78 protein-coding genes and 1 tRNA gene are annotated in these 87,896 nt (G+C 65.2%); 46 read left to right on the top strand and 33 right to left on the bottom strand.

What is annotated here, in order from left to right:
- Positions 1–573 precede the first annotated feature (573 nt).
- From dapF to AC1D1F_RS19190, 3 genes are all read left to right on the top strand, one after another.
- Positions 574–1,446 (top strand): diaminopimelate epimerase, encoded by an 873-nt coding sequence (gene dapF / locus AC1D1F_RS19200; RefSeq protein WP_477678268.1) that lies wholly within the window; start codon positions 574–576, stop codon positions 1,444–1,446.
- 78 nt (positions 1,447–1,524) lie between these two features.
- Positions 1,525–2,220: a DUF484 family protein gene (locus AC1D1F_RS19195; protein WP_477678269.1), complete on the top strand. Its 696-nt coding sequence runs from the start codon at positions 1,525–1,527 to the stop codon at positions 2,218–2,220.
- Positions 2,221–2,231: 11 nt separating this feature from the next.
- Positions 2,232–3,287 (top strand): tyrosine recombinase XerC, encoded by a 1,056-nt coding sequence (locus tag AC1D1F_RS19190; protein ID WP_477678270.1) that lies wholly within the window; start codon positions 2,232–2,234, stop codon positions 3,285–3,287.
- Between the two features lie 18 nt (positions 3,288–3,305).
- On the opposite strand, the gene AC1D1F_RS19185 is transcribed toward AC1D1F_RS19190, so the two are convergent.
- Positions 3,306–5,120 (bottom strand): sensor domain-containing diguanylate cyclase, encoded by a 1,815-nt coding sequence (locus AC1D1F_RS19185; protein WP_477678271.1) that lies wholly within the window; start codon positions 5,118–5,120, stop codon positions 3,306–3,308.
- Positions 5,121–5,267: 147 nt separating this feature from the next.
- Between AC1D1F_RS19185 and AC1D1F_RS19180 the strand changes: the two genes are divergently transcribed.
- From AC1D1F_RS19180 to AC1D1F_RS19075, 22 genes are all read left to right on the top strand, one after another.
- Positions 5,268–6,458, top strand: a complete 1,191-nt coding sequence (locus AC1D1F_RS19180) for a class I SAM-dependent rRNA methyltransferase (protein ID WP_477678272.1) — start codon at positions 5,268–5,270, stop codon at positions 6,456–6,458.
- Between the two features lie 164 nt (positions 6,459–6,622).
- Complete coding sequence (locus AC1D1F_RS19175) at positions 6,623–7,699, top strand: CobW family GTP-binding protein (protein WP_477696007.1); 1,077 nt, start codon at positions 6,623–6,625, stop codon at positions 7,697–7,699.
- A gap of 344 nt (positions 7,700–8,043) precedes the next feature.
- The gene (dksA, locus tag AC1D1F_RS19170) at positions 8,044–9,075 is read left to right on the top strand and encodes an RNA polymerase-binding protein DksA (RefSeq protein ID WP_477678274.1); all 1,032 of its coding nucleotides are present in this window, start codon (positions 8,044–8,046) and stop codon (positions 9,073–9,075) included.
- A gap of 39 nt (positions 9,076–9,114) precedes the next feature.
- The gene (locus AC1D1F_RS19165; RefSeq protein WP_477700800.1) at positions 9,115–9,807 is read left to right on the top strand and encodes a hypothetical protein; all 693 of its coding nucleotides are present in this window, start codon (positions 9,115–9,117) and stop codon (positions 9,805–9,807) included.
- Positions 9,701–10,900 (top strand): STAS domain-containing protein, encoded by a 1,200-nt coding sequence (locus tag AC1D1F_RS19160; RefSeq protein ID WP_477700799.1) that lies wholly within the window; start codon positions 9,701–9,703, stop codon positions 10,898–10,900. The genes AC1D1F_RS19165 and AC1D1F_RS19160 overlap by 107 nt, the downstream gene beginning before the upstream one ends.
- Before the next feature lie 475 nt (positions 10,901–11,375).
- Complete coding sequence (mraZ, locus tag AC1D1F_RS19155) at positions 11,376–11,804, top strand: division/cell wall cluster transcriptional repressor MraZ (protein ID WP_477678277.1); 429 nt, start codon at positions 11,376–11,378, stop codon at positions 11,802–11,804.
- A gap of 9 nt (positions 11,805–11,813) precedes the next feature.
- Positions 11,814–12,731, top strand: coding sequence for a 16S rRNA (cytosine(1402)-N(4))-methyltransferase RsmH (gene rsmH, locus AC1D1F_RS19150; RefSeq protein WP_477696004.1), 918 nt, complete (start codon positions 11,814–11,816; stop codon positions 12,729–12,731).
- Positions 12,732–12,747: 16 nt separating this feature from the next.
- Positions 12,748–13,056 carry a cell division protein FtsL gene (gene ftsL, locus AC1D1F_RS19145; RefSeq protein WP_477652975.1) on the top strand — a complete coding sequence of 103 codons (309 nt, stop codon included), beginning with the start codon at positions 12,748–12,750 and terminating at the stop codon, positions 13,054–13,056.
- Complete coding sequence (locus AC1D1F_RS19140; protein WP_477652976.1) at positions 13,053–14,786, top strand: peptidoglycan D,D-transpeptidase FtsI family protein; 1,734 nt, start codon at positions 13,053–13,055, stop codon at positions 14,784–14,786. The genes ftsL and AC1D1F_RS19140 overlap by 4 nt, the downstream gene beginning before the upstream one ends.
- Complete coding sequence (locus tag AC1D1F_RS19135; RefSeq protein ID WP_477696003.1) at positions 14,783–16,276, top strand: UDP-N-acetylmuramoyl-L-alanyl-D-glutamate--2,6-diaminopimelate ligase; 1,494 nt, start codon at positions 14,783–14,785, stop codon at positions 16,274–16,276. The genes AC1D1F_RS19140 and AC1D1F_RS19135 overlap by 4 nt, the downstream gene beginning before the upstream one ends.
- Positions 16,273–17,688 (top strand): UDP-N-acetylmuramoyl-tripeptide--D-alanyl-D-alanine ligase, encoded by a 1,416-nt coding sequence (locus tag AC1D1F_RS19130; protein WP_477676495.1) that lies wholly within the window; start codon positions 16,273–16,275, stop codon positions 17,686–17,688. Before AC1D1F_RS19135 ends, AC1D1F_RS19130 begins: the two co-directional genes overlap by 4 nt.
- Positions 17,678–18,856 (top strand): phospho-N-acetylmuramoyl-pentapeptide-transferase, encoded by a 1,179-nt coding sequence (mraY, locus tag AC1D1F_RS19125; RefSeq protein WP_477676494.1) that lies wholly within the window; start codon positions 17,678–17,680, stop codon positions 18,854–18,856. Before AC1D1F_RS19130 ends, mraY begins: the two co-directional genes overlap by 11 nt.
- 6 nt (positions 18,857–18,862) lie before the next feature.
- Positions 18,863–20,683, top strand: a complete 1,821-nt coding sequence (gene murD / locus AC1D1F_RS19120) for a UDP-N-acetylmuramoyl-L-alanine--D-glutamate ligase (RefSeq protein ID WP_477696001.1) — start codon at positions 18,863–18,865, stop codon at positions 20,681–20,683.
- Positions 20,680–21,936: a putative lipid II flippase FtsW gene (gene ftsW / locus AC1D1F_RS19115; protein ID WP_477696000.1), complete on the top strand. Its 1,257-nt coding sequence runs from the start codon at positions 20,680–20,682 to the stop codon at positions 21,934–21,936. Before murD ends, ftsW begins: the two co-directional genes overlap by 4 nt.
- On the top strand, positions 21,933–23,015 hold the full coding sequence (gene murG, locus AC1D1F_RS19110; RefSeq protein ID WP_477676492.1) for an undecaprenyldiphospho-muramoylpentapeptide beta-N-acetylglucosaminyltransferase: 1,083 nt from the start codon (positions 21,933–21,935) through the stop codon (positions 23,013–23,015). Before ftsW ends, murG begins: the two co-directional genes overlap by 4 nt.
- Complete coding sequence (gene murC / locus AC1D1F_RS19105; protein WP_477676491.1) at positions 23,012–24,445, top strand: UDP-N-acetylmuramate--L-alanine ligase; 1,434 nt, start codon at positions 23,012–23,014, stop codon at positions 24,443–24,445. The genes murG and murC overlap by 4 nt, the downstream gene beginning before the upstream one ends.
- Entirely contained in the window at positions 24,442–25,419 is a 978-nt protein-coding gene (locus tag AC1D1F_RS19100; protein WP_477676490.1) for a D-alanine--D-alanine ligase, read from the top strand. Before murC ends, AC1D1F_RS19100 begins: the two co-directional genes overlap by 4 nt.
- A gap of 31 nt (positions 25,420–25,450) precedes the next feature.
- Positions 25,451–26,224, top strand: a complete 774-nt coding sequence (locus AC1D1F_RS19095) for a cell division protein FtsQ/DivIB (protein WP_477653307.1) — start codon at positions 25,451–25,453, stop codon at positions 26,222–26,224.
- Positions 26,225–26,228: 4 nt separating this feature from the next.
- Positions 26,229–27,458 carry a cell division protein FtsA gene (gene ftsA / locus AC1D1F_RS19090; protein ID WP_436156423.1) on the top strand — a complete coding sequence of 410 codons (1,230 nt, stop codon included), beginning with the start codon at positions 26,229–26,231 and terminating at the stop codon, positions 27,456–27,458.
- 149 nt (positions 27,459–27,607) lie between these two features.
- Positions 27,608–28,837 carry a cell division protein FtsZ gene (ftsZ, locus tag AC1D1F_RS19085; RefSeq protein WP_477652985.1) on the top strand — a complete coding sequence of 410 codons (1,230 nt, stop codon included), beginning with the start codon at positions 27,608–27,610 and terminating at the stop codon, positions 28,835–28,837.
- A gap of 299 nt (positions 28,838–29,136) precedes the next feature.
- Positions 29,137–30,060, top strand: coding sequence for a UDP-3-O-acyl-N-acetylglucosamine deacetylase (gene lpxC, locus AC1D1F_RS19080; RefSeq protein ID WP_477676489.1), 924 nt, complete (start codon positions 29,137–29,139; stop codon positions 30,058–30,060).
- Between the two features lie 20 nt (positions 30,061–30,080).
- Positions 30,081–30,257, top strand: coding sequence for a hypothetical protein (locus AC1D1F_RS19075; RefSeq protein WP_477676488.1), 177 nt, complete (start codon positions 30,081–30,083; stop codon positions 30,255–30,257).
- A 24-nt stretch (positions 30,258–30,281) separates the two neighbouring features.
- Here AC1D1F_RS19075 and ruvC read toward each other — a convergent pair whose 3' ends face one another.
- The 8 genes from ruvC to AC1D1F_RS19035 all read right to left on the bottom strand — a co-directional run bounded on the left by ruvC (position 30,282) and on the right by AC1D1F_RS19035 (position 37,694).
- Positions 30,282–30,833, bottom strand: a complete 552-nt coding sequence (gene ruvC, locus AC1D1F_RS19070; RefSeq protein ID WP_477676487.1) for a crossover junction endodeoxyribonuclease RuvC — start codon at positions 30,831–30,833, stop codon at positions 30,282–30,284.
- A 15-nt stretch (positions 30,834–30,848) separates the two neighbouring features.
- A complete protein-coding gene (locus AC1D1F_RS19065) occupies positions 30,849–31,829 on the bottom strand; it encodes a phosphatidate cytidylyltransferase (protein ID WP_477676486.1) in 981 nt (326 codons plus the stop codon).
- Positions 31,829–32,461 carry a lysophospholipid acyltransferase family protein gene (locus AC1D1F_RS19060; RefSeq protein ID WP_477695999.1) on the bottom strand — a complete coding sequence of 211 codons (633 nt, stop codon included), beginning with the start codon at positions 32,459–32,461 and terminating at the stop codon, positions 31,829–31,831. The genes AC1D1F_RS19065 and AC1D1F_RS19060 overlap by 1 nt, the downstream gene beginning before the upstream one ends.
- Before the next feature lie 22 nt (positions 32,462–32,483).
- Entirely contained in the window at positions 32,484–33,230 is a 747-nt protein-coding gene (locus AC1D1F_RS19055) for a transglycosylase domain-containing protein (RefSeq protein WP_477695998.1), read from the bottom strand.
- Positions 33,227–34,066: a shikimate dehydrogenase gene (gene aroE / locus AC1D1F_RS19050; RefSeq protein WP_477676483.1), complete on the bottom strand. Its 840-nt coding sequence runs from the start codon at positions 34,064–34,066 to the stop codon at positions 33,227–33,229. Before aroE ends, AC1D1F_RS19055 begins: the two co-directional genes overlap by 4 nt.
- Before the next feature lie 16 nt (positions 34,067–34,082).
- Positions 34,083–34,931: a TonB family protein gene (locus AC1D1F_RS19045; protein WP_477652993.1), complete on the bottom strand. Its 849-nt coding sequence runs from the start codon at positions 34,929–34,931 to the stop codon at positions 34,083–34,085.
- 38 nt (positions 34,932–34,969) lie between these two features.
- Positions 34,970–37,030, bottom strand: coding sequence for a ribonuclease catalytic domain-containing protein (locus AC1D1F_RS19040; RefSeq protein WP_477695997.1), 2,061 nt, complete (start codon positions 37,028–37,030; stop codon positions 34,970–34,972).
- 67 nt (positions 37,031–37,097) lie between these two features.
- Positions 37,098–37,694 (bottom strand): YqiA/YcfP family alpha/beta fold hydrolase, encoded by a 597-nt coding sequence (locus AC1D1F_RS19035; protein ID WP_477678814.1) that lies wholly within the window; start codon positions 37,692–37,694, stop codon positions 37,098–37,100.
- 69 nt (positions 37,695–37,763) lie between these two features.
- Between AC1D1F_RS19035 and rodA the strand changes: the two genes are divergently transcribed.
- The 5 genes from rodA (at position 37,764) to AC1D1F_RS19010 (ending at position 43,207) form a co-directional block, all read left to right on the top strand.
- Entirely contained in the window at positions 37,764–38,918 is a 1,155-nt protein-coding gene (gene rodA / locus AC1D1F_RS19030; protein WP_477678815.1) for a rod shape-determining protein RodA, read from the top strand.
- 13 nt (positions 38,919–38,931) lie between these two features.
- Positions 38,932–39,822 carry an NAD(P)-dependent oxidoreductase gene (locus AC1D1F_RS19025; protein ID WP_477678816.1) on the top strand — a complete coding sequence of 297 codons (891 nt, stop codon included), beginning with the start codon at positions 38,932–38,934 and terminating at the stop codon, positions 39,820–39,822.
- Positions 39,823–39,905: 83 nt separating this feature from the next.
- A complete protein-coding gene (gene tldD / locus AC1D1F_RS19020) occupies positions 39,906–41,429 on the top strand; it encodes a metalloprotease TldD (RefSeq protein WP_477682672.1) in 1,524 nt (507 codons plus the stop codon).
- A gap of 262 nt (positions 41,430–41,691) precedes the next feature.
- The gene (locus AC1D1F_RS19015) at positions 41,692–42,816 is read left to right on the top strand and encodes a 3-deoxy-7-phosphoheptulonate synthase (protein ID WP_477695996.1); all 1,125 of its coding nucleotides are present in this window, start codon (positions 41,692–41,694) and stop codon (positions 42,814–42,816) included.
- Between the two features lie 79 nt (positions 42,817–42,895).
- Entirely contained in the window at positions 42,896–43,207 is a 312-nt protein-coding gene (locus tag AC1D1F_RS19010; protein ID WP_436156440.1) for a hypothetical protein, read from the top strand.
- A gap of 42 nt (positions 43,208–43,249) precedes the next feature.
- Here AC1D1F_RS19010 and mpl read toward each other — a convergent pair whose 3' ends face one another.
- Positions 43,250–44,677 carry a UDP-N-acetylmuramate:L-alanyl-gamma-D-glutamyl-meso-diaminopimelate ligase gene (mpl, locus tag AC1D1F_RS19005; RefSeq protein WP_477677773.1) on the bottom strand — a complete coding sequence of 476 codons (1,428 nt, stop codon included), beginning with the start codon at positions 44,675–44,677 and terminating at the stop codon, positions 43,250–43,252.
- A 202-nt stretch (positions 44,678–44,879) separates the two neighbouring features.
- Here mpl and AC1D1F_RS19000 point away from each other — a divergent pair, with 202 nt between their 5' ends.
- The 7 genes from AC1D1F_RS19000 to AC1D1F_RS18970 all read left to right on the top strand — a co-directional run bounded on the left by AC1D1F_RS19000 (position 44,880) and on the right by AC1D1F_RS18970 (position 51,213).
- Positions 44,880–45,443: a hypothetical protein gene (locus AC1D1F_RS19000; protein WP_477682692.1), complete on the top strand. Its 564-nt coding sequence runs from the start codon at positions 44,880–44,882 to the stop codon at positions 45,441–45,443.
- On the top strand, positions 45,440–45,997 hold the full coding sequence (locus AC1D1F_RS18995) for a TlpA disulfide reductase family protein (protein WP_477677772.1): 558 nt from the start codon (positions 45,440–45,442) through the stop codon (positions 45,995–45,997). Before AC1D1F_RS19000 ends, AC1D1F_RS18995 begins: the two co-directional genes overlap by 4 nt.
- Positions 45,998–46,331: 334 nt before the next feature.
- On the top strand, positions 46,332–46,787 hold the full coding sequence (accB, locus tag AC1D1F_RS18990) for an acetyl-CoA carboxylase biotin carboxyl carrier protein (protein ID WP_477677771.1): 456 nt from the start codon (positions 46,332–46,334) through the stop codon (positions 46,785–46,787).
- 42 nt (positions 46,788–46,829) lie between these two features.
- Positions 46,830–48,179, top strand: a complete 1,350-nt coding sequence (gene accC / locus AC1D1F_RS18985; protein WP_411877990.1) for an acetyl-CoA carboxylase biotin carboxylase subunit — start codon at positions 46,830–46,832, stop codon at positions 48,177–48,179.
- A gap of 24 nt (positions 48,180–48,203) precedes the next feature.
- Positions 48,204–49,088 carry a 50S ribosomal protein L11 methyltransferase gene (gene prmA / locus AC1D1F_RS18980; RefSeq protein WP_477677775.1) on the top strand — a complete coding sequence of 295 codons (885 nt, stop codon included), beginning with the start codon at positions 48,204–48,206 and terminating at the stop codon, positions 49,086–49,088.
- A gap of 74 nt (positions 49,089–49,162) precedes the next feature.
- Complete coding sequence (locus AC1D1F_RS18975) at positions 49,163–50,293, top strand: DUF3426 domain-containing protein (protein ID WP_477677769.1); 1,131 nt, start codon at positions 49,163–49,165, stop codon at positions 50,291–50,293.
- A 17-nt stretch (positions 50,294–50,310) separates the two neighbouring features.
- Positions 50,311–51,213, top strand: coding sequence for a carbohydrate kinase family protein (locus AC1D1F_RS18970; RefSeq protein WP_477700798.1), 903 nt, complete (start codon positions 50,311–50,313; stop codon positions 51,211–51,213).
- A 16-nt stretch (positions 51,214–51,229) separates the two neighbouring features.
- Here AC1D1F_RS18970 and AC1D1F_RS18965 read toward each other — a convergent pair whose 3' ends face one another.
- The 9 genes from AC1D1F_RS18965 to AC1D1F_RS18925 all read right to left on the bottom strand — a co-directional run bounded on the left by AC1D1F_RS18965 (position 51,230) and on the right by AC1D1F_RS18925 (position 61,887).
- Positions 51,230–51,589, bottom strand: a complete 360-nt coding sequence (locus AC1D1F_RS18965) for a DUF167 domain-containing protein (RefSeq protein WP_477679244.1) — start codon at positions 51,587–51,589, stop codon at positions 51,230–51,232.
- A 102-nt stretch (positions 51,590–51,691) separates the two neighbouring features.
- Entirely contained in the window at positions 51,692–52,171 is a 480-nt protein-coding gene (locus tag AC1D1F_RS18960; protein WP_477695994.1) for a histone H1-like DNA-binding protein, read from the bottom strand.
- A gap of 196 nt (positions 52,172–52,367) precedes the next feature.
- Entirely contained in the window at positions 52,368–53,594 is a 1,227-nt protein-coding gene (locus AC1D1F_RS18955; RefSeq protein WP_477679242.1) for a ribonucleotide-diphosphate reductase subunit beta, read from the bottom strand.
- Positions 53,595–53,725: 131 nt separating this feature from the next.
- Entirely contained in the window at positions 53,726–56,635 is a 2,910-nt protein-coding gene (locus AC1D1F_RS18950; RefSeq protein WP_477695993.1) for a ribonucleoside-diphosphate reductase subunit alpha, read from the bottom strand.
- Positions 56,636–57,077: 442 nt separating this feature from the next.
- The gene (ampD, locus tag AC1D1F_RS18945; RefSeq protein WP_477677285.1) at positions 57,078–57,680 is read right to left on the bottom strand and encodes a 1,6-anhydro-N-acetylmuramyl-L-alanine amidase AmpD; all 603 of its coding nucleotides are present in this window, start codon (positions 57,678–57,680) and stop codon (positions 57,078–57,080) included.
- Positions 57,667–59,124 (bottom strand): sigma-54-dependent transcriptional regulator, encoded by a 1,458-nt coding sequence (locus tag AC1D1F_RS18940; RefSeq protein ID WP_477677286.1) that lies wholly within the window; start codon positions 59,122–59,124, stop codon positions 57,667–57,669. Before AC1D1F_RS18940 ends, ampD begins: the two co-directional genes overlap by 14 nt.
- Positions 59,125–59,128: 4 nt before the next feature.
- The gene (locus AC1D1F_RS18935; RefSeq protein ID WP_477695992.1) at positions 59,129–60,847 is read right to left on the bottom strand and encodes a sensor histidine kinase; all 1,719 of its coding nucleotides are present in this window, start codon (positions 60,845–60,847) and stop codon (positions 59,129–59,131) included.
- Positions 60,848–61,090: a PP0621 family protein gene (locus AC1D1F_RS18930; protein WP_477677288.1), complete on the bottom strand. Its 243-nt coding sequence runs from the start codon at positions 61,088–61,090 to the stop codon at positions 60,848–60,850.
- Positions 61,087–61,887 carry a cytochrome C assembly family protein gene (locus AC1D1F_RS18925; RefSeq protein WP_477653014.1) on the bottom strand — a complete coding sequence of 267 codons (801 nt, stop codon included), beginning with the start codon at positions 61,885–61,887 and terminating at the stop codon, positions 61,087–61,089. Before AC1D1F_RS18925 ends, AC1D1F_RS18930 begins: the two co-directional genes overlap by 4 nt.
- 103 nt (positions 61,888–61,990) lie before the next feature.
- On the opposite strand from AC1D1F_RS18925, the gene ffh reads away from it, so the two are divergent.
- Positions 61,991–63,349: a signal recognition particle protein gene (gene ffh / locus AC1D1F_RS18920; protein ID WP_477695991.1), complete on the top strand. Its 1,359-nt coding sequence runs from the start codon at positions 61,991–61,993 to the stop codon at positions 63,347–63,349.
- A gap of 58 nt (positions 63,350–63,407) precedes the next feature.
- Here ffh and mdoH read toward each other — a convergent pair whose 3' ends face one another.
- The 9 genes from mdoH to AC1D1F_RS18875 form a co-directional block, all read right to left on the bottom strand.
- Positions 63,408–65,408 (bottom strand): glucans biosynthesis glucosyltransferase MdoH, encoded by a 2,001-nt coding sequence (gene mdoH, locus AC1D1F_RS18915; protein ID WP_477677290.1) that lies wholly within the window; start codon positions 65,406–65,408, stop codon positions 63,408–63,410.
- Complete coding sequence (locus AC1D1F_RS18910) at positions 65,384–66,985, bottom strand: glucan biosynthesis protein G (RefSeq protein WP_477695990.1); 1,602 nt, start codon at positions 66,983–66,985, stop codon at positions 65,384–65,386. Before AC1D1F_RS18910 ends, mdoH begins: the two co-directional genes overlap by 25 nt.
- A 243-nt stretch (positions 66,986–67,228) precedes the next feature.
- Complete coding sequence (locus AC1D1F_RS18905) at positions 67,229–68,593, bottom strand: sigma 54-interacting transcriptional regulator (RefSeq protein ID WP_477696011.1); 1,365 nt, start codon at positions 68,591–68,593, stop codon at positions 67,229–67,231.
- Positions 68,593–69,276 (bottom strand): hypothetical protein, encoded by a 684-nt coding sequence (locus tag AC1D1F_RS18900; protein ID WP_477678498.1) that lies wholly within the window; start codon positions 69,274–69,276, stop codon positions 68,593–68,595. Before AC1D1F_RS18900 ends, AC1D1F_RS18905 begins: the two co-directional genes overlap by 1 nt.
- The gene (locus AC1D1F_RS18895; RefSeq protein ID WP_477678500.1) at positions 69,260–70,681 is read right to left on the bottom strand and encodes a sensor histidine kinase; all 1,422 of its coding nucleotides are present in this window, start codon (positions 70,679–70,681) and stop codon (positions 69,260–69,262) included. Before AC1D1F_RS18895 ends, AC1D1F_RS18900 begins: the two co-directional genes overlap by 17 nt.
- 32 nt (positions 70,682–70,713) lie before the next feature.
- Positions 70,714–72,057 (bottom strand): tRNA (N6-isopentenyl adenosine(37)-C2)-methylthiotransferase MiaB, encoded by a 1,344-nt coding sequence (gene miaB, locus AC1D1F_RS18890; RefSeq protein WP_477695989.1) that lies wholly within the window; start codon positions 72,055–72,057, stop codon positions 70,714–70,716.
- 121 nt (positions 72,058–72,178) lie between these two features.
- On the bottom strand, positions 72,179–72,676 hold the full coding sequence (locus AC1D1F_RS18885; RefSeq protein ID WP_477678190.1) for a hypothetical protein: 498 nt from the start codon (positions 72,674–72,676) through the stop codon (positions 72,179–72,181).
- A 139-nt stretch (positions 72,677–72,815) separates the two neighbouring features.
- A tRNA-Met gene (locus AC1D1F_RS18880) sits at positions 72,816–72,892 on the bottom strand.
- Between the two features lie 128 nt (positions 72,893–73,020).
- The gene (locus tag AC1D1F_RS18875; RefSeq protein WP_477678191.1) at positions 73,021–73,809 is read right to left on the bottom strand and encodes an enoyl-CoA hydratase; all 789 of its coding nucleotides are present in this window, start codon (positions 73,807–73,809) and stop codon (positions 73,021–73,023) included.
- Between the two features lie 124 nt (positions 73,810–73,933).
- Between AC1D1F_RS18875 and AC1D1F_RS18870 the strand changes: the two genes are divergently transcribed.
- Positions 73,934–74,755 (top strand): enoyl-CoA hydratase-related protein, encoded by an 822-nt coding sequence (locus AC1D1F_RS18870; RefSeq protein WP_477678192.1) that lies wholly within the window; start codon positions 73,934–73,936, stop codon positions 74,753–74,755.
- A 4-nt stretch (positions 74,756–74,759) separates the two neighbouring features.
- Here the strand turns inward: AC1D1F_RS18870 and AC1D1F_RS18865 are convergent, their stop codons facing one another.
- The 3 genes from AC1D1F_RS18865 to AC1D1F_RS18855 are packed head-to-tail and all read right to left on the bottom strand — an operon-like array spanning position 74,760 to position 78,504.
- Positions 74,760–76,574, bottom strand: coding sequence for a M61 family metallopeptidase (locus tag AC1D1F_RS18865; protein WP_477678203.1), 1,815 nt, complete (start codon positions 76,572–76,574; stop codon positions 74,760–74,762).
- Positions 76,575–76,612: 38 nt separating this feature from the next.
- Positions 76,613–77,329 (bottom strand): DsbC family protein, encoded by a 717-nt coding sequence (locus AC1D1F_RS18860; RefSeq protein ID WP_477678193.1) that lies wholly within the window; start codon positions 77,327–77,329, stop codon positions 76,613–76,615.
- 56 nt (positions 77,330–77,385) lie between these two features.
- Positions 77,386–78,504, bottom strand: coding sequence for an FAD-dependent monooxygenase (locus AC1D1F_RS18855; RefSeq protein ID WP_477678194.1), 1,119 nt, complete (start codon positions 78,502–78,504; stop codon positions 77,386–77,388).
- Between the two features lie 95 nt (positions 78,505–78,599).
- Between AC1D1F_RS18855 and AC1D1F_RS18850 the strand changes: the two genes are divergently transcribed.
- Complete coding sequence (locus AC1D1F_RS18850) at positions 78,600–79,523, top strand: MOSC domain-containing protein (protein ID WP_477695988.1); 924 nt, start codon at positions 78,600–78,602, stop codon at positions 79,521–79,523.
- Here AC1D1F_RS18850 and AC1D1F_RS18845 read toward each other — a convergent pair.
- Positions 79,508–81,334, bottom strand: coding sequence for a sensor domain-containing diguanylate cyclase (locus AC1D1F_RS18845; RefSeq protein WP_477678195.1), 1,827 nt, complete (start codon positions 81,332–81,334; stop codon positions 79,508–79,510). The two genes, AC1D1F_RS18850 and AC1D1F_RS18845, sit on opposite strands and share 16 nt — an antisense overlap.
- A gap of 88 nt (positions 81,335–81,422) precedes the next feature.
- Here AC1D1F_RS18845 and ychF point away from each other — a divergent pair, with 88 nt between their 5' ends.
- From ychF to AC1D1F_RS18830, 3 genes are all read left to right on the top strand, one after another.
- Positions 81,423–82,514 carry a redox-regulated ATPase YchF gene (ychF, locus tag AC1D1F_RS18840; protein WP_477695986.1) on the top strand — a complete coding sequence of 364 codons (1,092 nt, stop codon included), beginning with the start codon at positions 81,423–81,425 and terminating at the stop codon, positions 82,512–82,514.
- Positions 82,515–82,629: 115 nt separating this feature from the next.
- Complete coding sequence (locus tag AC1D1F_RS18835; RefSeq protein WP_477678197.1) at positions 82,630–82,986, top strand: RidA family protein; 357 nt, start codon at positions 82,630–82,632, stop codon at positions 82,984–82,986.
- A gap of 26 nt (positions 82,987–83,012) precedes the next feature.
- Positions 83,013–83,750 carry an rRNA pseudouridine synthase gene (locus tag AC1D1F_RS18830; protein ID WP_477678198.1) on the top strand — a complete coding sequence of 246 codons (738 nt, stop codon included), beginning with the start codon at positions 83,013–83,015 and terminating at the stop codon, positions 83,748–83,750.
- Positions 83,751–83,763: 13 nt separating this feature from the next.
- On the opposite strand, the gene AC1D1F_RS18825 is transcribed toward AC1D1F_RS18830, so the two are convergent.
- The gene (locus AC1D1F_RS18825; RefSeq protein WP_477678199.1) at positions 83,764–84,246 is read right to left on the bottom strand and encodes a YqaA family protein; all 483 of its coding nucleotides are present in this window, start codon (positions 84,244–84,246) and stop codon (positions 83,764–83,766) included.
- A gap of 141 nt (positions 84,247–84,387) precedes the next feature.
- On the opposite strand from AC1D1F_RS18825, the gene dusB reads away from it, so the two are divergent.
- The 3 genes from dusB (at position 84,388) to purH (ending at position 87,365) form a co-directional block, all read left to right on the top strand.
- A complete protein-coding gene (dusB, locus tag AC1D1F_RS18820; protein ID WP_477678200.1) occupies positions 84,388–85,473 on the top strand; it encodes a tRNA dihydrouridine synthase DusB in 1,086 nt (361 codons plus the stop codon).
- Positions 85,470–85,706, top strand: a complete 237-nt coding sequence (locus AC1D1F_RS18815) for a Fis family transcriptional regulator (protein WP_007864972.1) — start codon at positions 85,470–85,472, stop codon at positions 85,704–85,706. The genes dusB and AC1D1F_RS18815 overlap by 4 nt, the downstream gene beginning before the upstream one ends.
- 75 nt (positions 85,707–85,781) lie before the next feature.
- A complete protein-coding gene (purH, locus tag AC1D1F_RS18810; RefSeq protein WP_477678201.1) occupies positions 85,782–87,365 on the top strand; it encodes a bifunctional phosphoribosylaminoimidazolecarboxamide formyltransferase/IMP cyclohydrolase in 1,584 nt (527 codons plus the stop codon).
- Positions 87,366–87,896: the final 531 nt, after the last annotated feature.

The following is an 87,896-nucleotide window of genomic DNA, read 5'->3' as shown; positions in this document are numbered from 1 at the left end:
GCCAAAAGAAAAGTAAGCAAAAGATAAGGCGACCCTGGTTGCTGCGTCCCTGCGCTTCGCTACGGGCAACCTGCGGTGCTCGGTTCAGGCGGGGTCTCGCTAAACTCGCCTTCGGCTCAAACAACGCGATCCCTGATCCGCCTGAACCTGCGCTCCTCGGCGCATCCACAAGGGGTGGGGACAAGAAAACCGAACAGCCGAATACCAATAACGAATACCTGAAGAAACAAGGACTCGCCACGGCGAGTCCTTGTTTGTATTTGTCCCCGCTCCCGATTGCCCCGTCCTGGCTGGGCCGAGGAGCGCAGACGTAGGCGGATCAGGGATCGCGCTTGTTTGAGCGAAGCGAGTTTGCGCGAGACCCCGCCGTAGTCGAGCACCGCAGGTTGCCCGCAGCGAAGCGTAGGGACCCAGACTGCGGGTCGCCTTTTTTTGCTTACTTTTTTTGGCGAAGCAAAAAAAGTGAGTCGCATGCCGGGCGACTCCCGGCCAGCAACCCTCAGCAAAGAGAACAGAGGAAGCGCGGACAGCCGGCGCAAGACCCGGCCGAACAGAACCACAGATAATCCCCCAATGCGAATCCGATTCACCAAAATGCAAGGCGCCGGCAACGACTTCGTCATGCTCGACGAAACCCGAGGCCCCTTGGGCCTGACCACCGCCCAATACCGTTTCCTCGCCGACCGCCACTTCGGCGTGGGCGCCGACCAGATCCTCACGGTGCGGCCGTCGCCTGGAAAAGGCATTGATTTCGAATACGTGATCCACAACGCCGACGGCGGCGAGGTGGAACAGTGCGGCAACGGCGCACGCTGTTTTGTGCGTTTTGTGCGCGAGCAGGGGCTGACGAGCAAGGACGTTGTGAGGGTCAAGACCCTGAGCGGCATCATCGAGCCGCGCATGCAGGCCGATGGGCGCGTGACGGTTGACATGGGCGCGCCGGTGTTCGAGCCGGTGCGTGTCCCGTTTGACGCGACGGGTCTCACGCCCGTCACCGAGGGTTCATGGGAGAAGTGGCCGCTTGCGCTGGCAGGGCAGGCCGCACCGTCTTTCATTGCGGCGCTGTCCATGGGCAACCCGCATGCGGTGCAACTGGTGAATGACGTCGATACCGCGCCGGTGCTGGAAACTGGTCCGCTGATCGAAAACCATGCGCGCTTTCCGCGCCGTGTGAACGCCGGCTTCATGCAGGTGGTCTCGCGCGGGCAGATACGCCTGCGTGTCTATGAGCGCGGCGTGGGCGAGACCCTGGCCTGCGGCACGGGCGCCTGCGCGGCGGTGGTGGCCGGCATACGCTGGGGCCTGCTCGATACGCGGGTGGACGTGATGACGCTCGGCGGCCAGCTCACGATTGAATGGACGGGGCAGCTCGATGCACCCGTCATGATGACGGGTCCGGCCACCACGGTGTTCGAGTCCGAGATTGAGATTCCCGACACGATCTGAGCGCTTTCGGCCAAAGCGGATGTAACGCGAACCACCAGCGACCTTTGCGTGGGCCGCAAAACTGAGGACAATGCCAGCATGAACCCAACCGAACATCCCATCACCGAAGACGACATCGCCAACTTCCTGGCCAACACGCCCGACTTCTTCGAGCGCCACGCCGAGTTGCTGGCTTCGGTGCAGCTGTCCAGCGGCCACGGCAACCGCGCCGTCAGCCTGCAGGAACGCCAGGCGCTGATGTTGCGCGAAAAAATCAAGGGCCTGGAGACGCGCATGGTCGACATGATCCGCCATGGCCAGGAGAACGTGGGCATCGCCGACAAGATGCAGCGCTGGACGCGCAAGCTGCTGCAGGCCGCGCAGGCGCGCGACCTGCCCGGCGCGGTGGTCGAGGGCATCACCACCGAGTTCCTGATTCCCCAGGCGGCCATCAAGATCTGGGACGTGAACGGCATTTTTTCCGACGAAAGTTTTGCCACCGGCGTGAGCGAGGACGCCAAGGCCTTTGCCTCTTCGCTGGGCGCGCCCTATTGCGGTGTCAACTCCGGTTTTGAAGCCGCCGGCTGGCTGCCCGAACCCGCCGTGGCGCTGTCGATGGCGATGATCCCGCTGCGCGTTGCCCCGGGCGCGGAGGCTTCCGGCCTGCTGGTGCTGGCCTCGCCCGATCCGGAGCGCTTCCACAGCGGCATGGGCACCGACTTCCTCGAGCGCCTGGGCGAACTCGCCAGTGCGGCGCTGACGCGCCTGCGGCCCCAGCAGGTGGCGGCCGCGTAAACACCACGGCCATGGCGCAGACGTTCCCGCTCGCGCCTGAAACCGGCGGCGCCGAGCCTGCGCCTGTGCCGCCATCGCACCCGCTGGTCGAACGCTACCTCGAGCACGTGCGCGTGGAAAAGCGCCTGGCCTTGCGCACCGTGGAGCTGTATGCGCTGGACCTGCAAAAACTCGAGGCCAACGCCCTGCAGGCTGGCGTGCAGCTGACCGAAGTACAGAACATCCACATGCGGCGCTGGGTGGCGCAGATGCACGGCGCGGGGCGCAGCGGCCGCGGCATCGCGCTCATCCTCTCGGGCTGGCGCGGCTTCTACACCTGGCTGGGCCGCGAGGGCCTGGTCAAAGGCAACCCGGTGCAGGACGTGCGCGCGCCCAAGGCCGCCAAGCCCCTGCCCAAGGCCCTGAGCGTGGACGAGGCCGTACAACTGGCCGCCTACCAGGCCGACGTCACCGACGGTGACCCTTTGCTGGCGCTGCGCGACCAGTGCATCACCGAGCTGCTCTACGGCTGCGGCTTGCGCATCGGCGAGCTGGTGGGGCTGGACGTGCAGGCCAGCGCCCAGGCGCGCGGCTGGATAGACATCGATGCGGCCGAGGCCCATGTGCTCGGCAAGGGTTCCAAGCGGCGCAGCGTGCCGGTGGGGGTTGCGGCGCTGCAGTCGCTGCGGCAGTGGCTCGCGGCGCGCGGCGCCTGGGCGCGCGAGGACCAAGCCCTGTTCGTCAGTGAGCGCGGCACGCGCCTGACGCCGCAGCACATACGCGTGCGCCTGAAGCAGCGCTCATTGAAGGCCGGGCTGGCCACGCCGGTCCATCCGCACATGCTGCGCCATTCCTTTGCCAGCCACGTGCTGCAGTCCAGCGGCGACCTGCGCGCCGTGCAGGAATTGCTGGGCCACGCCAACATCACGACCACGCAGGTCTACACGCGGCTGGACTTCCAGCACCTGGCCAAGGTGTATGACGCGGCGCATCCGCGCGCGGTGTCAAAGGCCGGTATGGGTGTGGCGCCGCCGCTTGTGACCGACCAAGCCGCCACGCCGAAAGCGACCAAGACCGGCAAGGCCTGAGCAGGCGCCGGGACCGTCTCAGGCCGCCTTGGGCCGGTCGCGCCGGGGTGGCCGCAGGGGCTGCGCTTCCCCGAGCATGAACACCGCGCGCTTGCTGTCGGTGGAGGCGGCGGCCAGGCGTTCTTCGAGCTGCGTCAGCAGGCCCTGCGCATTGGAGCCCTGGTGGGGCACCAGCGCATAGGCCACATGCACCTGCGCCACGCAATCTACATGCAGGCCCTTGTAGGGCATGAGGCAACGCGCCACGATGCGCGGCCCCAGCGTGCCGGCGTCTTCCGCGTTGAACGGGCCTTCCACCAGCATGCCGAAGCGCCGCTCCGACAGTCGTGCGGCGCTGTCGATTTCGCGCGCGGTGGACAACAGGCGCTCGGCCACGCGCAGCGGCAGCTCGTCGGCCGCTTTGCGCCCGAAGTCACGCTGGATCTGCTCGGTATTGACCAGGTCGATGATCATCACCGCGCTCTGGTGACGCAGCCGTTCGGAGCGCGCGATCATGCGGATCAGGCGTTCGGCGAACACGTGGCCGTTGATCAGGCCGGTCGCCGGGTCCACCCGGTCCAGGCCCTGGATGCGGCGTATGTTTTCGCGGCGCTGCTGGCTGCGCAGCATCAGCACCAGCATGACGATGGGCAGGTGCAGCGCCACGCCCAGCTGCATGCCATGCTGCGTCAGGAAGCCGATGGGCACCAGTTCGGCGTTGCGCGCCAGGGTCCAGCCGGCGGCGACCAGCACGGGCACATAGGCCAGCATCAGCCAGGGTGCGAAGCGGTCGCCCCGCCGCCAGGCCCAGCCCATGACCAGCATGCCGCTGAACTGCAGCAGCAGCATGATGGGAATGAACACATCCATGCGCGAGGCCGCGGGCACCAATGCCAGCAGTACGGCCGTGAGCGCGCCCAGCACCGCCTGGCCGACCATCAGCCAGTGCAGGCGCATGGAGCGTTCGGGCAGGGCCACGGCCGCAGAAATGAACAGCAGCGTGGCCGCCGCCGTCAGCATGGGCAGCACCGAGGTCGCGACGTCGCTCCAGCCCGGCCAGGCGGGCCACAGGTGCAGGCCGGCGATGCCGGTGACGGTGGCCTGGGTCAACCCCAGCAAGGTCACGCACAGGGCGTAAAAGCCATAAGCGGAGTCGCGCAGCGACACGGCGCCCAGCGCAGAGATCAGCGCGGCCAGGCCGGTCAGGCCGAAGAAAATGCCCAGGATCAGCGAGACGCGCTGTTCGGAGTAGCTGAGCCGCCCCTCGCTGATGAACTGCAGCGGCGCGCTGAAGGGGTGGCCGTTTTCCAGGCGCAGCAGGTAGTTGGAGGGAACCTCGGCCGACAGTGCGATGGGCAGCAGCGGATGGCGGTGCGGCACCGGCCATTTATTGACCGCCACCAGGTCGCCGGCTCGCTGCTCGCTCCACTGGCCGGCGCCGTCCAGCGTGTACAGCGACGCCCGGTCTATGGACGGGTAGGGGACCTCGAGGTACCAGCGTTCGTTATCGGGTGCGGGTGGCACGTTGAAGCGCACCCACATCGAATAACCGCTGGTGACCGGATAGATCGCGTCGGCGTGCGTCGGCTTCCAGGGAATGTCGGGCGAGGCGGCGACCTGCTCGGGGGTGAACTTGCCGGTGGTGTCTATCCAGTAGTCGCCCCAGTCCTGCAGCGCCACCGGTTGTATCTGGGCGTCGAGGTCCAGCACCGTGCGCGAGCGGGCATCGAGGCTGGTCAGCGCCAGCAGCGAGCCCATCAGCAGGCTCATCGCCAGGCCCAGCAACAGGGTCCGTACAGCCGTGCCTCTGCGAATCACATTGCCTGCAATTGGCGTGTGTTTCTTCAACTGCACGGAAAAGTACTTAAAAATCATTAACCTGCGATTGTCGCAAACTTTCGCGAAAATTACAGTCCCTGTTTATGGGACAAAGGCGGGCGTTGTTTTGCGGTTCACTGGGGAAGGGCTGGGGCCGGTGCGCCCTGCCGCGACAATAGCGCCATGAAAATTATTCGATTGCGGGATGGCAAGGAGCGCTCCTTGCTGCGGCGCCACCCCTGGATTTTTGACGGCGCCATCGCCAAGGGCGGCGGCGATGCCGGCGAAACCGTGCGGGTGGAAGGTCATGCCGGCCAGTTCCTCGGCTGGGCGGCTTTCAGCCCTGCTTCCAAAATCCGGGCACGGGTCTGGAGTTTTGACGAGGCCCAGCGCATCGACGCGGCTTTTTTCGCGGATCGCATTGCCCAGGCCCTGAAGGCCCGGGAGCTGTTTGATATCCAGAGCGACGGCCGGCGCCTGATCCACGGCGAATCCGACGGACTGCCTGGCCTGGTGGTTGACCGCTATGGCGACACCCTGGTCGCCCAGTTTTCCAGCTGCGGCGCGGAAAAGTGGAAAAGCGTGATCGTCGAAGCCCTGCTGGCCCAGACCGGGTTGACCCGTCTCTATGAGCGCTCCGATGCGAGTTCGCGGGCGCTGGAAGGCCTGCCCGAGGTCACCGGATGGCTGAAGGGTTCCGGCGAGACCGGCATCACCATCACCGAACACGACTGGAAGCTCAGCCTGGACATCGCCGAAGGCCACAAAACCGGCTTTTACCTGGACCAGCGCGACAGCCGGCAGAAGTTTGCGGCCTACACGCGCCGCCTGGGCTTCGGAAGCGTGCTCAATTGCTACTGCTACACCGGCGGCTTCACTGTGGCCGCGCTGGCCGGCGGCGCCGGGCACGTCACGTCCATCGACTCGTCGGCCCCGGCGATTGAACGGGCCCGCGCCAACGTGGCGCTCAACGGCTTTGACGCCGGCCGCACCACCCTGCTCGACGCCGACGTGAACGCCTCGCTGCGCCAGTACCAGAAGGAGGGCCGGACCTTCGACGCCATCGTGCTGGACCCGCCCAAATTCGCGCCGACCGTGACGCACGCCGAGCGCGCCGCCCGGGCCTACAAGGACATCAACCGCCTGGCGCTGTCCATCCTTTCAACCGGGGGCGTGCTGTTCACCTATTCGTGCTCGGGCGGCATCAGCGCCGACCTGTTCCACAAGATTGTGGCTTCGGCCGGCACAGACGCGGGTGTGGACGCCTTTATCTCCGAACGCATGGGCGGCGCCCCCGACCACCCCATGACGGTGGCCTTCCCGGAGGGCGAATACCTCAAAGGGTTGGTGCTGGTAAAGCGGGTGGGCGGCTAAGAGCGTATAGCCCGGGGGGCTTGACAGCCTCTGTAAAGTAACTGTTGGCCGAGGTGGTATTCGCCCGGGCCCCGCTTGGGGCTTGAACCCGCCGCTAAACTCCCCAGCTTGGGTTCTCGCGGCCCGCCCGCATCCCCGTAACCCTTCGTTTTTAGGTAGACATCATGAGCTTGATCCCCGTCACCATCCTCACCGGCTTTCTGGGCTCCGGCAAGACCACGCTGCTCAAGCGCGTGCTGACCGAGGCGCATGGGCAGAAGATCGCCGTCATCGAGAATGAATTCGGCGAGGAAAACATCGACAACGACATCCTGGTCAACGACACCACGGAAAACATCATCCAGATGAACAACGGCTGCATCTGCTGCTCGATCCGCGAAGACCTGCGTGAAACGCTGCAGTTGCTGGCCGCCAAAAAACGCAAGGGCCTGCTCGACTTCGACCGGGTAGTGATCGAAACCACCGGCCTGGCCGACCCCGGCCCGGTGGCGCAGACCTTTTTCATGGACGAGGAAATCGCCGAGCAATACCTGCTGGACTCCATCCTGACCCTGGTGGACGCCAAGCACGCGGCCGGCCAGCTCAATGACCGGCAGGAGGCGCGCCGCCAGGTCGGTTTCGCCGACCAGATCTTCATCAGCAAGTCGGACCTGGTGGCCAAGGACGAGGTCGATGCGCTGATGCACCGGCTCAAGCACATGAATCCGCGCGCCCCGCAGAAGGCCGTGCATTTCGGCGAGGTGGCGATCAAGGACGTGTTCGACCTGCGCGGCTTCAACCTCAACGCCAAGCTGGACATCGACCCCGATTTCCTCAAGGAAGACGAACACGCCGGCCATGACCACGACCATGACCATGAGCACGGCGAACATTGCGACCACCCGTCTCACGCCCACGACGCCAAGGACGGGCATGAGGGCCACGGTCACCATCACCACCATGACGACGACGTCAAGAGCTTCGTCTTCCGCTCCGACAAGCCCTTCAGCCCGGCCAAGCTCGAGGATTTCCTGGGCGCGGTAGTCAACATCTACGGCCCGCGCATGCTGCGCTACAAGGGCGTGCTGAACATGGACGGCACCGACCGCAAGGTGATTTTCCAGGGCGTGCACCAGCTCATGGGCAGCGACCTGGGGCCCGCCTGGGCCGAGGGCGAGAAGAAAAACAGCAAGATGGTGTTCATCGGCATCGACCTGCCCAAAGATATTTTTCTGCAGGGCCTGGAGCAGTGCCTGGTTTGAGGTAGGCTGTCCGCCTGTAGCCTATAAAAGGCGGAGGGCTTCATGTTTGTCTCGATTCTCCAACGATTTGTTTTTTGGGTGTCACAGGGCGCTGGCGAGCCGCTACAATCGCGCGCCGACCAAAATACCCGGAAAACCGGATCGGGAGGCCAGTCAGGCACAAAACCAGCTAAAAAGCGGGTTGAGGATCGCGTTTTAGCGGTTCTCAGGACTGGCGGGCGGCGGACAAACCAGGAAATCTGGCAACAGCTAGGGTTGGACTATCGCACTGCGGCAGTCTGGCCAGGAAGCCGCCGCAGAGGCCCCCGGGCCGTTCCAAGGCTGCTTTCCAGAGGAGACACATTGTGAAAGCCCCAGCGAAGAAGACCAAAACGCCCGCCAAGGCTGCAGCCAAACCGGCCGCCAAGACAGCCGTGAAAGCCAAGACGGCGCCCAAGGCAGCCGCCAAGGCCGTGAAAAAAGTTGCCAAGCCCGTGGCCAAAGCCAAGCCGGCGCCCAAACCCGCCGCGAAAAAGGTTGCGAAGCCGGTGCCCAAGGCGGCACCCTCGAAAAAACCTGCCGCAGCCGTCAAGAAAACCGCTGCCAAGCCTGTGCCTTCCAAGGCCAAGGCCGTCGCCAAACCCGTCAAGCCAGTGCTCAAATCCCCTCCAAAACCCGCCGTCAAACCTCCCGCCGCAAAACCCGTCGCCAAGCCGGTGCCGCCTGTGGCCGCCGTTGCGCCGGCTCCGGCCGCGGCTCCCGTGAGGGCTGGGCTCGCCGCCCCGCCTCCCCTGAAACCCGGCCGGCGCAGTTCCGCCCGGGTCGCCACCCAGTCACCCCCTCCCGCACCCATGGTGCCAACCCATGCGCCCGACGCAGCCAAAGCCAGTTACTCCACAATGACCGAACGCGTGATCGCGCCGCCACCCCAGGCGGCGGCCAAAAAAGACCCCAAGCTCGCCAACAACTGGAAGACCAAATCCGCCGAGCAGCTCACAGACGACGAAGTCAAGGCCATGCCCGACTCCGAGTACATGAATGAAAAGCAGCTGGCCTTCTTCCGCCACAAGCTGTCGGTGCTCAAGCAGGACATCCACAACAGCGCCGGCGAAACCACCGAGCACCTGCGCGAGGACACCGTCGTGGTGCCCGACCCCGCGGACCGCGCCACCATCGAGGAAGAGCACGCCCTTGAATTGCGCACCCGCGACCGCGAGCGCAAGCTGCTCAAGAAAATCGAGCAGTCGATCGCCCGCATCGACTCCGGCGACTACGGCTACTGCGACGAAACCGGCGAGCCCATCGGCGTGGGCCGGCTGATCGCCCGCCCCACGGCCAACCTGTCCCTGGAAGCCCAGCAGCGCCGCGAACTCAAGCAAAAGATGTTTGGCGATTGACGCCAGGCTGCCGATTGACGTATTTTTAGTCGTCCTCCCATGTCCAAAGAAGATACCGCTTCAGGCCTGCTGTCCAAGATGGTGAAGTTCGTCCGGAATCCGGCCACGAACTGGGCCGACCTGGACGCGGCCCCCACGGACCGGGACGAAGCCATGAGCAAGCAGTTGCTCAAGGAAATGATAGAGCGCAAGCGGCAGAACGACTTCGTGCGCAAGCGCGAATTCGACATGCTGCGTAAGATGCGCAAGCGCGAAGCCATGGTCGGCGTCGGCCAGGATCCGGGCGGGCGGCCTTCGTTCTTCCAGAGCAGCATGCCGTCCAAGCCCGACGACAGGGCCACCACGCTCAAGAAGATCGACGAGATCGAAGCGCAGATGTCCATGCAGTGGTGGAAAACCAAGAATGGCGGTATCCCCGACAGCACGCCACCGCATGCCTCGCCTACGGGCGCCAGGAATCCCTCGGTCCAGGCGCCCCTGCTGGACAACGCATTGCCGACGGCCTACAGGGCCACGGCCCCGGCGGGCCTGAGCCATCCCCCGCGCGGAGGCGCGCGCSGGCGGCGCGCCGCCGGCCAAACCGCCCGCTCCGGCGATCAAACCGCCCGCTCCGGCGCCGGTGGGCTTGCCGGGCGGGCTGGCAGGCATCAGCCGCAGCGACGAAGGCGGCAGTTCCGGCTTTTCGCATTCCAAATTCAGCGCCGTCGATGTAGACGAAGGGGTCGAGCATGACGCCGAACTCGAAGAAGCGGCCATTCGCTTTGCCAACGGCGACGATGCCGGTGCCGAAGCCGGCCTGCTGGAAATCCTCGCCCCGAACGGTTCGCGCACCGGCCATGCGGACACCTGGCTGACGCTGTTCGACCTGTATCGCGCCACGGCCCAGCAGGACAAGTTTGAAACCGCCGCGATCCAGTTCGTCGAGCGCTTTGACCGGTCGGCGCCGCAGTGGTTCTCCATGCCCGACATGGTGAAAAAACTCAGTGAGCCTGCAAGCGGCAAAGCTGCCAACGGGCCCGCGGCCGACTGGGTATGCCCCTCGGTGCTGGGTATACAGACGGTGGCCGCGCTCAAGGCGGCCATGGCCAAGGCCCCGATGCCGTGGCGGCTGGACTGGAAAAACATCAAGTCCATTGAGGCCGCCGCGGTGGAGCCGCTGTACAAGGTTTTCAGCGGCTGGGCCGCCCAGCCCGTCCAGCTGCGTTTCATGGGCGATGCGCAGCTGCAGAAGGTATTGCAGGACGCCACGCCCTCGGGCAGCCGCGACACGGCCCAGAACTGGTGGCTTTTGCGCATGGAGGCGCTGCGCGTCACGCACCGCCCCGACGACTTTGAGCTGGCGGCGCTCGATTTCTGCGTCACCTATGAAGTTTCCCCTCCGGCCTGGGACAGCGCGCGCTGTGAATACAAGCCCATAGACGCCCAGGGCGGCGTTATGAGCGGCCAGGCCATCATCGGCGATGTCTACCGCGACTCGATGTCCTCCAGTCTCAGCTCCATCGAAGGCGACACCCAGATGGATGCGCCGAGCTCGCAGATGAGCAACCTGTTGTCGGTGGAACTGTCCGGCCAGGTGCAGGGCGATGCGATCGCCGTGCTCGACAAGCTCGAAGCCAAGCTGATGGGCGCCGACATGATGCTGATCTCCTGCTCCAAGCTGATCCGCGTGGATTTTTCCGCTGCGGGGACGCTGCTCAACTGGGTGTCGGCCCGCGAAGCCGAGAACCGCGCGGTGCAGTTCTCCGACGTCAACCGCCTCGTGGCCGCCTTCTTCAATGTGATCGGCATCACCGAGCACGCCAGGGTCATGGTGCGCGTCGACTGACGCGGACCGTGCCCACTTTGGCCCTGCGCAACGGGGCCATTTTCAATCGGTTTTTACCTCCCTCATTTCATCGGCCACCGGGTGCACCGCCGCCCGTGGCGCGCCGCTCGCGCCCGCCATCTGGCGCGTGTGCATGCTGTTGTTCCCTGTGCAAACTGGCTTGGTCGCTATGGTTTCTATAGCGAACCTCGCCGTCATGCTCGCGGCGCCAATGTGAGAAGAGGGAAATAGTCCCGCTTTTCACCTTGCCTTCACCGGCCGAGCACTGTTGCCTTAAAGCAATACTTTCATTGCATCGTCTAAGTGCTTAATTTAGAACGCTTTTTGATTTTCCCTTTTGCATCCACAGACGCTTCTAAGTCCTTGATTTCATTGAAAAAATTTGTTTCAAATCCCTTGTTTGCAAATGGTTTCCTGCTAAAGTGGGAGGAAGTGCAATTTAGTGGTGAAAAGTGTTCTCTAAAGGTTTTTAGCAGTGTTTCAAGGCGCCTCATCGTTAGCTCTCGATACCAAAGGTCGGCTCTCCGTGCCGACCCGGCATCGTGACGTGCTGAGCGCCACTGCTTCCGGCCAGCTCACCATCACCAAACACCCGCACGGCTGCCTCATGATTTTCCCTCGCAACGAGTGGGAAAAATTCCGTGACCGCATCGCCTCCCTGCCGATGCAGGCACAGTGGTGGAAACGCATTTTTCTCGGCAACGCCATGGACGTCGACATGGATGCCACCGGCCGCGTGCTGGTGTCGCCCGAACTGCGCGCGGCGGCGGGCATCGGCAAGGACACGGTGCTGCTCGGCATGGGCAGCTACTTCGAACTTTGGGATGCCGCCACCTACGCGGCCCAGGAAGCCGAACAGATGAAGGGCGAGATGCCCGATGTCTTCAGAGACTTTTCGTTCTGAAAGAAGACGGTGAACGGCACATGGATACACCGCACCGTCCTGTTGAACGAAGCCATAGAGGCGCTTCTTGTCAACCCGGACGGCCACTACGTCGACGCGACCTTCGGGCGCGGCGGGCACTCGCGGCTGTTGCTGTCGCGGCTCTCGCCCCAGGGGCGGCTCACCGCCTTCGACAAAGACCTCGACGCCATCGCCGAGGCGCAGACCATCACCGACCCGCGCTTTTCGATCCGCCACGAGGGTTTTATGCACCTGGGCCAGCTGCCCGCCGCCAGCGCGGCCGGCGTGCTGATGGACCTCGGCGTGAGCTCGCCGCAGATCGACAACCCGGTGCGCGGTTTTTCGTTTCGGCAGGAGGGGCCGCTCGACATGCGCATGGACACCACGCGTGGCCAGAGCGTGGCCGAGTGGCTGGTGGATGCATCCATAGAAACCATGGCGGAGGTGATTCGTGAATATGGCGAAGAACGGTTTGCTCAACAGATTGCAAAGGCGATTGATCGTCGCCGACAGGAACGGGGCCCTCTTCGAACCACCGCTGAGCTGGCCGAAGTCGTGGCTGGCGCGGTCAAAACCCGCGAGCCGGGCAAGGACCCTGCAACGCGCACATTTCAGGCTCTTCGGATTTTCATCAACGCCGAGCTTGAAGAGCTGCAACAGGCGCTAGCCGCGTCACTGAAAGTTCTCCAACCGGGAGGCCGTCTGGTGGTGATCAGTTTTCATTCGCTCGAAGACCGCATCGTCAAGCAGTTCATCGCCGCGCATTCGCGCGAGGTGTTCGACCGCCGCGCCCCTTTTGCCGAACCCAAGGCCATGCAGCTCAAGGCTCTCGGCCGCACCAAACCCAGCGAAGAGGAAGTCGACGGCAATCCGCGCTCGCGCAGCGCCGTGATGCGCGTTGCCGAACGCACAGAGGTGGCCGCATGAATGCCGGAGCTCAGTCATGGCGCGCTTGAACCTCGTGCTGCTTCTTGCTGTGCTGGCCAGCGCGCTTTACCTCGTGCGCACCCAGTACGAGTCGCGCCGCCTCTATGTCGAGCTTGAGAAGGCGACGGCCGAGGCGCGCAAAATCGAAATGGACAACGAGCGCCTGCAGGTGGAAAAGCGCGCGCAGGCCACGCCCCTGAAGGTCGAGAAGCTGGCCAAGGAAAAGCTGCAGATGCGTACGGTGACGCCCGCCATCACGCAGTACGTGACTCACAAGGACGCCCCGGCCGCACCGGCTTCCGCGGCTGAAGGCGCCAGGCCATGAGCCGCAGCGTTCTTTATTCGTCCAGCCCCCTGCTGGCTAGCAAGACACCTGTCTGGCGCAGCAAATTCATCGTGGCCGGCATCGCGCTGGCCTTTGCGGGGCTGGCCGGCCGGGCGGCCTATATCCAGATTTTCGGCAATGAATTTTTCCAGCGCCAGGGCGAGGTGCGCTTTGCCCGCACGCTTGAGCTGCCCGCCAACCGCGGCCGCATCCTGGACCGCAACGGCCTGATCCTCGCGTCCAGCGTGCCGGCCTCCAGCATCTGGGCCATTCCCGAAGACGTCGAAGCCAGCAAGCCACAACTGGCCGAACTGGCCTTGCTGCTGGAAATGCCGCTGGCCGAGCTCAGCAAGAAACTGGGTGACGAGGACAAGACTTTTGTCTGGCTCAAGCGCCAGGTCGACGAGCCGGTGGCGAAAAGAATCCACGCCATGGGCATCAAGGGTATTTACCAGCGCAAGGAATACAAGCGCCAATACCCCGAAGGCGAAACCGTGGCCCACGTGGTCGGCTTCACCAACGTCGAGGACCGCGGCCAGGAGGGCATTGAGCTGGCCTTCAACAAGGACCTGGCGGGCAAGGCCGGTTCGCGCCGCGTTATCAAGGACCGCCTGGGCCGTGTCGTCGAGGATGTCGGCGAGCAGATGCCGCCCGTCGAAGGCAAGGACATCCAGCTGAGCATAGACAGCAAGGTGCAGTTTTTCGCCTACCAGAAGCTGCGCGACGCGGTCATCGCGCGCAAGGCCAAGGCCGGCAGCGTCGTCGTGCTGGATTCCACCACCGGCGAGGTGCTGGCGCTGGCGAACTATCCCAGCTACGTGCCCGACAGGCGGAAAAACCTGACCGGCGAGCAGTTGCGCAACCGCGCCCTCACCGATACCTTCGAGCCCGGCTCCACGATGAAACCGATCACGGTCGCCATGGCGCTCGAAGCCGGGCGCATCAAGCCGCAGACCATCATTGAAACCGGGCCCGGCCGCTACAGCATCGGCGGCTTTACCATCAGCGACACCCACAACTACGGCACGCTGACGGTGGAAGGCGTGATCCAGAAGTCCAGCAACGTCGGCGCGCTGAAGATCGCGCAAAAGATGAGCGCGCAGGAAATGTGGGACACCTACATGGCGCTGGGCTACGGGCAAAAACCGCAGATACAGTTTCCCGGCGCCGTCACGGGGCGTGTGCGGCCCTGGAAAACCTGGCGCCCCGTCGAGCAGGCGACGATGGCCTATGGCTACGGGCTGTCGGCCTCGCTGTTCCAGATGGCGCACTCCTACACCGCCTTCGCGCACGACGGCCAGATCATTCCCGTCACCATGCTCAAAAGCAGCGAACCTGCCGTGGGCGTCAAGGTTTTTTCCGCGGAGAACGCGCATGCCGTCCGCCGCATGCTGCAGATGGCCGCCGCTCCCGGCGGTACGGGCCCGCTGGCGCAAACCGTGGGCTATTCGGTGGGCGGCAAGTCCGGCACGGCGCACAAGCAGGTCGGAAAAGGGTACGCCACCAACAAATACCGCGCCTGGTTTACGGGCATGGCGCCCATCGAGGCTCCGCGCATCATCGTCGGCGTGATGATCGACGAGCCCGGCGACGGCAACTACTTCGGCGGCGTGGCCGCCGCGCCTGTTTTCAGCGAGGTCGTGCAGCAGACGCTGCGCATGATGGGCGTGCAGCCCGACATGAGCGTCAAACCGCAGATCACCACCCAGGCCGTGGAGGAGTCGTTTTGAGCACGCAGCTCCATACCCCTGAACAAGCGGCCGGCTGGTTGCGCGAACGCGTGAGCGGCAGCCTGCGCACGGATAGCCGCAGGCTGGCCCCGGGCGATGGCTTTATCGCCTGGCCCGGCGCCGCGACCGATGGGCGCAAGTTTGTGGGCGGCGCCCTGGATGCGGGCGCCACGGCCTGCCTGGTCGAACAGGAAGGCGCGGCCGCCTATGCTTTTGAGGACGGCAAAGTCGCCGAATACGCCGGCCTCAAGGCTGCGACCGGCCCCATCGCCGCCGTCTATTTCAAGGAACCGAGCCGGCAATTGCGGATTTCCGCCGTCACCGGCACCAACGGCAAAACCTCGACAGCCTGGTGGCTGGCGCAGGCCCTGGGCCGGCTGGGGCGCAAATGCGGCCTCATCGGCACGCTGGGCATTGGCGAGCCGGGCGCCATGGTCTCTAACGGCCTGACCACGCCCGACCCGGTGCTGCTGCAGCAGGAGCTGCGGCGCTTCGCCGACGAGGGCTTTGTCGCCTGCGCACTGGAAGCCTCCTCCATCGGCGTGGTCGAGCACCGCCTGGACGCGACCGCCATCGAGGTCGCCATTTTCACCAATTTCACGCAGGACCATCTCGACTACCACGCGTCGATGCAGGCCTACTGGGAGGCCAAGGCCGCGCTGTTCGGCTGGCCGGGGCTGAAGGCGGCGGTCATCAACATCGACGACGCCAAAGGCGCCGAACTCAAGGACTCCCTTGCCGGCAGCGGCCTGGATGTCTGGACCGTCTCCTGCGTGGAACCGGCGCGCCTGCAGGCGCGCAACATCGAACACGGCACCGATGCGCTGAGTTTTGAAGTGGCCGAGGGCGCCGAAAGCCACACGCTGGCCGCCCGGCTGGTGGGCCAGTACAACGTGTCCAACCTCCTCGGCGTGCTGGGGGCCCTGCGTGCCATGGGTGTGCCGTTGGCCGATGCGGTGAAGGCCTGCACCGGCCTGCTGCCCGTGCCCGGCCGCACCGAGACCCTGGCCGTGCCGGGCCGGCCGCTGGTGGTCATCGATTACGCCCACACGCCCGATGCCCTCGAGAAAGTGCTGCTCGCCCTGCGGCCGGCCGCGGCGCACCGCGGCGGCCAGCTATGGTGCGTGTTCGGTTGCGGCGGTGACCGCGATGCGACCAAGCGCCCATTGATGGCGGCAGTCGCTGAAAAGAACGCCGACCAGGTGGTGGTCACCAGCGACAACCCGCGCAGCGAAAACCCGCTGGCCATCATTTGCCAGGTGTTGCTGGGCCTGAGCCACCGCGATGCCGTGCACGTGCAGGCGGACAGGGCTGCCGCCATCACGCACGCCCTGAGCCTGGCCGGTCCCGAAGACGTGGTGTTGCTGGCCGGCAAAGGCCACGAGAGTTTCCAAGAAGTGGGCGGCGCCAAGCTTCCCTTCTCCGACCGCGAACATGCGCAGGCGGCGCTCGATGCCTTGGCCGCACCCCGGCAAGGAGCGCAATCATGATGCGCCTGCAACAAGCCCTCGATTGGCTGCCCGACGCCCGCCTCGTGGGTGACGGCGGCGTGCAGGCCCTGCGCGTCAACACCGACACGCGCAGCCTGCAGGCCGGCGACCTGTTCGTGGCGCTCAAGGGCGAGCGTTTCGACGCTCACGATTTCCTCGCGCAAGCCAAGGCGCAAGGCGCGGTCGCGGCGATTGCTCACCACGGGCTGGCGCAAGCCGGCCTGCCGGGGCTGGAAGTGGCCGACACGCGCCTGGCGCTGGGGCGGCTGGCGGCAGGCTGGCGTTCGCAGTTCCGCCTGCCGCTGGTGGCGGTCACGGGCAGCAACGGAAAAACCACCGTCACGCAGATGATCGCCTCGATTTTGCATGCCTGGAAGGCCGACAAGGCCTTTGCCACCGAAGGCAACCTCAACAACGACATCGGCGTGCCGCTCACGCTGCTGCGCCTGTCGGCCGCGCATGAAGTGGGTGTGGTCGAACTCGGCATGAACCACCCCGGCGAGATCGCCTACCTGGCCGAACTCACAATGCCCACCGTCGCGCTGGTCAACAACGCGCAGCGCGAGCACCTCGAATTCATGGCCACGGTGGAAGCGGTGGCGTGCGAAAACGGCTCGGTGTTCGCGTCGCTGGATGCGGCCGGCACGGCGGTCTTTCCGGCCGACGACGACTACACCCCGCTGTGGCGCGAGCTGGTCGGCAAGCGCAAGGTGCTGACCTTCGCGCTCTCGGGTGCCGCCGACGTCACCGGCACCGCGCAATGGGAGGGTGGCTGCTGGAAGGTGGCCGCATCCACCCCGGCGGGCAGCACCGATTTCTCGCTGCACATCGCCGGCCGGCACAACGTCAAGAACGCCCTGGCCGCCGCCGCCTGCGCGCTGGCGGCGGGTGTGCCCCTGGCCGCTATTTCCGCGGGCCTCTCGGGTTTTGTGCCGGTCAAGGGCCGCTCCCGCGCCATCGCCGTGGCCTTGCCGGGCCGGGTGTTGACGCTGGTCGACGACAGCTACAACGCCAACCCCGATTCCATGCGCGCCGCGCTGGAGGTCCTCGCCGAACTGCCCGGCCCGCGCCTGATGGTGATGGGTGACATGGGCGAGGTCGGCGACCAAGGGCCGCAGTTCCACGACGAGGCCGGGCGCCATGCGCGCGCGCTGGGCATTGAAAAACTTTTCACGCTGGGCGAGCAGTCCAGGCAGGCCGCGGCCGGTTTCGGCGGCGCGCAAATTTTCGGCGGCATGGACGAACTCGCCGCCGCCGTGCTGGCGGAGCTGCCCCACACCGGCAGCGTGCTGGTCAAAGGTTCCCGCTTCATGAAGATGGAACGTGTGGTCCAGGCCATCACGGCCCATGCACAAGATCAAGATCAAGCTCAACACAAGCAAAACCATAAGGAAGAGCCCCATGCTGCTTAGTCTGGCCCAGTGGCTCCAGTCACTTTCCCCCGAGTTCGGGTTCTTCAGGGTGTTCCAGTACCTGACCTTCCGCGCCGTCATGGCCGCGCTCACCGCGCTGCTGATCGGCCTGCTGGCCGGGCCCTTTGTGATCCGGCGGCTCATCTCGCTCAAGATCGGCCAGCCCATCCGTCAATACGCCATGCAGACGCACTTGAGCAAGAGTGGCACGCCCACCATGGGCGGTGTGCTGATCCTGCTGGCCATCGGCATCTCCACGCTGCTGTGGTTCGACCTGTCCAACCGCTTTGTCTGGATCGTCCTCATCGTCACGCTGGGCTTCGGCGCCATCGGCTGGGCCGACGACTGGCGAAAAGTGGTGCTCAAGGACCCGGAAGGCATGCGCTCGCGCGAGAAATACCTCTGGCAGTCCCTCATCGGCCTGGTCGCGGCGCTGTACCTGGTGTTCAGCATTTCCGAGAGCTCCAACCTGCGCGTGCTCGAGCTGTTCTTCAGCTGGGTGCAGTCGGGCTTTGACGTGAACCTGCCGCCCAAGGCCGGCCTGCTGGTGCCTTTCGTCAAGGAGGTCAGCTACCCGCTGGGTGTTTTCGGGTTTGTGATCCTGACCTACCTCGTGATCGTCGGCTCCAGCAATGCCGTCAACCTGACCGACGGCCTGGACGGCCTGGCCATCATGCCGGTGGTCATGGTGGGCTCCGCGCTGGGCGTCTTCGCTTATGTCACCGGCAGCTCGGTCTATTCCAAGTACCTGCTTTTCCCGCACATCCCCGGCTCGGGCGAACTGCTGATCTTCTGCTCGGCCATGGCCGGCGCTGGCCTGGCCTTCCTGTGGTTCAACACACACCCGGCCCAGGTCTTCATGGGCGACGTGGGCGCGCTGGCGCTGGGCGCCGCGCTGGGCACCATCGCCGTCATCGTGCGCCAGGAAATCGTGCTGGCCATCATGGGCGGCATCTTCGTGGTCGAAGCGCTTTCCGTGATGATGCAGGTGACCTGGTTCAAGTACACCAAGAAGCGCTATGGCGAAGGCCGCCGCATCCTCAAGATGGCGCCGCTGCACCATCACTTCGAGAAAAGCGGCTGGAAAGAAACGCAGGTGGTCGTCCGTTTCTGGATCATCACCATGCTGCTGTGCCTCGTCGGCCTCTCCACCTTGAAGCTCAGGTAAACAGGCATGCGGCATTTACAAGACCAAACCGTGTTGATCCTGGGCCTGGGCGCGTCCGGCCTGGCCATGGCGCGCTGGTGCGCCCGCCATGGAGCGCATGTGACGGTTGCCGACACGCGCGAAGCACCGCCCCTGCTCGCCACGCTGCGCGAGGAACTGCCGGGCGTCACCTTTGTCGGCGGTGCGTTCACGCCGGAGCTGGTGCAAGGCACGGCCGTGCGCGCCGTCTACCGTTCGCCCGGCCTGGCGCCGGCCACCATCGCCCCCGTGGCCGATGCGGCGCGTGCCATGGGCTTGCCTGTAGGCGGTGAGCTGGACCTGTTTGCGCGGGCTTTGGCGGATTTGCGCGAGCCGCCGGCTGCCGAAGCGGGCGAGGCACTCGCCGAAGCGACTGCATCCCCCGAGGCGCCGAGCGAGACGGCTTTGCCCGGTGCACTTGATGCCTCTGATGCGCCTGACGACACCGATACGGTTGATGAAAGCGTTGTGGTTCCTGATGCTTCCGATGTGTCTGATGCACCTGAAGGCGAAGCCGCCCTGGCGGCCCATGCCTCCGGCGATATTCACGAAGCAGCCGCAGCGGTCGTCCCGGACACCGCGCCTGTGTCCGACGAAGGCAGTGAAGAATCGGCGCTGCCCGCCTTGCTGGCGCTGGCCCAGGCCGAACCCGAGCCAGGCTACCGGCCGGCAGTGCTGGCCATCACGGGCACCAACGGCAAGACCACGGTGACCTCGCTGCTGGGCCAGCTGGTGCAGCGCGCGGGCAAAACCGTGGCGGTGGCCGGCAACATAGGCCCGACACTGCTGGACACGCTGTCGGCCCACATGGATGCGCAAACCCTGCCGCAGGTCTGGGTACTGGAACTGTCCAGCTTCCAGCTGGCCGACGTGCAGGGCTTCGAACCGACCGCCGCCGTGGTGCTCAACATCACGCAGGACCACCTTGACTGGCACGGCGACATGGACGCCTACACCGCGGCCAAGGCCAGGGTGTTCGGCGCCGGCACCTTCATGCTGCTCAACCGCGACGACGCGCGCGTGATGGCCATGCTGCCGCCGCCCGTCAAGGTGCGCCTGAAGCCGCCGCAACTGCGTCCCCACGCCACCTTCGGCGCCGGCGAGCCGCAGCGCCCCGGCGACTACGGCATTGAGACCGTCAACGGCATGACCTGGCTGGTGCGCGCGGCCGAGGCCGACGAAACCATCAAGCGCCGCAAGGACGAAGAAGTGGAGCTGCACGTGCAGCGCCTGATGCCTATCGAGGCCTTGCGCATACGCGGGCGCCACAACGCCACCAACGCCCTGGCGGCGCTGGGCCTGGCCGTGGCCGCGGGCTGCACCCTGGCGCCCATGCTGCACGGCCTGCGCGAATACCGCGGCGAGCCGCACCGCGTGGAGTCGGTGGCCGTCGTCAAGGACGTCGAGTACTTCGACGACAGCAAGGGCACCAACGTGGGCGCCACCGTGGCGGCGCTCACGGGCCTGGGCCTGGAGCGCAAGCTGGTGCTGATCCTGGGCGGCGAAGGTAAAGGGCAGGATTTTTCGCCGCTGGCCGATCCCGTGCTGCGCCATGTGCGGGCCGTGGTGCTGATAGGGCGCGACGCGCCCCTCATCAAAGAGGTCCTGCCGCGCAATATCCCGATGTTTGACGCCGCCTCCATGGAAGAGGCCGTCACCCTGGCGGCGCAGCAGGCCCAGACCGGCGACGCCGTGCTGATGTCACCGGCCTGCGCCAGCTTCGACATGTTCGACAACTACGAGCACCGCGCCCGCGTCTTTTGCGAAGCGGTGCAGGCCTTGGCCCGCGACCAGGGGGAGGTGCTGTGACGGTTGCCGCGCGTCTTTCAGGCTGGTTCTCCGGCTTCGGCAAGGCCGCGGCCGATGTGCTGCCTGTCCGCCTGGGCGGGCAGAGCCTGTCGCGCACGCTGGCGGCGCCGCCCGTGCGCATGGCCGGGTTTGACCAGGCGCTGCTCTGGGTCACGGTGGCCTTGCTGATGTGGGGCCTGGTCATGGTGTATTCGGCCTCCGTGGCCATGCCCGACAACCCCAAGTTCGCGCGTTATGCCCACACCCATTTTGTGACGCGCCACGTACTGTCGCTGGTCGTCGCCTTCATCGTCGCCGTGCTGGCCTTCCAGGTGCCGCTTGCGACCTGGGAAAAGCTCGCGCCCTGGCTGTTCGTCATTTCACTGCTGCTGCTGATCCTGGTGCTGGTGCCCTTCATCGGCAAAGGCGTCAACGGCGCCCGCCGCTGGATTTCCATAGGCATCATGAACTTCCAGCCCTCGGAACTCGCGAAGTTCGCGGTGCTGCTGTACGCGGCCGACTACATGGTGCGCAAGATGGAAGTCAAGGAGCGCTTCTTCCGCGCCGTGATGCCCATGGCGGTCGCTATCGCCATCGTCGGCCTGCTGCTGCTGGCAGAGCCCGACATGGGCGCTTTCATGGTGATCTCCGTTATCGCCATGGGCATACTTTTCCTGGGCGGCGTCAATGCGCGCATGTTCTTCGTCATCGCGGCCGTGGTGGTGGTCGCCTTCAGCCTGATGGTGATGCTCAGCGAATGGCGGCGCGAGCGGATTTTTGCCTACCTGGATCCCTGGAGCGACAAATATTCCATGGGCAAGGGCTACCAGCTTTCGCACTCGCTGATCGCCTTCGGCCGCGGCGAGATCTTCGGCGTTGGCCTGGGCGGCAGCATCGAAAAACTGCACTGGCTGCCTGAGGCGCACACCGACTTCCTGATGGCCGTGATCGGTGAGGAGTTTGGCTTGGCTGGAGTGCTGACCGTGATCGGCCTCTTCATGTGGATGACGCGCCGCATCATGCACATTGGCCGCCAGTCCATCGCGCTGGACCGCCTCTTCGCCGGCCTGGTCGCTCAGGGCGTGGGCATCTGGATAGGTTTCCAGACCTTCATCAACATCGGCGTGAACCTGGGCGCCTTGCCGACCAAGGGGCTGACCTTGCCGCTGATGAGTTATGGCGGCTCGGCGATTTTGATGAATTTGATTTCGCTGGCGGTTGTGCTGAGGATTGATTACGAGAATCGATCGCTCATGCGGGGAGGGCGCGCATGAGCAAGCAGCACTGCGCCCTGGTCATGGCTGGTGGAACCGGCGGCCACATCTTCCCGGGCCTGGCCGTGGCCGAGGCCCTGCGCGAGCGCGGCTGGCGTGTGCACTGGCTGGGCGGCCTGGGCAGCGCGAGCCGTCCCAGCATGGAAAGCCAGCTGGTACCGCCGCGCGGCTTCGCTTTCGAGCACATCGATTTTTCCGGCGTGCGCGGCAAGGGCCCGGCCACGCTGGTGTTCCTGCCATTGCGCCTGCTCAAGGCCTTCTGGCAAAGCATCCAGGTGGTGCGCCGCGTCAAGCCCGACGTGGTCGTCGGCCTGGGCGGCTACATCAGCTTTCCGGCCGGCATGATGAGCGTGCTGCTGGGCAAGCCGCTGGTGCTGCATGAGCAGAACTCTGTCGCGGGTATGGTCAACAAGGTGCTGGCCGGTGTGGCCGACCGTGTCTTCACCGCCTTCCCCGACGTGTTCCGCAAAGGCGAATGGATAGGCAATCCGCTGCGCCCGGCCTTCACGCGCCAGCCCGGCCCGGTTGAGCGGTTTGCCGACCGCGGCGGGCCGCTCAAGCTGCTGGTGGTGGGCGGCAGCCTGGGCGCGCGTGGGCTCAATGACATCGTGCCCAAGGCGCTGGCGCTGATTCCCGCCGGCGAGCGCCCGCAGGTCAGGCACCAGAGCGGCGCCCAGCAGATCGACGCGCTGCGCGCCAACTATGCGGCCGCCGGCGTGCAGGCCGAACTCACGCCCTTTATTGAAGACACCGCGCAGGCCTTTGCCGATGCCGACCTCATCATCTGCCGCGCCGGCGCCAGCACCGTGACTGAGATCGCGGCGGTCGGCGCCGCGGCGATCTTCGTGCCTTTCCCGGCCGCCGTCGACGACCACCAGACCAGCAATGCGAAATTCCTGGTGGACCAGGGCGGCGGCTGGTTGATCCAGCAGCGCGATCTCAGCGCTGAGAAGCTGGCCAACATTCTGAAAACCACCACGCGCTACACCCTGCTGGAGCGCGCCCTGCAGGCCAAGACCATGCAAAAAACCGATGCCACCGCACGCGTGGTGGCCGCCTGCGAGGAGCTGGCGACATGAAACACGCTATAAAAAATATCCATTTCATCGGCCTGGGTGGCGCCGGCATGTCCGGCATTGCCGAGGTGCTGCACAACCTCGGTTACGCGATTTCGGGTTCCGACCTGTCGGACAGCGCCACGCTGCAGCGCCTGGCAAAGCTCGGCATCAAGACCTTTGTCGGCCATGCGGCGGGCAACCTGGCCAAAGTCGACGCGGTGGTGACCTCCACCGCGGTGCAGGCCGACAACCCCGAGGTGCTGGCCGCCCGGGAGAAACGCATTCCCGTGGTGCCGCGCGCGCTGATGCTGGCCGAACTGATGCGCCTCAAGCAGGGAATCGCCATCGCCGGGACGCACGGCAAGACCACTACCACCAGCCTGGTGGCCAGCGTGCTGGCCGAAGGCGGCCTGGACCCGACCTTCGTGATCGGCGGCCGGCTGAACAGCGCGGGCGCCAATGCCAAGCTCGGCTCGGGCGACTACATCGTGGTCGAGGCCGACGAGTCCGACGCTTCCTTCCTGAACCTGCTGCCCGTGATGGCCGTCGTCACCAACATCGACGCCGACCACATGGAAACCTACGGCCATGATTTCGGCAACCTCAAGAAGGCCTTTGTCGACTTCCTGCACCGCATGCCGTTTTACGGCACGGCGATCCTGTGCACCGACGATCCGGCCGTGCGCGACATCGTGCCGCAGGTCTCCTGCCCCATCACCAGCTACGGTTTCGGCGAGGACGCGCAGGTGCGCGCCGTCAACGTGCGGCCGGTGGGCGCGCAAATGCATTTCACGGCGCAGCGGCGCAACGGCGTCACCCTGCCCGACCTGGAAGTGGTGCTCAACCTGGCCGGCGAGCACAACGTGCTCAACGCCCTGTCGGCGATTGCCATCGCGGTCGAACTCAACGTGCCCGACGCCGCGGTGCAAAAAGCCCTGGCCGATTTCCGCGGCGTGGGCCGGCGTTTCCAGAGCTATGGCGACATGCCGGCCAAGGATGGCGGGCATTTCACCCTGATCGAGGACTACGGCCACCACCCGGTCGAGATGGCCGCGACGCTGGCCGCCGCGCGTGGCGCCTTTCCGGGCCGGCGCCTGGTACTGGCCTTCCAGCCGCACCGCTACACCCGCACACGCGACTGCTTTGAGGATTTCGTCAAGGTCATAGGCCAGGCTGATGCCGTGCTGCTGTCCGAGGTCTACGCCGCGGGCGAGCCGCCCATCGTGGCTGCCGACGGCCGTTCGCTGGCGCGCGCGCTGCGCGTGGCCGGCAAGCTCGAACCCGTCTTCGTCGACGAGATCGAGGCCATGCCGCAGGCAATTGTGGACAACGCATTGGGCGGCGACGTCGTGATGTGCATGGGTGCCGGCTCCATAGGCCAGGTGCCCGCCCGGGTGGTCGAGATGCTGGAACAGGTAGGACACCCCAAGACCGCAGGAGCCCCGGCATGAAGCAGAACGAAAACATCTCCCAATTCGGCAAGGTCGCCGTCCTGATGGGCGGCATGTCGGCCGAGCGCGAAGTCTCGCTGATGTCGGGCAGCGGCGTGCTCAAGGCCCTGCGCTCGCGCGGTGTGGATGCCCATGCCTTCGACCCGGCCGAGCGCGACCTTTCCCAGCTCAGGAAAGACGGCTTTGCGCGCTGCTTCATCGCGCTGCACGGCCGCTTCGGCGAAGACGGCACGGTGCAGGGCGCGCTGGAGCTGCTGGGCATTCCCTACACCGGCTCTGGCGTCATGGCTTCCAGCATGGCCATCGACAAGGTCATGACCAAACGCGTGATGATCTCCGAGGGGCTGCCGACGCCCCAGTACCGTTTGCTGCGCCGCGGCGCCTACGGCGCGGCCGACATCGCCGCCGTGCCCGACGCGCTGGGCCTGCCGCTGATCGTCAAGCCCGCGCGCGAGGGTTCTTCCATTGGCCTCACCAAGGTCACCAGCCGGGAGGGCATGGCCGAGGCGGTGGCACAGGCTGAAAAGCTCGATGCCGACGTGCTCTGCGAGCAGTTCATCAGCGGCGACGAGGTGACCTGCCCGGTGCTGGGAACCGGCGCCGGCGCGCACGCGCTTCCGGTGATCCGTATCGTCGCGCCCGACGGCAACTACGACTACCAGAACAAATACTTCACCGACACCACGCAATACCTGGTGCCCTGCGGGCTTCCCGAAGGCGAAGAAGCCGTCATCCAGCAGCTGGTGCTGGACGCCTTCCGCATCCTCAACTGCCGCGGCTGGGCGCGCGCCGACGTGATGATCGACAAGGCCACGCGCAAGCCCTACCTGCTGGAAATCAACACCTCGCCCGGCATGACGGGCCACTCGCTGGTGCCCATGTCCGCGCGCGCGGCCGGCATCTCCTACGAAGACCTGTGCGTCGAAGTGCTCAAGACCGCCACGCTGGACCACCAGAAACAGGGGGAGGGGTAATTTGAACCGCAGAACGCCCAAACCCATCGCCATGCCGCTGGACGTCAAGCTCATGAACACCTTCTCGGTGGTCCTGGGCCTGGCGTTTGCCGCCATGGTCGTGGCGCTGGGCGTCGCCTGGGTGTTGCGCCAGTCGCTGTTCAGCCTGAGCGCGATCCGCGTGCAGGGCGACCTGATACACAACAACGCGGTCACGCTGCGCGCCAACGTGGCGCCCCGGCTGGCCGGCAATTTTTTCACGGTGGACCTGGCCGCCACGCGCGCGGTGTTCGAGTCCGTGCCCTGGGTGCGGCGGGCGCTGGTGCAGCGCGAGTTCCCGAACCGCCTCAAGGTAGTGCTGCAGGAACACAAGCCGGTGGCCTTCTGGGGCGCCGAAAGCGACGCGCGCCTGGTCAACAACTTTGGCGAGGTGTTCGAAGCCAACCAGGGCGAGGTCGAGGCGGAAGTCCTGCCGGTGCTGAACGGCCCGCAAGGCCAGGCGCCGCTGGTGCTGCAGGCCTACCAGGTGCTTTCGCCGCTGTTTGATGAGACGGATGCCTCGCTGGAACAGCTGCAACTGAGCGGCCAGGGCAGCTGGCGCGCCCAGCTCGACAACGGCGCCGTGATCGAACTCGGCCACGGGTCGCCGCAGGAGATCGAGGCGCGCACGCGCCTTTTTCTCGCCACGGTGACGCAGGTGTCGTCGCGCTACGGACGGGACCTGGAGTCCGCCGACCTGCGCTACGGCAACGGTTATGCGATCAGGCTCAGGGGTGTCACCACGGGAAACCCCGCTGACAAAGACGACGGAAAGAAAAAAAGGTAAACATATGGCCAAGGAATACAAGGATCTCGTGGTTGGGCTGGATATCGGCACCAGCAAGGTCATGGCCGTGGTGGCCGAGGTCATGCCGGGCGGCGAGCTCAAGCTCGCGGGCCTGGGCATCGCGGCGAGCAACGGCCTCAAGCGCGGCGTGGTGGTCAACATCGACGCCACGGTGCAGAGCATCCAGCAGGCCTTGAAGGAGGCCGAATTGATGGCCGACTGCAAGATCGCCCGCGTCTACACCGGCATCACCGGCAGCCACATACGCGGCATCAATTCCAGCGGCATGGTGGCGGTCAAGGACAAGGAAGTCACGCAAGCCGACGTGGCGCGCGTGATCGAAACCGCCAAGGCCATCAACATCTCGACCGACCAGCGCCTGCTGCTGGTCGAGCCGCAGGAGTTCGTCATCGACGGCCAGGACGTGCGCGAGCCCATAGGCATGAGCGGCATACGCCTGGAGGCCAAGGTGCACATCGTGACCGGCGCGCAGAGCGCGGCCGAGAACATCATCAAGTGCGTGCGGCGCTGCGGGCTGGAAGTCGACCAGCTGATGCTCAACCCGCTGGCCTCCAGCCTGGCGGTGCTCACGCAGGACGAGCAGGAGCTCGGCGTGGCGCTGGTCGACATAGGCGCGGGCACCACCGACGTCGCCATCTTCACCGGCGGCGCCATCCGGCACACCGCGGTGATCCCGATCGCCGGCGACCTGATCACCAGCGACATCGCCATGGCGCTGCGCACGCCCACCAAGGACGCCGAAGACATCAAGGTCGAAAGCGGTTATGCCAAGCAGTTGCTGGCCGACCCGGACCAGCAGGTGGAGGTTCCCGGCCTGGGCGACCGCGGGCCGCGCATGCTGAGCAAACAGGCACTGGCCGGCGTGATCGAGCCGCGCATCGAAGAGATTTTTTCACTGGTACAGCAGGTGATACGCGAGTCGGGTTATGAAGAGGTGCTGTCGTCCGGCATCGTCATCACCGGCGGCAGCGCCGTCATGCCCGGCATGGTGGAGCTCGGCGAGGACATTTTCCTCAAGCCGGTGCGGCGCGGCATACCCCGCTACTCCAGCGCGCTGTCCGACATGGTGGCCCAGGCCCGGGCCGCCACCGTGATGGGCTTGCTCGAAGAGGCCCGGCTGGCCCGCATGCGCGGCTACAAGGTGTCGCAGAAGGCGGGCAGCGTGCACAACGCATTCGGCAAGGTCAAAGACTGGTTTGTGGGGAATTTCTGACCATGAAAACCTATTCCACTTTTATCGGCAGGCCCTCGCGTTGTATGCATTCGGGCGGGGCGGATCCCCCTGCGTGAGAAGGCCATGGCAACCATAAATACAAATTTCCGATTATTGGCAACTGCAGTTTATTGATTAGGAGGCTCCCAATGAGCATCGAAATGATTGAAATCGAAGAATTCAACCAGGGCACACAGATCAAGGTGATCGGTGTCGGCGGCGGCGGCGGCAATGCCGTCGGGCACATGATCGAATGCGGCGTGCAAGGCGTCGAATTCATCTGCGCCAACACGGACGCGCAGGCGCTCAGCCGCGGCAGCGCCCACAAGACCATCCAGCTGGGCAGCAGCGGCCTGGGTGCGGGCAGCAAGCCCGACAAGGGCCGCGATGCAGCCGAGCTGGCGGCGGACGACATTCGCAGCGCGATTGACGGCGCGCACATGCTGTTCATCACCGCCGGCATGGGCGGCGGCACCGGCACCGGCGCGGCGCCCGTGATCGCGCGCATCGCCAAGGAGATGGGCATCCTGACGGTCGGCGTGGTGACCAAGCCCTTCGAATTCGAAGGAGGCCGCCGCATGACCAACGCCGACCTCGGCCTGGCCGAGCTCGAAGCCAATGTCGACTCGCTGATCGTGGTGCTGAACGAAAAGCTGCTCGAAGTGCTGGGCGACGACGTGACGCAGGACGAGGCTTTCGCGCATGCCAACGACGTGCTGAAAAACGCCGTGGGCGGCATTGCCGAAATCATCAACGTGCCCGGCCATGTGAACGTCGACTTTGAGGATGTGCGCACCGTGATGGGCGAGCCCGGCAAGGCCATGATGGGCACGGCCAAGGCCAACGGCCCGGACCGCGCGCGCATCGCCGCCGAGCAGGCCGTGGCCTGCCCGCTGCTCGAAGGCATCGACCTGTCGGGCGCCAAGGGCGTGCTGGTGCTGATCTCGGCAGCCAAGGGCTCGCTCAAGCTGAGCGAATCCAAGCTGGCGATGAACACCATCCGCGCTTATGCCTCGCCCGATGCGCACGTGATCTACGGCACGGCCTATGACGATGTGCTGGGCGATGAGATCCGCGTGACCGTGGTCGCGACGGGTTTGTCGCGCCAGGGCGTGCGCCGCCATGCGCCGCCGCTGCAGGTGCTGCGCACCGGAACCGACAACGTGCCCTTCAACGTGCCCACGTTGAACACCACGGCCGGTGCCGGCGGCGCAACGCAGATGGGCGCGGGTTCGGCCCAGCCGGACTACGGGAACATGGCTGTGCCAAGCGTGTGGCGTACCAATCGGACGCAGGCGGCGGCCAAGGTGGATGCGCTGGCTTCCGGCGGGATGGACGACTTCGAAATCCCGGCCTTTCTCCGCAAACAAGCCGATTAATCGCTTAATGGGTGTAAAGCTACTGCGCAACCCGATCTTGAGGCTGTGGTGCTCACCGTACCTGAGTACGGTTCCGCTCCTCGCCTCAACCTCGGGCTGCTCGCTACGCTTTCCATCCCATTAATCGCCGTTGGAGGGGCATGCTTCGCTCCCCTTGCTTTTTCGATTAATCGCCGTTGGGGAGTGGACTTGGTGCGCGTCGCTGGGGTTGCTGGTTTGCGCCCTAATTCACTCTGCCTATGCCCGGCATTGCTATCCCCTACCCTTGAAATGGCCTTGCGCCAACTAAAATAGAGCCCATGCTTGCCCAAAGAACCCTTAAATCCCTGACCAAAGCCGTGGGCGTGGGCCTGCACAGCGGGCAGCGGGTGGAGCTGACCTTGCGCCCTGCGGCGCCGGATACGGGCATTGTGTTTCGCCGGGTGGATTTGCCGCAGCCGGTGGACATTCATATCTCGGCGCAGGCGGTGACGGACACGCGTCTGGCGTCGACGATCTCCAGCGGCAGTGCCAAGGTGCACACGGTGGAGCATTTGATGTCGGCTTGCGCGGGCCTGGGTATCGACAACCTGTATGTGGACATCACGGCCGAGGAAGTGCCCATCCTGGACGGGTCGGCTTCGTCGTTTGTGTTTTTGCTGCAGTCGGCCGGCATTGAACTGCAGGCCGCGCCCAAGCGTTTTATCCGCGTGATCAAGCCGGTGGAAGTGCGGGACGGCGAGGGTGCGAACACCAAGTGGGCGCGCCTGAGCCCCTACGAGGGTTACAAGCTCAGTTTTGAAATCGATTTCGACCACCCGGCGGTGGACTCGACGGGCCAGCGTGTGGAGTTCGACATGGGCTCGGGCGCTTACTCGCGCGACATCGCGCGGGCCCGCACCTTCGGTTTCACCAAGGACGTCGAAATGATGCGCGCCAACGGTCTGGCCCTGGGCGGCGGGCTGGACAACGCCATCGTGATGGACGACTACAAGGTGCTCAACAGCGACGGCCTGCGCTACAACGACGAGTTCGTGAAGCACAAGATCCTCGATGCCATGGGCGACCTGTACCTGCTGGGCAAGCCGCTGCTGGCCGCCTACAGCGCGTTCCGCTCCGGCCACGCGATGAACAACAAGCTGCTGCGCGAGCTGCTGACGCACAAGGACGCCTACGAAGTCGTCACCTTCGCGGACGAGAAAAAGGCGCCCCGGGGTTTTGCCACGCTGGCACGCGCCTGGTAGTTGCTGGACAGGGCATCCCCATGCTGCTGTTTCGCTGGCTGATCCTGTTGTTTTTGCTGGCCGCCGTGGTGGCCTTCATGTTTTACGCGGGCACCGGCCAGGCGCGCTACAAGCGCTTCGGCCTGATCATCCTCAAATGGACGCTGATCGCCGCCTTCGGCTTCTTCGCGGTGCTGATTCTCGAGCGCGTGGCCTAACGGCCTTTCACATTCCCAGCCGCGTCAGCGGCTGCGTCCGCCGCGGTAATTCTTGGTCATGCCTGCACCCGTGCCGCCGGCTGCTTGCGCCAGCCGTGCCATGGCACTGCCCACGTGGGCGTGGGTGATGGCCAGGCCCAGCGCGTCGGCCGCATCCTTGCCGGGCAGCGAAGGCAGCTTGAGCAGTCGCATCACCATTTCCTGCACCTCGGCCTTGCCGGCCTTGCCGTAGCCGGCCACGGCTTTTTTGAGCTGCAGCGCCGTGTATTCGGTCACCGCCAGGTCGCGCGAAACCAGTGCTGTGATGCAGGCGCCGCGGGCCTGGCCCAGCAGCAGGGTGGCCTGTGGGTTGACGTTCACGAAGATGATTTCGACCGAGGCCGTGTCAGGCTGGTAACGCTCCACCACCTCGCACACGCCCTGGAACAGCACCTTGAGCCGGCCCGGCAGGTCGGCGCGCTCCAGGTGCGTGGTCTTGATGGTGCCGCTGGCCACATAGCGCAGGTGCGGGCCGTCCACGTCGACCACACCGAAGCCGGAGGTCTGCAGGCCGGGGTCTATGCCTAGGATGCGCATCGATGCCGCCTGGCCTCAGAGGCCGAAATACCAGCGGACCGAATGGAAGAAGATGGGCGCGCCGAAGCACAGGGCATCGACGCGGTCCAGCAGGCCGCTGGCGCCGGTCACGCCCACACCGCGTTTGCCCCAGTTGGGAATGCCGCGGTCGCGCTTGAGCGCTTTCATCACCAGGTGGCCCAGCGAGCCGGAGACGCAGGCGATAAAGGCCATGGCTACGGCCTGCGCCGGCTTGAAGGGCGTGAGGCCCGCCAGCAGGCCGCCCAGCAGGCTGGCCGCCACGACGGCGATCAGCCAGCTGGTCCAGTTGAAGCTCTTGCTCACATTGGGTGCGCTGGGCGGGCGCTTCAGCCTGCGGCCGACCACGTACTCCACGATCATGCAGCTTTGCACCACGAACACCAGGAAGAACACCAGGAAGGCGTTCTTGCCGTCATAGTTGGGAAACTTCAGCAGCATCAGGGCGGGCACATGGCTGATGCCGTAGACGCAGACCATGATGCCCCATTGCAGCTTGGCATTGCGCTCCAGGAAACGCTGCGGGTCGTCGGCCAAGGCGCTGACCACCGGGATCGCCAGGAAAACGTAGACCGGGATGAACACGGTGATGAGGTCGAAGCGCTGCGCGATCACCAGCGCGAACTGCACCGGCAGCACCACGAAGAAAGCCAGCACCAGGCTGCGGTGGTCGCCCTGGCGCGTGGGCGAGAGCGTGATGAACTCGCGCAGCGCAAAAAAAGCGACCAGCCCGAACAGCACGGTAGCCACTGTCTCGCCCAGCGTCCAGCCTATCCAGAACACCGTGGACATCAGCCAGGAGGTGCGCAGGACGCCGTTGAATTCCTTGAGCTTCTGGGTGTGCAGGTCGTCCTCGTGGGTGTCCCTGAGCGACATCACGAAAGCGGCCACGCTGATGGCGGCCAGGATGCCGAAGACCAGCACGAACAGCAGGCCGACCTGGTGCGAAGGCGAAAGATTGCGCAGGAAAGTGTTCATCAGGACTCTCGCAGATCCATCACGGCCTGGCGCGCACGGGCCAGGAATTCGCCGCGGTCTTCACCGGCGCCCAGGGCAACGGGCGCGCCGAAGGTGACCGAACACAGGATGGGCACCGGCACGACCTCGCCCTTGGGCATGACGCGCTGCACATTGTTGATCCAGGCGGGCACCAGCACCACGCCGGGGAATTTGAGCGCCAGGTTGTAGAGGCCGGCCTTGAATTTCTGCGGCTCCTCGTGGTTGCCGCGCGTGCCTTCGGGGAACAGGATGATGGAGTCGCCGTTGGTCAGTGCCTCGATCAGTGGCTCCAGCGGGTCCTGGTCGCCGGTCTTGGCGCGGTCCACATAAATCGCGTTGAACACCGCCGTGGTGATCCATTGCTTGAAGGGCGTCTTGGTCCAGTAATCCTTGGCCGCGATGGGCCGCGTGATGCTGCGCAGCTCTTCGGGCAGGGCCGCCCACATCAGCACCAGGTCGGCATGGCTTTGGTGGTTGGCGAAATAAATACGCTGTTCCGCTTTGGGCGGGCAGCCCTGCCAGCGCGCCTGGGCGCCGGTCAGGGTGCGGATCAGGCCCAGCAGGAACAAGCCCATGAGCTTGGCCAGTACGGGAGAAAGCTTGTCATTCATGGGCCGATTGCCTTTGTGCGCCTCAAGGCAGTTCGACGCCGCCCATTCGGGCCGCGATGGTGCCGGCGCGCGAGGCGAGGTAGCCTGAGCCGGGCCGGGTTTCAAAATACTTGGGCCGTGGCAGCATCACGGCCAGGCGCGCGGCCTCGTAGGCGCCCAGCTTGGCCGCGGGCTTGCGGTAGTAATGCTGGGCCGCCGCCTCGGCGCCGAACACGCCTTCGCCCCATTCCACGTTGTTGAGATAAATCTCGAGGATGCGCTCCTTGTTCAGCAGCGCTTCCAGCAGCAGTGTCAGCACCAGTTCCTGGCCCTTGCGCAGCAGCGTGCGCTCGCCCGACAGGAACAGGTTTTTGGCCAGTTGCTGCGTGATGGTGGAGCCGCCCACGATCTTCACGGGCCTGGCCGCCGCAGCTGCCTTGGCGGGCGCCAGCCGGCTGGCCGACTGCGCGGCGCGCTGCTCGGCCTTGGCATTTTTGTCCCAGGCTTTTTCCAGCGCTTCCATGTCCACGCCGTCGTGCTCGGCAAAACTGGCATCCTCGGACGCGATGACCGCGCGCTTGAGGGTATCGGGCAGTTCGTCATAGGGCACCCATTGCTGGCGCCATTTCAGGGTGCCGGTGTTGCGCGCGACCAGGTAGGCCTCCGAGCGCTGGAAAGCGGTGGACTCCGGGTCGACCACGGCCATCACGGCGATGCGCGCCACAAAAAAGAGCTGCAAGGCCAGGCTGGCCAGCAGGCCCAGGCCGACCAGCCTGAACAGCGCTTTCATGCCAGCAGCGCCCGCATTTCCCGCAGCACCTGCGCGGAAGGCGGGCGCACCTTGCGCCAGAGTTCGAAGGCCTCGGCGGCCTGCTCCACCAGCATGCCCAGGCCGTCGCGCGGCGTGGCGCCGTGGTCCCGGGCCCAGGCCATAAAACCGGCCGCGGCCGGGCCGTACATCATGTCGCAGGCCAGCGCGCCGGGTTTGAGCACACTGGCGCAGACTGGGACACCGGCGCCCGCCAGGCTGCTCGCGCTGGCGTTGATGACCACGTCGAAAGCGCCTTGCAGCCCCTGCAGGTCTTCGGCCAGCAGTTCGGTTTTCTGGAGCAGGCCCTGCAGGGAGGCGTGCGCCTTGTGCCGCGCGACCAGCGCGTCGGCCTTGGCCCGCGTGCGATTGACCAGCACCAGCCGTCGCGGCCCGGCGGCCAGCAGCGGCGCCAGCGCACCGGCGCCCGCGCCGCCCGCGCCTATCAGCAGCACGTCGCGACCGGCCAGCGACACGCCGGCGTTGTTCTGGATGTCATTGACCAGGCCCACACCGTCGGTGTTGTCGGCGTGCACGGCACCGCCCTGCAGCACCAGGGTGTTGGCGGCCTGCGCCAGCTGGGCCCGGTCGCTGCGCGTGGCGGCGGCGCCGAAGGCGTCGAGCTTGAAAGGAACGGTGACGTTGCAGCCCTTCACGCCATCGCGCAGCAGCTGGGCCAGGGTGGCGGCGAAGGATTCCAGCGGCACCAGCAGGCGCTCGTAGCGAAGGACTTGCCCGGTGAGTTCGGCAAAGCGCGCGTGGATCAGCGGCGACTTGCTGTGCGCGATCGGGTTGCCCAGGACGTAATACTGATCCATGACGCTTGTGCGGGCTTCAGCGACTGGTGAGCTTGGTCTCTAGCGTGTCGTCGCGGGTGAACTTGAAGCGCGACACCACGACGATCTGGTCGGCCTTGCGGCGCATGGCATCGCTGAATTTTCCGAAGGGCCCGGTGCCGCGCACGATGCTTTGCGCGCGCCGGTCCAGCGTCAGGTTGCCCGAGGTTTGCACCACTTCCGTGTCCAGCACGGTGCCGTCGAAGTTCACGGTGACGATCATGGTGAGTTCGCCGTAGAGCTTTTTGCCGGCCTGTTCGGGGAAGTTCACGGTGCCCCGGTCTTCAATCCTGCGGCGCAGCTCGTCGTAATAGACGGCGTAAACCTCTTCGCGCGTGGCCGGGCTGATGTAGCGCTTCTTGGGCCTGGCGTTTTCTTCGTTGATGCGGCGTTCGATCTCGGCCAGGATCTTGACCAGCGCCTTGCGCTTTTCCTCGCGCTCGGCCTGGGCCGGGCTGTTGGCGGGCTGGGTCAGGTCGGGCGGCGGCATGGAGGCCAGCTGTTTTTTGATCTGCGCCAGCAACTGGGTCTGCTGCTCCTGCAGCGATTCGACCTTGCGCTGCGCGTCTTCCGTCGCGTCGCCGAGTTCCATCAGAGCCGAAGGCGGCAGGGGAGAGGTCGCCCGGCCTTTTTCGGCCTCGCCGCCGCCGGCCAGCGAGGCCTGGGCGATGGCCTTGGCGAAGTCGGGCTTCTCGTTGGACTTGGCGTTGACCAGGATCACCTCGAGCGGGGTGTCCTGGAACACGCGGTTAAAGCGCTCGGGGTCGACAAAACGCACCGTCAGCAATACCACGTGGACGGCGATGGAGACGCCGAGGGCGATTTGCAGTGTGCTGGGGTTCTTCACAGAAAGAGATTATCGGTGTTTATGCGCGAAATACGGCGTCAACCGGCCACCGGAGCCGCGGCGGCGGCATCGGTTTGTGGCTCATTGACATCGACCGCGATGGAGATCGGGCCGGCGGCCATCTCGGTCTCGCCGTCGTCCTCACCGAGCGGGTCGGGCGACTCGTCAAGTTCCACGTCCAGCCGCTCGGTCACGGTGCCCGACACGTCCAGCGTAATTTCGTCAATCTCGCCCAGCCGTACGCGCACTTTCGCGCCGCGCGGCAAGCCCTGCGCGCCCACCGCCGGCAACACCAGCGGCAGTTCGTCGGCGCGCACCAGGTTGTCCTTGAAGGCGGTGGCCGTCAGTTCGGTGATGCCGTTTTGCTGCAGGTATTTGAGTGTCCAGTAGCGCTCTATGCCGGCCTGGAAACCGTTGTAGGCGCTGTAGGCGGCGTCAAAACCCGAGATGATGGAGAACAGCTCGGCATCCTTGGGCTTGAAAGGCGCGGCCAGCGCGGCCGTGCGGCCGTGGCGCGCGCAGGCAATGATCTGCCACTGGTTGACCAGGTCGGTGTAGCGGCGCAGCGGCGAGGTGCTCCAGGCATAACTTTTGACGCCCAGGCCCGCGTGCGGCAAGGCCTTGGTGCCCATGCGCACCTTCACGCCGGGCGCCAGGCTGGCCTGGCTGCGGTAGATGCCGGGCACGCCGTGCTCGGCCAGCCACTGGCCCCAGGTGCTGTTGGCCAAAATCATCGCTTCGGCCACGATCAGGTCCAGCGGCGCGCCGCGCTGGCGCGTGCTGATGCTGACGGGCTCGTTGCCCTGGGGTTCGCCGCCCGTGGGGTTGTCCAGTCGGAAGTTGTAGTCGGGCCGGTTGAAGTTCTCAGGCTTGCCGCGCGCGATTTCGCGCTGGGCCTTCAGGTGCCTGGCCAGCCGGTGCAGGAATGTCAGTTCCACACCCCAGGGCACGCCGGTGGGCGGGCTGCTTTGCGCGGCTTCAAAAAAAGCCTCGGTGAAGGTGCTGTCCAGTACGTCGTGGCGCAGGTTGCTGACGATGGGCACCTGTTCGAGCCGGGTGGCGCTTTCCTTGATTTCCAGCGTCGCCTCGTCAATCGTGAGGTACAGCGACAGCGATGGGCAATTGCGGCCTTCCTGCAGCGTGTAGCTTTTGACGATTTCGTCGGGCAGCATGGTCAGCTTGTAGCCCGGCATGTAAACGGTGGACAGCCGCGCGCGGCCCACGGTGTCAATCGGGCTGCCGGGCAGCACGGTCAGGCCGGGCGCGGCGATGTGTATGCCCAGCGTGACGGTGCCGCTGCCCAGGCCCTGCACCGACAGCGCATCGTCGATTTCGGTGGTGGCCGAGTCGTCGATGGAAAACGCCTTCACGTCGGCCAGCGGCAGTTCGTCCTTGACCTCGGGCGCCTGCAGCGCCGGGAAGCCCGTGCCCTTGGGGAAGTTCTCGAACAGGAAGCGCTTCCAGTGGAACTGGTAGGGCGAGGCGATGGCGCCGGCCTTTTGCAGCAAATCCAGCGGCGCGGTATGCGTGGCGCGCGAGGCCTCGACCACGGCCTTGTACTCGGGGCTGTTCTTGTCGGGCTTGAACAATATTTTGTAGAGCTGCTCGCGCACCGGCGCCGGGCATTCGCCGCGGCCCAGTTCTTCGGCCCATGCGGTGATCTGTGCCGCCACCTGCTTTTTCTTCTCGATGGCGGCCAGCGCCTGCTGCAGGATTTCCGCGGGCGCTTTCTTGAAGCGGCCCTTGCCGGCGCGGCGGAAGTAATGCGGCGCGTCGTAAAGGCGGAACAACGCGGCGGCCTGCTGCTCCAGCGTGGCGGGTTTGCCGTCGGCGCTGAAATAGTCGCGGGCCAGGTCGGCGAAGCCGAATTCGCCTTCGCCGGCGAATTCCCAGGCCAGGTCGAGCTCGATGTCGGTGCTCAGTTTTTGCCCGGCGGCCATCAGCTCGGCGGGCGCGGGCTTCTCGAATTTCAGCAGGGCGTTGACGCCCTTGACCTTGACGCGTTTGCCCGAGTCGAGCTCCACCTGCAGCGAGGCATCGCTCTCGGACAAAATGCGGCCGGCCAGAAACTTGCCGGCTTCTTCAAACAATACAAACAAAACGGGATCCCTTTGGTGTCTTTGATGACTTGGGGTTAGTGTAATCAGGCCATGTTGGGGGAGATTTTCAGGCCAGCGCCAGGAAATCGAGGATTTCCGGCACATGCGCGTCAAAGTCGCTCAGCGCATGGTCGCCTCCTTCGAGGATGCGCAGGTGCGCGCCCGCATAGCGGCCGGCCATTTCGCGCCAGTCCAGCACCTCGTCGCCCTTGGCGATAAAGGCCAGGTAGTTTTCGGGTGCCTTGAGCGGCCCGGTGTGCTGGGCCTTGAGTTCGTCGACAAAACGCGGCTCAAAGAAAAAATGCTCGTTGGGGTCATGCCAGGCGGTCTGCTCGCCGATGTAGCGGGCCAGGTCGCGCGCCGGCTCCACGGCCGGGTTGAGCAGCACAGCCTTGCAGCCGGTTCGCTCGGCCACGGCGGTGGCATAAAAGCCGCCCAGCGAGGAGCCGACCACGGCCAGGCCCTGGTAGCCGGCTTCAAGCGGCCAGCGAGCGATTTCGTCCATCACCCCGCACAGCGCGGCCTCGGGCGAGGGCGGCAATTGCGGGCAGTACCAGTGCACGGCCGGGTGGCGCTGCGCTACGATGGCCGCCATTTTTTGGGCTTTCATGGATTGCGGCGAAGAACGAAAGCCGTGCAGGTAGAGCAGGTGGGTGGTGCGCATGCCGCCATGGTAGACGGGAGTCCACGGTCTTTGGGCCCGGGCCGCGGGCCCTGGCGGATAATCCCCGGCATGTCAGCCGTTTTCGACAAACCCTCTCTTTACCAGCGAACTTTGCCCCTGCTGCAGGGTTTTGACGGCCTGCTGGCGTTTGCCGTCTTCCTGCTGGCCTGCGCGGGCCTGCTGATCATGTATTCCTCGGGCTACGACCACGGCAGCCGCTTTGTGGACCACGGCCGCAACATGCTGATCGCCGGGGCCATCATGTTCGTGGTGGCGCAGGTGCCGCCGCAGCGCCTGATGGCCTTTGCCGTACCGCTGTATATCGCGGGTGTGAGCCTGCTGGTGGCCGTCGCGATTTTCGGCCTGACCAAAAAAGGCGCCAGGCGCTGGCTCAATGTGGGCGTGGTGATCCAGCCCAGCGAAATCCTCAAGATCGCCATGCCGCTGATGCTGGCCTGGTGGTTCCAGAAGCGCGAGGGCCAGCTGCGTCCGCTGGACTACGTGGCCGCCGTGCTGCTGCTGGCCATGCCCGTGGGCCTGATCATGAAACAGCCCGACCTGGGCACTGCGCTGCTGGTGCTGGCCGCCGGCCTCGCGGTAATCTTTTTTGCGGGACTGAGCTGGAAGCTGATCCTGCCGCCCGTGCTGCTGGGCCTGGTCGGCGTGTTTCTGGTGGTGTGGTTCGAGCCGCAGATCTGCGCCGACGGCGTGCGTTGGCCCATCCTGCACGACTACCAGCAGCAGCGCATCTGCACCCTGCTGGACCCATCGCGCGATCCGCTGGGCAAGGGCTTTCACATCATCCAGGGCATGATCGCCATCGGCTCGGGCGGCATCACCGGCAAAGGCTTCATGGCCGGCACGCAGACGCACCTGGAATTCATTCCCGAGCGCACCACCGACTTCATCTTCGCCGCCTATTCCGAAGAGTTCGGCCTGCTGGGCAACCTGCTGCTGATCGCCGGCTTCATCTTCCTGATCCTGCGCGGGCTGGCCATCGCACTGGAGGCCTCGACCCTGTTCGCGCGCCTGCTGGCGGGGGCGCTGACCATGATTTTTTTCACCTACGCCTTCGTCAACATGGGCATGGTCAGCGGCATCCTGCCCGTGGTGGGTGTACCGCTGCCCTTCATCAGCTACGGCGGCACCGCCATGGTCACGCTGGGCCTGGCCATAGGCATGCTGATGTCGATCGCCAAGGCCAAGCGCCTGGTGCAGACCTGAGAGGCCGGCTGCTTTGAACGCCCGCATCGTGACCGTGATCGGGGTGGGCAACATGGGTGGCGGCATGGCTGCCAACCTGCTCGCCAAGGGCTGGGACGTCCGGGTCTGCGACACTGACGCAGCCAAGGTCGCGGCCATGGCGCAACTGGGCGCCGCGGCTGTTGCCCATCCCGCCCGCGCTGCGGCGGATTCAGGGGCTTTTATCGTCTGCGTGGTCGATGCGGCGCAAACCGAGGAAGTGCTGTTTGGCGAGCAAGGCCTGGCCCGCATGCTGCGGCCCGGCCATGCCGTGATGCTGTGCCCGACGATCGCGCCGCAAGACGTCGAATCCTTCGCCGCCCGGCTGGCCGAGCGCGGCGTGCACACGCTGGATGCGCCCATGTCGGGCGGGCCGGCCCGGGCGCGCGACGGCTCCATGAGCCTGATGCTGGCCTGCGAACAGGCTGTGCAGGAACAGCAGGCCGGCTTGCTGCGGGACTTGTCGGCCAAAGTGTTCCACATCAGCGAAAAGCCCGGCGACGGCGCCCGTACCAAGCTGGTCAACAACCTGCTGGCGGGCATCAACCTGGTGGGCGCGGCCGAGGCCTTGGCCCTGGCCGGCCGCCTGGGGCTGGATCTGGCGAAAACCCTGGACGTGATCGAGCAGTCCAGCGGCCAGAGCTGGATAGGCTCGGACCGCATGCGCCGGGCGATTGCCGGCGACTACGCGCCGCGCGCCCATGTGACGCTGCTCGAAAAAGACACGCGGCTGGCCGTCACGGCGGCCCGCGCGGCCGGTTTCGACGGCCCGTTGGGCGAGCGCGCCAGCCGGGTTTTCGCCGAGGCCCACCAGGCTGGGCTGGCGGCGGAGGACGACGCCGCGCTGTTCAAGCACCTGCAACACCTGGGCAGCAAGGGCGGCTGAGCGGGCTTTTCGGGCCGTTTCACCGCGGTTGCGGGCAAAACCCCGCTACCCCGTCGCGGAGGCAGACTGCCTACAATGGCCGCATGACCTCACTCCGCTCCACCACCGCCTCCGCCCCCAACAAGTCCACGGCCTCATCGTCCGCCCGGCCGACGGTGGAGTCGACCTCGGGGCGGCTGGAGATCGCCCAGAAATTGCTGCTGGCGCCTTTCGGCCTCACGCAGGCGCATTTGAGCCGCGCGCTCGGTGAAATCACCTCCCACGGCGCCGACGACGCCGACCTCTATTTCCAGTACACCCGCAGCGAAGGCTGGAGCCTGGAAGAAGGCATCGTGAAGACCGGCTCCTTCAGCATCGACCAGGGTGTGGGCGTGCGCGCCGTGAGCGGCGAGAAAACCGCTTTTGCCTATTCCGACGACATTTCCGAGGCCTCGCTGCTCGACGCGGCACGCACGGTGCGCAGCATTTCCGCCGGCGGCAAGAGCGCCCGCGTCAAGACGCCGGCCGGCCGCATCGCCGGCAGCCGCTCGCTGTACCAGGGGCTGGACCCCATCGCCACACTGGACAGCACCGCCAAGGTCCAGTTGCTCGAAAAAGTGGAAAAATTCGCCAAGGCCAAGGACCCGCGCATCGTGCAGGTCATGGCCGGCCTGGCCAGCGAATACGACGTGGTGATGGTGGCGCGCGCCGACGGCACGCTGGCCGCCGACGTACGCCCGCTGGTGCGCCTGAGCGTGACCGTGATCGCCGAGCAAAAAGGCCGGCGCGAAGTCGGCTCGGGCGGCGGCGGCGGCCGTTTCGGCCTGGCCTATTTTGACGACGCGCAGATCGCCGAATATGTGAACGATGCGGTGAAAGCCGCGCTGACCAACCTCGACGCGCGCCCCGCGCCGGCCGGCGAGATGACGGTGGTGCTGGGCTCGGGCTGGCCCGGCATCCTGCTGCACGAAGCCATAGGCCACGGCCTGGAAGGCGACTTCAACCGCAAGGGTTCCAGCGCGTTTTCCGGCAAGATCGGCCAGCGCGTGGCGGCCAAGGGCGTCACGGTGCTGGACGACGGCACGATTGCCGACCGCCGCGGCTCGCTCAATGTCGACGATGAAGGCAACGCCAGCCAGCGCAACGTGCTGATCGAAGACGGCATCTTGAAGGGCTATATCCAGGATTCGCTGAATGCCCGCCTGATGAAGGTCAAGCCCACCGGCAACGGCCGGCGCGAAAGCTACGCCCACGTGCCCATGCCGCGCATGACCAACACCTACATGCTGGGCGGCGACAAGCAGCCCGAAGAAATCGTGGCCAGCATCAAGAAGGGCCTGTACGCCACCAACTTCGGCGGCGGCCAGGTCGACATCACCTCCGGCAAGTTCGTGTTTTCGGCGAGCGAGGCCTTCTGGGTCGAAAACGGCAAGATCCTCTACCCCGTCAAAGGCGCGACGATCGTCGGCAACGGCCCCGACGCGCTGACCCGCGTCACCATGATGGGCAACGACATGGCGCTCGACAGCGGCGTAGGCACCTGCGGCAAGGAAGGCCAGAGCGTGCCGGTGGGCGTGGGCCAGCCGACCCTGCGCATCGATGGACTGACCGTCGGCGGAACGGCCTGAAACGGGCTGATCCGGGGCTTTCCCCGGGCTTTTTGAGACCTGTGCTACATTCCACCTTATGAATTCCGCCAAGTTTTATTTTGGTTACTTTTGGTTCTCGAGCGCTTCCGGCGGTAGAGAGATCATGGCGTGACCCGATAAAACGCACCGAATCTCCAAAAAACCGCCGGCCCCCGGCGGTTTTTTTTTGCCCGCTTAGTTTGCTGAATGTTTGTACTGAAATCTGAATTGCCTGACTGACACCTAGAAAAGGAAGACTGCGATGAATGCCAAAGCCACCTCCGCCAGCGACAACTGGTATGCGACCGTCGAAAAAACCAGCCAGACCGATGACGAACGCATCAAGGACATCACCGTGCTACCCCCTCCCGAGCATCTCATCCGCTTCTTCCCCATCCGCGGCACCGCCGTCGAGACGCTGATCAGCAAGACCCGCAAAAGCATCCACAACATCATCCAGGGCAAGGACGACCGCCTGCTGGTCGTCGTCGGCCCCTGTTCCATCCACGATCCCATGGCGGCGCTGGACTACGCCCGCAAGCTGGTCGAGCAGCGCAAGAAGTACGAAGGCACGCTGGAAATCGTGATGCGCGTCTACTTCGAAAAGCCGCGCACCACGGTTGGCTGGAAGGGGCTGATCAACGACCCCTACCTTGATGAAACCTTCCGCATCGACGAGGGCCTGCGCATCGCGCGCCAGCTGCTGATCGACATCAACCGCCTGGGCCTGCCGGCCGGCAGCGAGTTCCTTGACGTGATCTCGCCGCAGTACATCGGCGACCTGATCTCCTGGGGCGCGATCGGCGCGCGCACCACCGAAAGCCAGGTGCACCGCGAACTGGCCTCAGGCCTGTCGGCGCCCATAGGCTTCAAGAACGGCACGGACGGCAACATCCGCATCGCCACCGACGCCATCCAGGCGGCGGCGCGCGGCCACCATTTCCTGTCGGTGCACAAGAACGGCCAGGTCGCCATCGTGCAGACCAACGGCAACAAGGACTGCCACGTCATCCTGCGCGGCGGCAAGGCGCCCAATTACGACGCGGCCAGCGTTGCGGCGGCCTGCAAGGAGTTGGAAGCCTCCAAGCTGCCGGCCACGCTGATGGTGGACTGCAGCCACGCCAACAGCTCCAAGCAGCACGAAAAGCAGGTCGAAGTGGCGCGCGACATTGCGGGCCAAGTGGCCGGGGGCTCGCGCCACGTGTTCGGCCTGATGGTGGAAAGCCATCTCAATGCCGGCGCCCAGAAATTCACCCCGGGCAAGGACGACTCGAAGGCGCTGGAATACGGCAAAAGCATCACCGATGCCTGCCTGGGCTGGAACGATTCACTGGACGTGCTGGAAATCCTGTCGGCCGCTGTGCTCAAGCGCCGCGCGGCGAAGTAAAGCTGCTTGCGGGTTTGTGCGAATAGCCGCCACACCCGCAAGTCGCCGACCATGGGCACCTGATCAGGAGCACATCATCATGCGCAGCGAAGTCAGTGTGAGCTTCAAGGACAGCCCGCCCGTGCGGCTGGACCTCAACGAAGTGCAGCCCATGCCGCACGACGTGGCACGCTGGTGGCTGGACGACCAGTTCACGCAGATGGGCTGCGAGCCGTTGCGGCCCACCGGCAAGCTGCTGACCGCCGACAAGGTCGTGGTGGTGGCCCAGGCCGCCGGGCCGGCGAAGTTCGCCGAGGCCAAATGGGCGCAGGAGTTTGCCCGCGCGACCAGCGCGGCGCTGGCCAAGCCCGTCGTGCACATCGACGTGGCAACGCTCAGCATCACTTACTAATTAGTAGAGTAGTAGAGCCCCCCAGGAACTTCAGGCAAAAGCTCAGGCTTTCAGCGCCTCCAGCAATTTGGCGTGAATCCCGCCAAAGCCCCCGTTGCTCATGCACAGCAAATGGTCGCCAGGCCGGGCCGCCGCCTTGACCTGGTCGAGGAGCTGGTCAATGGTGCCGGCGACCTGGGCGCGTTCGCCCATGGGCGCCAGCGCGGCGCGCGCGTCCCAGTCCAGCCCGCCGGCGTGGCAGAAGGCCAGGTCGGCCTGCTCCAGGCTCCAGGGCAGCTGGGCCGTCATGGCGCCCAGCTTCATGGTGTTGCTGCGCGGCTCGAAGATGGCGAGTATGCGTTCGGCGCCCCGGCCGGCGCTTTGCAGCTGGCGGCGCAGGCCGTCCACCGTGGTGTGGATGGCGGTGGGGTGGTGGGCGAAGTCGTCATAGACGGTGATGTCGCCACCCTTGCGCGGGATCACGCCGCGCACTTCCATGCGGCGCTTCACGTTCTGGAATGCCGCCAGCGCCAGTGCCGCGGCCTCGGGCGCCACGCCTACATGCTCTGCCGCCGCGATGGCGGCCAAGGCATTGAGCTGGTTGTGCACGCCGCTGATGCCCCATTTCACATGGGCCACGGCCTCGCCGGCCCTGAGCACGTGGAAATCGTGCGGCTCGCCATGGGCCGTGAAGCCGGCTTTGTTCAGCAGGCCGTTGCCAAAGAGTAGCTGCTCACTCCAGCAGCCCTGGGCCAGCACGCGCTGCAGGCTGGCCTCGGCCGCGTTGACGACCACGCGGCCCTGCGAGGGTACGGTGCGCACCAGGTGGTGGAACTGCCGTTCGATGGCCGCAAGGTCGTCAAAAATGTCGGCGTGGTCGAACTCCAGGTTGTTCAGCACGGCGGTGCGCGGCCGGTAGTGCACGAACTTGCTGCGTTTGTCGAAAAATGCGGTGTCGTATTCGTCGGCCTCGATGACAAAGGTGTTGCCTTCGCCGAGACGGGCCGAGACACCGAAATTGAGCGGCACGCCGCCGACCAGGAAACCCGGCTTCAGCCCGGCATGCTCGAGGATCCAGGCCAGCATGGCCGTGGTGGTGGTCTTGCCGTGCGTGCCGGCCACGGCCAGCACGTGGCGCGGGCCGGTTGCGTGGTGCGTGGGGTGGTGCAGAACATGGCCCGATAGCCATTGCGGGCCGCTGGTATAGGGCTTGCCGCTGTTCAAGATGGCTTCCATCAGCGGGTACTTGGGCGTTCCATCGGCCAGCCGGGCGCGCGAGATCACGTTGCCGACCACAAACACGTCGGGCTCGAAGGCCATCTGGTCCGCGCCGTAACCCTCGATCAGTTCGATCCCCAGGCCGCGCAACTGGTCGCTCATGGGCGGGTAGACGCCGGTGTCGCAACCGGTGACTTTATGCCCCGCCTCCCGCGCCAGGGCAGCCAGGCCGCCCATGAAAGTGCCGCAGATTCCCAGAATATGTATGTGCATGGGCCTGTATTCTAGGCAGGGCTTTTTGCCGGCCCAATGCCGCCGGGGCAGTGGGCTGTGGCGGGCGGTGAACTTTAGGGCCAGATGGGCGCCTAACAGGGGCACAATCGCTTCGCTGCCCTCGTATCCTTCCTGGCCTTCGGGCCTGCCGACCGTGACCCCACACACCCTTAAATCCGAAATCGCCGCTACAGCCGCCGCAATGGTGGTCGAAGAAGGACTCGAATACGGCCCCGCCAAACGCCGCGCCGTCAAACAGATGGCGCTGCCGGCGCGCACCGAACTGCCCGGCAACGACGAGCTCGAAGACGCGGTGCGCGAATACATTGCGCTTTTCTGCGCCGACACCCAACCGGCCGAGCTGGCCGCCCTGCGCGAGCTGGCCCTGGTCTGGATGGAGCGCCTGGCGCAGTTCCGGCCTTACCTGGGCGGCGCGGTGTGGCATGGCACGGCGACACGGCTGTCCGACATCTACATCCAGCTTTTCTGCGATGACCCCAAATCGGCTGAAATCGCACTGATTGAGCACAATGTGGACTACGAGCCGCGCACCGTCACCGGTTTTACCGGCGACAGCGTGGAAGCGCTCAGCCTGCGAAGTGTGTGCAAACCTTTGAATGAAACGGTGGGTGTGCACCTGATGGTCTACGACCATGACGACTTGCGCGGTGCCCTCAAACCCGACGCCAAGGGCCGGACGCCACGGGGCGACCTCGCCGCCGTGCAAAAATTATTGACTTCCCAAGCCGGAGCTTCAGACACGTGAATCGCAGAAACATGCTTTATGGCAGCGCCGCCGCCATAGCCGGAATTGCCGGCGCCACCATGGCCTGGTGGAAATTCCAGCCGCACCAGGTGGATGCAAGCCCGACTGGGGCGGGTGTCGTGGGCACGGCGGGCGGCGCATCCGACGCCTTCTGGAGCCTGAACTTCGACACGCCCGATGGCAAGAACCTGTCCATGAGCAGCTTCCGCGGCAAGCTCTTGCTGGTGAATTTCTGGGCTACCTGGTGCCCGCCCTGTGTCGAGGAATTGCCGCTATTGGATTATTTCTACCAGGAAAACCGCGATAAAAACCTGCAAATAGTCGGTTTGGCTGTCGACCAACCGAGCGCGGTGCGGACCTGGCTGCAAAGCAAACCCCTGCATTTTCCGGTCGGCATGGCCGGCCTGGGCGGGACGGAACTCAGCAAGTCGCTGGGCAACATCGCCGGCAGCCTGCCGTTCACGGCGGTGTTCAGCGCGTCGGGCGAACTGCTGCATCGCAAGATCGGCAAGGTCCTGCCTGAAGACCTGGCGCAGTGGGCCAAGCTCACCTAGCTGCCTGTTACGGCTTTCGCCGCGAAATCCTCGTTAACCTGCGGTAACAAGCTTCTAACAGCAATATCTGAGCCCCATCCAGGGAAACAAAGCCAGCCGCCAGACGGTTTGGAATGGCCTCCGGCTTGATGTACACTCTGCGCTTTCCCGGGGAAAGCCGCTTGGCTGCTCCCCGCAGTAATTAACTGATAAGCGCTTTAAAGCGTAAAAGCAGAAAGTAAGTGAAAAAAGAAGGAAGATCGGTGGCCGCGTCAAGTGCGCCCTGTTTCCGGCCTTTCAGTCAAAAGCTGCGCCGAGATCCCGCGCCAGCATCTACCGTCGTTGGAGAGAACCCATGGATTTAAGAAAACTCAAAACCCTGATCGACCTCGTCTCGGAGTCCAACGTCTCCGAGCTGGAGATCACCGAAGCTGAAGGCAAGGTGCGCATCGTCAAATCCAGCGGCGCCCCCGTCGTGATGCAGCAGCCGGTTGCCATGGTAGCAGCTCCCGCAGCGGCCCCGGCCGCCGGTGCGCTTGGTGCTCCGGCCGCCGATGCGGCGCCTGCCGCCCCGGCCGGCCATGCCGTCAAGTCGCCCATGGTGGGCACCTTCTACCGCTCGGCCAGCCCTGGCGCCAAGCCCTTTGTCGAACTCGGCAGCGTGGTCAAGGAAGGCGAGACCATCTGCATCATCGAGGCCATGAAGATCCTCAACGAGATCGAAGCCGACAAGTCGGGCACGGTCACCAAGATCCTTTCGGAAAACGGCCAGGCTGTCGAATACGGCCAACCCCTCTTCATCATTGAATAAGCGGGGCTGAGCGCCTCCTTTTCAAACCAGGCTTACCGACGCATGTTCAAGAAAATACTGATCGCCAACCGCGGGGAGATCGCTTTGCGCATCCAGCGCGCCTGCCGCGAGCTCGGCGTGAAGGCCGTGATGGTCTATTCCGAGGCCGACCGCGAAGCCAAATACATCAAGCTGGCGGACGAATCGGTCTGCATAGGCCCGGCGCCCTCCAAAGACAGCTACCTCAACATGCCCGCCATCATCTCGGCGGCCGAGGTGACGGATGCCGAAGCCATCCACCCCGGCTACGGCTTCCTGAGCGAAAACGCTGACTTCGCTGAACGGGTGGAGAAAAGCGGCTTCAAATTCATCGGCCCCTCGCCCGAATCCATCCGCATCATGGGCGACAAGGTTTCGGCCAAGCAGACCATGATCAAGGCCGGCGTGCCATGCGTGCCCGGTTCCGAGGGCGCCTTGCCTGATGACCCGGTCGTCATCAAGCGCACCGCCAAGCAGGTCGGCTACCCCGTCATCATCAAGGCGGCCGGCGGCGGCGGCGGGCGCGGCATGCGCGTGGTGCACACCGAGGCGGCCCTGCTGCACGCGGTGCAGACCACCAAGGCCGAGGCCGGCGCAGCCTTCGGCAATCCCGAGGTCTACATGGAGAAATTCCTGCAGAACCCGCGGCACATCGAAATCCAGATCCTGGCCGACCAGCACAAGAACGCGGTCTGGCTGGGCGAGCGCGACTGCTCCATGCAGCGCCGCCACCAGAAAGTCATTGAAGAAGCGCCGGCGCCCGGCATTCCGCGCAAGCTGATCGAGCGCATCGGCGAGCGCTGCGTCGCTGCCGTCAAGAAGATAGGCTACCGCGGCGCGGGCACCTTCGAGTTCCTCTACGAAAACGGCGAGTTCTACTTTATCGAGATGAACACCCGCGTGCAGGTGGAGCATCCGGTCACCGAGTGGATCACCGGCGTGGACATCGTGCGCACCCAGATCATGGTGGCGGCCGGCGAAAAACTGCCGTTCGCCCAGCGCGACATCGAACTCAAGGGCCATTCCATCGAATGCCGCATCAACGCGGAAGACCCCTACAAGTTCGTTCCCTCGCCGGGGCGCATCACGACCTGGCACACCCCCGGCGGGCCGGGCGTGCGCGTGGATTCGCACATTTACGCCAACTATTTCGTGCCCCCCAACTACGACTCCATGATCGGCAAGATCATCGTGCACGGCGATACGCGCGAGCAGGCCCTGGCCCGCATGAGCACGGCGCTGGCCGAAACCGTGGTTGAAGGCATCAACACCAACATCCCGCTGCACCGTGAGCTGATGGTGGACGCCAAGTTCATGGACGGCGGCACGAACATCCACTACCTGGAAGAGTGGTTGTCGAAACGTGAGCGCTGAGCACTTCCCGGGCGCGCGATGAGTTTGTTCGAGCTGATCCTTCTGGCCCCCGTCGATGAGGTGGAAACCCTCAGCGAGGCGCTGGACGCACTCGATGCGCTCAGCGTGTCGGTGGAAGACGCCGACGCCCAGACGCCGGCCGAGCAGGCGCTGTTCGGCGAGCCGGACATGCCGCCGCCCAAGGCGGGCTGGGAGCGCTCCCGCATCGTTTCGCTGTTTGCCACCGAAGCCCTGGCGCGCGACGCGGCCGAGGTGCTGGCAGCCCAGGATTTTTTCGCCGGCTGCCGCGTGGTCGCCATCCAGCCCGTGCCGGAGCAAGACTGGGTGCGCCTGACGCAGTCGCAGTTCGAGCCGGTGGACATCACGCCTGAATTCTGGATCGTGCCGACCTGGCATGAACCGCCCGCCGAAGCCAAACAGGTGATTCGCCTGGATCCGGGCCTGGCCTTTGGCACGGGAACGCACCCGACCACACGCATGTGCCTGCGCTGGATCGCTGGCCGGACCGGCCAGGACCTGGGCCGTGTGCTGGACTACGGCTGCGGCTCGGGCATCCTGGCCATTGGCGCGGCGAAGTTCGGCGCCGCCGACATCGACGCCGTCGACATTGATCCGGCCGCCGTCGAATCGACGCGCGCCAATGCCGAGGCCAACCATGTGGCGCTCAATGCCGGCTTGCCCGAAAAAGCCTTGGGCCAGTACCGCACCGTGCTGGCCAATATCCTGGCCACGCCGCTCAAGGTGCTGGCGCCGCTGCTGTGCGCGCACGTCGAGAAAGGCGGCCATCTGGTGCTCGCCGGCATCCTGGAGCGCCAGGCCGACGAGCTCAAGGAAGCCTACGCTCCTTATTGCCAGCTCAGCGTGCATGACACGCAAGAGGGCTGGATCCTGATGACCGCCCGGTTCTGAGCCGGCACCGGCCGTCGCGTATGGCGGTTTCCAGGCCGTCGGAGACAGGCGCCACCCCTACAATACAGCGCTAAATGAGCCTGATTACGCGCTGCCCCGCCTGCGGCACGATGTTCAAAGTCGTGACCGACCAACTCAAAGTCTCACAAGGCTGGGTGCGATGCGGGCATTGCGCCGAAGTGTTCGATGCGTCGGCCCATCTGTTGCCGCGCGACATGTCCTCGCTGACCGCTCCCGCGGCCGCGCTGCTCGACTCGGTGCCCGACACGACCGCCGCGCCCCTTCCGGTGTTTGACGCGCCGACCGAGCCCCAAAGCCTGCCCGAGGCCGATCCACCGGTGGCGCCGTCCCGGCAGGAATGGGCGCCGGCCCGCTCGTTTGCCGACAGGGCGCCGCTCAGGCCTTCCAGCCCCGGCTGGGACGACGCCCAGGACAGCGCCGCCGATTTTGATCCCGTGCGCTGGAAGCAGGCTCAGCAGGAACGCCAGCACGACCCGCTGGAGCTGCCCGCCGAATCACTGCCCGACGCGCCGCCGCCGCGCCAGTCCGTCGTGGTGCGCGAGGAGGCCATCGAGGACGATTCCAGCTTCGCCTATTCGGACGTGGATTCCGGCATGCCGGGACGGCCCGTGGAACACGACGTGTCTTTTGTGCGGGAAGCGCGGCGCAAGGCCTTCTGGCGAAAACCGCTGACGCGCTGGTCACTGGCCCTGCTGTCCTTGCTGCTGCTGGCCACACTGGTGGCGCAATGGGCGATCCAGCAAAGGAATACGCTGGCCGCGCTGGAGCCGGGGCTGTTGCCGGCGCTGCAGGCGCTGTGCGGCCCGCTGCACTGTGAGGTCCGCCCGCCGCGCCACATTGAGACGCTGGTCATCGACAGCTCCAGCTTCAACCGGATAGGCCCCGACGCCTACCGCCTGAGCTTCACGCTCAAGAACACCGGCGTGACGGTGCTGGAAATGCCCTCGCTGGAAGTGACCCTGACCGACACCCAGGACCAGGCCGTGGTGCGCCGCGTCCTGGCGCCGGCGCAGTTCGGCGCCAAGGCCGCGACGCTGGCGGCGCAGTCCGAACTGGCGGGCCTGGTCATCATGAAAGTCACGGGTGATGCTCCCGCGTCGTCCCCTTCCTCCGCTTCGTCCTCTCCTTCCGCGCCCGCAGCCCTGCGGGTGGCGGGCTACCGTGTCCTGGTTTTTTATCCCTGATTGAAACGAGAAAATCAATGTCCGCTGTTATCTGTGGTTCCCTGGCGTTTGACACCATCATGAGCTTTGAGGGGCGCTTTTCCGAGCAGATCCTGCCCGACCAGCTGCACATCCTCAACGTGTCTTTCCTGGTGCCGGCGCTGCGCCGCGAATTCGGCGGCTGCGCCGGCAACATCGCCTACAGCCTGCGGCAGCTGGGCGGCACGGCACTGCCGATGGCGACGGTCGGCAGCGACGGCGCAGAGTATGTGGAGCGCATGACTGCCCTGGGCATCAGCACCGAGTTCGTGCGCCAGGTCGGCGACACCTATACCGCGCAGGCCATGATCATGACCGACCGCGACAATAACCAGATCACGGCGTTTCACCCCGGCGCGATGATGCAGGCCCACGTGACGCGCATCGCGGCGCGCGGCGACATCAAGCTGGGCATTATTTCGCCCGATGGGCGCGACGCCATGCTGCAGCATGCCGAGCAGTTCAAGGCGGCCGGCATCCCCTTTGTGTTCGACCCGGGCCAGGGCCTGCCCATGTTCGACGGCAAGGAGCTCTCGCATTTCGTCGAGCTGGCCACCTGGGTCACGGTCAACGACTACGAAGCCAAAATGCTCTGCGACCGCACCGGCCTGTCCTGCGCCGAATTGTCCCGGCGCGTGCAGGGCCTGGTGGTGACGCTGGGCGCCGAAGGCTGCGAAGTCTGGATTGACGGCGAGAAAACCCTGGTGCCGCCCGTGAAGGCCGAGGCCGTGGTGGACCCGACCGGTTGCGGCGACGCCTTTCGCGGGGCACTGCTGTTCGGCCTGGAGCAGGGCTGGCCGCTGGCGCGTTGCGCCGCGCTGGGCAACCGGGTTGGCGCACTGAAGATCGCGACGCGCGGCGGCCAGAACTACACGCTGACGGCTGCCCAGATCGCGGGCTGAACCTCGCCTCTTCTCATCAACCAGGCGAGCCATCCTCGCCCGCCGCTTTCACCAAGACATCCCATGCGGCCCGGCCGGCCGCCGCAGCGCTCACGCGCAGCTGCTTGCGCCTGGAGGCCTCTCCGCGCACCAGCGTGACTGCTTGCTGCGGAACGTCCAGGCAGCCGGCCAGCCATTTCACAAGCGCCTGGTTGGCCTTGCCGTCCACCGGTGGCGCCTGCAGCCGCAGGCGAAGTGCCTGCCGGCCGGCTTCGCCGTGCAGGCCTGCCGCCTGGGTTCTGGCGGCATTTGGCACCACGTGCACATCGACCAGCACATCGCCGTTCTTTTCCGTCCGCAGAAAAGCAAGGTCAGGCGGTGGTGTGGGCGGGGTCATGGTTGAGCAGGGCAGGCAATCGGGTGGATGAGGGAGTGGGCCGGGCATGAAAAAAGCCCGACATCTTTCGATATCGGGCTCTAAGCAGAATTACCTTACTGCTTACGGCTTGCTGGCTGTCGGAAACGGCCAGGCCGCTTGCGGGTTCAGAGTCGTCTGAGCCGCAGGCGCAGCCGCGGCAGCGGGCGCCTTGGCAGCAGGTTTTTTCGCGGCTTTCTTCGCAGCGGGCTTTTTCGCTGCTTTCTTGGCGGCAGGCTTCTTCGCAGCGGCTTTCTTGGCCGCTGGTTTCTTCGCTACCTTCTTCGCGGCCTTCTTGGCTGCCGGCTTTTTCGCTGCGGCTTTCTTCGCCGCTGGCTTCTTGGCCGCTACCTTCTTGGCCGCTACCTTCTTGGCTGCTGGCTTTTTCGCTGGCGATTTTTTCGCAGCTGGCTTTTTGGCCGCTACTTTTTTCGCTGGAGCTTTTTTAGCCGGAGCTTTTTTCGCTGCTGCTTTTTTCGCAGGAGCCTTCTTAGCCGCTACTTTTTTCGCAGGGGCTTTCTTCGGAGCAGCTTTTTTAGCCGCAGTTTTTTTCGCAGTTGCCATAGTTTTCTCCTTGATCACGTTGCAAAGAGCACTTCACGGTTGGAGTACGTAAAGCGATTCACGGCGTTGGGCCCCGGATAAACCGGTCCCAGCGCCGCGAACACAGGAGCAAAGCCCAACGCGCACTCTGCGGTGCTGTCATTGGTCATTGCAATTCTAGAAATCATTGTCGGCTTGTGTTGCGCGTCTTGTTCAATCAATCCCAGGAAAGGGCACCACCGGACTGGTACTCGATCACGCGGGTTTCAAAGAAATTGCGTTCTTTTTTCAGGTCGATCATTTCGCTCATCCACGGGAATGGATTCTCCTCGTTGGGGAAGAGAGTTTCAAGTCCGATCTGCGTGGCGCGGCGATTGGCGATGTAGCGCAGGTAACCCTTGAACATGGAGGCGTTGAGGCCGAGCACGCCGCGCGGCATGGTGTCTTCGGCGTAGCGGTATTCCAGTTCGACGGCTTTCATGAACAGGGCCTTGATCTCGGCCTTGAACTCCGCCGTCCAGAGATGGGGGTTCTCGAGCTTGAGCTGGTTGATCAGGTCGATGCCGAAATTGCAGTGCATGGACTCGTCGCGCAGGATGTACTGGTATTGTTCTGCGGCGCCGGTCATCTTGTTCTGGCGGCCCAGGGCAAGGATCTGGGTGAAACCGACGTAGAAGAACAGGCCTTCCATCAGGCAGGCGAAGACGATCAGCGACTTGAGCAGGGTCTGGTCGGCTTCGGTGGTGCCGGTCTTGAAGTGCGGGTCGGAGATGACTTCAATGAAAGGGATCAGGAACTGGTCCTTGTCCTTGATGGACTGGACTTCGTTATAGGCATTGAAGATCTCGGCTTCATCCAGGCCCAGCGACTCGGTGATGTACTGGTAGGCGTGGGTGTGGATGGCTTCTTCAAAAGCCTGGCGCAGCAGGAACTGGCGGCACTCGGGCGCCGTGATGTGGCGGTAGGTGCCCAGCACGATGTTGTTGGCGGCCAGCGAGTCGGCAGTCACGAAGAAACCCAGGTTGCGCTTGACCAGGCGGCGTTCGTCCTCGGTCAGGCCGTTCGGGTCTTTCCAGAGGGCGATGTCGCGCGTCATGTTCACTTCCTGCGGCATCCAGTGGTTGGCGCAGGTGGCGAGGTATTTTTCCCAGGCCCATTTGTACTTGAACGGCACCAGCTGGTTGACGTCGGTCTGGCCGTTGATGATGCGTTTGTCGGAAGCCTTGACGCGCTGTGCCTTGGCGGGTTCTGCGGAGACAGGAGCCGAAGGGGCTGCGGCTTGTGCCGGTGTGAAGGCACCGTCGTTGAGCATGCGCACTTGCGCCTGGGGTTGCTCGGCGGCGTTAAAAGAAAGAGGCGGAAGTTCCATCGAGCGGCCTTCGGGCGAGCCGCTGTTCTGAGATGTTTGCAACGATGGTTTGACTTCTTCGTCCCAGGTCAACATAGAGGTTTCCAATACTGTGGGATTATGAAAGCAGCGATACAAAATGAAAAGTGTTCATTCACATCGCTACAAAATTGTGTTGCTCATATACATCGAATCGCGGGGCCGGGCGGTCCCGCGATTCAATGCTTTTATTGGCAGGCCTCGCATCCCGGATCGTCGATCGCGCAGAACTTGATGTCGGTGGCAGGCGTTGCATTCATCTGTGCCTGTGCTGCTGCGGCGGCCGTTTCGAGCGCGCTCATACCGCCGGCGGCGGGTGCGGAGCCGGACGACACCGAGTTCATCTTGCCCGCGGTCACGGTCGATTTCTCGGCGTGCGTCGCGCTCTGCGTGCGCAGGTAATAGGTGGTCTTCAGGCCACGCAGCCAGGCGAGCTTATAGGTGTCGTCGAGCTTCTTGCCCGAAGCGCCCGCCATATAGATATTGAGCGATTGCGCCTGGTCTATCCATTTCTGGCGGCGAGCCGCCGCTTCGACGATCCAGGAGGTCTCGATTTCAAATGCCGTGGCGTACAGCGACTTGACGTCCTGCGGCACGCGGTCGATGGGGCGCAGCGAACCGTCAAAGTGCTTGAGGTCCACCACCATCACGTCGTCCCACAGGTTCAGGCGCTTGAGGTCGCGCACCAGGTAGTGGTTGATGACCGTGAATTCACCGGACAGGTTGGATTTGACCGAGAGGTTGCCGAAGCAGGGCTCGATGCAGGCATCCACGCCGATGATGTTGGAGATGGTGGCGGTCGGGGCGATGGCGACGCAGTTGGAGTTGCGCATGCCGTCCTGGGCGATCTTTTTGCGCAGGGCGTCCCAGTCCAGCGTAGCGGAACGGTCGACTTCGATATAGCCGCCGCGCTGCTCGGCCAGCATGTCCAGCGTGTCCAGCGGCAGGATGCCCTTGTCCCAGAGCGAGCCCTTGTAGCTGGCGTACTTGCCGCGTTCCTTGGCCAGTTCGGTGGAAGCCCAGTAGGCGTGGTAGCAGACGGCTTCCATGGACTTGTCGGCGAATTCGACGGCTTCCTGGGAGGCGTAAGGCACGCGCAGCTCGTACAGGCAGTCCTGGAAGCCCATGATGCCCAGGCCCACGGGGCGGTGGCGCATGTTGGAGTCGCGGGCCTTCTTGACGGCGTAGTAATTGATGTCGATCACGTTGTCCAGCATGCGCATGGCCGTGGTGATGGTCTTCTTGAGCTTCTCGTGGTCGACCGCGCCGTCCTTCAGGTGCTGGACGAGGTTGACCGAGCCCAGGTTGCAGACGGCGGTTTCGGTGTCGCTGGTGTTGAGCGTGATCTCGGTGCACAGGTTGGATGAGTGCACGACGCCGGTGTGCTGCTGCGGCGAGCGCACATTGCAGGCGTCCTTGAAGGTGATCCAGGGGTGGCCGGTCTCAAACAGCATCGAGAGCATCTTGCGCCACATGTCGGTGGCCTGCAGCTTGCGGGACGGCTTGATCTCGCCGCGCTCGGCCTTGGCTTCGTAGGCGACGTAGATCTTTTCGAAGTCCTTGCCGAACTTGTCGTGCAGGTCGGGCGTGTCGGACGGCGAGAACAGGGTCCAGCTGCCTTTTTCCATCACGCGGCGCATGAATAGGTCGGGAATCCAGTTGGCGGTGTTCATGTCGTGCGTGCGGCGGCGGTCGTCGCCGGTGTTCTTGCGCAGTTCCAGGAACTCTTCGATGTCCAGGTGCCAGGTCTCCAGGTAGGCGCAGACGGCGCCCTTGCGCTTGCCGCCCTGGTTGACGGCAACGGCGGTGTCGTTGACGACCTTCAGGAAAGGCACGACGCCTTGCGATTCGCCGTTGGTGCCCTTGATGTGGGCTCCCAGGGCGCGCACGGGCGTCCAGTCATTGCCCAGGCCGCCGGCAAACTTGGAAAGCAGGGCGTTTTCCTTGATGGCGTCGTAGATGCCGCCAAGGTCGTCGGCGACCGTGGTCAGGTAGCAGGACGACAGCTGCGAACGCAGGGTGCCGGCGTTGAACAGGGTGGGCGTGCTCGACATGAAGTCGAAGGACGACAGGATCTCGTAGAACTCGATGGCGCGCTCTTCGCGGTTGATCTCGTTGAGCGACAGGCCCATGGCCACGCGCATGAAGAAAGCCTGGGGCAGTTCGATGCGCTGCTTGCGCACGTGCAGGAAGTAGCGGTCAAACAGGGTCTGCAGGCCGAGGTAGTCGAATTTCAGGTCTCGCTCGGGTTTGAGCGCGGCGCCCAGGCGGGCCAGGTCGAACTGCTGCAGCTTTTCGTCGAGCAGCTCGTTCTGCACGCCCTTGGCGATGAATTGCGGGAAGTATTCGGCATAGCGGACGGCCATGTCTTCCTGGTTGACTTCCTCGCCCAGCACTTCGCGGCGGATGGTGTGCATCAGCAGGCGCGCGGTGGCGTAGGTGTAGTCGGGGTCTTTTTCAATCAGGGTGCGCGCAGCCAGGATGGACGCTTTGTAGACCTCGTCGATGGGAACGCCGTCGTAGAGGTTGCGCATGGTTTCCGCAACGATGGGGTCTGGCTTGACGTCGGCGCCCAGGTCGGCGCAAGAGGCCTCGATCAGCGCCTGCAGGTTGCGGATGTCCAGGGCGACGCGGTTGCCGCGGTCGGTGACGTGGATCAGGGGCGCTGCGGGCGCCTGGGTTTGCGGCTGGCGGGCGCGTTCCTGCGTGCGCTTTTCGCGGTACAGCACGTAGGCGCGGGCGATCTCGTGGTGGCCGCCGCGCATCAGGCCAAGTTCGACCTGGTCCTGCACGTCTTCTATATGAAAGGTGCCGCCGCCCGGGCGCGAACGCATCAGGGCGCGGATCACCGCCTGGGTCAGGCCGTCGACGGTTTCGCGAACACTCGCGGACGCCGCACCCTGCGTGCCGTGAACGGCCAGGAAGGCCTTCATCATGGCCACGGCGATCTTGTTGGGCTCGAAGGGCACCACGCCGCCGTTGCGGCGAATGATCTGGTAGTGGGCGAGGGGATTGGGCTGGGTGTTGGTATCGCTGGCGGCCGGATTGCCGGCGGCAACGCTGGACGTTGCGGGCACTGCGTGCTGTGCTGTTTGCATGACTTCCTCTTTGCTTTGTTTTATGACTGGCTTGATGTGCTGTTGCGGGCAACCGTTTTGGCGGAAGGTGTTCAAAAAGCATGAACCAATTCCTCGCCGCCGGGGCCCGAATTACATCAAACTGAATTAGGGCTTAGACACTATACCTAGGGTATGGGGGGAATACAAGCCACTACAGGTAGTGTATCGCCGACTGAATGGATCGTTACGTTTTGTGGCTTTTTCCGCCCCGTTTTGGACGGCTGCGCGACGCTCTCAATTTCGTGCCGCTCATCTTCGGCAAAGCCTGATTCCATCAGGCTTGCGCGGCCCCGGCAACGCTGCGGCGCGCCTCGTCGCGGGCTTTCGCCCGCCAACACAAGCCCATGTTAGCGCGGTAAAAATACCGTGAAATTTCCGGATGCAAAGCGCACCACTGCGGTGTGGTTTTGTACGCGTGAGGCTAGGTGGTCTCGGGAAAATACCTAGCCGGCAAGGCCAGCGAGTCTTGCAGCAGGGGCCAGTCAAAACCCGGACCGGGGTCTTGCTTGCGGCCGGGCGCGATGTGTTCGTGTCCCGCGATGTGGGCAATGGGATAGGCCTGGAGCAGCGAGGCGCAGAGGCCAGCCAGGGTTTCGTACTGGGGCGTTTCGAAGGCGCCGCCTTCCAGGCCCTCAAGCTCGATGCCGATGGAATCGTCGTTGCAGTTGCCGCGCCCGCGGTAGTTCGAATCCCCGGCATGCCAGGCCCGGTCGCCGCAGCCGACGAACTGCCACAAGGCGCCGGAGCGGGCAATGAAGAAATGCGACGACACCTGCAGGCCGCGTATGCCCTGGAAGTAAGCGTGGGCTTCCCAATCGAGCTGGTTGGTGAAGAGGCGCTGCACGTTGCCGTTGCCGAATTCGCCGGGCGGCAGGCTGATGGAGTGGATGACGACGAGGTCGATCAGCGCGTCCTCTGGCCGCGGCCCGAAATTGGGCGAGGCCAGCGCGCGCGCATAGCGGTACCAGCCGTTCCGCCACAGGGGCTGCGGGGTGCCGGCGCCCCGGCCTTCAGGCGGGGTCATCGGCGGCGTCGAGTTCATCGGCGGGGTCTTCGCTGCCCGGTGTCACGATGTTCAGGCGCGCAATGCGGTAGCGGATCTGGCGCAGGCTCAGTCCCAGCCTGGCGGCGGCCGCGGTGCGATTGAAGCCGTTTTCCAGCAGCACTTTCGTGAGGATGCTGCGCTCCTGCCTGTCCAGGTAGTCCTGCAGGTTTTCCGGAACGGCGACCTGCTCTTCGGCCGGCGCGTCGAAATGCAGTTCGCTGCCGTCGCCGAGCGCCACCGCGCGGTGCAGGGTGTTTTCCAGTTCCCTGACGTTGCCGTTGAAAGGCAGGGCGCGCAGCTGTCCCATCACAGCATCGGTCAGCTCGGGTACCGGGAAGCCGGACTCATGGCAAATTCTGGCCAGCAGGGCTTTGCACAGGGCCGGCAGGTCTTCCCGGCGCTCGCGCAGGGCGGGCACGTGAATCTCGATCACATTGAGCCGGTAATAAAGATCCTGGCGGAAAGTCCCGGCCTGGACTTCGGCGACCAGGTCCTTGTGGGTGGCGCTGACGATGCGCACGTCCACCGAGTCCTCTTGCGCGGAGCCCAGCGGCCGCACGGTGCGCTCCTGGATGGCCCGCAGGAGCTTGGACTGCATGGCCAGGGGCAAGTCGCCGATTTCGTCGAGAAAGAGGGTCCCGCCCTTGGCCGCCTGGAAGTAGCCCTGCCGGTCCTGCGCCGAGCCGGTGTAGGCGCCCTTGCGCGCGCCGAAGAACTCCGCTTCCAGGAGGTTCTCAGGGATGGCGCTGCAATTGACCGCCACGAACGGGCCCGCCGCGCGGTGGCTGCAGCCGTGAACGGCGCGCGCGACCAATTCCTTGCCGGTGCCCGACTCGCCCTGGATCAGCACCGGGGCCATGCTGCCGGCCACTTTGACGATGCGCGACTTGACAGCGCGCATGACGGCCGATTCACCGACCAGCTTTTGCAAAATCAGCGGGGCTTCGGCGGCCACCGGCAGGGGCAGCGACAAGGGCGTGATGCCGGAATCCGGTGCGACGCGCCCGGTTTTGTCGGTGGCCGGCGCTGCTTGCCTGGCGCCCTGCACGGCCGATGCCACCACGCTGCGGAACTGTTTGAGGTCGACCGGCTTGGTGAGGTAGTCGAAGGCGCCGGCCTTGAGGGCCTCGACCGCGTTTTCGGCGGAGCCGTGCGCCGTGATGACGACGCAGCGTTCGCTGCGTTGCTGGCTCACCATGTCGCGCAGCAGTTCCAGGCCCAGGCCGTCCGGCAGGCGCATGTCGGTGATCACCGCATCGAAGCGGTTTTCACTGAGCTGCTGGCGGGCCTGCAGCAAATCGCCGGCGGCCTCCACCCGGTAGCCCTCCCTGAGCAGGGTCAGCTCGTACAGGGTTCGCAGGTCCGGCTCGTCGTCGATGACGAGGATGCGGGCTTGCTGGGGAACGGGGTTTTGCATGCTCATGGTGTCAGGTGGGCATTGTGGCAAAAGACGGCGCGGAGATGTTCGGGGATTGCGCGGAGGGCGCGAACATCACGAAAAATTCGTTGCCCTCGGTGCCTTCGCGCTGCACGCGCTGGTAGCCGATCATGGCGCCGTAGCGTTCGCACAGTTCACGGCAGATATACAGGCCCAGCCCGCTGGACCGGCTTTCCGACGAAAAGAAGGGTTCGAACAGGTGGCTTTGCACGGTCTGCTCCAGGGGCTGGCCGTCGCTCCAGACGGACAGGCGCGACTGCCCCGGCGCCACGGCCTGGGTCGCGACTTCGATCGCCCCTGCGGAGTCGCTGGCGTAGCGCAAGGCGTTGTCCAGCAGGTTGATCATCAGGCGCCGCAAATGCTCGGGCTCAAAAATCACGACGGCGTTGTCCGAGTCCGCCGTGATGCGTGTGCGCCCGGACGCCGCTGTCTGCTCCGCCCAGTCGGATGTGATCTTCCGGACGGTGTCGTCCAGCGGCAATGTGGTGGTCTGCGGCGAAGGCAGCTGCGCCTGGGCGCGCGAAATATTCAGCACCTCGTCCACGATACGGGCCAGGCGCTGGGCGTTTTGCCTGACCATGGCGGTGAGCCGGCGCTGCCCCGGGTCCTGCAGGTCTTCTTCGAGCAGGGCGTTGGCCTGCGAAATGGCGGCCAGCGGGTTGCGGATTTCATGGGCCACCGCGGCCGACATGCGGCCCATGGCCGCCATTTTTTCGGTCCGCACGCGCGCTTCCATTTCACGCAGGTCTTCCAGGAACATCACGCACAGGCTCTCATGCGAGCCGTTCGGCGAAGCGGCCAGGCGCGTGCGCACGTGCAGCCGCCGGGTGTGGCCGCCCGCGTTGTCCAGGCTGACGTCGGCTTCCTGCGGCGATTGCGCCGCGAAGGTGCGGTGCGTCAGTTCGGCAAGAGGCTGCCAGGCGGCTTCCGTGGCCAGGATGAAGGGGGCGCTGCGCACGGTATCGTCGGCCGCCAACAGGCGCCGTGAGGCCGGATTGGCCGAGCGCACGATGCCGTTGACGTCGACCACCAGCACGCCGTCAGCCAGTGCTTCGATCACCAGTTCATTCACCTGCGTTTGCATGCGCGCGGCGGACTGGCTGCGTTTGGCCAGTTGCTCTTCTCTGGCCAGGCGCAGGGCCAGGTGGTTGGCGAGCAGCGCGACGAGAAAGAAGCCGGAGCCGCTCAGGCCTGATTGCAGGAAACGCGCGTTGGCGTCGCCCAGGCCCTGCAGCGAGTTCCACCAGGCGTCGGCCAGCAGCAGCAGCGTCACGCTGGCGGCTGTGCCAAAGGCCAGCAATATCGGGCCCAGGATGGAGGCCAGCAGCACCGGCAGCGCGAACAACGGGGTGTAATTGATGCCACCGGACTGCAGGAAGTTCAGCGCCGAGAAGGCGATGACGTCCACGCCGATGGTGAGCACCCATTGCGCGTCAAAGGTGCTGCCGGGCGGCCGGGGCCGCGACCAGAGCCGCACCGCCAGTGTGGCGCACAGATAGGCGATACAGGTCGCGATGGACCAGCGGTTGGTGGTGTTGCCCAGGGCATAAATGAATGCCTGCAGGATGACCAGCACGGCAGCGATGGCGACGCGTGCGGTCATGAAAACATGCCAGAGGCGGCCGAATGAGCCCGGCCCGGCCGTGATTTCCCAGCCGCCTGAGCCCTTGTCGCCGCCTGTTTCAAACCAGTGGGACGGCGTGCTCATTTAACCTTCCGTCTGGCGCCGGTGCGCGTCGCTGCAGTAAATGCCTTTGTTGCCGATCAACGCTTCCGTTTTCGGCAAATGCACGCCGCAAACTTCGCAGGCGACGATTTCAGTGATGGCCGCTCCCGGTCTTTGCGGGGCTGGCGGACGGGCGGGCGCCGCATCACGGCGTTCCGTTTCACGGTTGTGCCGCCAGATCCAGAACACCACCAGCACCAGGGCCATGACCAGCAGGTATTTCATGCCCGCCTCAGGATGACTTCAAGCACAAAGCGCGAACCGGCATAGCCCAGCAGCAGCAGGCCGGAACCCAGGTACAGCACATGGACCGCCTTGCGGCCGCGCCAGCCCAGGCGCGCGCGGCCGATCAGCAGGCCGGCGAAGGTCAGCCAGGCCAGGACCGAGAACACGGTTTTGTGGTTCCATTTCCAGGCCAGGCCCGGCCCGTACAGGGTTTCGGCGAACAGCCAGCCCACGAACAAGGTGGCCGACAGCAGCACGAAGCCGGCCTCCACGAAGCGGAAGGTCAGGCGCTCCAGCGTCAGCAGGGGCACGCCGGCGTCGGTTTGCGCGGCCAGCCGGATGGAGCGTTCGGAGCGCGTCATGAGCCAGCCGTGCACCACCGCCGCGGCAAACAGCCCATACGACGCAATGCCCAGGGCCCAGTGCAGCGGCAGCCAGGGCGAGGCGATGGCATGGTAAGTGGTGCCTGGAAAAATGGCGGCGAGGATGACCGCGACGCTGCCCAGCCCCGCCAGCGCCCAATGGGCCTGCATCTGTGGGAAGAGGCGGCTTTCGACCGCGTACACCGTCAGCACCAGCCAGACGGTCATGGACAGCGCGGGCGCAAAACCGAAGCGGGCCGGCTCGCCGAGCAGTCCGTCGGCCAGCGCCAGCGCGTGCAGCAGCCAGGCGGCCAGCAGCATGCCGCGTATGGTGCCGGCACCCAGGCGCGGCGTGGCCAGCGCCAGCACGGCATAGGCGACGGCGGCGCCGGCTGCCGCGGCAAGACCCCACCAGTCGCTCAAAGCTAAAATCATGGCTAGAGTTTAGCCTTTACTGCTTTCGCGGCGGCTTTCCCCGCCGGCCCCAACGCAGCCCTTCCTTCCTCACCTAACTGCCCCACGCCCGTGGCGCCTTCCCATGGCTTCAGCCCTTACCGACAAGTTATCCCGCCTCGTCAAGGAAATGCGAGGCCAGGCCCGCATCACCGAATCCAATGTGCAGGACATGCTGCGGGAGGTGCGCATGGCGCTGCTGGAGGCCGATGTGGCCTTGCCGGTGGTGCGCGACTTCATCGCCCGGGTCAAGGAAAAAGCGCTGGGCCAGGAGGTGATGGGCTCGCTCTCGCCGGGCCAGGCGCTGGTCGGCATCGTCAACCGCGAACTCGCCGCCACCATGGGCGAAGGCGTGAGCGACATCAACCTGGCGGCCCAGCCGCCGGCGGTCATCCTGATGGCCGGCCTGCAGGGCGCGGGTAAAACCACCACGACGGCCAAGCTGGCCAAGCACCTGATCGAAAAGCGCAAGAAGAAGGTGCTGACGGTCTCGGGTGACGTCTACCGCCCCGCGGCCATCGAACAGCTCAAGACAGTCACCAAACAGGCCGGCGCCGAATGGTTTCCCAGCACGCCCGACCAGAAACCGGCCGACATCGCCCGCGCCGCCATCGACTACGCCCGCAGGCATTTCTTCGACGTGCTGCTGGTCGACACGGCCGGCCGCCTGGCGATTGACGAAGCCCTGATGGCGGAAATCAAGGAGCTGCATGCCATCCTGAACCCGGTCGAAACCCTGTTCGTCGTCGACGCCATGCAGGGCCAGGACGCGGTCAACACCGCCAAGGCCTTCAAGGAAGCGCTGCCGCTGACCGGCATCATCCTGACCAAGACCGACGGCGATTCGCGCGGCGGCGCGGCGCTCAGCGTGCGCCAGATCACCGGCGCGCCCATCAAGTTCTCCGGCACCAGCGAGAAGATCGACGGCCTGGAGGTGTTCGACGCCGAACGCCATGCCGGCCGCATCCTGGGCATGGGTGACATCGTGGCGCTGGTCGAGCAGGTGGCTGCCGGCGTGGACATGGCGTCCGCCCAGAAGCTCGCCGCCAAGATCAAGTCGGGCGACGCCTTTGACCTCAATGACTTCCTGGGCCAGCTGCAGCAGATGAAGAACATGGGCGGCCTGTCCAGCCTGCTGGACAAGCTGCCGGCCCAGATGAGCGCCAAGGCCGGCCAGGTCGACATGGACAAGGCCGAGAGAGACATCAAGCGCAAGGAAGGCATCATCCAGAGCATGACGCCGCTGGAGCGCCGCAAGCCCGAACTCATCAAGGCCACGCGCAAGCGCCGCATCGCCGCCGGTTCAGGCGTGCACGTTCAGGAAGTCAACCGCCTGCTCAACGAATTCGAGCAGATGCAGGGCATGATGAAAAAGATGAAGGGCAGCGGCATGATGAAGATGATGAAGCGCATGGGGGGAATGAAAGGCATGCCGAAATTCTGATTTCGCTTCCCCATGAAAAAAGCCGCTCAAAGCGGCTTTTTTCATGGGCGTTCCGGACTCAGACCGTATTCAGCAGCGGCTTGGCCAGCCGGCTGGCATGCAGCCAGGCGCGGCGCAGCACCGCCGGTGAACGGGTTTCTTCCGGAATCAGCAGGTAGTTTTGCGCGCGCAGTGCCGTGCCCACGCCGACCTTGCTGGTCAGCACCGTCATCGGGATGGACAGCAGCAGCGGCAGGCCCACCGGGATCAGCCAGACCAGCGCGCGCGCGTCGATCACGGCGATGCCGACGGCCAGCAGCGCGATCACGCCGGACATGGGCGCCAGCTGCGCCAGCGCGTGGCGCCAGGGCACGGAGGCCGCTTCCCGCGGGGGCGACTTCCATTCGAGCTTCAGGCCGGTCAGCGCCACCACCACGAACAGCGAGTGCGCCAGCATGCGGATGGGCGCCTGCAGCAGGGCGATCAGGGTTTCCAGCAGCGCGCTGCGCAGCAGGCTGGCGGTGCCGCCGTAGGACTGCTGCTGGCGGTTGATCAGCACGGCGGCAATGCCCAGGATGCGCGGCAGGAACAGCATGCACAGGGTCCAGGCCCACAGCGACATCAGCTCACCGGGCAACAGGGTCCAGTCGGCGATCATGGGCGAGCCGGACAGCCACAGCGCGGTGCCCAGGGTCAGGAAGCACAGCCACAGCGGCGCCGACAGGTAGGCCATGGCGCCGGTGCCGAACATCGAGCGGTGCACCGGGTGTATGCCCGGCTCGGCGATCAGGCGTGAGTTCTGCAGGTTGCCCTGGCACCAGCGGCGGTCGCGCTGCAGTTCGGCCAGCAGGTCGGGCGGCTGTTGCTCGTAGCTGCCGACCAGGTCGCCCACCAGCCAGACGTGGTAGCCGGCGCGGCGCATCAGCGCGGCCTCGACAAAATCATGCGACATGATGCTGCCGGCCATGCCGCCGGTGCCCGGGATATGGGCCAGCGCGCAATGTTTCATGAAGGGCTCGATCCTGATGATGGCGTTGTGGCCCCAGTAGTGGGACTCGCCCATCTGCCAGAACTGCATGCCCAGCGTGAACAGGCGGCCCGTCACGCGCGAGGCGAACTGCTGCGCGCGCGCATGCAGCGTCACGTGGCCTATGGCCTGGGTGGCGGTCTGGATGATGCCGGCCCTGGGGTTGGCTTCCATCAGCTTGACCATGGAAACCAGGCAGTCGCCGCTCATCACGCTGTCGGCGTCCAGCACCACCATGTAGCGGTAGTCCTTGCCCCAGCGGCGGCAGAAGTCGGCGACGTTGCCGGCCTTGCGGTCGGTGCGGCGTTTGCGCAGGCGGTAGTAGACCTCGATCTGCGGCTGGTCCGGATGGCCGGCCAGCTGGGTGCGCAGGTCTTCCCAGGCGGCGCGCTCGGCCTTGATGATGGCCGGGTTGTTGCTGTCAGACAGCACGAACACGTCGAAGCTCTGCACATGGCCGGTCATCGCGACCGACTCGCAGGTGGCGCGCAAGCCGGCGAACACGGTGCGCACGTCTTCATTACAGATGGGCATGATGATGGCGGTGCGGGTGGATGCATCCAACGGAACATGCTGGACTTTTTTGGCCGACAGCGCGTGCTTGTCGCCGTAGATCGTCACGTAAAAACCCATCATCGCGGTCATGAAGCCGGTCACCACCCAGGCCGACAGCAGCGCGAACAGGCTGATCTGGCCGTACTGCAGCCAGGCGTTGTCGTAGTCGGGTTGCATGTCGGCGAAGATGCTGGTCGCCAGCACCGTGCTGACCAGCGTAAGCAGCAGGAACACCGCGCGGCGGCGCCTGGCCGCGCGCTGCCAGGGCTCAGGCCGTGCGGCGGGCAGCGGGCGCAAGGGCGCCGCGCCGCCGGCCTTGAACATAGACACCAGCGGCAGCAAAAGCGCTGTCGCCATGCTGTTCCAGAAGCCGCGCCAGGGGCGCGGCGCCATGGAGCCGCGGTTCAACGGCGGCGCCGTGACCGAATTCGGATGACGTTCCTCGCGCAGCAGGCTGCGCGCGCCGGACGGTATCAGGGTGTGATCAGGTTGGTCCATGTTTCGCTCACGGTGTGGTTGTCATGTTTGAGAAAAGCGCGCAGCTCAACCGGCTGGGCCGGGTTCAGCCGCTGCAGGCGTAGCGTCATGCGCCATGCGCCGGTGACGGGGTTTTTGTAAGCCAGGCTTTCCAGCACGCGGCCGTTGGCATCGGCGCTGGCAATCGCTTCGACCTTGGCGTCCTCGGGCAGGGCGTCCAGTACCGGGCCGGCAAAGTCGACGACGAACTGGACCTGGCCTGTGAGGTCGGTGCCGGGTTTTGAAAAGCCGAAACCGCGGCGCGATTGCGTGGCCCAGCCGTTGGGCGGCAGTTGCTGGTTCTTGCCCTGCCAGCTGATTTGCCAGGCGATGTCCAGCGATTGCCCGGGGGCCGGCATTTTTTCGGGAACCCAGTAGGCCGCCACGTTGTCGTGCGTCTCGTCGGGCGTGTTGAATTGCAGCAACTCGACGCGGCCCGGGCCCCAGTCGCCGACAGGCGTGACCCAGGCGCTGGGCCGCAGTTCATAGCGGGCTTCGGTGTCTTCGTAGCTGGCGAAGCTGCGGTCGCGCTGCATCAGGCCGAAGCCCTTGAGCGACTTCATGCCGAAGGAGGTGGTCACCGTGGCTGACGGGTTCTGTAGCGGCCGCCACAGCCATTCACCGTCGCCGGTGGCCATCATCAGGCCGTCGGAGTCGTGCACCTCGGGGCGGAAGTCGCCGGGCCGGGGCTGGTTTTCGCCGGCGAAAAACATGCTGGTCAGCGGGGCGATACCCAGGGTGGCCACCGGCGCGCTGTTGCTGCTGGTGGCGGCCGGGCGCATGAAAATGCGCGCCTGAACTTTGGTGGTGCTCTGCTCGCCGGGCGTGATGTCGAAGCGGTAGGCGCCCGTCATGCGCTCTGAATCCATCAGCGCGTAGACCGTCAGCTGTTTCGCGTCGGCGGCGGGTTTTTCAAGCCAGAAATCGGTGAAACGCGGAAACTCTTCCTTGCCGCCGCCCACCGTGTCCACCGCCAGGCCGCGCGCCGACAGGCCGTAGCGCTGGCCGCTGCCCAGGGCCCGGAAATACGTGGCGCCGGTGAACACCACCAGCTCGTCCTTGTAGGTAGGCGAATTGAGGTTGCTGAAAAAACGCACGCCGCCGTGGCCCAGGTCGCCCCAGGTCTGGGGTGACAATTTGTTTTTACCGAAATTGAATGTGCTCGGGTCGTAAGGCAGGGGCTTCACGCCCGCTGTCGTGATTTCGTGAATGCGCACCGAATCGCCGTGCCGGCCGACATGGAAAAAGTTCGCTTCGTAAGGCAGTTTGTCGGCGCGCCATAGCGTGCTGGCCGCGTTGAAACGGATGTCCCGGTAGTCGTCGTAGCCCATCTTGGCGAGCTCGGCGGGCACGGCGTGGGAAGCCTCGCGCCAAGGCGTTTGCGAGCGCTGGCGCGCCTTGGCGGCCACATCGTCGAGGCCGAAGGCCTGCGCCTGGCCCGCTGCGAGCGTCAAGACTGCCAGGCTTGCGTACGCCGCAATTCGTGCCCGCAGGCGCAAGTTGGCGCTGCGCTTGAGGCCCACAGAGGCGTCAAAAAAAGGCAGGAAAAAAGCTGGCATGCCATGACTAGGGCAAACCCTGTGCCAGCTTGAAAAAACTGTTTTAAATCAATGGGTTAGGTGTGATGCCTGACTTAACAAAATGTAATCCGGCCCAGAAGCGCCAGGAATCGCTGTTTTTGTCGCCAATCAGCGACAGGATCTGCGAGTGCTTTGATTAAATCGTTTTAAATCAAGGGTTTATGCCTGTCGCTGGCCGGCGACGGCACGCAACGGCAAGGCGACAGTTCAGGGGCTCAGGGGCTAAGCCTTGAAGTGACCCGGCGTGAGCCCGTGTTTTTGCATCAGGCGGTAAAACTCGGTGCGGTTGCGGTCCGCCAGTCGTGCCGCGTCGGCCACGTTGCCGTCTGTCAATTTGAGCAGGCCCACCAGGTAGTCGCGCTCGAAATGCTGTTTGGCTTCGGCAAACGTCAGCACCTGCACGCTGGGCGAGCGCAGCGCGCGCTGCACCAGGGCCAGCGGCACCAGCGGCGTGGTCGACAGCGCGCAGACCTGCTCCACCACGTTGAAGAGCTGCCGCACGTTGCCGGGCCAGGCGGCGGTGCTCAGGGCCTTGAGGGCTTCGGGCGCGAAGCCGCTCAGGCGCTTGTCGTATTTGGCGGCCAGCTTCAGCAGGAAGTGGTTGGCCAGCAGGGGAATATCCTCGCGGCGCTCCGACAGCGGCGGCAGGGTCAGCGTGACGACGTTGAGCCGGTAATAAAGGTCGGCGCGGAACTGGCCCTCGGCCATGGCGGCGTCCAGGTCGCGGTGGGTGGCCGAGATGATGCGGACATCCACGGGAATCGACTGGCTGGAGCCCAGCGGCCGCACCACGCGTTCCTGCAGCACGCGCAGCAGCTTGATCTGCAGGGCGGGCGGCATGTCACCAATTTCGTCGAGCAGCAGCGTGCCGCCGTCGGCCGCCTGGAACAGCCCCTTGTGATTGGCCACCGCGTCGGTGAAGGCGCCCTTGACGTGGCCGAACAGCTCGGACTCGAGCAGGGCCTCGGGGATGGCGCCGCAGTTCACCGCGACAAAGGGCTTGCCGGCGCGCGGGCTGGCCTGGTGGATGGCCTGGGCCAGCAGTTCCTTGCCGGTGCCGCTCTCGCCGCGCAGCAGCACGCTGGCGTCGGACTGCGCCACCATGCGCGCCTCGGCCAGCGCCTCGGCCATGCGGCTGGAGCGGCTGATGATCTGGCTTTGCCAGGCTTCAGGGCCGCCGCGCCTCGCCGGGGTGGCGGGCGCGCTCAAAGCCAGGGCCTGGGCGATCTTGTCGAGCAGGCCCTTGCCGTCAAACGGCTTGGTGAGGTAGGTGAACACGCCGCGCTCGGTAGCTTCCACGGCGTCGGGAATGGTGCCGTGCGCGGTCAGCAGGATCACCGGCAGGGAAGGGTGTTGCTTGCGGATGTCGTCGAACAGCGCCAGGCCGTCCCGGCCGGGCAGGCGCACGTCGCTGAGCACCAGCTGCGGCCGCTCGATGTGGAGCTGGGTCAGTGCCGCTTCGGCCGAGGCGACGGCCGTGACGCGGTAGCCCGCCGCGGTGAGTCGCATGGTGAGCAGGCGCAGCATGTCCGCATCGTCGTCCACGACGAGCAGGTGGGGCGAAATGGCGCTGGCGGTGTCGCTCATCATGGGGCGGCGCGGGGCCGGCTGGCGGCGGGTGCGGAGGCGGGCGCCACGGGCGGGCGGCTCGTCAGGCTGCGTTCTATGGCCTTGAGCGCTTCCAGCCGCTCGTTGGTTTGGTCCAGCCGGCGCTGCACGTCGCGCAGTTGCTGGTTCTGCTTGTCAAGCTGCTCTTCAAGGCGGCGCTGTTCGGCATAGCGCGACGCCAGCAAGCGGGCCAGCGGGTGCAATGGCTGGGCGTCGGCGTTGCCCAGCACGCGGGCCAGCAACTCCTGGGCGCGTATCAGTTCGGGCAGCTGGCGCAGCTGGCTCAGCACCAGCGACAGCTGGATCTGGGCCTCGGGACTGGCGGCGTCGCCCAGCCGCGCGGCTTCCTGCGTGAGTTCGGCCGGCGGCATGACACGCACGCGCTCCGCGTACGCCAGCATGCGCAGCGTCATGCCGCTGGCGAACACCACCGCCTCGGGGAGCGGCGCGGCGGGTTGGCTGGCGCTGGGCCGCGCGGCCTGGGCGGCGGAGACCCCGGCCCGCGCCGCCTGGACGGCCGCGGTGTCGGTGCCGCGCTCAGGGGTGTGGCCGCCGCTGCTGCATGCGGTCAGCAGGGCCGATGCCAGCAGGGCCGGCAGCAGGCCGCAGCCGGCAAGGTGGGCCGCGAGCCGTGGGGGGAGGGAATCAGTACTTGGATGCATGGGGAAGCTCTATTCTGAAGTGTGCACCAGGTTGGTCGGGCATCAGGCTGATGCTTCCGCCGTGTGCGGCAATGTATTCGTGGACGATGGACAGGCCGATGCCGCTGCCGCGAACCACGTCGGCCGGCTGACGCTCGCCGCGGTAAAAGGGCTCGAAAATCCGCTCCCGGTCGGCTTGCGCGACGCCCACGCCCTGGTCGTGGATATCGATGCGCACAAACCCCCGCAGCGGGCTGAGTTCGAGACGGATCTGGCCTTTGGCCGGCGAATAGCGGATGGCGTTGGACAGCAGGTTGGCGACCGCGGTGCCGATTTTCTCGGCGTCTATTTCCATCACCAGCGATTCGCCCACGACGGTGACCGCCAGTTCGCGCGCGCGCCACTGCAGGCGTTGCGCATAGACCTGCTCTTCCATGAGCTGCAGCAAGTCCACGCTTTGCCGGTGCAACTGGCGCGCCTCGAAGGCCGCGGTGTTGAAGCGCAGCAGGTCCTCGATCTGGCTTTGCAGCACGCCGGTGTTGTGTTTCAGGATTTGCGCGATCTCGCGCTGGTCGTTGCTCAGCTCGCCGGCCACGCCGTCTTCCAGCAGCGACACGCCCTCGCGCAGCGAGGCCAGCGGCGTCTTGAGCTCGTGCGAGATGTGGCGCAGAAAGCGCGATTTGTCGGCGTCCAGTTCGACCAGGCGCAGCCGCAGCCAGTTCAGCCGCTGCCCGACCAGCGCCAGGTCGGCCGGTCCCTGGATGGCGATCACCTGGTCGAGCCGGTTTTCACCCAGGCCCACGATGGCGTTTTCCAGGCGCCGAAGCGGCAGGGTGAACCACACGCCGAAGGCCAGCGCCATGGCGACGGCCAGCACGATGGCCCAGGTCACCTGCTGCGCCAGTCGCTGGCGGCTGGCCTCCAGCTTTCCTTCGAGCGACTTGTTGCGCTGCTGGATGGCTTGCTGCACCTGCACCGCGATGGCGGCGTTGATGCCTTCCAGCTCACGGAACTCCTGCGCCAGTTGGCGCTCGCGGTCCAGCGCCGTATCGGGCGGGCCGGTCAGCAGGCCGGCGATCGTCTGTAGATGGGTGCGCCATTGGCGGGCCCTGACGACGGGAATGTCCTCGCGGGCCAGGGTCGCCAGGATGTCGCCGGCTTCCCGCAGTTCTTCGGAAAAGCGCTCCCTGAGCACCCGGTCGTCGAGCACCACCGACTGCCGCGAGGTGCGCTCCATAGACACGCTGCGTTCGCTGAGCGATTGCGCCGCGCCGCTGAGTTCCAGCGCACGGGCGGCGTTGTCGCGGCTTTGCAGCGAAAGGTCTTCCAGGGTGAACAGCGCGCGCAGCGAGGCGGCGCCCAGCAGGGCGGCGATCAGCAGGAAAGCGATCACCAGCAATTGCCGGAACGAAAATCGTTGCAGCATGCGCGTGGAGTACCTGAGCAAGGGCGGCGGCCTCAGGCCGCGACGGCGACGTCCCGCGTCAGGACTTCGCCGCGCAGCGAGCGCTGCGTGGCCTGGGTGATGGTGATGTCCAGCATCTGGCCGATCAGCCGGGGCTGGCCCTTGAAGTTGACCACGCGGTTGCATTCCGTGCGGCCCATGAGTTCGGTCGGGTCCTTGCGCGAGGCGCCCTCGACCAGGATGCGCTGCACCGTGCCCTGGCGGCTGGCGCTGATGGCGCGCACGCTGTCGTCGATGGTGGCCTGCAGATGCTGCAGCCGCCGCAGCTTGACCTCGTGCGGCGTGTCGTCATGCAGCGCGGCGGCCGGCGTGCCGGGGCGCGGGCTGTAGATGAAGCTGAAGGAGGTGTCGTAGCCGATCTCGTCGATCAGCTTCATCAGCTTGTTGAAGTCGTCCTCGGTTTCACCGGGGAAGCCCACGATGAAATCGCTGCTCATGGCCAGGTCCGGGCGGATGGCGCGCAGCTTGCGCACGGTGCTCTTGTATTCCATGGCGGTGTAGCCGCGCTTCATCGCCATCAGGATGCGGTCGGAGCCGTGCTGCACCGGCAGGTGCAGGTGGTTCACCAGCTTGGGCAGTTTCGCGTAGGCGTCGATCAGGCTCTGGGTGAACTCGTTGGGGTGGCTGGTGATGTAGCGGATGCGCTCAATGCCCGGAATGTCGGACACGTATTCGAGCAGCGTCGCGAAATCGGCGATCTCGGCGGTACCGCCCATGGGCCCGCGGTAGGCGTTGACGTTCTGCCCGAGCAGGGTGACTTCCTTGACGCCCTGGTCGGCCAGGCCGGCGACCTCGACCAGCACGTCCTCGAAGGGGCGAGAGACCTCCTCGCCGCGGGTGTAGGGCACCACGCAGTAGCTGCAGTACTTCGAGCAGCCTTCCATGATGCTCACGAAAGCGCTGGCGCCTTCGACACGCGCCGGCGGCAAATGGTCGAATTTTTCGATCTCGGGGAAGCTGATGTCGACCTGCGGCTTGCCCAGGCGCGCCCGGCTGGCCAGCAACTGCGGCAGGCGGTGCAGGGTTTGCGGGCCGAAAACCACGTCCACGTAAGGCGCGCGCTGGATGATGGCCGCGCCTTCCTGGCTGGCCACGCAGCCGCCCACGCCGATCAGCACGCCTTTTTCCTTGAGGTGCTTGACGCGGCCCAGGTCGCTGAAGACTTTTTCCTGGGCTTTTTCACGCACGGAGCAGGTGTTGAACAGGATCAGGTCGGCCTGTTCCATGTCCTGCGTGGGCTCGTAGCCCTCGGCCGCGTGGAGCACGTCGGACATCTTGTCCGAGTCGTACTCGTTCATCTGGCAACCAAAGGTTTTGATAAAGACTTTTTTACTCATGATCTGCTGGCGGTTAGCGATTAGCGATTGGCCACTGGAGTCGCTGTTGTATGGATGCTTGCCGGACTCCGCCGGGAGGGCGAAATGCGGATGCGGGCCGGGGATGCCCCGGCGCGGCAAATCAGCGCTGGTAGGCGGGCAACTGGTGGTACGGCGTCTTGCCGTTGTCCACAGGCGCCTTGGAGGCGCTGTCGGTGGTGAAGTTGAACAGCGTGGCGGTGCCGCCCGGCCGCTTTTCCTTGGCCTCTTCCGCGCTGAGGATCCAGACTTCATGCACCAGGCCGGTGTTGTCGCGCACGTAGTTCACCAGCACGGGCTTGTTCAGCAGCGGAGCGGACAGCGTGAACTGGTTGTTGGCGTCGCGTATGCGCGCGCCGACCGAGAGCCGTTCCCGCTTGCCGTCCATGGAAATCACCGGTGGCGCCAGCACCACCATTTCGCCCCGGACGGCCTTGGCCGGGAACTGCCTGACGTTGGGCTTGGTTGCTTCGGTGGATGAAGTGGCCTGGACGGCCTGGCTGTTCTGGTCGGTCTGGGCCAGGGCGGGCAGGCCCAGCACGCCGGCAGAGGCGGCCAGTGCCGCGAGGAAGGGAGTCAGACGGAAGTTGCAGCGGTTCATGGTATGTGTCCAGAGGCTGTTGAATATCAAAAGGATAGCAAAGAATGGCCGGATCGCGCCAAAAAGAACCCGCAAAGGCCCAGAACACAAAGAACAAAGCCCCAGGGGAGGGGACCCTCTGGGGCTTTGAAAGCATTCTTGGTGGTCGTAGGTGGACTTGAACCACCGACATCAGCATTATGAATGCTGCGCTCTAACCAACTGAGCTATACGACCGAAACCCAAGATTATATATCACCCCCACGCTCCCCGCTACGCGTGGTTCGCTGCCCCCCGAGGGGGCCGCCCGCCTGCGGCCCGGCAAAGCCGGTTCCGCGGCTTCTGCTTGGTTTTCTGGCCTACTTTTAACGGTGAGTGAACACTGGCTTTCGTTTGTTCACGAAGGCGTCCATGCCTTCTTTCTGGTCTTCGGTGGAAAACAGTGAATGGAACAGGCGCCGCTCGAACATCACGCCGTCGCTGAGCCCGCTTTCAAACGCCCGGTTCACGGCTTCCTTGGCTGCCATGACGCTGGGCTGGCCGAAACCGCAGATCATCAGCGCGGCGCCCAGGGCTTCGTCCATCAGCTTGTCCAGCGGCACTACGCGGCTGACCAGGCCCGAACGCTCGGCCTCCTGGGCATCCATCATGCGGCCGGTCAGGGCCATGTCCATGGCCTTGGACTTGCCTACCGCGCGCGGCAGGCGTTGCGTGCCGCCGGCGCCGGGGATGATGCCCAGCTTGATCTCGGGCTGGCCGAAACGCGCGTTGTCGGCGGCGATGATGAAATCGCACATCATGGCCAGTTCGCAACCGCCGCCCAGGGCGAAGCCGCTGACGGCAGCGATCACCGGTTTGCGCACACTGCGGATCTGTTCCCAGTTGCGGCTGATGTAGTCCTTGTTGTAGACGTCGGCAAATGTATAGCTTGCCATCGCGCCTATGTCGGCGCCGGCTGCGAAGGCTTTTTCGCTGCCGGTCAGGATCATGCAGCCTATGCCGTCATCGGCGTCGAAGCCCTTGAGCGCCAGGCCCAGCTCGTCCATCAGCTGGTCGTTCAGGGCGTTGAGCTGCTTGGGCCGGTTCAGCGTGACGATGCCCACCTTGCGGCCGTCCGGGCCTTCGGTGCGGATTTCAATGGTTTCGTAGCTCATGGAAGAAGTCCTTTGGCGGGAAATACGGGAGAAGCTGGGGAAATGCCTGGGGTAATGATGCCATGAGCCGGCTCCGCCCGGCAGCGCCGCAGGTGCTAGATTCGAGGCAGGAGACACCCCCGCCATGACCGATTCCGCTTCCCTCGCCGGCACCGGCGACGCCACTGTTTTGTACGCCACGGAAGGCAGCGTGGCCCTCATCACGCTCAACCGGCCGCAGGCGCTCAACAGTTTCACCCGCCAGATGCACCGCGAGCTGTGGGCCGCGCTGGACCGGGCAGAAGCAGACGCGCAGGTTCGGGCCCTGGTGGTCACCGGCGCCGGCCGGGGATTCTGCGCCGGCGCCGACCTCTCGGAATTTGATTTTTCGCCTGGCCCCGACCTGGTCGAGCGCGCCGACCCGGGCCCGCTGATCGACCAGGCCTTCAATCCCACGGCGCGCCGTTTGCTGCAGCTGCGCATGCCCACGGTGGCTGCCGTCAACGGCGTGGCTGCGGGCGCAGGCGCCTCGCTGGCGATGAGCTGCGATATGGCGGTGGCCGCGCCCGGCGCCAGTTTTATCCAGGCCTTCAGCAAGATAGGCCTGGTGCCCGATGCCGGCAGCAGCTGGCTGCTGGTGCAAAAGCTGGGCCTGGCCCGCGCCATGGGCCTGGCACTCACGGGCGACAAATTACCCGCGGCGGAGGCAAAGGAATGGGGCCTGATCTGGGACGTGGCGGACGAGCCGGTGGCCGCCGCCATGGCCCTGGCGCAGCGGCTGGCCGCGCTGCCGACGCAGGCCCTAGTGGCGACACGGCAGCTGATGCGCGAGGGCGTGACCCGCACGCTGCACCAGCAGCTCGATGCCGAACGCGACATGCAGTCAGTCCTGGGCCGCACGCACGACTACTTTGAGGGAGTGGCTGCCTTCCTGGAAAAACGACCGGCGGCTTTCAAGGGGGAATAAGCCGTCAGGCCTGGGGGCCGAGCCAGTGGTCCATCAGCGCGGCATCCTGCACCGCCAGGCGCCAGGTGGTCAGCGCGGGCGGCATGGCGAGTTCCAGCCGCATCAGTCGTTTGTCGCGCGACACCAGGGCGATGACTTTTTTGGCGTCACCGGCGTAGTGCGTCAGGTCGTCGAGCCGGCTCATGCGCCAGCCGCCGCCCGTGCCCCGTGCCGCGGCTTTCGTGGCGGGTTCCAGTCCCAGCCATTCATCACCGGCCGCGAAGCCGGCGCGCTCGGCGACACCGCCGCGCAAGACGGTTTTGACCTGCACGCTGCCCTGGCTTTCGCCCACGCGCAGGCCCAGCCGGTGGGCCAGTTGCGCGGGCTCTTCCAGCACCGCCACACCATGGTGCTGCAGCAGCGCCTTGAGCGGCAGCTCGTCCCGGCCATGCACCCAGCGGGCGAGTTCCGCCGCGTAGGGCCTGTGCCCGGCCGCCGCGAGCTCTTCCGCGAAATCGGCCTCGCGCATGGGGCCGGCCTTACAGCGCAGCCAGAGGGCGCGCATCACGTCGTCCAGCGTGCCGGCTTTGGCGCGGCGGTGTTCCCTGGCTTCCGTGCGCAGCGTGAGGTCAAAGCACAGCGCCACCAGTGAACCCTTGGTGTAGTAGCTCACGGTGGCGTTGGGCGTGTTTTCATCCTGGCGGTAATACTTCACCCAGGCATCAAAGCTGGCCTCGGCCACCGACTGGACCAGGCGCCCCGGGGTTTGCATGACCTGGTTGATGGTCTTGTTGAGCAGCTTGAGGTAGCCGGCGTTGTCCAGCAGCCCGGCGCGGCGCAGCAGGAGGTCGTCGTAGTAGCTGGTGAAACCCTCGAAAAACCACAGCATGCGGGTGTAGTTCTCGCTGGAGTAGTCGTAACTTTCAAATTCCGCGGGGCGCAGGCGTTTGACATTCCAGGTGTGGAAATATTCGTGGCTGATCAGCCCGCGCAGGGTGGTGTAGCCCTCGGTGCAGCGGGGCTCGCCCACGCGCGGCAGGTCCTGGCGCTTGCAAATCAGCGCAGTGGAGTTGCGGTGCTCCAGCCCGCCGTAACCGTCGTCGACGGCATTGAGCATGAACAGGTAATTCTGGAAGGGTGGTTTTCTGGCGCCGTGCCAGAAGCGGATTTCGGCCTCGCAAATTTTGTGCGTATCGGCCAGCAGCCTGTCGCCGTCGAAGCCGGCCGCGGCGCCCGCCACCACCACGCGATGCGGCACGCCGCGCACCGTGAAGCTGCCGCTCCAGAAAGTGCCCATTTCCACCGGGCAATCGACGAGTTCGTCGTAGTCGGCCGCCACGTAGCTGCCGAAGCCCTGTTTGCTGGTTTCGCGCGCCGCCAAGCCGGTGGCCAGCGACCAGCCTTTGAGAGCCTTGGGCGCGGGAACCTCGAGCACATGCTCCGCCTTTTCACGGCCCTGCACCTTCAAGCACAGGCTGGTGCCGTTGAAAAACCCCCGGTGCGCATCAAGCCAGGCGGTGCGCACCGAGTTGTCGTTGGCATACACCTCGTAGCGCAGCACCAGCGGCCTGGCCGGCGAGCATTGAACCTGCCAGGTGCATTTGTCGAGTTGCTCCACGGACAGCGGCATGCCCACGGCCTGCCGGGCCTCGAGCTTTTGCAGGTTTTTGGAGAATTCCCGCACCAGGTAGCTGCCGGGAATCCAGACGGGCAGGGAAACCCGCTGCAGCGCGTCGGGCTGGGCGATGGTGAGGGTGACGCGAAAGAGATGGGCGTGAAGATCGCCGATTTCGACGCGGTAGTGGACAGGGGGGCGGGTGTTTCGTGTGGGGCCTGGCATCTTGCGCACAGAATACCCCAGGTCCGGGCCCGGCCGTTTTAGCGCTTGGCGGCGGCCAGTTGCTGTTCGACCTGCTGCGCGTTGATCGCGCCGGGGATGCGGGTGCCGTCTTCAAAAAACAGCGTGGGCGTGCCGGTGATCTTGTGTTTCTTGCCCAGGGCCAGGTTGCGGTCCAGTACCGAGGTGTCGCAGCTGCCCTTGGCGACCGCCTGGTCGCGCACCATCAGGTCAAGCCAGGCTTTGCCCTGGTCCTTGGCACACCAGATGTTTTTGGCTTTGTCGGTGGAGTCCGCGCTCAGGATGGGGAAGAGAAACATGTACACCGTGACGTCGTTGACTTTTTGCAGGTCGCGTTCGAAGCGTTTGCAATAACCGCAATTGGGGTCCTCAAACACCGCCAGCTTGCGCTTGCCGTTGCCGCGCACGACGGTGAAGGCATCCTTGACGGGCAGGGCGGAAAAGTCGATGGCGCTGAGTTTTTCCACGCGCTCTTCGGTGAGGTTGCGTTTGGCCCGCACGTCGATCAGGTTGCCCTGGATCAGGAAGTTGCCTTCGGCGTCGGTGTAAAAAATATCGCTCTCGTTGACGCGGATTTCGTAGAGGCCGTTGATGGGCGTCTTGCTGACCTCATCGATCTTGGCGAAAGCGGGCATTCTTTCCGCCAGGTTTTTGCGAATCGCGGCTTCCTGCGCGAACGCGGAACCCAGGCTGCAGGCCAGCAGGCCCAGGACGGTGACAGCTTTCAGAAATCTCATGGTTATTCCCGGTGTTTCGGCATTTTTCGGCCGGCCCATTTCACAAACTCAATTATTCACAAACCCGCGGCTTGCCGCGTCAGCCAGTTTTTCAGGAAACCGCTGCGTTCAAAGCCCTTCATACCCCAATTGCGCAAAGCCTGCCAGCGCCCGTCGGTCTGCGCGAACAGCCCGTGCAAGCCGTCGGTCACCGCGCCCATGGCCGCGACGTCGGCCTTGCGGGCCCTTTCGTAGCGGCGCAGCAGTTTTTCGTCGCCCAGCCCGCGCCAGTACTCGCGCTGCGCCAGCACACCGGCCAGGCAGGCCGCATCGGCCAGGCCCAGGTTCAGGCCCTGGCCCGCCAGCGGGTGCACCGTGTGCGCCGCATCGCCCGCCAGGGCCCAGCCCGGACCCACCCAATGGCCGGCGCCGGACAAGGCCAGCGGCCAACTCGCCCGCTCGCTGGCCAGCCGCAGGCCGCCGGTTTCCTGGCCGCACACGGCTTGCAGGGCCTTGCAAAACTCTTCAGGCGGCAGTTTCTCCAGCGCGCCGGCGCGTTCCACAGAGACTGACCATACCAGCGCCGCCAAGTTCCCCTGGGCGCCGGATAAAGGCAGGAGGGCCAGGATGTCGCCGCCCGCAAACCACTGGCGCGCCACGCCGCCGTGGGGATTTTCCAATTCCAGGCGGGCGGCAATGGCTTTCTGCGGATAAGGCTTGACCGTCCAATTGACCGGTCGCTGTTGCCCTAGCTCGTCGCGGCTGGCGCTTGCCCGGCCTTCGCAGATCACCTGGAGCGCGGCCTTGGCCGGCTCGGTCACGGTTTCAATTTGCGGCTGGTAGCGCACCGCCTGGGCCAGCTGCTGCTCCAGCGCGGGGACGTCGACGATCCAGGCCAGCGCCTCCTGGCCCACGCTGCGGGCGGTGAAATCGAGTTTGCCGCCGCCGTCGCCCCAGACCTGCATTTCGAGCACGGGTGTGGCGAAGGTCGGCTCAGGCCAGGCGCGCAGGGCCTCCAGCACGCCGCGCGATGCGCTGTTCAGCGCATAGGCGCGCACATCGGCGGCTTGCGCGCCCGCGGCTTTTTCGGGGCGGGTGACCAGCGCCACGCGCAGGCGTTCGCGCGCCAGCAGCAGGGCCAGCGTGCGGCCCACCACGCCGTCGCCGCGAATACAGACATCAAAGGTCTTGGACATGCCTCATTCTAGAAGGCAGTGCAAAATCGGCGTTTCGGGCCGGCCCTTTTTCCATGTTTTCCCGCGCTTTCCCGCATTCACAAGGATTTGACGACGTGAGCCACGCATTGAACGACATCCCCGCAGCCGCCGAAACGGCCGGCAGCTCTTTCGACCTCAACGCGGTGATCTCGCGCCTGTATGTGTATCCGGTCAAATCCTGCGCCGGCGTGCAGGTGCAGGAGGCCCTGCTGACCGAGACGGGGCTGGAATTCGACCGCGCCTGGATGGTGGTGGACGACAAGGGCTGTTTCCTCACGCAGCGCGAATTGCCGCGCATGGCGCTGATCAAGCCGCAGCTCAGGCACCACGACATGATCCTGCGCGCCCCCGGCATGCTGGCCCTGCACATCGCCCTGGACCAGGTGGAAGAGCCGGTGCGCGTGCGGGTCTGGAAGGATGAAGTCCAGGCCTACGACATGGGCGCCATCGCCGCCCAGTGGTTCACCGATTTCCTGGGGCAGACGGCGCGCCTGGTGCGCTTCGACCCCGAGCACAAGCGCGTCTGCAACACCGAGTGGACCGGCGGCCTGGAAGCGCTCAACCAGTTCAGCGACGGTTATTCGCTGCTGGTGCTCAGCGAAGCCTCGCTGGCGCAATTCAATGAAAAACTGGCGGCCGCGGGTGCGGCCCCGGTGGGCATGGAGCGTTTTCGCCCCAACCTCGTGCTGGGCGACGCGCCGGGAGCCGAAGGCCTGGCGCCGCATGACGAGGACCGCGTCGACCTGCTGCAGATCACCACGGAGCAGGGCCCCGCGCAGCTCAAGCCGGTCAAACCCTGCCCGCGTTGCCCGATCCCCAACATCGACCCGGCCACCGCGACCAGCAGCCCTGAGGTGAATGACATGCTGCAGACCTACCGGCAGGATCCGCGCGTGAACGGCGCGCTGACCTTCGGCATGAACGCCATCGTGCTGGCCGGCGTGGACCACCAGCTCAAGGTGGGCCAGGCCGTCGGCACCAACTACCGGTTTGAATGACTTTTGACCGCCCGCAGCGGCGGCGGGGTGTGCGCCTGCACCGGCGCATGGAGTGCCTGTGGCGCCTGCGGGCCGCTGGAGAGGCCGTCCAGCGTTGATTCCGTGTCCAGGGGCATGGGGTGTGTCGACTCCGGCTCGAGAAAGCGGATGGGCCGGCGGGTGCGTGCGGCCATGCTGTGCAGCAGGTCGGCCAGGGCCGTGGAAATTTCTTCGTGGCTGCCAAGGCGCTCGCTCAGCACCACGCCCGCGACATGGAACTGCAAAACCACCTCCGGCTTGAGGCCCTTGAGCGGCATGAGCCCCGCCGCGATCAGGCGCGCCGACAGGTCCGTGACGGGTGCGCGTGACGAAACACCCTCAAGAATCAGGCCAAAACGCGCTTCATCGATACGCCCCACGGTGTTGACATCGCGCAGCAGCCGGCGCAGCTTGATGACGCTTCGCAGCAGGCTTTGCTCGGCCACCGCCGTGCCCCAGGTTTTCTTGATATAGCGGTAGTTGACCAGTTCGATGTACACCACGGCGGCGGGCTCTTTGTGGCGTTGCGCCCGGCCCACCACCTGCTTGAAGCGGTCGTGGAAAAGGTGCGCGGCGAGAAGGCCGGTGAGGGCGTCCTGGCTGGACATGGCTTGCTCGCGCGCTTCCACCGCGTGGCGCTCGTGTGAACGCGTGTTCAGCGCGACCAGCAGCAGCGGCACCTCAATGGTCAGCGCCGCCATCAGGCCGTAGTGATACAGCCACGATATGGAAAAAAGGCCGAGGATGCTGGTGACGATGAGGAGCGTGACGAGTCCCAGCGGAGAGAAAGCCGCCAGCACCCAGAAACCCACGACGTCCTGGCGGCGCCACGTCATGTAGGCCCGGCTGGTTCCCAGCGCGACAACGACAACCAGGTAAGCGCCGAGAAGTGCCACGCCCGGGCCGCGCTCCATAAAAAGATAAGCCACCGCCAGCGGCACCCCGGCCATGCCGGCCCGGTAGGCGAGCCGCTCAAACCACTTGTGGCGTGAACCGGTACCGCAGAGGTGATGCACCACCAGCAGCGCCGAGCCGCCGCCCAGAATGGCCAGGAAGCCCTGGGCCATGTTGTTCCAGGTGCTGAAACCGCCCCAGAGAAAATGCCCCGCAACACCCGTCCACGCCGCCACGACGAGGGCCATGATGACCGCGTACACGGAATACCAGCCGTAGGCCCGGTCGCGGTAGACCCAGCTCTGGACGACGCAGGCAATGATCAGCAGCACCAGCGCGCCGAACACCACGCCGATGGCCAGGTATTCCAGTTGCAGGCGCTGCGCCTGGTAGTTGCGGGTGCTGATCCGCACCGGAATGCTGACTTCCGTCTGGTGCTGTATGCGCACATAGACGTCGTGCACGCCGTTGTCCGGCAGCTTGAGTTCGAATTGCCCGTAGCGTCCGGGTTCGGGCCAGCTGGAAACCGCCACGGTGTCCCCGGCGGTCTGGGAGGTCCAGGCGCCTGCGGCCGTGCGCTGGTACACCGTCGCCAGGTCCAGCAGGGGCAGGGGAAATGCCAGCAGCCAGTCCTGGCGCGAGCCCGATGATTTGGCGACTCGGTAGTGCAGCCACAGCGCCGCGCGCGGACCGAGTGAATAAATGGTGTCGGCCGCAACGGGCGTGAAGGCCGGGCCGCCCTTGCCGGCCACTACCTGCTCAATGCCGGCCTGGCCTTCCGTGTCTATCCAGCTGTGGGCGCCGGCCTGCGCGTCCGTGACGGGATTGGCGTCGTTCAGCGCGAGGACCGGCTGGGTCTGCGCCGGCCCGGCCTGCAACAGCAAAGACCCGCCCAGCAAAAGGGTGGCGAATACCTGCCGCAAAGTCTCCCAACCCCGGCCGGGCGCGCATCGAATACACTTCTCAGCCTGTTTTTGAAGGTTTCTCATGAGTTTGAAGTGCGGCATTGTAGGCTTGCCTAACGTCGGAAAATCCACCCTTTTTAATGCGCTGACCAAAGCGGGGATCGCGGCCGAGAACTACCCCTTTTGCACGATTGAGCCGAATGTCGGCATCGTTGAAGTGCCCGATCCGAGGTTGGCCCAATTGGCGGAGATCGTCAAGCCCGAACGCATTGTTCCGGCCATCGTCGAGTTTGTGGACATCGCCGGCCTGGTGGCGGGCGCCAGCACGGGCGAAGGCCTGGGCAACAAATTCCTCGCCCACATCCGCGAAACCGACGCCACGATCAACGTGGTGCGTTGTTTTGAAGACGACAACGTGATCCACGTCGCCGGCAAGGTGGATCCGATCTCCGACATCGAGGTGATCCAGACCGAACTTTGCCTGGCCGACCTGGCCGCCGTCGAAAAAGCCCTGCACCGCGTGACCAAGACGGCGCGCTCGGGCGACAAGGAATCGGCCAAGCTGGTCGTCATCCTCGAGAAATGCCAGGCCGCCCTCAACGAGGGCAAGCCGGTGCGCACCCTGGAGTTCAGCAAGGAAGAGCTGCCGCTGCTGACGCAGTTTTTCCTGATCACCGCCAAGCCCGCCATGTTCGTGGCCAACGTGGCTGAAGACGGCTTCGACAACAACCCGCTGCTGGACCGCCTGAAAGCCTACGCCGACGCCCAGAAGGCGCCGGTGGTCGCGATCTGCGCCAAGATGGAGGCCGAGATGGCCGACATGGAAGAGGAAGACAAGAAGATGTTCCTCGCCGAGATCGGCCAGGACGAGCCGGGGCTGAACCGCCTGATCCTGGCGGCCTACAAGCTGCTGGGCTTGCAGACCTATTTCACCGCGGGCGTCAAGGAAGTGCGCGCCTGGACCATCCATGTGGGCGACACCGGCCCGCAGGCGGCCGGCGTGATCCACACCGACTTCGAAAAAGGCTACATCCGCGCCCAGACCATCGCCTTCGCCGACTACATCAGCTACAAGGGTGAGCAGGGCGCCAAGGATGCCGGCAAGATGCGCAGCGAAGGCAAGGAATACGTCGTCAAGGATGGCGACGTGATGAACTTCCTGTTCAGCAGCTGAGTTACGGCGCACCCCGGCTCGTCCCGGGCTTCCCGGGTCAGGCCCGCGCACCATGGGCTGCGACTGTTTGAGATCTCGTCCCCGTTAACACACACACGTTTTGAAAGAGAACACCATGTCCATCCAGCGCATCGAAACCGGCCCACGCATGTCCCAGGCCGTCGTCCACAACAAAACCGTTTACCTGGCAGGCCAGGTGGCCGACGATGACGCCGGCGCCGGCGTGTACGAAGAGACCCGCAGCATCCTGGCCAATATCGACCGTTTGCTGGCCGCCGCCGGCAGCGACAAGTCGCGCCTGCTGAGCGCCACCATCTGGCTGACCGATATGGACAGCTTTGCCGACATGAACCGCGCCTGGGAAGCCTGGGTGGTGCCCGGCGCCACGCCGGCGCGTGCCACGGTCATGAGCCCGCGCCTGGCGGCTGCCAAGTACCACGTGGAAATCGGCGTGGTGGCGGCGCAGGGCTGATCGCTCCTTAACGCCGGCCCGCCGCGATGACAGAACCCGTTCGCCTCGCCAAGCGCCTGGCCGAAATGCTGTCCTGCTCGCGCCGCGAGGCCGAGCAATACATCGAGGGCGGCTGGGTCAGCGTCGACGGCGTGGTGATTGAAGAGCCGCAGTTCCGCGTGCTCGACCAGGCCATCACCGTCGACAAGGATGCCAGCCTGCTGGCGCTGGTGCCGGTGACTTTGCTGCTGCACAAGCCCGCGGGTTATGAGGCCGGACCGGACGGTCGGGCGGCCTCCCTGGCCCCCTTGCTGTCGGCCGCCACGCGCTCACCCGGCGACAGCTCCGGCATACGCCCGCTCAAAAAACATTTCTCGTCCGTGGAACTGGTGACGCCGCTGGCCACGCCGGCCAGCGGCCTGGTGGTGCTGACACAGGACTGGCGCGTGACGCGCAAGCTGCGTGAAGATGCGCGTGTGATGGAGCATGAGGTCGTCGTCGACGTCAGCGGCGACATCAAGCCCGGCGGGCTGGAGCGGCTCAACCGCGTGGACCACGGCTTCACCTTCAAGGGCGTGTTGCTGCCGCCGGCCAAGGTCAGCTGGCAAAGCGAAACGCGTTTGCGTTTTGCCCTTAAGGGCGAAGTGCCGGGGCAGATCGCCTATATGTGCGAGAGCGTGGGCCTCACGGTGCAAGGCATGAAGCGGTTGCGCATAGGCCGCGTTGCGATGAGCCAGTTGCAGCCCGGCCAGTGGCGTTACCTGCTGCCGCACGAACGCTTCTGATCCTTCTGGTTTTCTAGCCGGTCACGACGCCGGGAAATGCCCAGATCAGGCTGCCCGTCATCAAAAAATAACGCGCGAATTTGCCGACCGCCATGTAGGCCAGGCAGGGCCAGAACGGGAACTTGAGCCAGCCCGCCACCGCGCACAGCGGGTCGCCCACCACCGGCAGCCAGGCCAGCAGGCAGGCTTTGGGCCCCAGCTTTTCCAGCCAGCGCACAGCACGGCCGTGGTGTGAAGAATGCTGGTACTTGTCCACTACCTTGTGGGCGCCGTAGCCCATCCACCAGTCGAGCGCGCCGCCCAGCGTGTTGCCCGCGGTGGCGACCAGCACGGCCGGCCAGAACATCGCCGGGTTGAGTTTGACCAGGCCGAAGACCACGGGCTCAGACCCCAGCGGCAGCAAGGTAGCCGAAATGAAAGACACCACGAACACCGTGCTCAGGCCGTATTCGGGCAAGGCCAAAAGTTCTATCAGGCGGTGAATCCAGGCTTCCATATATGCATTCGAGTATAGGCAGGACGGGCCGCCGGACTTGTCAGCAAGATGCTTACAAGTCCGTGTGCGGATTTCAATTGCTGAAATTTTGGGCAGGTACAATCGTGCCTCCTTTTTCAGCAAGCCCCAGTCACCCTTCCCATGAACATCGGCCCCTACGCTCTGGCAAACAATCTGTTTGTCGCGCCCATGGCCGGCGTGACGGATCGGCCGTTCCGCCAGCTCAGCAAAAAGCTGGGCGCGGGATACGCTGTCAGCGAGATGGTGACTTCGCGCAAGGACCTGTGGGACAGCCTGAAGACTTCGCGCCGCGCCAACCATGAAGGCGAGGCCGCGCCCATCGCCGTGCAGATCGCCGGCACCGACGCGCAGATGATGGCCGAGGCTGCGGCCTACAACATAGACCGCGGCGCGCAGATCATCGATATCAACATGGGCTGCCCCGCCAAGAAGGTCTGCAACAAATGGGCCGGCTCGGCATTGATGCAGGATGAAACCCTGGCGCTGCAGATCGTGGAGGCCGTGGTCGCCGCATGCGCGCCGCGCAATGTCCCCGTCACGCTCAAGATGCGCACCGGCTGGTGCCAGGCCGAAAAGAACGCGCTGGCGATCGCACGCGCCGCCGAAAGCGCCGGCGTGCAGATGGTCACCGTGCACGGCCGCACGCGCGAGCAGGGCTACAAAGGCGCCGCCGAATACGACACCATCGCCGCCGTCAAGGCCGCCCTGCGCATTCCGGTGGTGGCCAACGGCGACATCGGCAGCCCCGAGAAAGCCCGCGACGTGCTGGCTTACACCGGCGCCGACGCCGTGATGATCGGCCGCGCGGCCCAGGGCCGGCCCTGGATTTTCCGCGAGGTGGCGCATTTCCTGGCCACAGGCACGCATCTTGCGCCGCCTCTGGTGGCCGAGGTCGAGCGCCTGCTGGTCGACCACTTGCGCGACCATTACGACTTGTACGGTGAGTTCACCGGTGTGCGCACGGCGCGCAAGCACATCGGCTGGTATGTGAAGACCTTGCCCGGCGGCGAGGCCTTTCGCGCGCGGATGAACCTGCTGGAAGACTGCGAAGCGCAACTGCGCGCGGTCAGTGGTTTTTTTGAGGGGCTGGGCGAGCACATGGACCGGATTCCGGCCAGTGCCGGCGAAGACGAAGAGGGCGTGCCGGGGCAGGCACGGGCGAACAAAGATAAAAATCAGGAAAATCAGGAAGAAGCTGCTGCATGAGCAAAAAACACATCGAAGAGTGCGTACGCACCAGCCTGGAAGGCTATTTCAAGGACCTGCGCGGCACCGAGCCCGACGGCATGTATGACATGATGGTCAAGGTGGTCGAAAAGCCGCTGCTGGAGGTCGTCATGCAACATGCCGAGCAGAACCAGTCGCGCGCCGCCGAATGGCTAGGCCTGAACCGCAACACCCTGCGCAAGAAGCTGGTCGAGCACAAGCTCATCAAATAACAATTCCCCGTCCGGCCTTCCGGCATCCATCGGACTTTTGAACCGGCTCCCTTGTGGGCTTTTGAGAACACCACCATGAACGCACTGATTTCCGTTTCCGACAAAACCGGCATCCTCGAATTCGCGCAGGCGCTGCACGCGCTGGGCATCAAGCTGCTGTCCACCGGCGGCACGGCCAAGCTGCTGGCCGACGCCGGCCTGCCGGTGACCGAGGTCGCCGACCACACCGGCTTTCCTGAAATGCTGGATGGCCGCGTCAAGACGCTGCACCCCAAGATCCACGGCGGCCTGCTGGCCCGGCGCGACCTGCCCGAGCACATGGCGGCGCTGAAAGCCCACGGCATAGACACCATAGACCTGCTGGTGGTCAATCTCTACCCCTTTGAATCCACCGTCGCCAAGCCTGGCTGCACGCTGGAAGACGCGATCGAGAACATCGACATCGGCGGCCCGGCCATGGTGCGCTCCGCCGCCAAGAACTGGAAGGACGTCGGCGTGCTGACCGACGCCTCGCAATACGCGGGCGTGCTCGATGAACTGAAAGCCGGTGGCAAGCTCAGTGACAAGACCAAGTTCGCCCTGTCGGTGGCCGCGTTCAACCGCATCAGCCAGTACGACGGCGCCATCAGCGATTACCTCTCCGGCCTCCAGGCCGACGGTAGCCACGGCATGTTCCCCGGCCAGGCCAACGGCCGCTTCGTCAAGGTGCAGGACCTGCGCTACGGCGAAAACTCGCACCAGCAGGCCGCGCTGTACCGCGACCTGTACCCCGCGCCCGGCTCGCTGGTGACGGCCAAGCAGCTGCAGGGCAAGGAACTCTCGTACAACAACATCGCCGACGCCGACGCCGCCTGGGAATGCGTCAAGAGCTTCGACCTGATCAAGGACGGCGCGGCCTGCGTGATCGTCAAGCACGCCAACCCCTGCGGCGTGGCTGTCGGCAAGGACGGCCTGGAGGCTTACGGCAAAGCCTTCAAGACCGACCCGACCTCGGCCTTCGGCGGCATCATCGCCCTGAACTGCCCGCTCGACGAACGCGCGGCGCAGCAAATCTCAAAACAGTTTGTCGAGGTGCTGATGGCGCCGGCCTTCACGCCCGAGGCGCTGGAAGTCTTCAAGAGCAAGGTCAATGTGCGCATCCTGCAGATCGACCTGCCGCCCGGCGGTGACACCGCCTGGACACAGGGGCGCAACCTGATGGACGTCAAGCGCGTGGGCTCGGGCCTGCTGATGCAGACCGCCGACAACCACGAGCTGGCCATCGGCGACCTCAAAGTCGTCAGCAAGCTGCAGCCCACGCAGGAGCAGCTGCACGACATGCTGTTTGCCTGGAAGGTCGCGAAATACGTCAAGTCCAACGCCATCGTGTTCTGCGCCGACGGCATGACGCTGGGCGTGGGTGCCGGCCAGATGAGCCGCATCGACTCCGCCCGCATCGCCTCCATCAAGGCCGCCAACGGCGGCTTGACCCTGCAAGGCTCGGCGGTCGCAAGCGACGCTTTTTTCCCCTTCCGCGACGGCCTCGATGTGGTGGTGGACGCCGGCGCGACCTGCGTGATTCAGCCTGGCGGGAGTATGCGGGATGATGAGGTGATTGCTGCTGCTGATGAGCGGGAAGTGGTGATGGTGTTGACTGGAGTTCGGCACTTCCGGCACTAGGGTCTTCTTCCGCCGGGTCTTGCTCCGGCGGGCGCGCTCGCTTCCGAGACCTGCTGGCCGGGGGTTGCCCGGCGGCAACTTACTTTTCTTTTGCTTCGCCAAAAGAAAAGTAAGCAAAAGAAAAGGCGACCCTGGTTGCTGCGTCCCTCCGCTGCGCTACGGGCAACCTGCGGTGCTCGGTCCAGACGGGGTCTCGCTAAACTCGCCTTCGGCTCAAACAACGCGATCCCTGATCCGTCTGGCCCTGCGCTCCTCGGCGCATCCACAAGGGGTGGGGAAGGAACACCAATACCGAATACAGAAGAAACAAGGACTCGCCTTGGCGAGTCCTTGTTTGTCTTGGTTTGTTTCTTTGGTATTTGTCTTCTGTTCCCGCTCCCGATTGCCCCGTCCTGGCTGGGCCGAGGAGCGCAGAGACAAGCGGATCAGGGCCGGCGTTGTCTGAGCGAAGCGAGTTTAGCCGGACCCCGCTTGGCTCGAGCACCGCAGGTTGCCCCGTAGCGAAGCGCAGGGGACCCAGACTGCGGGTCG

Source organism: Polaromonas sp. P1_H6, from assembly GCF_056405195.1.
This window is presented reverse-complemented; position numbering and strand designations above follow the sequence as displayed.

What these genes read in the sequence shown, in the direction of transcription:
- dapF (WP_477678268.1), top strand. Translation starts at nt 574, where the DNA reads ATGCGAATCCGATTCACCAAAATGCAAGGCGCCGGCAACGACTTCGTC.
- AC1D1F_RS19195 (WP_477678269.1), top strand. Translation starts at nt 1,525, where the DNA reads ATGAACCCAACCGAACATCCCATCACCGAAGACGACATCGCCAACTTC.
- AC1D1F_RS19190 (WP_477678270.1), top strand. Translation starts at nt 2,232, where the DNA reads ATGGCGCAGACGTTCCCGCTCGCGCCTGAAACCGGCGGCGCCGAGCCT.
- AC1D1F_RS19180 (WP_477678272.1), top strand. Translation starts at nt 5,268, where the DNA reads ATGAAAATTATTCGATTGCGGGATGGCAAGGAGCGCTCCTTGCTGCGG.
- AC1D1F_RS19175 (WP_477696007.1), top strand. Translation starts at nt 6,623, where the DNA reads ATGAGCTTGATCCCCGTCACCATCCTCACCGGCTTTCTGGGCTCCGGC.
- ftsL (WP_477652975.1), top strand. Translation starts at nt 12,748, where the DNA reads ATGGCGCGCTTGAACCTCGTGCTGCTTCTTGCTGTGCTGGCCAGCGCG.
- AC1D1F_RS19140 (WP_477652976.1), top strand. Translation starts at nt 13,053, where the DNA reads ATGAGCCGCAGCGTTCTTTATTCGTCCAGCCCCCTGCTGGCTAGCAAG.
- AC1D1F_RS19130 (WP_477676495.1), top strand. Translation starts at nt 16,273, where the DNA reads ATGATGCGCCTGCAACAAGCCCTCGATTGGCTGCCCGACGCCCGCCTC.
- mraY (WP_477676494.1), top strand. Translation starts at nt 17,678, where the DNA reads ATGCTGCTTAGTCTGGCCCAGTGGCTCCAGTCACTTTCCCCCGAGTTC.
- murD (WP_477696001.1), top strand. Translation starts at nt 18,863, where the DNA reads ATGCGGCATTTACAAGACCAAACCGTGTTGATCCTGGGCCTGGGCGCG.
- murG (WP_477676492.1), top strand. Translation starts at nt 21,933, where the DNA reads ATGAGCAAGCAGCACTGCGCCCTGGTCATGGCTGGTGGAACCGGCGGC.
- murC (WP_477676491.1), top strand. Translation starts at nt 23,012, where the DNA reads ATGAAACACGCTATAAAAAATATCCATTTCATCGGCCTGGGTGGCGCC.
- AC1D1F_RS19100 (WP_477676490.1), top strand. Translation starts at nt 24,442, where the DNA reads ATGAAGCAGAACGAAAACATCTCCCAATTCGGCAAGGTCGCCGTCCTG.
- AC1D1F_RS19095 (WP_477653307.1), top strand. Translation starts at nt 25,451, where the DNA reads ATGCCGCTGGACGTCAAGCTCATGAACACCTTCTCGGTGGTCCTGGGC.
- ftsA (WP_436156423.1), top strand. Translation starts at nt 26,229, where the DNA reads ATGGCCAAGGAATACAAGGATCTCGTGGTTGGGCTGGATATCGGCACC.
- ftsZ (WP_477652985.1), top strand. Translation starts at nt 27,608, where the DNA reads ATGAGCATCGAAATGATTGAAATCGAAGAATTCAACCAGGGCACACAG.
- lpxC (WP_477676489.1), top strand. Translation starts at nt 29,137, where the DNA reads ATGCTTGCCCAAAGAACCCTTAAATCCCTGACCAAAGCCGTGGGCGTG.
- AC1D1F_RS19075 (WP_477676488.1), top strand. Translation starts at nt 30,081, where the DNA reads ATGCTGCTGTTTCGCTGGCTGATCCTGTTGTTTTTGCTGGCCGCCGTG.
- ruvC (WP_477676487.1), bottom strand. Translation starts at nt 30,833, where the DNA reads ATGCGCATCCTAGGCATAGACCCCGGCCTGCAGACCTCCGGCTTCGGT.
- AC1D1F_RS19065 (WP_477676486.1), bottom strand. Translation starts at nt 31,829, where the DNA reads ATGAACACTTTCCTGCGCAATCTTTCGCCTTCGCACCAGGTCGGCCTG.
- AC1D1F_RS19060 (WP_477695999.1), bottom strand. Translation starts at nt 32,461, where the DNA reads ATGAATGACAAGCTTTCTCCCGTACTGGCCAAGCTCATGGGCTTGTTC.
- AC1D1F_RS19055 (WP_477695998.1), bottom strand. Translation starts at nt 33,230, where the DNA reads ATGAAAGCGCTGTTCAGGCTGGTCGGCCTGGGCCTGCTGGCCAGCCTG.
- aroE (WP_477676483.1), bottom strand. Translation starts at nt 34,066, where the DNA reads ATGGATCAGTATTACGTCCTGGGCAACCCGATCGCGCACAGCAAGTCG.
- AC1D1F_RS19035 (WP_477678814.1), bottom strand. Translation starts at nt 37,694, where the DNA reads ATGCGCACCACCCACCTGCTCTACCTGCACGGCTTTCGTTCTTCGCCG.
- rodA (WP_477678815.1), top strand. Translation starts at nt 37,764, where the DNA reads ATGTCAGCCGTTTTCGACAAACCCTCTCTTTACCAGCGAACTTTGCCC.
- tldD (WP_477682672.1), top strand. Translation starts at nt 39,906, where the DNA reads ATGACCTCACTCCGCTCCACCACCGCCTCCGCCCCCAACAAGTCCACG.
- AC1D1F_RS19015 (WP_477695996.1), top strand. Translation starts at nt 41,692, where the DNA reads ATGAATGCCAAAGCCACCTCCGCCAGCGACAACTGGTATGCGACCGTC.
- AC1D1F_RS19010 (WP_436156440.1), top strand. Translation starts at nt 42,896, where the DNA reads ATGCGCAGCGAAGTCAGTGTGAGCTTCAAGGACAGCCCGCCCGTGCGG.
- mpl (WP_477677773.1), bottom strand. Translation starts at nt 44,677, where the DNA reads ATGCACATACATATTCTGGGAATCTGCGGCACTTTCATGGGCGGCCTG.
- AC1D1F_RS19000 (WP_477682692.1), top strand. Translation starts at nt 44,880, where the DNA reads ATGGTGGTCGAAGAAGGACTCGAATACGGCCCCGCCAAACGCCGCGCC.
- accB (WP_477677771.1), top strand. Translation starts at nt 46,332, where the DNA reads ATGGATTTAAGAAAACTCAAAACCCTGATCGACCTCGTCTCGGAGTCC.
- accC (WP_411877990.1), top strand. Translation starts at nt 46,830, where the DNA reads ATGTTCAAGAAAATACTGATCGCCAACCGCGGGGAGATCGCTTTGCGC.
- AC1D1F_RS18975 (WP_477677769.1), top strand. Translation starts at nt 49,163, where the DNA reads ATGAGCCTGATTACGCGCTGCCCCGCCTGCGGCACGATGTTCAAAGTC.
- AC1D1F_RS18970 (WP_477700798.1), top strand. Translation starts at nt 50,311, where the DNA reads ATGTCCGCTGTTATCTGTGGTTCCCTGGCGTTTGACACCATCATGAGC.
- AC1D1F_RS18965 (WP_477679244.1), bottom strand. Translation starts at nt 51,589, where the DNA reads ATGACCCCGCCCACACCACCGCCTGACCTTGCTTTTCTGCGGACGGAA.
- AC1D1F_RS18960 (WP_477695994.1), bottom strand. Translation starts at nt 52,171, where the DNA reads ATGGCAACTGCGAAAAAAACTGCGGCTAAAAAAGCTGCTCCGAAGAAA.
- AC1D1F_RS18955 (WP_477679242.1), bottom strand. Translation starts at nt 53,594, where the DNA reads ATGTTGACCTGGGACGAAGAAGTCAAACCATCGTTGCAAACATCTCAG.
- AC1D1F_RS18950 (WP_477695993.1), bottom strand. Translation starts at nt 56,635, where the DNA reads ATGCAAACAGCACAGCACGCAGTGCCCGCAACGTCCAGCGTTGCCGCC.
- ampD (WP_477677285.1), bottom strand. Translation starts at nt 57,680, where the DNA reads ATGACCCCGCCTGAAGGCCGGGGCGCCGGCACCCCGCAGCCCCTGTGG.
- AC1D1F_RS18940 (WP_477677286.1), bottom strand. Translation starts at nt 59,124, where the DNA reads ATGAGCATGCAAAACCCCGTTCCCCAGCAAGCCCGCATCCTCGTCATC.
- AC1D1F_RS18935 (WP_477695992.1), bottom strand. Translation starts at nt 60,847, where the DNA reads ATGAGCACGCCGTCCCACTGGTTTGAAACAGGCGGCGACAAGGGCTCA.
- AC1D1F_RS18930 (WP_477677288.1), bottom strand. Translation starts at nt 61,090, where the DNA reads ATGAAATACCTGCTGGTCATGGCCCTGGTGCTGGTGGTGTTCTGGATC.
- AC1D1F_RS18925 (WP_477653014.1), bottom strand. Translation starts at nt 61,887, where the DNA reads ATGATTTTAGCTTTGAGCGACTGGTGGGGTCTTGCCGCGGCAGCCGGC.
- ffh (WP_477695991.1), top strand. Translation starts at nt 61,991, where the DNA reads ATGGCTTCAGCCCTTACCGACAAGTTATCCCGCCTCGTCAAGGAAATG.
- mdoH (WP_477677290.1), bottom strand. Translation starts at nt 65,408, where the DNA reads ATGGACCAACCTGATCACACCCTGATACCGTCCGGCGCGCGCAGCCTG.
- AC1D1F_RS18910 (WP_477695990.1), bottom strand. Translation starts at nt 66,985, where the DNA reads ATGCCAGCTTTTTTCCTGCCTTTTTTTGACGCCTCTGTGGGCCTCAAG.
- AC1D1F_RS18905 (WP_477696011.1), bottom strand. Translation starts at nt 68,593, where the DNA reads ATGAGCGACACCGCCAGCGCCATTTCGCCCCACCTGCTCGTCGTGGAC.
- AC1D1F_RS18900 (WP_477678498.1), bottom strand. Translation starts at nt 69,276, where the DNA reads ATGCATCCAAGTACTGATTCCCTCCCCCCACGGCTCGCGGCCCACCTT.
- AC1D1F_RS18895 (WP_477678500.1), bottom strand. Translation starts at nt 70,681, where the DNA reads ATGCTGCAACGATTTTCGTTCCGGCAATTGCTGGTGATCGCTTTCCTG.
- miaB (WP_477695989.1), bottom strand. Translation starts at nt 72,057, where the DNA reads ATGAGTAAAAAAGTCTTTATCAAAACCTTTGGTTGCCAGATGAACGAG.
- AC1D1F_RS18885 (WP_477678190.1), bottom strand. Translation starts at nt 72,676, where the DNA reads ATGAACCGCTGCAACTTCCGTCTGACTCCCTTCCTCGCGGCACTGGCC.
- AC1D1F_RS18875 (WP_477678191.1), bottom strand. Translation starts at nt 73,809, where the DNA reads ATGAGCTACGAAACCATTGAAATCCGCACCGAAGGCCCGGACGGCCGC.
- AC1D1F_RS18870 (WP_477678192.1), top strand. Translation starts at nt 73,934, where the DNA reads ATGACCGATTCCGCTTCCCTCGCCGGCACCGGCGACGCCACTGTTTTG.
- AC1D1F_RS18865 (WP_477678203.1), bottom strand. Translation starts at nt 76,574, where the DNA reads ATGCCAGGCCCCACACGAAACACCCGCCCCCCTGTCCACTACCGCGTC.
- AC1D1F_RS18860 (WP_477678193.1), bottom strand. Translation starts at nt 77,329, where the DNA reads ATGAGATTTCTGAAAGCTGTCACCGTCCTGGGCCTGCTGGCCTGCAGC.
- AC1D1F_RS18855 (WP_477678194.1), bottom strand. Translation starts at nt 78,504, where the DNA reads ATGTCCAAGACCTTTGATGTCTGTATTCGCGGCGACGGCGTGGTGGGC.
- ychF (WP_477695986.1), top strand. Translation starts at nt 81,423, where the DNA reads ATGAGTTTGAAGTGCGGCATTGTAGGCTTGCCTAACGTCGGAAAATCC.
- AC1D1F_RS18835 (WP_477678197.1), top strand. Translation starts at nt 82,630, where the DNA reads ATGTCCATCCAGCGCATCGAAACCGGCCCACGCATGTCCCAGGCCGTC.
- AC1D1F_RS18830 (WP_477678198.1), top strand. Translation starts at nt 83,013, where the DNA reads ATGACAGAACCCGTTCGCCTCGCCAAGCGCCTGGCCGAAATGCTGTCC.
- AC1D1F_RS18825 (WP_477678199.1), bottom strand. Translation starts at nt 84,246, where the DNA reads ATGGAAGCCTGGATTCACCGCCTGATAGAACTTTTGGCCTTGCCCGAA.
- dusB (WP_477678200.1), top strand. Translation starts at nt 84,388, where the DNA reads ATGAACATCGGCCCCTACGCTCTGGCAAACAATCTGTTTGTCGCGCCC.
- AC1D1F_RS18815 (WP_007864972.1), top strand. Translation starts at nt 85,470, where the DNA reads ATGAGCAAAAAACACATCGAAGAGTGCGTACGCACCAGCCTGGAAGGC.
- purH (WP_477678201.1), top strand. Translation starts at nt 85,782, where the DNA reads ATGAACGCACTGATTTCCGTTTCCGACAAAACCGGCATCCTCGAATTC.